General features: G+C 62.7%; 115 protein-coding genes and 1 pseudogene (2 of these 116 running past the window's edge). 71 read left to right on the top strand and 45 right to left on the bottom strand.

Features of this window, described 5'->3' with window-relative positions; translation table 11 throughout:
• The 4 genes from QMY55_RS19055 to QMY55_RS19070 all read left to right on the top strand — a co-directional run.
• On the top strand, positions 1-510 hold the final stretch of the coding sequence (locus QMY55_RS19055) for a relaxase/mobilization nuclease domain-containing protein (protein WP_283485686.1). It extends 1,485 nt beyond the left edge of the window; the window shows 510 of its 1,995 coding nt (coding positions 1,486-1,995); its start codon lies beyond the left edge, outside the window; it ends in the stop codon at positions 508-510.
• Between the two features lie 214 nt (positions 511-724).
• Positions 725-2,068, top strand: a complete 1,344-nt coding sequence (locus QMY55_RS19060) for a ferredoxin reductase family protein (protein WP_283485687.1) — start codon at positions 725-727, stop codon at positions 2,066-2,068.
• 14 nt (positions 2,069-2,082) lie between these two features.
• The gene (locus tag QMY55_RS19065; RefSeq protein ID WP_283485688.1) at positions 2,083-2,748 is read left to right on the top strand and encodes a response regulator transcription factor; all 666 of its coding nucleotides are present in this window, start codon (positions 2,083-2,085) and stop codon (positions 2,746-2,748) included.
• A 3-nt stretch (positions 2,749-2,751) separates the two neighbouring features.
• Positions 2,752-4,164 carry a sensor histidine kinase gene (locus QMY55_RS19070; RefSeq protein ID WP_283485689.1) on the top strand — a complete coding sequence of 471 codons (1,413 nt, stop codon included), beginning with the start codon at positions 2,752-2,754 and terminating at the stop codon, positions 4,162-4,164.
• 23 nt (positions 4,165-4,187) lie between these two features.
• On the opposite strand, the gene QMY55_RS19075 is transcribed toward QMY55_RS19070, so the two are convergent.
• Both QMY55_RS19075 and QMY55_RS19080 read right to left on the bottom strand, forming a co-directional pair.
• Positions 4,188-4,895, bottom strand: coding sequence for a VIT1/CCC1 transporter family protein (locus tag QMY55_RS19075; protein WP_283485690.1), 708 nt, complete (start codon positions 4,893-4,895; stop codon positions 4,188-4,190).
• A gap of 41 nt (positions 4,896-4,936) precedes the next feature.
• Positions 4,937-5,491 (bottom strand): cytochrome b, encoded by a 555-nt coding sequence (locus QMY55_RS19080; RefSeq protein WP_283485691.1) that lies wholly within the window; start codon positions 5,489-5,491, stop codon positions 4,937-4,939.
• A gap of 310 nt (positions 5,492-5,801) precedes the next feature.
• On the opposite strand from QMY55_RS19080, the gene QMY55_RS19085 reads away from it, so the two are divergent.
• The 5 genes from QMY55_RS19085 (at position 5,802) to QMY55_RS19105 (ending at position 12,399) form a co-directional block, all read left to right on the top strand.
• Complete coding sequence (locus tag QMY55_RS19085; protein WP_283485692.1) at positions 5,802-7,025, top strand: efflux RND transporter periplasmic adaptor subunit; 1,224 nt, start codon at positions 5,802-5,804, stop codon at positions 7,023-7,025.
• A gap of 13 nt (positions 7,026-7,038) precedes the next feature.
• Entirely contained in the window at positions 7,039-10,134 is a 3,096-nt protein-coding gene (locus tag QMY55_RS19090; RefSeq protein ID WP_283485693.1) for an efflux RND transporter permease subunit, read from the top strand.
• Positions 10,131-10,451, top strand: coding sequence for a DUF3240 family protein (locus QMY55_RS19095; RefSeq protein WP_283485694.1), 321 nt, complete (start codon positions 10,131-10,133; stop codon positions 10,449-10,451). The genes QMY55_RS19090 and QMY55_RS19095 overlap by 4 nt, the downstream gene beginning before the upstream one ends.
• Positions 10,448-11,746 carry a TolC family protein gene (locus QMY55_RS19100; RefSeq protein ID WP_283485695.1) on the top strand — a complete coding sequence of 433 codons (1,299 nt, stop codon included), beginning with the start codon at positions 10,448-10,450 and terminating at the stop codon, positions 11,744-11,746. The genes QMY55_RS19095 and QMY55_RS19100 overlap by 4 nt, the downstream gene beginning before the upstream one ends.
• Positions 11,747-11,829: 83 nt before the next feature.
• Complete coding sequence (locus QMY55_RS19105) at positions 11,830-12,399, top strand: LysR substrate-binding domain-containing protein (protein WP_283485696.1); 570 nt, start codon at positions 11,830-11,832, stop codon at positions 12,397-12,399.
• A gap of 40 nt (positions 12,400-12,439) precedes the next feature.
• Here the strand turns inward: QMY55_RS19105 and QMY55_RS19110 are convergent, their stop codons facing one another.
• The 8 genes from QMY55_RS19110 to QMY55_RS19145 are packed head-to-tail and all read right to left on the bottom strand — an operon-like array spanning position 12,440 to position 21,571.
• Positions 12,440-13,387: a metal ABC transporter substrate-binding protein gene (locus tag QMY55_RS19110; protein WP_283485697.1), complete on the bottom strand. Its 948-nt coding sequence runs from the start codon at positions 13,385-13,387 to the stop codon at positions 12,440-12,442.
• Positions 13,384-14,274: a metal ABC transporter permease gene (locus QMY55_RS19115; RefSeq protein WP_283485698.1), complete on the bottom strand. Its 891-nt coding sequence runs from the start codon at positions 14,272-14,274 to the stop codon at positions 13,384-13,386. The genes QMY55_RS19110 and QMY55_RS19115 overlap by 4 nt, the downstream gene beginning before the upstream one ends.
• Positions 14,271-14,990, bottom strand: a complete 720-nt coding sequence (locus QMY55_RS19120; RefSeq protein WP_283485699.1) for a metal ABC transporter ATP-binding protein — start codon at positions 14,988-14,990, stop codon at positions 14,271-14,273. The genes QMY55_RS19115 and QMY55_RS19120 overlap by 4 nt, the downstream gene beginning before the upstream one ends.
• Positions 14,987-15,127, bottom strand: coding sequence for a hypothetical protein (locus tag QMY55_RS19125; RefSeq protein WP_283485700.1), 141 nt, complete (start codon positions 15,125-15,127; stop codon positions 14,987-14,989). The genes QMY55_RS19120 and QMY55_RS19125 overlap by 4 nt, the downstream gene beginning before the upstream one ends.
• 4 nt (positions 15,128-15,131) lie before the next feature.
• Positions 15,132-15,512, bottom strand: a complete 381-nt coding sequence (locus QMY55_RS19130; RefSeq protein WP_283485701.1) for a DUF2149 domain-containing protein — start codon at positions 15,510-15,512, stop codon at positions 15,132-15,134.
• Positions 15,509-16,114: a MotA/TolQ/ExbB proton channel family protein gene (locus tag QMY55_RS19135; RefSeq protein WP_283485702.1), complete on the bottom strand. Its 606-nt coding sequence runs from the start codon at positions 16,112-16,114 to the stop codon at positions 15,509-15,511. The genes QMY55_RS19130 and QMY55_RS19135 overlap by 4 nt, the downstream gene beginning before the upstream one ends.
• A 19-nt stretch (positions 16,115-16,133) precedes the next feature.
• Positions 16,134-16,790: a hypothetical protein gene (locus QMY55_RS19140; RefSeq protein WP_283485703.1), complete on the bottom strand. Its 657-nt coding sequence runs from the start codon at positions 16,788-16,790 to the stop codon at positions 16,134-16,136.
• Positions 16,787-21,571, bottom strand: coding sequence for a cobaltochelatase subunit CobN (locus QMY55_RS19145; RefSeq protein ID WP_283485704.1), 4,785 nt, complete (start codon positions 21,569-21,571; stop codon positions 16,787-16,789). The genes QMY55_RS19140 and QMY55_RS19145 overlap by 4 nt, the downstream gene beginning before the upstream one ends.
• Before the next feature lie 79 nt (positions 21,572-21,650).
• On the opposite strand from QMY55_RS19145, the gene QMY55_RS19150 reads away from it, so the two are divergent.
• Positions 21,651-23,933, top strand: a complete 2,283-nt coding sequence (locus QMY55_RS19150) for a TonB-dependent hemoglobin/transferrin/lactoferrin family receptor (protein ID WP_283485705.1) — start codon at positions 21,651-21,653, stop codon at positions 23,931-23,933.
• Positions 23,934-23,962: 29 nt separating this feature from the next.
• Here QMY55_RS19150 and QMY55_RS19155 read toward each other — a convergent pair whose 3' ends face one another.
• Positions 23,963-24,406 carry a Fur family transcriptional regulator gene (locus QMY55_RS19155; RefSeq protein ID WP_283485706.1) on the bottom strand — a complete coding sequence of 148 codons (444 nt, stop codon included), beginning with the start codon at positions 24,404-24,406 and terminating at the stop codon, positions 23,963-23,965.
• 267 nt (positions 24,407-24,673) lie between these two features.
• Between QMY55_RS19155 and QMY55_RS19160 the strand changes: the two genes are divergently transcribed.
• The 27 genes from QMY55_RS19160 to QMY55_RS19290 all read left to right on the top strand — a co-directional run bounded on the left by QMY55_RS19160 (position 24,674) and on the right by QMY55_RS19290 (position 49,551).
• Positions 24,674-25,060, top strand: a complete 387-nt coding sequence (locus QMY55_RS19160) for a Fur family transcriptional regulator (RefSeq protein WP_283485707.1) — start codon at positions 24,674-24,676, stop codon at positions 25,058-25,060.
• A gap of 45 nt (positions 25,061-25,105) precedes the next feature.
• Positions 25,106-26,317, top strand: coding sequence for a zinc metallochaperone GTPase ZigA (zigA, locus tag QMY55_RS19165; protein ID WP_283485708.1), 1,212 nt, complete (start codon positions 25,106-25,108; stop codon positions 26,315-26,317).
• 75 nt (positions 26,318-26,392) lie between these two features.
• Positions 26,393-27,307 (top strand): GTP cyclohydrolase FolE2, encoded by a 915-nt coding sequence (gene folE2, locus QMY55_RS19170; RefSeq protein WP_283485709.1) that lies wholly within the window; start codon positions 26,393-26,395, stop codon positions 27,305-27,307.
• Positions 27,304-28,422 carry a CobW family GTP-binding protein gene (locus QMY55_RS19175; RefSeq protein WP_283485710.1) on the top strand — a complete coding sequence of 373 codons (1,119 nt, stop codon included), beginning with the start codon at positions 27,304-27,306 and terminating at the stop codon, positions 28,420-28,422. Before folE2 ends, QMY55_RS19175 begins: the two co-directional genes overlap by 4 nt.
• On the top strand, positions 28,419-29,825 hold the full coding sequence (gene cysS / locus QMY55_RS19180; RefSeq protein ID WP_283485711.1) for a cysteine--tRNA ligase: 1,407 nt from the start codon (positions 28,419-28,421) through the stop codon (positions 29,823-29,825). The genes QMY55_RS19175 and cysS overlap by 4 nt, the downstream gene beginning before the upstream one ends.
• Complete coding sequence (gene yidD, locus QMY55_RS19185) at positions 29,822-30,079, top strand: membrane protein insertion efficiency factor YidD (RefSeq protein ID WP_283485712.1); 258 nt, start codon at positions 29,822-29,824, stop codon at positions 30,077-30,079. The genes cysS and yidD overlap by 4 nt, the downstream gene beginning before the upstream one ends.
• Complete coding sequence (locus tag QMY55_RS19190; protein ID WP_127774625.1) at positions 30,076-30,636, top strand: gamma carbonic anhydrase family protein; 561 nt, start codon at positions 30,076-30,078, stop codon at positions 30,634-30,636. The genes yidD and QMY55_RS19190 overlap by 4 nt, the downstream gene beginning before the upstream one ends.
• Before the next feature lie 26 nt (positions 30,637-30,662).
• Positions 30,663-31,391, top strand: coding sequence for a PIG-L deacetylase family protein (locus QMY55_RS19195; RefSeq protein ID WP_283485713.1), 729 nt, complete (start codon positions 30,663-30,665; stop codon positions 31,389-31,391).
• Positions 31,388-33,427: a threonine--tRNA ligase gene (gene thrS, locus QMY55_RS19200; protein WP_283485714.1), complete on the top strand. Its 2,040-nt coding sequence runs from the start codon at positions 31,388-31,390 to the stop codon at positions 33,425-33,427. Before QMY55_RS19195 ends, thrS begins: the two co-directional genes overlap by 4 nt.
• Positions 33,424-34,824: a dihydroorotase gene (locus tag QMY55_RS19205; RefSeq protein WP_283485715.1), complete on the top strand. Its 1,401-nt coding sequence runs from the start codon at positions 33,424-33,426 to the stop codon at positions 34,822-34,824. Before thrS ends, QMY55_RS19205 begins: the two co-directional genes overlap by 4 nt.
• Positions 34,817-35,251 carry a ferric iron uptake transcriptional regulator gene (gene fur, locus QMY55_RS19210; RefSeq protein ID WP_283485716.1) on the top strand — a complete coding sequence of 145 codons (435 nt, stop codon included), beginning with the start codon at positions 34,817-34,819 and terminating at the stop codon, positions 35,249-35,251. Before QMY55_RS19205 ends, fur begins: the two co-directional genes overlap by 8 nt.
• 19 nt (positions 35,252-35,270) lie before the next feature.
• The gene (gene hisI / locus QMY55_RS19215) at positions 35,271-35,789 is read left to right on the top strand and encodes a phosphoribosyl-AMP cyclohydrolase (RefSeq protein ID WP_283485717.1); all 519 of its coding nucleotides are present in this window, start codon (positions 35,271-35,273) and stop codon (positions 35,787-35,789) included.
• Between the two features lie 36 nt (positions 35,790-35,825).
• On the top strand, positions 35,826-36,740 hold the full coding sequence (locus QMY55_RS19220; RefSeq protein ID WP_283485718.1) for a LysR family transcriptional regulator: 915 nt from the start codon (positions 35,826-35,828) through the stop codon (positions 36,738-36,740).
• Positions 36,741-36,765: 25 nt separating this feature from the next.
• Complete coding sequence (locus tag QMY55_RS19225) at positions 36,766-36,996, top strand: EexN family lipoprotein (RefSeq protein WP_283485719.1); 231 nt, start codon at positions 36,766-36,768, stop codon at positions 36,994-36,996.
• Positions 36,997-37,213: 217 nt separating this feature from the next.
• Positions 37,214-39,223, top strand: a complete 2,010-nt coding sequence (locus tag QMY55_RS19230; protein WP_283485720.1) for a conjugal transfer protein TraG — start codon at positions 37,214-37,216, stop codon at positions 39,221-39,223.
• Positions 39,220-39,684 carry a CopG family transcriptional regulator gene (locus QMY55_RS19235; protein ID WP_283485721.1) on the top strand — a complete coding sequence of 155 codons (465 nt, stop codon included), beginning with the start codon at positions 39,220-39,222 and terminating at the stop codon, positions 39,682-39,684. The genes QMY55_RS19230 and QMY55_RS19235 overlap by 4 nt, the downstream gene beginning before the upstream one ends.
• Positions 39,681-40,745, top strand: a complete 1,065-nt coding sequence (gene trbB, locus QMY55_RS19240; RefSeq protein ID WP_283485722.1) for a P-type conjugative transfer ATPase TrbB — start codon at positions 39,681-39,683, stop codon at positions 40,743-40,745. Before QMY55_RS19235 ends, trbB begins: the two co-directional genes overlap by 4 nt.
• Positions 40,742-41,134, top strand: a complete 393-nt coding sequence (locus QMY55_RS19245) for a TrbC/VirB2 family protein (RefSeq protein ID WP_283485723.1) — start codon at positions 40,742-40,744, stop codon at positions 41,132-41,134. The genes trbB and QMY55_RS19245 overlap by 4 nt, the downstream gene beginning before the upstream one ends.
• Entirely contained in the window at positions 41,131-41,403 is a 273-nt protein-coding gene (locus tag QMY55_RS19250) for a VirB3 family type IV secretion system protein (protein ID WP_283485724.1), read from the top strand. The genes QMY55_RS19245 and QMY55_RS19250 overlap by 4 nt, the downstream gene beginning before the upstream one ends.
• Positions 41,404-41,415: 12 nt before the next feature.
• Positions 41,416-43,890, top strand: a complete 2,475-nt coding sequence (trbE, locus tag QMY55_RS19255) for a conjugal transfer protein TrbE (protein WP_283485725.1) — start codon at positions 41,416-41,418, stop codon at positions 43,888-43,890.
• Positions 43,887-44,642 carry a P-type conjugative transfer protein TrbJ gene (trbJ, locus tag QMY55_RS19260; RefSeq protein WP_283485726.1) on the top strand — a complete coding sequence of 252 codons (756 nt, stop codon included), beginning with the start codon at positions 43,887-43,889 and terminating at the stop codon, positions 44,640-44,642. Before trbE ends, trbJ begins: the two co-directional genes overlap by 4 nt.
• Before the next feature lie 11 nt (positions 44,643-44,653).
• A complete protein-coding gene (locus tag QMY55_RS19265) occupies positions 44,654-44,974 on the top strand; it encodes a hypothetical protein (RefSeq protein WP_283485727.1) in 321 nt (106 codons plus the stop codon).
• Positions 44,971-46,320, top strand: coding sequence for a P-type conjugative transfer protein TrbL (gene trbL / locus QMY55_RS19270; RefSeq protein ID WP_283485728.1), 1,350 nt, complete (start codon positions 44,971-44,973; stop codon positions 46,318-46,320). The genes QMY55_RS19265 and trbL overlap by 4 nt, the downstream gene beginning before the upstream one ends.
• Before the next feature lie 30 nt (positions 46,321-46,350).
• Positions 46,351-47,055, top strand: a complete 705-nt coding sequence (gene trbF / locus QMY55_RS19275; RefSeq protein ID WP_283485729.1) for a conjugal transfer protein TrbF — start codon at positions 46,351-46,353, stop codon at positions 47,053-47,055.
• The gene (gene trbG, locus QMY55_RS19280; RefSeq protein WP_283485730.1) at positions 47,052-48,065 is read left to right on the top strand and encodes a P-type conjugative transfer protein TrbG; all 1,014 of its coding nucleotides are present in this window, start codon (positions 47,052-47,054) and stop codon (positions 48,063-48,065) included. The genes trbF and trbG overlap by 4 nt, the downstream gene beginning before the upstream one ends.
• Before the next feature lie 2 nt (positions 48,066-48,067).
• A complete protein-coding gene (locus QMY55_RS19285; RefSeq protein ID WP_283485731.1) occupies positions 48,068-49,327 on the top strand; it encodes a TrbI/VirB10 family protein in 1,260 nt (419 codons plus the stop codon).
• On the top strand, positions 49,324-49,551 hold the full coding sequence (locus QMY55_RS19290; protein WP_283485732.1) for a DUF2274 domain-containing protein: 228 nt from the start codon (positions 49,324-49,326) through the stop codon (positions 49,549-49,551). Before QMY55_RS19285 ends, QMY55_RS19290 begins: the two co-directional genes overlap by 4 nt.
• Positions 49,552-49,720: 169 nt before the next feature.
• On the opposite strand, the gene QMY55_RS19295 is transcribed toward QMY55_RS19290, so the two are convergent.
• The 3 genes from QMY55_RS19295 to QMY55_RS19305 form a co-directional block, all read right to left on the bottom strand.
• Entirely contained in the window at positions 49,721-49,918 is a 198-nt protein-coding gene (locus QMY55_RS19295) for a YgaP family membrane protein (RefSeq protein WP_283485733.1), read from the bottom strand.
• Between the two features lie 70 nt (positions 49,919-49,988).
• Positions 49,989-50,516: a rhodanese family protein gene (locus QMY55_RS19300; RefSeq protein WP_283485734.1), complete on the bottom strand. Its 528-nt coding sequence runs from the start codon at positions 50,514-50,516 to the stop codon at positions 49,989-49,991.
• 19 nt (positions 50,517-50,535) lie between these two features.
• Positions 50,536-50,847, bottom strand: a complete 312-nt coding sequence (locus QMY55_RS19305; RefSeq protein ID WP_283485735.1) for an ArsR/SmtB family transcription factor — start codon at positions 50,845-50,847, stop codon at positions 50,536-50,538.
• 82 nt (positions 50,848-50,929) lie between these two features.
• On the opposite strand from QMY55_RS19305, the gene QMY55_RS19310 reads away from it, so the two are divergent.
• From QMY55_RS19310 to QMY55_RS19330, 5 genes and pseudogenes are all read left to right on the top strand, one after another.
• Positions 50,930-51,799, top strand: a complete 870-nt coding sequence (locus tag QMY55_RS19310; protein ID WP_283485736.1) for an MBL fold metallo-hydrolase — start codon at positions 50,930-50,932, stop codon at positions 51,797-51,799.
• 316 nt (positions 51,800-52,115) lie between these two features.
• Complete coding sequence (locus QMY55_RS19315; protein ID WP_275053463.1) at positions 52,116-52,493, top strand: carboxymuconolactone decarboxylase family protein; 378 nt, start codon at positions 52,116-52,118, stop codon at positions 52,491-52,493.
• A gap of 82 nt (positions 52,494-52,575) precedes the next feature.
• Positions 52,576-52,947 (top strand): DsrE family protein, encoded by a 372-nt coding sequence (locus QMY55_RS19320; RefSeq protein ID WP_275053462.1) that lies wholly within the window; start codon positions 52,576-52,578, stop codon positions 52,945-52,947.
• Positions 52,948-53,285: 338 nt separating this feature from the next.
• On the top strand, positions 53,286-53,600 hold the full coding sequence (locus QMY55_RS19325; protein ID WP_407650542.1) for a hotdog family protein: 315 nt from the start codon (positions 53,286-53,288) through the stop codon (positions 53,598-53,600).
• Between the two features lie 219 nt (positions 53,601-53,819).
• Positions 53,820-54,140 (top strand): annotated as a pseudogene (locus QMY55_RS19330) (SulP family inorganic anion transporter); the annotation flags it as partial.
• Positions 54,141-54,159: 19 nt separating this feature from the next.
• Here the strand turns inward: QMY55_RS19330 and QMY55_RS19335 are convergent.
• Positions 54,160-55,071, bottom strand: a complete 912-nt coding sequence (locus QMY55_RS19335; RefSeq protein WP_283485737.1) for a LysR family transcriptional regulator — start codon at positions 55,069-55,071, stop codon at positions 54,160-54,162.
• A 148-nt stretch (positions 55,072-55,219) separates the two neighbouring features.
• Between QMY55_RS19335 and lysA the strand changes: the two genes are divergently transcribed.
• Both lysA and QMY55_RS19345 read left to right on the top strand, forming a co-directional pair.
• Positions 55,220-56,467, top strand: a complete 1,248-nt coding sequence (gene lysA / locus QMY55_RS19340) for a diaminopimelate decarboxylase (RefSeq protein ID WP_283489017.1) — start codon at positions 55,220-55,222, stop codon at positions 56,465-56,467.
• A 253-nt stretch (positions 56,468-56,720) separates the two neighbouring features.
• The gene (locus tag QMY55_RS19345; RefSeq protein WP_283485738.1) at positions 56,721-57,611 is read left to right on the top strand and encodes a DMT family transporter; all 891 of its coding nucleotides are present in this window, start codon (positions 56,721-56,723) and stop codon (positions 57,609-57,611) included.
• 105 nt (positions 57,612-57,716) lie between these two features.
• Here QMY55_RS19345 and QMY55_RS19350 read toward each other — a convergent pair whose 3' ends face one another.
• The 4 genes from QMY55_RS19350 to QMY55_RS19365 all read right to left on the bottom strand — a co-directional run bounded on the left by QMY55_RS19350 (position 57,717) and on the right by QMY55_RS19365 (position 60,301).
• Positions 57,717-58,727 (bottom strand): NAD(P)H-dependent glycerol-3-phosphate dehydrogenase, encoded by a 1,011-nt coding sequence (locus tag QMY55_RS19350; protein WP_283485739.1) that lies wholly within the window; start codon positions 58,725-58,727, stop codon positions 57,717-57,719.
• Between the two features lie 204 nt (positions 58,728-58,931).
• On the bottom strand, positions 58,932-59,393 hold the full coding sequence (secB, locus tag QMY55_RS19355) for a protein-export chaperone SecB (RefSeq protein WP_003066740.1): 462 nt from the start codon (positions 59,391-59,393) through the stop codon (positions 58,932-58,934).
• A gap of 168 nt (positions 59,394-59,561) precedes the next feature.
• The gene (gene grxC / locus QMY55_RS19360; RefSeq protein ID WP_283485740.1) at positions 59,562-59,819 is read right to left on the bottom strand and encodes a glutaredoxin 3; all 258 of its coding nucleotides are present in this window, start codon (positions 59,817-59,819) and stop codon (positions 59,562-59,564) included.
• 74 nt (positions 59,820-59,893) lie between these two features.
• The gene (locus QMY55_RS19365; protein ID WP_283485741.1) at positions 59,894-60,301 is read right to left on the bottom strand and encodes a rhodanese-like domain-containing protein; all 408 of its coding nucleotides are present in this window, start codon (positions 60,299-60,301) and stop codon (positions 59,894-59,896) included.
• 305 nt (positions 60,302-60,606) lie between these two features.
• Between QMY55_RS19365 and gpmA the strand changes: the two genes are divergently transcribed.
• The 4 genes from gpmA to QMY55_RS19385 all read left to right on the top strand — a co-directional run bounded on the left by gpmA (position 60,607) and on the right by QMY55_RS19385 (position 64,308).
• Complete coding sequence (gene gpmA / locus QMY55_RS19370) at positions 60,607-61,350, top strand: 2,3-diphosphoglycerate-dependent phosphoglycerate mutase (RefSeq protein ID WP_283485742.1); 744 nt, start codon at positions 60,607-60,609, stop codon at positions 61,348-61,350.
• Positions 61,351-61,463: 113 nt separating this feature from the next.
• A complete protein-coding gene (locus QMY55_RS19375) occupies positions 61,464-62,954 on the top strand; it encodes a S41 family peptidase (RefSeq protein ID WP_283485743.1) in 1,491 nt (496 codons plus the stop codon).
• A 92-nt stretch (positions 62,955-63,046) separates the two neighbouring features.
• A complete protein-coding gene (locus QMY55_RS19380; protein WP_283485744.1) occupies positions 63,047-63,799 on the top strand; it encodes a HesA/MoeB/ThiF family protein in 753 nt (250 codons plus the stop codon).
• A 128-nt stretch (positions 63,800-63,927) separates the two neighbouring features.
• Positions 63,928-64,308, top strand: a complete 381-nt coding sequence (locus QMY55_RS19385) for a response regulator (protein ID WP_283485745.1) — start codon at positions 63,928-63,930, stop codon at positions 64,306-64,308.
• A 50-nt stretch (positions 64,309-64,358) separates the two neighbouring features.
• Here the strand turns inward: QMY55_RS19385 and QMY55_RS19390 are convergent, their stop codons facing one another.
• On the bottom strand, positions 64,359-64,991 hold the full coding sequence (locus QMY55_RS19390; RefSeq protein WP_283485746.1) for a response regulator: 633 nt from the start codon (positions 64,989-64,991) through the stop codon (positions 64,359-64,361).
• A 133-nt stretch (positions 64,992-65,124) separates the two neighbouring features.
• Here QMY55_RS19390 and QMY55_RS19395 point away from each other — a divergent pair, with 133 nt between their 5' ends.
• The 5 genes from QMY55_RS19395 to QMY55_RS19415 all read left to right on the top strand — a co-directional run bounded on the left by QMY55_RS19395 (position 65,125) and on the right by QMY55_RS19415 (position 69,167).
• The gene (locus tag QMY55_RS19395; protein ID WP_283485747.1) at positions 65,125-66,477 is read left to right on the top strand and encodes a sensor histidine kinase; all 1,353 of its coding nucleotides are present in this window, start codon (positions 65,125-65,127) and stop codon (positions 66,475-66,477) included.
• 167 nt (positions 66,478-66,644) lie between these two features.
• Positions 66,645-66,806 carry a DUF1328 domain-containing protein gene (locus tag QMY55_RS19400; RefSeq protein ID WP_283485748.1) on the top strand — a complete coding sequence of 54 codons (162 nt, stop codon included), beginning with the start codon at positions 66,645-66,647 and terminating at the stop codon, positions 66,804-66,806.
• A 163-nt stretch (positions 66,807-66,969) separates the two neighbouring features.
• Positions 66,970-67,494, top strand: a complete 525-nt coding sequence (locus QMY55_RS19405) for a hypothetical protein (RefSeq protein ID WP_283485749.1) — start codon at positions 66,970-66,972, stop codon at positions 67,492-67,494.
• Positions 67,495-67,653: 159 nt separating this feature from the next.
• Positions 67,654-67,974, top strand: a complete 321-nt coding sequence (locus tag QMY55_RS19410; protein WP_283485750.1) for a BON domain-containing protein — start codon at positions 67,654-67,656, stop codon at positions 67,972-67,974.
• A 119-nt stretch (positions 67,975-68,093) separates the two neighbouring features.
• Positions 68,094-69,167 carry a zinc-binding metallopeptidase family protein gene (locus tag QMY55_RS19415; RefSeq protein WP_283485751.1) on the top strand — a complete coding sequence of 358 codons (1,074 nt, stop codon included), beginning with the start codon at positions 68,094-68,096 and terminating at the stop codon, positions 69,165-69,167.
• A gap of 36 nt (positions 69,168-69,203) precedes the next feature.
• Here QMY55_RS19415 and coaD read toward each other — a convergent pair whose 3' ends face one another.
• The 4 genes from coaD to QMY55_RS19435 all read right to left on the bottom strand — a co-directional run bounded on the left by coaD (position 69,204) and on the right by QMY55_RS19435 (position 73,511).
• A complete protein-coding gene (gene coaD / locus QMY55_RS19420) occupies positions 69,204-69,698 on the bottom strand; it encodes a pantetheine-phosphate adenylyltransferase (RefSeq protein WP_283485752.1) in 495 nt (164 codons plus the stop codon).
• A 159-nt stretch (positions 69,699-69,857) separates the two neighbouring features.
• A complete protein-coding gene (gene rsmD, locus QMY55_RS19425) occupies positions 69,858-70,556 on the bottom strand; it encodes a 16S rRNA (guanine(966)-N(2))-methyltransferase RsmD (protein WP_283485753.1) in 699 nt (232 codons plus the stop codon).
• Positions 70,553-71,905, bottom strand: coding sequence for a M16 family metallopeptidase (locus QMY55_RS19430; RefSeq protein ID WP_283485754.1), 1,353 nt, complete (start codon positions 71,903-71,905; stop codon positions 70,553-70,555). Before QMY55_RS19430 ends, rsmD begins: the two co-directional genes overlap by 4 nt.
• Positions 71,906-72,080: 175 nt before the next feature.
• Positions 72,081-73,511 (bottom strand): M16 family metallopeptidase, encoded by a 1,431-nt coding sequence (locus QMY55_RS19435; protein ID WP_407650711.1) that lies wholly within the window; start codon positions 73,509-73,511, stop codon positions 72,081-72,083.
• Between the two features lie 64 nt (positions 73,512-73,575).
• Between QMY55_RS19435 and ftsY the strand changes: the two genes are divergently transcribed.
• The gene (gene ftsY / locus QMY55_RS19440; protein ID WP_283485756.1) at positions 73,576-74,742 is read left to right on the top strand and encodes a signal recognition particle-docking protein FtsY; all 1,167 of its coding nucleotides are present in this window, start codon (positions 73,576-73,578) and stop codon (positions 74,740-74,742) included.
• Positions 74,743-74,922: 180 nt separating this feature from the next.
• On the opposite strand, the gene cutA is transcribed toward ftsY, so the two are convergent.
• From cutA to QMY55_RS19460, 4 genes are all read right to left on the bottom strand, one after another.
• Positions 74,923-75,282 carry a divalent cation tolerance protein CutA gene (gene cutA / locus QMY55_RS19445; protein ID WP_283485757.1) on the bottom strand — a complete coding sequence of 120 codons (360 nt, stop codon included), beginning with the start codon at positions 75,280-75,282 and terminating at the stop codon, positions 74,923-74,925.
• 66 nt (positions 75,283-75,348) lie between these two features.
• Positions 75,349-76,353 carry a 2-dehydropantoate 2-reductase gene (locus QMY55_RS19450; RefSeq protein ID WP_283485758.1) on the bottom strand — a complete coding sequence of 335 codons (1,005 nt, stop codon included), beginning with the start codon at positions 76,351-76,353 and terminating at the stop codon, positions 75,349-75,351.
• Between the two features lies 1 nt (position 76,354).
• The gene (locus tag QMY55_RS19455; RefSeq protein WP_283485759.1) at positions 76,355-77,101 is read right to left on the bottom strand and encodes a class II aldolase/adducin family protein; all 747 of its coding nucleotides are present in this window, start codon (positions 77,099-77,101) and stop codon (positions 76,355-76,357) included.
• 50 nt (positions 77,102-77,151) lie between these two features.
• Positions 77,152-77,697, bottom strand: a complete 546-nt coding sequence (locus tag QMY55_RS19460) for a MarR family winged helix-turn-helix transcriptional regulator (protein WP_283485760.1) — start codon at positions 77,695-77,697, stop codon at positions 77,152-77,154.
• A 224-nt stretch (positions 77,698-77,921) separates the two neighbouring features.
• On the opposite strand from QMY55_RS19460, the gene QMY55_RS19465 reads away from it, so the two are divergent.
• Positions 77,922-78,137, top strand: coding sequence for a hypothetical protein (locus QMY55_RS19465; RefSeq protein ID WP_283485761.1), 216 nt, complete (start codon positions 77,922-77,924; stop codon positions 78,135-78,137).
• Between the two features lie 157 nt (positions 78,138-78,294).
• On the opposite strand, the gene QMY55_RS19470 is transcribed toward QMY55_RS19465, so the two are convergent.
• From QMY55_RS19470 to QMY55_RS19480, 3 genes are all read right to left on the bottom strand, one after another.
• On the bottom strand, positions 78,295-80,601 hold the full coding sequence (locus QMY55_RS19470; protein WP_283485762.1) for a xanthine dehydrogenase family protein molybdopterin-binding subunit: 2,307 nt from the start codon (positions 80,599-80,601) through the stop codon (positions 78,295-78,297).
• Positions 80,602-81,075: a (2Fe-2S)-binding protein gene (locus QMY55_RS19475; protein WP_283485764.1), complete on the bottom strand. Its 474-nt coding sequence runs from the start codon at positions 81,073-81,075 to the stop codon at positions 80,602-80,604.
• A 168-nt stretch (positions 81,076-81,243) separates the two neighbouring features.
• On the bottom strand, positions 81,244-81,378 hold the full coding sequence (locus QMY55_RS19480) for a hypothetical protein (protein ID WP_283485765.1): 135 nt from the start codon (positions 81,376-81,378) through the stop codon (positions 81,244-81,246).
• A 215-nt stretch (positions 81,379-81,593) separates the two neighbouring features.
• On the opposite strand from QMY55_RS19480, the gene QMY55_RS19485 reads away from it, so the two are divergent.
• Entirely contained in the window at positions 81,594-82,832 is a 1,239-nt protein-coding gene (locus QMY55_RS19485) for a DUF711 family protein (protein WP_283485766.1), read from the top strand.
• Here the strand turns inward: QMY55_RS19485 and QMY55_RS19490 are convergent, their stop codons facing one another.
• On the bottom strand, positions 82,833-83,471 hold the full coding sequence (locus QMY55_RS19490) for a DUF2625 domain-containing protein (RefSeq protein ID WP_283485767.1): 639 nt from the start codon (positions 83,469-83,471) through the stop codon (positions 82,833-82,835).
• A 171-nt stretch (positions 83,472-83,642) separates the two neighbouring features.
• Between QMY55_RS19490 and QMY55_RS19495 the strand changes: the two genes are divergently transcribed.
• Positions 83,643-84,889, top strand: a protein-coding gene (locus QMY55_RS19495) for an IS3 family transposase (RefSeq protein ID WP_407650544.1) whose coding sequence is annotated in 2 segments (ribosomal slippage) — positions 83,643-83,988 and positions 83,988-84,889 — 1,248 coding nt in all. Because the reading frame shifts where the segments join, the coding sequence is not laid out codon by codon here.
• Between the two features lie 711 nt (positions 84,890-85,600).
• Positions 85,601-87,163 carry a sensor domain-containing diguanylate cyclase gene (locus tag QMY55_RS19500; protein WP_283489018.1) on the top strand — a complete coding sequence of 521 codons (1,563 nt, stop codon included), beginning with the start codon at positions 85,601-85,603 and terminating at the stop codon, positions 87,161-87,163.
• Positions 87,164-87,236: 73 nt separating this feature from the next.
• Here the strand turns inward: QMY55_RS19500 and QMY55_RS19505 are convergent, their stop codons facing one another.
• Positions 87,237-88,481, bottom strand: coding sequence for an anion transporter (locus tag QMY55_RS19505; RefSeq protein ID WP_283485769.1), 1,245 nt, complete (start codon positions 88,479-88,481; stop codon positions 87,237-87,239).
• Between the two features lie 391 nt (positions 88,482-88,872).
• Between QMY55_RS19505 and rpoH the strand changes: the two genes are divergently transcribed.
• From rpoH to QMY55_RS19550, 9 genes are all read left to right on the top strand, one after another.
• Positions 88,873-89,817, top strand: coding sequence for an RNA polymerase sigma factor RpoH (gene rpoH, locus QMY55_RS19510; RefSeq protein ID WP_283485770.1), 945 nt, complete (start codon positions 88,873-88,875; stop codon positions 89,815-89,817).
• Between the two features lie 143 nt (positions 89,818-89,960).
• Positions 89,961-90,953 (top strand): Bug family tripartite tricarboxylate transporter substrate binding protein, encoded by a 993-nt coding sequence (locus tag QMY55_RS19515; RefSeq protein WP_283485771.1) that lies wholly within the window; start codon positions 89,961-89,963, stop codon positions 90,951-90,953.
• A 249-nt stretch (positions 90,954-91,202) separates the two neighbouring features.
• Entirely contained in the window at positions 91,203-91,946 is a 744-nt protein-coding gene (locus QMY55_RS19520; RefSeq protein ID WP_283485772.1) for a sterol desaturase family protein, read from the top strand.
• The gene (locus QMY55_RS19525; protein WP_283485773.1) at positions 91,947-92,879 is read left to right on the top strand and encodes a fatty acid desaturase; all 933 of its coding nucleotides are present in this window, start codon (positions 91,947-91,949) and stop codon (positions 92,877-92,879) included. It abuts the gene before it with no gap.
• Positions 92,880-92,895: 16 nt separating this feature from the next.
• Positions 92,896-94,827 carry an iron-containing redox enzyme family protein gene (locus tag QMY55_RS19530; RefSeq protein WP_283485774.1) on the top strand — a complete coding sequence of 644 codons (1,932 nt, stop codon included), beginning with the start codon at positions 92,896-92,898 and terminating at the stop codon, positions 94,825-94,827.
• Between the two features lie 23 nt (positions 94,828-94,850).
• The gene (locus tag QMY55_RS19535) at positions 94,851-95,780 is read left to right on the top strand and encodes a DUF6999 family protein (protein WP_283485775.1); all 930 of its coding nucleotides are present in this window, start codon (positions 94,851-94,853) and stop codon (positions 95,778-95,780) included.
• Between the two features lie 7 nt (positions 95,781-95,787).
• Positions 95,788-96,432, top strand: coding sequence for a DMP19 family protein (locus tag QMY55_RS19540; RefSeq protein ID WP_283485776.1), 645 nt, complete (start codon positions 95,788-95,790; stop codon positions 96,430-96,432).
• A complete protein-coding gene (locus tag QMY55_RS19545; protein WP_283485777.1) occupies positions 96,429-97,007 on the top strand; it encodes an immunity 22 family protein in 579 nt (192 codons plus the stop codon). Before QMY55_RS19540 ends, QMY55_RS19545 begins: the two co-directional genes overlap by 4 nt.
• Positions 97,008-97,018: 11 nt before the next feature.
• Positions 97,019-98,170, top strand: a complete 1,152-nt coding sequence (locus QMY55_RS19550) for a hypothetical protein (RefSeq protein ID WP_283485778.1) — start codon at positions 97,019-97,021, stop codon at positions 98,168-98,170.
• Between the two features lie 71 nt (positions 98,171-98,241).
• Here the strand turns inward: QMY55_RS19550 and QMY55_RS19555 are convergent, their stop codons facing one another.
• The 5 genes from QMY55_RS19555 to QMY55_RS19575 all read right to left on the bottom strand — a co-directional run bounded on the left by QMY55_RS19555 (position 98,242) and on the right by QMY55_RS19575 (position 103,378).
• Positions 98,242-100,011: a putative bifunctional diguanylate cyclase/phosphodiesterase gene (locus QMY55_RS19555; protein WP_407650545.1), complete on the bottom strand. Its 1,770-nt coding sequence runs from the start codon at positions 100,009-100,011 to the stop codon at positions 98,242-98,244.
• 236 nt (positions 100,012-100,247) lie between these two features.
• On the bottom strand, positions 100,248-100,859 hold the full coding sequence (locus tag QMY55_RS19560; RefSeq protein ID WP_283485780.1) for an SCO family protein: 612 nt from the start codon (positions 100,857-100,859) through the stop codon (positions 100,248-100,250).
• A 6-nt stretch (positions 100,860-100,865) separates the two neighbouring features.
• Complete coding sequence (gene cyoE / locus QMY55_RS19565) at positions 100,866-101,774, bottom strand: heme o synthase (protein ID WP_407650712.1); 909 nt, start codon at positions 101,772-101,774, stop codon at positions 100,866-100,868.
• Positions 101,775-101,871: 97 nt separating this feature from the next.
• Positions 101,872-102,612 carry a hypothetical protein gene (locus QMY55_RS19570; protein WP_283485782.1) on the bottom strand — a complete coding sequence of 247 codons (741 nt, stop codon included), beginning with the start codon at positions 102,610-102,612 and terminating at the stop codon, positions 101,872-101,874.
• The gene (locus tag QMY55_RS19575) at positions 102,542-103,378 is read right to left on the bottom strand and encodes an SURF1 family protein (protein ID WP_283485783.1); all 837 of its coding nucleotides are present in this window, start codon (positions 103,376-103,378) and stop codon (positions 102,542-102,544) included. Before QMY55_RS19575 ends, QMY55_RS19570 begins: the two co-directional genes overlap by 71 nt.
• A gap of 14 nt (positions 103,379-103,392) precedes the next feature.
• On the opposite strand from QMY55_RS19575, the gene QMY55_RS19580 reads away from it, so the two are divergent.
• Positions 103,393-103,623, top strand: a complete 231-nt coding sequence (locus QMY55_RS19580; protein ID WP_283485784.1) for a twin transmembrane helix small protein — start codon at positions 103,393-103,395, stop codon at positions 103,621-103,623.
• A gap of 133 nt (positions 103,624-103,756) precedes the next feature.
• Here the strand turns inward: QMY55_RS19580 and QMY55_RS19585 are convergent, their stop codons facing one another.
• The 7 genes from QMY55_RS19585 to QMY55_RS19615 form a co-directional block, all read right to left on the bottom strand.
• On the bottom strand, positions 103,757-104,638 hold the full coding sequence (locus QMY55_RS19585) for a cytochrome c oxidase subunit 3 (protein ID WP_283485785.1): 882 nt from the start codon (positions 104,636-104,638) through the stop codon (positions 103,757-103,759).
• An 83-nt stretch (positions 104,639-104,721) separates the two neighbouring features.
• Positions 104,722-104,919: a DUF2970 domain-containing protein gene (locus tag QMY55_RS19590; protein ID WP_283485786.1), complete on the bottom strand. Its 198-nt coding sequence runs from the start codon at positions 104,917-104,919 to the stop codon at positions 104,722-104,724.
• Positions 104,916-105,530 carry a cytochrome c oxidase assembly protein gene (locus QMY55_RS19595; protein ID WP_283489019.1) on the bottom strand — a complete coding sequence of 205 codons (615 nt, stop codon included), beginning with the start codon at positions 105,528-105,530 and terminating at the stop codon, positions 104,916-104,918. The genes QMY55_RS19590 and QMY55_RS19595 overlap by 4 nt, the downstream gene beginning before the upstream one ends.
• Before the next feature lie 52 nt (positions 105,531-105,582).
• Positions 105,583-105,693, bottom strand: a complete 111-nt coding sequence (locus QMY55_RS19600; RefSeq protein WP_283485787.1) for a cytochrome oxidase small assembly protein — start codon at positions 105,691-105,693, stop codon at positions 105,583-105,585.
• Positions 105,694-105,706: 13 nt separating this feature from the next.
• Positions 105,707-107,353, bottom strand: coding sequence for a cytochrome c oxidase subunit I (gene ctaD / locus QMY55_RS19605; RefSeq protein ID WP_283485788.1), 1,647 nt, complete (start codon positions 107,351-107,353; stop codon positions 105,707-105,709).
• A 36-nt stretch (positions 107,354-107,389) separates the two neighbouring features.
• Positions 107,390-108,964 carry a cytochrome c oxidase subunit II gene (gene coxB / locus QMY55_RS19610; RefSeq protein ID WP_283485789.1) on the bottom strand — a complete coding sequence of 525 codons (1,575 nt, stop codon included), beginning with the start codon at positions 108,962-108,964 and terminating at the stop codon, positions 107,390-107,392.
• A 578-nt stretch (positions 108,965-109,542) separates the two neighbouring features.
• The gene (locus QMY55_RS19615) at positions 109,543-110,451 is read right to left on the bottom strand and encodes a class I SAM-dependent methyltransferase (RefSeq protein ID WP_283485790.1); all 909 of its coding nucleotides are present in this window, start codon (positions 110,449-110,451) and stop codon (positions 109,543-109,545) included.
• Between the two features lie 96 nt (positions 110,452-110,547).
• Between QMY55_RS19615 and QMY55_RS19620 the strand changes: the two genes are divergently transcribed.
• From QMY55_RS19620 to QMY55_RS19630, 3 genes are all read left to right on the top strand, one after another.
• Complete coding sequence (locus tag QMY55_RS19620; protein ID WP_283485791.1) at positions 110,548-111,285, top strand: ComF family protein; 738 nt, start codon at positions 110,548-110,550, stop codon at positions 111,283-111,285.
• Positions 111,286-111,367: 82 nt separating this feature from the next.
• The gene (trmL, locus tag QMY55_RS19625; protein WP_283485792.1) at positions 111,368-111,862 is read left to right on the top strand and encodes a tRNA (uridine(34)/cytosine(34)/5-carboxymethylaminomethyluridine(34)-2'-O)-methyltransferase TrmL; all 495 of its coding nucleotides are present in this window, start codon (positions 111,368-111,370) and stop codon (positions 111,860-111,862) included.
• A 179-nt stretch (positions 111,863-112,041) separates the two neighbouring features.
• On the top strand, positions 112,042-112,114 hold the 5' portion of the coding sequence (locus QMY55_RS19630) for a DUF4148 domain-containing protein (RefSeq protein WP_407650713.1). It continues 221 nt past the right edge of the window; only the first 73 of its 294 coding nucleotides appear in the window; the start codon lies at positions 112,042-112,044; its stop codon lies off the right edge, out of view.

The following is a 112,114-nucleotide window of genomic DNA, read 5'->3' on the forward strand; positions in this document are numbered from 1 at the left end:
GTTGCCGTGGAGCTGAAATCGCACCTGCCCATCGAGCGGCAGGCCCGCGTGATCGGGGCTACCTGGCTCGACCAGCAGTTGATCGGCGGCGGCTCGGGTTTGGGCAACCTGGGCTTTGGCGCGGAGGCCAAACAGGCGATGCAGCAGCGCGCCGACTTCCTGACCGAACAGGGGCTGGCCGAGCGGCGCGGGCAGCGCGTGATCCTGGCGCGCAACCTGCTGGGCACGCTGCGTAATCGGGAACTGGCACAGGCCGCGAAGGACATTGCAGCCGATACCGGCCTGGAGCATCGCCCGGTGGCCGACGGGCAGCGCGTGGCTGGCATCTACCGGCGAAGCATCATGCTTGCCAGTGGGCGCTACGCGATGCTCGACGACGGCATGGGCTTTTCACTGGTGCCGTGGAAGCCGGTGATCGAGCAGCGGCTGGGGAAGCAACTGGCCGCGACGGTGCGCGGCGGCGGGGTGTCATGGGAGATTGGGCGGCATCGGGGGCCAACCATTTCTTGAGTCAAGGTAATGCCACAAGCCGGCGGGAAAAATTAGATCCTATTCATTGATGGTTGATCAATCCAAAGCGTTTCCAAAGGTTGGGATGTCAGAATTAAAATTTCTGTAATTGCGGATACATGGTCACATTCAAAGGCACGCTATCGCTTATCTGGATTGATGGTTTCCGACCAGTACCGCATGCGCCTTCCGCAGAATTTGGGGCAAATCCACGATGAAGAGAATAATTTGGACGTTCTGGGTTTTTGCGCTGGCATTGAGCGCTCTATGGCTTTTTGCCGATACGCTGTGGCCTGCACAGTCCAACTACTTCGCCCTGCGGACGGTATGGATTCAATACAGCGGCGTACTGGCCATCGGCACGATGTCCGTGGCGATGGTGCTGGCCACGCGCCCTGCGTGGCTGGAGCCCCGCTTGAACGGACTGGACAAGATGTACCGCCTGCACAAGTGGCTCGGCATAGCCGCTCTGGCCGCCGCAACAGTGCACTGGCTGTGGGCGCAGGGCACCAAGTGGGCCGTGGGCTGGGGCTGGCTGACGCGCCCGGCGCGCAAGCCCCGCACAGCGGCCGATTCAATGGGCTCCATTGAATCGGCGCTGCGCGGCTGGCGCGGGCTGGCCGAAGACTTGGGCGAATGGGCCTTCTACGCCGTCGCAGTGCTACTGGTACTGGCGTTGGTCAAGCGCTTTCCATACCGGCTGTTCGCCAAGACGCACCACTGGATGGCAGCGATCTACCTAGTGCTGGCCTTCCACACCTTGGTGCTGGTGCAGTTCACCTACTGGGCACAGCCCGTGGGCTGGGCTTTGGCTATGCTGCTGGCGAGCGGCACGGTATCGGCGGTGTGGGTGCTGCTGGGCCGGATCGGCGCGCAGCGCACCGCGCGCGGCGTTATCGAGTCGCTGCAAGCCTACCCGGCGCTGAATGTGCTGGAAACCACCCTGCGGATGGACCCGGGTTGGCCCGGCCACCGGCCCGGGCAGTTTGCCTTCGCTATGTCCAACCCGAAAGAAGGCCCGCACCCCTACACGCTGGCCTCAGCCTGGGTGCCGGAAGACCGGCGCATTACCTTCATCACCAAGGCGCTGGGCGACCACACCCGCCGGCTGCCTGAGCGCCTACGGGTCGGCGACCGGGTAACGGTCGAGGGGCCTTACGGCTGCTTCACTTTCGACGACGAGAAGGCCCGCCAGATTTGGATCGGTGCTGGCATCGGCATCACGCCGTTCATCGCGCGCATGAAGTTCCTAGCGCAGCACGAGGGCCAAGACGCACGTCCCATCGATTTGTTTCATCCGACGAGCGACGTTGATCCGCAGGCCATCGAGAAACTGCACGCCGACAGCCAGGCGGCCGGCGTTGCGCTACACCTGTTCATCGACAAGAAGGACGGTCGCCTGACGGGTGAACGTCTGCGTGCCATGGTGCCGGGTTGGAAAGACGCCAGCGTCTGGTTCTGCGGCCCCACGGCCTTCGGCCGCGCGTTGCGCGCCGACCTGCTGGCCCAGGGGCTGGAGCCGGAGGCGTTCCACCAGGAGCTTTTCGAGATGCGCTGAATGGAAGAAAGCATATGCGCGTATTGATCGTGGAAGACTCGCAAACGCTGGCCGAAGCCCTGAGCCAGAGCCTTCAGCTGGAAGGCTATGCCTGCGATACAGCAGCCGATGGCGTGTCCGCGCTGAAGTTTCTTGCCAGCTACCGGTACGACGCCATCATTCTGGACTTGATGCTGCCCCGGCTGGACGGCTTTGGCGTGTTGCGCGCATTGAGCCGGGAGGCCCATGCCGCACCGGTGTTGGTGCTCTCCGCGCGCGAACTGCTCGACGACCGGGTGCGGGCTTTGGATGCGGGTGCCGATGACTACCTGACAAAACCCTTCGAGCTGGCCGAACTGCTGGCTCGCCTGCGGGCGCTGGTGCGGCGTCCGCCGCAACGGGACGTTCCAGTTCTGCGCCACGGCGATCTGGAGGTCGATCCGCGCTCGCGCACCGCGAGGTTCAAGGGCATTGATCTTGGGCTCACGCCGAAGGAATATGGACTGCTCGACTTGCTGCTGCGTCGGCGCGGCGTCACGCTGTCGCGCCCGCAGATTTTTGAACATTTGTACGACAGCCGCAGCGATGTATCGGACAAGGTGGTGGAGGTGATCGTCAGCACCTTGCGAACCAAGCTCGCCCAGTGCGGCCTGGATGAACTGATCGTGACACGACGTGGCTTCGGCTACATACTGCCCTGAACGATGGTACGTCCCGATTTCGAAGCCCTCTCTGATGCGAGCCAAGGCAGATCCTGGTCCTTGCAGCGGCGGCTGGCTGCCAGCCTGGTGATCTGCATTGGAGGAACCTTCGCGATCCTGTTTCCCGTCCTCGACTACTGGATCGACCACGAAATCTACCGACGGATGGATACCACCCTGATGCAACGATCAGCGGCGGTGGGGCGCGTGCTGCAGGAGTTGGATGCGAGAAAGCTCGAAAGCCTCATGCCGGAATACGAGCCTGGCGGGCATACCGAGTTTTTCACGGTCTTCGATTCGCAGACCCATCGGGCCTTGCTGCGTTCGCCCAGCAGTGCTGGGGCCGAGCTGGCGCTTGGACCGGTGGAGCAAGGCACCCCACGCTACTACGACGTGATACTCCCGGACGGCCACGCGGGCCGCGCGCTGGCGACGCGCGTGCCGGTAAGAGGTGAGGAATCTCGATTGCTGGTTGTGGCAACAGAACGTCGGGATTGGGATCAAACCGAGCGGCGCATCCACTTCACGCTCCTGGGCGGTATCGTGCTGGCGACGCTCCTGGCCACAGGCCTGGCGCTGCTCATGGTTCGACGCATCGTGGTCATGCTGGAGCGCGTCGGCGTGCAACTGGCCGACCTGCGTTCGGATCGGCCGATTGCGCGGATCGGAGCGGACTTTCCACGCGAACTGCGGCCGTTCGCCGAAGCCTTCAATCAGGGCTTGCATCACCTGTATGCGGCCATTGCCCGCGAGCGCCGCTTCTCCCGCGACGTGGCCCACGAGTTGCGCACGCCCTTGGCAGAAATCCGCATCAGCGCAGAGAGCGCTTTGATCGATGCCGACCCGACCCGAATCCATCGCGCCCTGAATGCAACGATCCAGGCCAGTTCACGCATGCAGCGCAGTGTGGACACTCTGCTGTTGTTGGCGCGGCTTGAATCCGGCCAACACACACTTGCGCTTGATCCTCTGGATCTAACAGCTTTGCTGCAAGAGTTGCTGGCGGGATTCAACGTCCAGCAAATGGCGCCCAAGTCACCCATCCGCGTGACTTTGCCTGAATCGGCATGGGTGCAAAGCGATCAGGGCGTGATCGAACGCATCGTCTCCAACCTCTTGCGCAATGCCATCGAATACGCGCCCGAAGGCGACGACATTCAATGTCGGCTGGAGCGCGTGGCTTCCGGCTGGATGCTAACCATCGTCAACACAGCTCCCAATTTGCAGGCGTCCGATCTGGATCAATTCGGCCTGCGCTTCTGGCGCAAGGATTCCGAAGGCGGCACGGCGCACCATGCCGGGCTGGGGCTGGCGCTGGCGCTCGCGCTCGCGCATGCCGTGGACCTGCCGCTGGCGTTCTCGCTGGCCAACGGCCGGCTGTCCGCCCGGCTCGGCCCCTGGTCGCCGCTGCTCTGAGATGGATGCCGCGGTGCCGTGATCTACATGGCCGTGCCGAACACGGCCCCCACGCCCGCTGTCACCGCCATGGCAAATGTGCCCCAGAACGCGACGCGCAGCGCACTTTTGAAGAGCGGCGTACCACCCACGGCAGCGGCCGCAGCGCCGAGCAGGGCCAGGAAGACAATCGCCGTCGCCACGACCCAATAGAGCAGGCTCTGCTCCGGCGCCAACAGAACCACGGCCAGCGGCATGGCCGCACCCACGGCGAAGCTCCCGGCGGACGCCATGGCCGCTTGCAGCGGGCGCGCGCTCAAGGTTTCCGAGATGCCCAATTCATCGCGCGCGTGCGCGCCCAGCGCATCGTGCGCCATCAACTGCGTGGCGACCTGATCCGCGAGTCGATGCTCCAGGCCACGCCGCACGTAGATGGCGGTCAGTTCCCGATGCTCTGCTTCCGGACTGTTCTTCAGTTCATCGCGTTCCCGCGCCAAGTCCGCCTTCTCCGTATCGGCCTGTGAATAGACCGATACGAACTCGCCGGCCGCCATGGACATGGCGCCTGCCACCAACCCCGCCACGGCCGTGGTCATGATGCTGGCATGGCTTGCATGGGCCGCAGCCACGCCGGCCACCAGGCTGGCCGTGGAGATGATGCCGTCATTGGCGCCCAGAACGGCGGCGCGCAGCCATCCGATATGTTCAGTGCGATGGCTTTCAGGGTGAGCGCGATGGTGGAATTTTGTCATTAGAAAATCAAATCCATGTGAAGCCGCCTGAGGCCAGCAGTTCAGGAGCGATGACCGGGAAGCATGCGAACTAAGGTGTTGTCACGCATGACGTAGTGGTGCAACAGCGCCGCCATCGCATGCAATCCGATCAAGACATAGCCCAATGTCGCCAGCGCCTCATGGACATCCTTGAGTTGGCGAGACAGAGCGACATTGGCACCGATCAGAGAGGGAATCGGCAAGCCAAACAGAATGATCGGCTTGCCTGCCGCGCTCAAGGTGAGCCACCCGAGCAGCGGCATGGCGAGTATGAAGATGTAGAGCGCATAGTGCATGGCATCCGCGAGCGTGGCCTGCCAGCGTGGCATGGGTGGTTGGATCGCGGGCTTCGCTCCCGCCTGGATGCGCACCCAAATACGGATCACGACGACCGCCAGAACACTGAGGCCCAGCAGGTAGTGCAAGGATTTCATAGCGTCTCTCAAGGCGCTGCCCTTGGGTGCAAGTCCGCGCAGTTCCATGCTCGCATAGACCGCGATGATGAGGAGCACGGTAAGCCAGTGCAGTCCTATGACCAAAGGACTGAAACGATATTCTGAATTTCTGATGTCCATGGTATATGGCTCTGACGTTTGAGATAGCAAAGGCGCACCGCTGGCATATCAGAGCAGGTTACTGAAAAATCAGTTTATCGATTGCTTGCTGCTAAAAACAGGCGTTTCGCCGAAATACATCGTACTGAGCAAATTTCGTTTTCTCCAAAGCTTTCTCAAAGCTTCGCCGAGGAAGATGAGTCGATGTTCCACAAGAGATCGACTGTATGTTTCGCCTCGCTGACCTCGCGCACCTTTTCATATGCGACGGATTTTCAATCCCCGCGGTGTGCTCGGTAGTCTGCCTTGCATCGTTCGGGGCGGCACAAGCATGAGCCCCCCGACCTTGAAAGCGGCGGGCACCTCCAGCCGAACCAAGACCCTGGCCCTGGCCGCCATCGGTTTGGCGGTTCTGGCTGCCGCAGGATACGGCTGGTGGGCTTGGACAACGAAGCAGACCACCGTAGTCGATAAAGACGCGAGCGAAACTGTCGCCCAGCCGAACAATGGCGGCGTCCAGCTTAGCGCCGCTCAGCTTCGCGCGCAGGGTGTGGAAACCGCACTCGTCAAGGACGCTGCGGTGATCCCATTGGATGGCTTGCCCGCGCAGACCGTGGCGCCGCTCTCGGCCAGTGCGCAGGTCGTGGCGCCCTACGGTGGCGTAGTCACGCGCGTGATGGTCGATGAAGGCGCAGCCGTGCGCCAGGGGCAGGCTCTCGCACGCATTCAGAGCAAGGATGTTCTGGCTGCACAAGCCGATTTGGCACGTGCCCGTACTGACGCGGCCGCGGCCGTCGCACAGGCCAGGCGTGATGCCGCACTGCTCGCCGAGGGCATCATTCCCGCTGCGCGCAATGAGCAGACCCAGGCGCGCGCAGCGGCTGCGCAAAGTACGTTGCAAGAGGCCAATGGCGCCCTTGCGCGGCTTCGACCCGTCAGCGGAGGGCCGGCGGGTGAGTACGAATTGCTGGCACCCCTTTCCGGGCGGGTGATGCGTCGTCACCTGATCCTCGGGCAGGCAGTCGCGCCGCTCGACATCGCCTTCGTGGTGGCTGAGCCTGGCCCGCTGGATGTCAGCGTCGCGGTACCGCTGCGCTTGCGATCGGATCTTCACCTGGGCTTGGAGGTGCGTCTTCCCGACAGCACGACCGCTCGCGTGACGGCTATTGGTGGCGACACTGACCTCAGTAGCCAGAGCCTGCGGGTACGTGCCCGCGTCGATGCAGATCAGGCCGGGGCAGGCAGCTATGCGGCCGGGCAGCAGATCAGTGTCGCGCTCTTGCTGCCAGCACCGCAGGGCACCTTGAGCGTGCCATCGTCAGCGCTGCTGCCGGCGGGCAGCGGACACGTGGTCTACGTTGCCGAGCCTGCATCGCAAGATAAGCCAGGCGACCTGCGCGTCCGCGCCGTTCCAGTGCAACTGCTGGGACAAGACGAATCAGAGGCGTCAAGCGCCGTGCGTTCCGCCTCTCCTGATACCGCGCCGCTCGTGGCTGGCATGCAGGTCGTCGTACGCGGAACGGCACTGCTCAAATCCATGATTCCATTGCAATGAGGGGCGACCACGCATGTTGTCCCGTTTGATTGAGTTTTCCCTGCGCCAACGTGCGCTGGTGCTGCTCGGCGTGCTGGCTTTGGCGGGCGCGGGCCTGGCGGCCTTCCTGCAGCTCCCGATCGACGCTTATCCGGATATTTCCCCGACGCAGGTCAAGCTGATCATCAAGGCCCCCGGCATGACGCCCGAGGAAGTGGAGTCGCGCGTGATCACGCCGCTGGAGATGGAGTTGCTCGGCGTGCCCCAGGGCGTGATGCTGCGCTCCACGGCCAAGTACGCCATCGCCGACATCACGCTGGACTTTGCCGAAGGCAGCGACATCTACTGGGCGCGCCAGCAGGTGGCCGAACGCTATGCCGGCGTTTCGGGCAGCTTGCCCGAAGGCGTCAGCGGCGGGCTGGCGCCGATTTCGACACCACTGTCGGACGTGTTCATGTTCACTATCGAGGGCGGTAGCCTCACGCTGAGCGAGCGCCGCGCCCTGCTGGACTGGACGCTGCGCCCGGCCCTGCGCACGCTGCCCGGTGTTGCTGATGTCAACGTGCTGGGTGGTGAAGCCAAGAGCTTTGCCGTGGTGCCTGATCGGGCGAGGCTTTCCGCTGCGGGTCTCAGCTTCTCGGACGTGATCACGGCGATCGGCCGCAACAACCGCAATGACGGCGCTGGCCGTATGGATGCGGGCGAAGACACGCTGATCGTGCGCGCCGAAGGCGCGATCCACACATTGGACGATCTATCCCGTCTGATCCTGCGCGCCGGGGCCAATGGCACGGCCCCAGTTCGCCTGGGCGACGTGGCCCAGGCGCGCACCGAGGGCATGACTCGTTATGGCGCCGTCACCCGGGACGGAGCGGGCGAAGCGGTGGAAGGCATCGTGGTGGCGCTGCGCGGGGCCGATGCTTCGGCGCTGGTCAAAGCCATCCGCGCCCGGCTGGACGAGGTGGCTCCCAGCTTGCCGCCCGGCGTCAAGGTGGTGCCGTTTTATGACCGCAGTACGTTGATCGAGCGCGCTGTGGGCACGGTGGAAAGCGCTTTGCTGGAAGCGACCGTACTGGTCGTCATCCTGCTGCTTCTGTTCCTCGGCGAGCTTCGCGCCGCGCTGGTGGTGGCGGTGATGCTGCCCTTAGCGGCCCTGGGTACCTTTCTGCTGATGCGCCTTGTCGGTATGAGCGCCAACTTGATGAGCTTAGGGGGCCTTGCAATCGCCATTGGCATGCTGGTGGACGCTGCGGTGGTGGTGGTGGAAAACGCCGTCAGTCGGCTCGACCCGCATGCGCCCGGTGCGCATCAGCCGCGCCTGCACCGCATATTTGCAGCAGCACGCGAGGTCGCTGCGCCTGTAGCCTCGGGCATCCTCATCATCTGTCTGACCTTCATGCCCCTGCTCACGCTACAAGGGCTGGAAGGCAAGCTGTTCGTGCCGGTGGCGCTGACCATCGTGTTCGCCCTGGGCGTCTCGCTGCTGCTGTCGCTCACGCTGGTGCCGGTGCTGGCCTCGCTGCTGCTTAAGGAGCACGCGCACACCGAGCCGTGGGTGATGCGCTGGACCACGCGCCTGTACCGACCGCTGCTGGAAACTGCGCTTCACCACCCGCTGCGCGCATCGGCGGTCGCCATCGGGGCCCTGGCATTGGGTGTGGTGGCCTACCTTGGCACGGGCAAGGCATTCATGCCGACGATGGACGAGGGAGACATCCTGCTGCAACTGCAAAAACCACCGTCCATTGGGCTGCAGCGTTCGCTGGAGATTGACTTGGCGGTGCAGAAGGCCGTTGGTGCGGCGGTGCCCGAGGTGCGGCACAGCATCGCCCGGGTTGGCTCCGACGAGCTGGGGCTCGACCCAATGGGCCTGAACGAAACCGACATGTTCATGCAGCTCGCACCGCGCAAGGATTGGCGTGCGGCCGACAAGGACGCGTTGAGTTCAGAGATACGCAAGGTGATGAACGCCTTCCCCGGCATGGAGTTCGGCTTTACCCAGCCCATCGAGATGCGCATCTCCGAAATGCTCACCGGTAGTCGGGGCGACGTGGCCGTCAAGCTGTTCGGTCCTGATCTGCAAACGCTGGGCGATCTGGCGCAACGCATGGCCGCTCGCATCGAAAAAGTACGCGGCGCACGCGACGTGCTCACCCAGGCCAGCGACAGCGTGGAGTACCTGCAGATGAAGGTGGATGCACAGGCAGCGGGACGCGCGGGGTTGGCCGTGACGCAGGTGCAGGACGAGTTGCGCGCGCAGCTCGAAGGCGTACCGGCCGGGATGGTGATCGAGCCGGACAGGCGCACGCCCATCGTGGTGCGGGGTGATGCCCGCTTGCGCGGCTCCGTTGAGCGGTTCAAGGACTTGCAGCTCGCCCGCGGCGATCAGGGCGAAATTCCCTTGACCTCACTGGCGCGCATCGCCACTATTGATGGCCCCGTGCTGGTGCGGCGCGAGAACGGCTCACGCTTCGCGCTGATCCAGTCCAGCGTGAGCGGACGCGATCTGGTTGGCTTCGTGGATGAAGCGCGAGCCGCCGTGGCGCGCGATGTGCCGTTGCCGCCCGGCTACCGCGTCGAATGGGGCGGTCAGTTCGAGAACCAGCAGCGCGCGGCGGCCCGCCTTGGCATGGTGGTGCCGGTGGCCCTGGGGCTGATCTTCTTCGTGCTGTTCATGACCTTTGGCTCGGTGCGGCAGGCCGCGCTCATCCTGGGTAACGTTCCTTTTGCCATGGTCGGCGGCGTGGCGGCGCTTTGGTTGTCGGGGCAGTACCTGTCGGTGCCTGCGTCGGTGGGGTTCATCGCGCTGCTGGGCATCGCCGTGCTCAACGGGCTGGTGTTGGTTACGCACTTTAATCACCTGCACGCACTGGGTTTGCCTATGGAACAGGTGGTGCGCGAAGGTTCGCTGCGCCGGCTGCGCCCGGTGCTGATGACTGCCTCCATCACCGCCTTTGGCCTGGTGCCCCTGCTGCTGGCCAGTGGCCCCGGCTCTGAGATCCAGCGCCCACTCGCCATCGTGGTGATTGGCGGACTGGTCAGCTCCACGGCGCTGACTCTGGTCCTGCTGCCGGTGCTGTACCGGCGATTCGGCCAGGCCATCTCCTCACAACAAGGAGTCCGCGCATGAATGGATTGAAAGAAGCCCAACTGGTGCGCCTGAATCTGGTGTTTCCACCCGCGCTCGAAGACGCCGTCACCGAGGCCCTGATGGCCGACCCGACACTGCCAGGGTTCACCCTGTTGCACGCCGAAGGGCATACCGGCGACTTCGCGCGCGCGTCCATTCGCGAGAAGGTTCGCGGCCGTGTGGATCGGCGCGTCATCTGGGTGTTGATCGAATCCGAACGGCTGGAACAGGTTCTGGCGCATCTGGGCCAGCGCATCGCATCGAGCGACGTGCGCTGGTGGGTGGAGCCGGTGTTGGCAAGTGGAAGACTGGTATGACGAATAAAAACAAAGGATGCAGCCTGGTACTACCGACTGGTGCCGTCATGGTCGCCATCGCGGCTTTGACATTCCATCCCGCGCAAGCGCGCGCCGAAGATCTCTCCTGGCTGCCTCCGCAGGCGCAAGTCGAAGCGGCGATGAAAACCCAGCCGGTCGTGAATGCCGCAGCCGCTCGATTGGACGCGGCTGCTGCCACGCAAAGCGCCCTTGAAGCCGGAAGCCACGAATTTGAACTCAGTAGCGGCCTACAACGCCGCAACGTGACCAACGAAGCGCGCCGCTACAACGAATGGGAAATCCAGCTCAGCCGTGCCGTTCGCTTGCCGAACAAGGCGCGTCTGGATCGGGACATCGGCAGCCGCACCCGCAGGGTGGCCGATATGCGCCTTGAAGATGCCGAGCACCAAATGGCAAGGCGACTGTTGGAAGTCTGGGCCGGATGGCTGCGCAGTTTCATCGTGGCTGACGAGATGCAAGCGCAGGAAAAGTTGCTTATTCGTGAGCAGGAAGCAATGGCCCGGCGCGTGGCCCTGGGCGATGCCGCGCGGCGGGACAGCGACGTTCTGCAAGCCGAGCGCGCAATGCTTGCAGCCCAGGTCAGCGCTGCGCGCGATGCCTCACGGGCAGCACGGCAAACGCTGACGATCGAGTTCCCCGGCATTGAGATTCCCGCCCAGCCATCCATGCTGCCAGATCCCGACCCCTTACCAGGCGGCTCACAGGACTGGCTGGCGCGTATCGTGCGGCAGAGCGTCGAAATCGGCGTTGCAGATGGAGAGGCGGCCCGTCTTGCCAAGGTGGCTGAGCGCGCCCGCGCCAACCGCACGCCCGACCCGACCGTCGGGGTACGCATGATGTCTGAACGCGGCGGCTCGGAACGTGTCATTGGCGTCGTCTTAACAGTGCCATTTGGCACAGACTATCGCAGTGCAATGGCCGCAACGGAAAGCGCCAACGCGGCGGCCGCAGAGGCGGAGGCGCTCGGCGTGCGGCGCGCGGTCGAGCAAGGTGCGTGGGTCGCCGTGCAGGCTGCTGACAGTAAGCGCACGCAGTGGCAGTCATTCGCGCAGGCGCTGGCCGCGCAGACCACGGCCAGCAACCGCACGCGGCGGGCTTGGGAATTGGGAGAGGCCCCCTTGGCCGAATACCTTTTGACGCTGCGCAACCTGCGCCAGACACGACTCGCCGAGGCACAGGTTCGCGTCGATGCGTTGCAAGCATCAGCACTGGTGCGTATCGACGCGCATGCGCTGTGGCATTCGAAGGAGGCACATGTCGATGCCCCCCAATGAATTCCCACTACTGGGCAACGCCCCACAATCCAACGCACCACTCACACCTCGATTCTTAATCACTCATTTAGCTCTACCCGTGGGTGCGGCGCAGAGAAAACCCCCTGAATCTCAGGACACAGTTCATCGCTAATCTTCGAGATAGGCATAGGACTGTACGTATGACTACCGAAGTTGCCGACTATGTGAACCAAGAGCGTGCCGATTTGGCGTTTCACTTCGACCGGGGCCCGCTGCGCGACTGCTTCGACCAGCGCCACATCGGCGTGCTCACCCAGGCGGTCTTCGTCGCCAGTGCTCATTCCTTGTTGCAGAAGCAAGCGGTCAGGCGAACCGATCTGGCACGTTACCGGCAGTTGGTCATGCACGCCGAGGATGTTGAAGAGAGCATCTACAGTCCCAGGGTCTGGCGCTCAGATAGCTTCTACACCCTTGCCGAGATGGTCGCCGATGATCTGGGTTGGGCCATCCTGCCGGTCAACATCGCCAACGATGACCGCCATGCCAAGTCACTGCGTCAAGTCTCATGTCCGTCGCTGGCGCTGCCGTTACTGTCCGTACGCATGCTGTGGTGCCAGGGAAAAACACTGGGTACGGTTGCACATTGGGTGGAGAAGCGGTTCATGAAGCTGCTGCAGGAGTCTTGTCGATGAGCCCTATGGACTTGAGCGTCAGTCAACGCCCCTTGGTACGTCAATGCAAAGGCTTGCTATCTTCTTGCAATGCGCCGAGCAAGGTGGCCGCATTGGTCTCCATCATGTCAATATAAGTAGGCGCTAACCCGCGGGGAAGGGCCAGTGCATCAGAATAAAGCTTGCCGCCAATCACGGCGCCAGTTTCTCGCGCCAGTTGCTCCAGTAGCCGAGAATCGGAAATATTCTCAATGAAAATCGAGTTGATGCGTTCCCTGCGGATTTGCTCCACCAAGCGGGCGATGTCGCGTGCCGAAGGCTCGGATTCGGTGGACAGACCCCGAACCGGCACGAAGCGCAGCCCATAGGCCTCCGTGAAGTAACCAAAGGCGTCATGGGTGGAGATTACCTTCCGACGCTCAGCAGGCAACGCCGCAAACCGCGTGCGAAGGCTGGCATCAAGTGCGTTGAGACGAGCAACATACTCCGCCGCCCTCGCGCGATAGTAAGCCCCATTCGACGGATCCGCCTGCGCCAGGCCTTGCTCGATGTTCTTCACATAGACCACAACGTTCCTGACATCTTGCCAGGCGTGCGGGTCCTGGGCCCGAGCATGCGAGTGCCCATGGTGATCTTTCGCGCCATGCCCTGGCTCTGCAAGCGCGAGCGGCCGAATACCTCGCGAGGCCACGATCTCCTGCCCCTTGAAGCCAGAGGCGTTCTTCAGACGAGGGAGCCAGCCCTCGAAACCTAGACCGTTGGACACCAGCACCCGTGCCTGTTGCAATTGCCGGGCTTGCTGCGGCGTGGGCTCAAAAACATGAGCATCGCCATCCGGCCCGACCAACTCAGTGACACTCACCAACTCCCCGCCAACCTCGCGTACAAGGTCTCCCAGGATGGAAAAGCTGGCCACCACCGGCAGCGGTGGCGCAGCGGCCCAGACGGGCAATGAGCAGCTCAGTGCTGCGCCCAGCAAGGCGCGGCGATTGAAGGGGAAGAATGTCATGGTGAGACTCCTGTTTTGAGACGAACAATATGCTCCGCGGCCTGCCGGCGGTGCGCGAGCACGCTGCCAAGCGGGCCAACGGACAGCGACAGCGCATACAGGCTCCCCAAACTCAGCGTGATGGCGGCCGATGCAGCGATGCCCACGTGAAACGACACCAGCAATCCGATGACGCTGCCCAGCACGGCCACTACGACCGCCATGGCCATCTGCGGACCCACACCGCGTACCCAGAAGCGCGCTGCCGCCGCGGGTAGCACGACGAAGGCCACGGACATCAAGGTTCCCAACGAATGAAACCCTCCCACCAAGTTCAGCACCAGCAGCGCCATGAAGACGGCATGGGCCAGTTCACCCTGGCGCCCTTGCAGGCGTAAGAAACCAGGATCGAAGCACTCCACGATCAGGGGGCGGTAGATCAATGCCAACGCCAGCAGGGAAACCGTGGCGATGGAAGCGGTCAGGAGCAAGGTGGGATCGTCGAGTGCCAGCACCGAGCCGAACAGCACATGCAGCAGATCGACGTTGGAGCCGCGCAGCGAGATCAGCAACACGCCCAGTGCCAGAGAGATCAGGTAGAAGCCGGCGAAGCTCGCATCTTCGCGCAGCGCCGTATGCCGGGTGACCACGCCTGACAGCAACGCCACCAGCAGGCCAGCCAGCAGGCCGCCGATGGACATGGCGGGCAGGGACAGTCCGAAGATCAGATAGCCCAGCGCAGCGCCCGGCAGGATGGCATGCGACATCGCGTCGCCGACCAAGCTCATGCGCCGCAAAAGCAAGATCGTCCCCAGCGGGGCGGCACCGGCACTCAGGGCCAGGCATCCCGCCAGCGCACGCCGCATGAATCCGTATTCGGCGAATGGGGACCAAATCTCGCCGATCATGCACGCGCTCCCACCAATTCCTGTGCATCCAATGCGCTCCGGGTGTCGCCCCAGGCCAGTACCCGCTCGGCCAAAACCAGGGTTTGCGGAAAATGCGTCCGCACCAACTGGCGGTCGTGCAGCACTGCAATCACCGTCCTACCCTGCGCATGCCATGCGTGGATGAGCTGCAGCAATGTGAGGACCGTGGGCTCATCGACGCCAGAGAATGGTTCGTCGAGCAGTATCACCGACGGGTCCTGAGCCAGCAGGCGTGCAAAGCGCATGCGCTGAAACTGTCCTCCGGACAATTCGCCGATCCAGTGCGAGGCCTGGTCTTGCAGCCCCACGGCAACAATCGCTTCGTCAACCCGGCGGGCGAGCGTTCGTCCCACAGCGCGCAGGCCGCCAATGCGGGCCCACAGCCCTACGGCCACAAAATCTTCGACACGAACCGGAAATTGAGGCTCTATTTCGCTGGCCTGGGCCAGATAACCGAGTGCTGACCGCGGATGCCTGGATTCGACCGTTCCCCGCAAGGGCCGCAGCAGCCCAAGCAATCCTTTGAGCAAGGTGGATTTGCCCGCGCCATTGGGACCGACAATGGCCGTCATGGTGCCCTCAGTGAATTTCCCGTGGACATCGCGCACGATGACCGTCTCGCCGTACCCAAGGCTGACGTGGTTCAGTACGAGGTCGGCAGGCTGAGCCTGAAGTGTTGGTGTGAGCGCCGTCATGCGTTCCCCACGGCCCAGATCACAACCAGCCACAGCATCGCTGCCGCAATCGCGGCCAGCAGAAAGCGTGTGAAGGCCGAGGTTTGCAGGAGGCTGGCGCGCCATTGGGCTGCATGCCCGCTTTCTGTGCTGCGCATGTGTTCACTTTCCTGGGGTGCCATCGTCCGGAACGTAGATGATTTCCCCGCTCTCCAGCCGATAGGCAGTACCCACGCGCTGGCCCTGGCGGGCCTGCTGAGGGGGCTTGCCATCGGCCTTGGCGTCCCCGGCCACATAGCGCGAGACCTTGCCGCCCTCGCGCGTGATGATCTCCATGTTTGGCTGGCCGGGGTTCTTGACCACGGTGAAGTCTTTGGCTGTGAGCATGTCGGCGATGCGCAGGTTGGACACCAGCGCGATCATCAGCGCAAGAGCAAACACCAAGGCGACATCGAACAGGTTGATCAGAAAGCCCATTGGATCCATGTCGTCGCTGTCGCCACCCAGGCCGGAGCCATGCAGCAGGGAACGGCGGCGCTTCATGCGGCTTCTTTCTGTTTGGTGCCTTGCAGGCGTGCACTGACGAATTCCAGCAGCGATAAATCGTCCATCGCCCAACGCTGCGCGGCTTGGTACAGCAGGAAACCGATGGCGCCGATCACGAGACCGACCACGGTGGTGGCAAAGGCGACCTCCATCTTGCGCGCCAGCACTGCGATGTCGCCAGCGGCCAGCGCCACCAAGGCGGGTCCCAGCGGGATCAGAGTGCCCATCAGTCCCAGCAGTGGGCCGATGCGCGTCATGGTGCGAAGCAGCGCCAGTTGACGATCGATGGCGAGTTCGAACTCCGTCACCACACGCTCATGCCACACAGGGTCGGTGGGGGCTTGACGGAGAGCGGCCAGTGCCTGGTGTAGCGCGTCGGCCTTGCGCAGGGTGGCGTGCTCCAGCGTGTCGAGCAGTTCACCCGTCGGCACCGCGGCCAATGCACCGGTGTTGCGCCGGCGGCGCAGCCGGTCGCTCCAGCGGCCGTAGAAGCCGCCCAGCGCCAGCAGGCCGCGAACGAGCAGGTAGAGGATGGCGACCACCACCGGCACCTGCAGCGCGGTTGAGATCCAGGAGAGGGTTTGTATGAGCGATTCCATGTGTTTTTCTTTGATTGATTCAACGTCGCCGCTGCAGCAACCAGCCCAGAGCGGCCAGCGCGGTGACTACAGCGGTCAAGATGGCCAAGCGGTCACCCCACAGCGGTACGGGATCGATGGCGATGTGGAAGGTGGGCCGTGCCAGCCACAACCCGGCAACGGCCTGTGCACCATGCAGGCCCACGCGCAGCGCGCCACGTGTGGCGGCATCGGGCAAGGCCCAGCGCAGCAGCGCAGTGGCGGCGGCCAGCAGCAGGGCAAAGACCAGCGCGCAAAGCCAGGCCAGCGTGCCGTAGTCCCAGCCATCGACCAGCAGCATCACGGCCACCTGGGCGAAGAACAGCGACAGCAACGCTGAGGGCGGCGGCAGCCAGCCCAGCCAGCGCCACCAGCGTGTGGCCTGTCCCTGCGCTGCACGCACGGCCTGGCTACCGAAGAGCAGCGCCTCCGCCAATAGCAGTGCCGCCAAGTCCTGCCGCCGCTGGGGCGACGCGACCCAGCGCAGAATCTCGGCGGTGCTGGTGCTGCTGGCCAGCTCGCCCGATGCGGCCAGCGCGCCAGCCAGCACCAGAACCATCACCGCTTGCAGCGGCCGGGGCCATTCGCTGGCCTGCAGGGCCGCGAGGACCATGCAGCAGGCGGCTAGCAGCAGCAGGATGCTGCCGTCCAGGCTCATGCCCTGGCTCCAGGGTGGCGGCGGCGCAGCCGCCACACCAGCGCCCCCAGCACCAGTAGCGCGCCTGCCAGCACGGCGATGGCGGCGGCCCCAGGACGCAATGCCATGGACTGTTCCGGCGTGGCCTCACCGGGTGCGCGACCTTGCTCGGCGGCCTGGTCTCCCGCGTGCTGGGCCGCCGGCCGGTCATCAGCCTTGCGCAGCACCGTGGCCTTGTCAGTAGCGATAGCCGCGCCCTCGTTGGCGTTCTGCAGCGCATCGTCATAGGCCTGGCGAGCGTCGGGGGCCACCTGCTCAGCGATGAAGCCGTGCAGCGCCCGGTTGTCGTTGACGAAGCCCGTGCCGCTGGCGCCAAAGCGAGCGACCAGGTCGGCATGCAGGTCGGCCACCTCGCGCAGGCGTGCGTCGCCGGGCTGCCAGTAGCCTTTGCGCGCGGTCTCCAGCATCACTGCCGTCATCTCCTGCAGCGCATAAGGATTGGCGCGCTCGAAGAACTGGCGTGTGCCCAGACCGTGCGCGTCGCGGACATAGGTGTCGTGCAGCGCATCCCACATCTCGGTCGGGATGGCATCGGGCTTCATCACATTCCAGCCATAGAGATTGCGGAACGTCTCGGCGAACACCTCGGCGGACGAAGCACCGCCCTGGGCCATGGCCTCGATATAGGCTGGATTCAGCACCGTGGCACGCGCTTCCACGGCAATGGCTGTCTTGGCCTCGCGCACGGTGGGCCGCGAAGGGTTGCGGTAGTCGCTGAAGTACGCGGCCGGCTCCTGCCCGGTGACCTCGCGCACCGCCAGGTTCAGCCCGCCCATGAATTCATAGACATGGTCGAGCGAGATTGGCCCCCAGGTGTTGGATTCGAGCGGCTGTACCACCACCTGCGTGCCGGCCAAGGCAGCCTCGAACGCGCCGCTCTGGAAAGCGCCCCACAGGTCGCCCTCGCCGAAGGCAGCACCCATGTTGGCCAGATAGGTGTGGGCAACTTCGGAGCGGTCCCTCCAGCGGTCGCCGGCCTCGACCATGCCCATGATGCCGCTGCCGTAGTTGCCATTGACGCCGCCGAACACGCGCACGGCGGCAAAGCGGCGCGCATCGGCGGGCGAAGCACCGCGCTCCTTGAGCGCACGTTCCACGGCCTGTACGCCCTGGGCGACGGCATTGTCTTGCTCGCGCGCCTGGGCGGCCATCGTCACGGCCTTGTTGATCAGGTACAGACGCGAGGCTGCCAAGTCGCGCAATTGGCCCGAGGTCTGCACCACCACGTCAATGCGCGGGCGGCCCAACTCCTCCCGCGGAATCAGGCGCAGGCCCGACACGCGCCCGAACGGGTCGCGCACCGGCGCCACGCCCAGCAGGTAGAGGATCTGCGCGACGCTGGTGCCCTCGGTGTGGATAAAGTCGCCAGCCCATAGCGTGAAGGCCACCTTGCTCGGCCACTGGCCTTCGTGGGCTGCGCGGTGCTGGGCCAGCATCTGGTCAGCCAGTTGCCGTCCCACGGTCCAGGCCTGTTCGGAAGGGGTTTTTTCGGCGTCGATGGCGAACAGGTTGCGCCCGGTGGGCAGCGCTGCTGGGTTGACGAGCGGGTCGCCGCCCGACGAGGGCGGCGTGAAGCCGCCGGCCAGTGCATTGGTGAGCGCGGTCAGCTCGCGTGCCGGACTTTCAGCCAACTGGCCGCGATAGTGAGGAATGGCCTGCAGACGCTCGCGCAACGTCAGCACGGCCTGGGCGAAGCGCCTTTCGTCCTCGGCGCGCCGGGTGGCGCTGCGCTCCAGTGCTTGTGTGAGATGGGCGATGCCGGCCGCCGCGTCCTGGCGGCGTGCCTGCCAGGAGTCCTGCAGTGCCGGTGCCTGCTGCCAAAAATGCAGCGCGGCGAGCAGCCGGGCTTGTGCAGGCGCATCCAGACCCTGGATGCGCTGCTGCGCTGCCTGCGCGTCCGGTGTGGCCTCGGCCGTTTCCAGCGCGCCCTGGTGTTCGCGCGCCTGAGCTTGCAGGGCCTCTTTGGCACGGCCGGCCTCGGCCTCGGTACGCGCCCGAAGCTCCGGGTCGGCCAGCCAGCCCAGTATTTTGCGGCGCATGGGCTCGCTCTGCATGGCGGACAGCAGGGGCTTCACATCGGAGTCGGCGGCGATCTCCAGCGCCTGGGCCATAGCGGGAATGGCCTTGGCGACGGTGCGCGCGCTCTGCAGGGATTCTGGGTCCAGCGAACGCAGCGCCTGCTTGAGTTTCTGGTCGGAACGCAACCCTTCCAGGAACTCACGCTTCTTCGGATTTGCCAGCGCACGCGCCAGGTGCTGGCGCAGTGCGCCATCGTCGGCCACTGTGTCGGAGGCAGGCGCGCGACGGGCGCGTGAATCACCCATGGCGATCAAGCCTCGCACTAGGTCGTCGTCACCAGGGCGGCGCTGCGCTTTTTCCCAGTTCAGGGCGCGCTGCAACTCGCCGGGCTGCACCACCTGGGCCAGCAGGGGCGTGGCTGCTTCGCCGCGCTCGGCGCGCGCAATCAAGGTCTCAGCGTGGGGCCGGTAGGTGCGCGCCAGCCACGCCGAATGGTCGAGCTGCTCACGCCGTACGGTGCCGCGCACTACATCCAATTCGGCCAACGCCTGTACCACCGCGTCCAGGCCCATCAGCCGCGCAGTGGCGTCCAGCGCGGGCGGCGCATACGGGGTGCCCAGCGTGTACAGACCGGCAGTGATGCGCGCATCCTCCACAGTTTCCATGTGGTCGGCCAACTGCTCTAGCTGGGCATCGCTCCAGGGCTGCTCTGCAGCGAACGACAGGTCGCGGTGCAGGCCCAGTGCCACGGCCAGGCGCTGAATGTCCTGCGCGTACTGGTGCTTGAGCGCGGGGCTGCCAGTGGCACCCCAAGTTTGCAGGCGGTCTGCGAGCTGCTTGTAGCCGGACTGTGCGCCACCTTCGCGCAGCGGCGGTGTCAGGTGCGAGACGATGGTAGCGTAGCTGCGGCGCTTGGCGATCATGGCCTCGCCGACGTTGCCCATGGTGTACAGGTACAGATGCGGCACCTGGCCGATCAAGGCGTCGGGCCAGTCGTTGTCGGACAGCGCGACTTGCTTGCTTGGCGTGAACTCCAGGCTGCCATGGGTGCCGAAGTGCATCACCGCATCCGCACCGAAGACCTCGCGCGTCCACAGGTACGAGGCCACATAGGGCCAAGGCGGCGCCAGTTGAGTGCCGTGCACGATCTTGAAGGTGTCGTCACCCACACCGGACAGCGGCTGCGGCAGCAGTACCACGTTGCCTAGCGGCACGCGTGCCACGGCGACGCGGCCCTTATCACTGGCTTTTTCGCTCAGGTAGACGCCGGGCGCAGGGCCGAACTGCCGGGTCACCTGATCGCACAAGAGTTGCGCGATCTGCTGGCCACACCAGTCCTTCAGTTGCGTAGCATGCACCCAGGCCGGATCGGCCTCGCCCAGGAATTTGGCGAAATCGCCCTTGGCATAAGGCCCGATGTTGGGGCCGCGCCGCTGCAGCAGCCGGGCAAAATCGGCCTCGGTGGCAGGCAGCCCGTCTACACGGTAGCCATCGGCCCGCAAGCGCTTGAGCAAAGCGTAGAGTGAGGGCGTGACCTCCAGGTCGCCTGCGGTCAGCGCGCTCTGGCCGGGGCCTTTGTAGTAGTAGATGGCCAGCTTCTTGTCGGCATTGGCCTTGGCCTTGAGCGCCACGGTGCGCTGCACCAGATCGGCAAAGCGTTCCAGCCGCTGCGGCAGCGCGCGGAACACGCGCAGGCCGTCCCGGTCGCGGAACTGCGCGGCGATCGCCATCGGCGTAGTCGCGCCGTCGATCTCGGGCAGAGTGACGGACATCGTCAGAAGGCTGCCATCGAAACTGCGCTGATCGGCCAGCCATTCGCTCTCCTCGGTGAAAACGCTCACTGGCGCGAACAGTGGGATATTGTGCTCAGTGAGCCATTGCCGTGCCTCATCGGCTTGCCCCACAGTCAGTCTCCCATGCGGCATATACACCACGGCGGCCGGATCGACCTGCCGCAAAAAGGCCAGGCGCTGGCGCACGGCGGAGATAGGCACGACCTCGAAGCCACGCGCTTCGAAGACTCGGATGGCGGCGTCCACATGGTCTCGGTTGGCGTTGAAGGGCCCAGGCACGCTAGTCAGCAGCGCCAGGCGCGGGCGACCTGGCTTCCAGCCTGGCTGCTTTTGCAGGTACTGCTCGAAACTCGCGAAGTCCGCAAAGACTGCCTCATCACTCAAGTGGAAGAAAACGTCCTGCGGCATGGGTTGGGGCGGCTCCACCTGGTTCGCGAACAAGCGCTTTCCGTCCAGCACGCGGCGGGTGTAGGTCTGCAGGCGCGCATAGTTCACCGGACCGCCGCCGCGCAGGTAGGCCGAGACGGCATCGAGATCGACACCCTGCAGGCTGGTGAGCATGTCATGTTGCGGGTTGGTGGCACCGTCCACATAGACGGGCGTTCCTGACTGTGTGGCGGCGCGCAGCTGCTGCACCTGTGCATCGTCGAGCTTCAGGCCGCGGCCAAAAACCAACACGAGGTCATAACGCCGCGCCTGGTTCAGCCGCGCCAGCGGCAGGACCTCGGCGCGGGTGAAGGCGCCGGGGCTGGCCTTGAGCATGCGCGCCGCCTGGAAGTCCGGGTAATGCACCAGCGCCACCCGCGTGGGTGCCAGCCAGGCGCCCCAGGCCATCCATAGCGCGGCAGCGGCCACGAGGAACAGCACCGCAGCCAGCAGTGTGCTGCGCCAGTTCCAGACTGTTTTGATTGAGCCACGAGCCCATCCCATTTTTCTCTACCAATCTCAATAACCAAATTGTGATGTTATAACATTCATAAATACTTTGTTTTATGAGGATGGAATTTCCATGTTTCGTTTGAAGCGGCTGCACGCAGCCATGTGGGGGGTATGGGCAGCCGCAGGCGCGGTGTGGGCGCAGGAGACGCCGGCGAGCACACCGGCCCAGGCCATTGCTAGCGAAGTAGCAACATTGCCTTCCGTTGTCATCAATGCCACACGTCGGCCTACAGCGGCACTAACTACGCCAGCGACGGTGTCGGTGATCGACGAGATACAGCTACAAGAAAACCTGGTGACGGACTTCAGCGAGATGTTCCGCTATGAACCTGGTATCTCGGTCAGCCGTGAGGCGCGCGGACGCGGAGGTGAAGCTGCGATCCAGGTGCGTGGCATTGGTGCCCAACGCCTGGGCATGTTCCTCGATGGCGTGCGCCTGCCGGGCGGCTATGTAGCGGCGGGAGCCAACTCCGGCCAACTTCGCGTGGACCCACTGTCACTGAGCCGTGTGGAGGTACTCAAGGGGCCAGCCTCCAGCCTATACGGCAGCGACGCATTGGCCGGCGTGGTGTTGTTCCGCACGCTGTCGCCGCAGGACTTCCTGGACAGTTCCAGAGGTTTTGCCGGCTCTGCCTCCACGGGCTACGATGGCCGCGACAACGGCCGCTGGGGCCATGCCGACCTGGCGTTTCGGGCCGGCCCAACGCAGAACCTGCTGTCCTTCACGGAGCGTGACGGACGCCAGCTCAAGAATCACCCGGACAGTGACTTGCATCCCAACTCGCAAGACACGCAGATGCGCAATCTGCTGCTCAAGTCTGTGCTCGACATTGATTCTGCGCAGTCGCTGACGTTCACGGGTGAGCATTACGAGCAGTCGATCCGCACCGACCAGCAGTCGCTGATCGGCCCCATTGCAGGTGGCACACGCATCACCGGCAGCAAAGCGGACGACATCAGTCGCCGCGACCGGCTGGGCCTGGCTTATCGCTATGCACCCATCAGCGCCTGGTTCGACAATTTTTCGGCGCAGATCGACTACCAGCGCAGCCGCAGCGAAGAGCGCACGCACGAAGGACGCAAGCCTCCGGGCGCCGCCCTGGCGTTGCTGCGTGACAGCACCATGTCCTACCGCGAGCCTCAGTGGTCTGGTAGCCTGCAATTCGACGGCCATGCCGACACGGGCAACGTGGCCCACCGTTGGGTGGCGGGCATAGATGTGCTATCCAAATCGGTCAGCCTCTACAACAATGCCGTGCAGCGCACTGTGGCAGGAACCGGTGCTACCAGCGTTATCGATGGCGAAATCTTTCCGCGTCGCACCGCGCCGGAGGCTGACGTGCGCAGCCTCGGCCTGTTTGTCCAGGACGAGATGGCCTTCGGCGACGGCAGGCTACGCCTGACACCGAGTCTGCGTTTCGACACCTACCGGATCTCACCCAAGCCGGACGCTCTGTTCGCTAACGCCAACGTGGGCGGTACCACCCCGGTGGCTCTATCCAAGACCGCATGGACGCCGCGCCTGGGGTTGAGCTACGAGTGGCAGCCCCGCCAGGTCGCCTATGCCAACCTCGTGACGGGCTTTCGCATGCCCACGCCGGAGCAACTCAACCGTGCCGGACAGACCGCGGTGGCGACATTCATCCACGACTTCATCCCCAACCCCAACCTCAAGCCCGAGCGCAGCCGGGGTGTGGAGTTGGGCCTGCGTGGTGAGTCGGACGTGGGTTCGTATGAACTGTCGGCCTTCTACAACCGCTACACCGACTTCATCGACACCCAGATGATCGCATTCATCCCACCAGGGCAGAGCGGCGGCCCACGCGCGATACGGCGCTTTCAGTCGCACAACCTCGGAGAGGTGGAGATCTACGGCATCGAGGCCAAGGGGCAGATACCGATCAGCCACTGGTTCAACGCAGCCGACCGCTGGCGCCTGATCGGCGCCATGCAGTGGTCGATGGGCAACGACAAAACCGCTGACCAGCCGCTCAACAGCATTCACCCCGCGCGGCTGGTTGCCGGGCTGCGCTGGGATGAGCGCGGCGGGCACTTTGGCGGGCAACTCACGAGCAATTTCGTGGCGGGAAAGCGGCGTGTCAACGAGACGTTGGCGCAGACCGGACCGACTGCCCCCGTGCCACTCAAGACCGCCGGCTATGCCACGATGGATATGACAGCCTACTGGCGCATCGGCAAGCAGGCCACACTGAACCTGGCGATCTACAACTTGTTCAACCAGCAATACTACGATTGGTCCACAGTGAGCGGGTTGACGGGCAACGATGCGCGGTTAACCGCCTATACGGCGCCGGGGCGCACAGCCTCAATCAGCATGCGCGTGGATTTCTGACGAATTGTTGAGAAGGTCGGGCCGCGCGGCTATAGGCCGTGCGGGGCCGACTCCACGGCGGGCGGATGGTCGCAGCGGCCACAGGTACCGTGCATCTCGACGGAGGCCTTGCTCATGCGAAAAGCGTGGTCTTTCGACCAGCCTTTGAGACGACGTTCGATGGCTTGGTCTGAGAACTCCTCCACCTGCCCGCACTGATCGCAAATGGCGAAGACGACCAGCCCATGCCGGTGGTCATGGGGGTGAGCGCATGCGACGAAAGAATTCAGCGTTTCAACGCGGTGCACGAGCCCGTACTCGATCAGCTTGTCTAGCGCACGGTACACCTGTTGCGGCGCGCGTAATCCCTCCGCTCGCAGATGGTCGAGTAGCGTGTATGCGCTCGCAGGATTCTCCTCACGCGCAAGTGCGTTGAGCACGAGTGACTGGTGCTTGGTCAGCTCATGAGAGTGCAGCTTGACAGAGGGCGACATTGCTTCAAGCGTTATGTTGTAACACCCAACAGTTTAGCGCTTCTAGCCCACAGAGGAAATATCAAACCTTGCCTCGGGCTGCGGCATTCAATGGCGTCAATGCTCCTGGGAACGGGGCGATCCCAAAGTCCATTCACATGGCCTGGTCGAGCGGATGGACGCGCCAACCTGGTTCCACTGCAATTTCGCTCTGATTGAAGTTATGTTATAACATCACATAAATTTCAATGTTAATCCCTCTGCATATCGCGATCCACGGAGAGTTCTGTGCAACTGACCACCAACCAGCAACGAGTCCTTACGACCCTTCGGCAAGCCAGCGAGCCGCTCAGCGCATATGCACTTCTTGATCGATTGCGCGAGCAGGGTTTTAGTGCGCCCATGCAGGTCTATCGGGCGCTGGAGCGCTTGGCCAACGATGGGTTGGTACACCGCCTTGCGATCTTGAATGCGTACGTGCCATGCAATCACGCGGTCGACTGTCAACACGGCTTCAGGGCCTTCGCCATCTGCGATCAGTGCGGCCATGTGGATGAATTTTCTGAGCGTGACTTGGGTCGTTGCATCAACCGTTGGACGAAGAGCAAAGCCTTCTCACTGCGTAGTTCGACCATCGAGCTGCATGGTAAATGCGCAGATTGCGCAGGGCCATAGTGACATCTCACCGAGCCGATTGCCCCTGAATATGAAGAAATCAAGATGAAAACCGCAACCCTAGATCTCGCGAAAAAACTCCCCGTCACCGTCCTGTCCGGCTTCCTTGGCGCGGGCAAGACCACGCTGCTCAACCACATTCTCAACAACCGCGAGGGCCGCCGCGTGGCGGTCATCGTCAACGACATGAGTGAGGTCAACATCGACGCCGCGCTGGTGCGCGACGGCGGGGCCGAACTCTCGCACACCGACGAAAAGCTGGTGGAAATGAGCAACGGCTGCATCTGCTGCACCTTGCGCGAGGATCTGCTGGTGGAGGTGGATCGGCTTGCCAAGGAAGGCCGCTTCGACCAACTCGTGATCGAATCCACCGGCATCTCCGAGCCGCTGCCCGTGGCCGAGACCTTCACCTTCGCGGGCGAGGACGGGCGCAGCCTGGGCGACGTGGCCCGGCTCGACACGATGGTGACGGTTGTCGATGCCTACAACTTCCTGCGCGACTACAGCTCGCGCGACAGCATCCAGTCACGCGGCGAATCGCTGGGCGAAGAAGACCAGCGCACGGTGGTGGACTTGCTGATCGACCAGATCGAGTTCTGCGACGTGATCGTGCTCAACAAGACCGACCTCATCACCCATGAAGAGCGCGAGCGGCTGATGGCGATCCTGCGCAGTCTCAACCCGCGCGCCCGCATCGAGATCGCCGCATTCGGCAAAGTGCCGCTCGACCACGTGCTCAACACCGGCCTATTCGACTTCGATGAAGCCTCCAAAGCGCCCGGCTGGCTGCAAGAACTGCGCGGCACACACACGCCCGAGACGGAGGAATACGGCATCCGCAATTTCGTCTATCGGGCACGCAGGCCATTCCATCCGCAGCGCTTCTTCGATTGGGTGGAAAGCGAATGGCCCGGCGTGGTGCGCTCCAAGGGCTTCTTCTGGCTCGCCAGCGATCCGACGCTGGCGGGCAACTGGTCGCAGGCGGGTGCGGTGGCCCGGCATGGCGTGGCCGGCTACTGGTGGGCTGCGGTGCCGCAGGAACGCTGGCCGCAAGACCCCGAGGCCGTCGCCCTCATCCGCGAGAAATGGGATGCGAACGTGGGCGATGCACGGCAAGAGCTGGTGCTCATCGGCATGGACATGGACGAAGCGGCGCTGCGCGCGCGCTTCGATACCTGTCTGCTGACCGACGAAGAAATGGCCCAAGGCCCGAAGGCTTGGACGACCTGGCACAACCCGTTCCCCGACTGGCACTGATTTGACCGGATGGCCGGCCCCCGTGCTCCCCATGCTCTGAACCGGGTGGGGGCGCACCCCCACTGGATTTTGAGCATGAATGCCGCACTTCCCGACGTTTCACTGACCGACATTGCCCCCAGCCTCAGTCCGCTGGCATGGGTTGGCATGCAGGGCATCGACCTGCCCATCACCGTGGCCGAGCCGGGCTGCCGGCGCGAACTGCATGCGCGCGCTGACGTGCAGGTCGATTTGCCAGCCCCGCATGTCAAGGGCATCCACATGTCCCGGCTGTACCGGCTGCTGGATACGCTGGGCCAGGGCGAAGCGCTCTCGCCAACGGGCTTGTGCCATCTGCTCCAGGACATGATCGCCAGCCATCAGGACTGCGACAGCCGTTGCGCACGGCTGCGCCTGAACTTTGCGCTGTTGGTACGGCGTCCGGCGCTGGTCACGCAGGGGCTGTCCGGCTGGAAGTCCTATCCCGTCCGTCTGGATGCTTCCCTCATCAACGGTGTGTTCAGGTGCCGCGTGCAGGTCACGGCGGGCTATTCCTCGACCTGCCCCTGTTCGGCCGCGCTGTCGCGGCAGATCATCAAGCAGGGCTTTCTGAAAGCCTTCGACCGGCAGTCCCCCGTGGAGCCGGCCGACGTGGCGGCCTGGCTGCACCAGCATGCGACGCTGGCGACGCCGCACAGCCAGCGCAGCGAGGCGCAGGTCACGGTGGACGTGCCCAGCGACGCCGACACGCTCGGGCTGCTGGCGCTGATCGACCGCATCGAGCAGGCCGTGGGCACGCCCGTGCAAACGGCGGTCAAGCGCGCCGACGAACAAGCGTTCGCGGCGCTCAACGGCCAGAACCTGATGTTCGTCGAGGACGCGGCACGGCGCATCGAGGCGGCATTGAGCGGCTACGCCAGCCCCTGCGTCCATGTCCGGCACCTGGAGAGCCTGCACCCGCATGACGCAGTGGCGTGGGCGGCTCCCGTGCCTGAAGGAGTTTCCGCGTGACCACCGAATCCCCATCCAGCCTTGTCCCCGTCACCCTGCTGACCGGCTTCCTGGGCAGCGGCAAGACCACCGCGCTCAACCATCTGGTACGCCAGCCCGAGCTGGGCGATGCGCTGGTCATCATCAACGAGTTCGGCGAAATGGCACTTGACCACCTGCTGGTCGCCCACAGCACCGAGAACCTGGTGATGGAGATGAGCAGCGGTTGCCTGTGCTGCACCATTCGCGGTGATCTGGTCAAAACCCTGCGCGACATCACCTGGCGCTTCTCGCGCGGCGGCCAGCGGCAGTTCCGCCGCGTGCTGATCGAGACCACCGGCCTGGCCGATCCGGCACCCATCATCCACACGCTGATGACCCATCCGCAGATCGCGCCGAAGTACCGGCTCGACGGCATCGTCACCACCGTGGACATGGCCACAGGCATGTACACCCTGGGCCAGCACCCGGAAGCCGTCAAGCAGGCGGCCGTGGCCGACGCGCTGCTGCTGACCAAAGCCGATCTGGTCTCCGATGAACAGCGCCAGGCCCTGCTGCGTCGGCTGGACGGAATCAACCCGGCCGCTCCGCGCTGGGAAGTGCAAGGCGGTGAAATCGCACCGCAGAAGGTGCTGAATCTCGGGCTGTTCTCTGCGGACGGCAAGACCCCCGACGTGGCGCGCTGGCTGCGAGAGGAAGCCTATGCGCTGGCGCATGAACACGCACATGCACATGCACATGCACATGCACATCATGGTCATCACGATCACGGCCACGCGCACGACCACCACGACGTGAACCGCCACGATGACCACATCCGCGCGTTCTGCTTCCATGTCGATGACCCGATACCCGACGAGGTACTGACCAACTGGCTCGAACTGCTCATGGCCTTCGTGGGCAGCAACATCCTTCGCGTCAAAGGCATCCTCAACGTGGAGGGCAGCGCGCAGCCGATCGTTGTGCATGGCGTGCAGCACATCTTCCATCCGCCCGTGCCATTGCCCGCCTGGCCGAGCGAAGACCGCCGCTCGCGCCTGGTCTTCATCACCCAGGACGTTGACCGGGAGGTGGTCGAGCGCACGTTCGAGGCGCTGAGGCAGGCGCTGCCACAAGCGGGAGAGCCGACCGCATGAATCCGCCCATCCAGCTTTACAACACGCTCGTGCGCAAGAAAGAACCCTTGCGCACCGGGCAGCCCGACCGGGTGACTATGTACGTGTGCGGCCCCACGGTCTACAACTTCGCCCACATCGGCAACGCGCGGCCTGCAGTGGTGTTCGACGTGCTGGCCCGGCTGCTCAGGCAGGACTACCGCGAGGTGGTCTATGCCCGCAACTTCACCGACGTGGACGACAAGATCAACGCGGCGGCGGCCACCGAGGGGGTGCCCATCGGCACCATCACCGGCCGCTACATCGACGCTTACCACGAGGATATGCGGGCGCTGGGGGTGCTGACACCCGACCTGGAGCCGCGCGTCACTGAGCACATTCCCGCGATCATCGACCTGATCCGGGAACTGATGGCACGGGGCCACGCCTACGCCGAACAAGGGCATGTGCTGTTCCATGTGCAGTCGTATCCGGCCTATGGGCAGCTCTCGGGGCGGCGCACCGAGGACATGCTGGCCGGCGCCCGCGTGGAGGTGGCGCCCTACAAGCGCGACCCGATGGACTTCGTTCTCTGGAAGCCCTCGATGCCGGAGCAGCCCGGCTGGGACAGCCCCTGGGGCCGGGGCCGCCCCGGCTGGCACGTCGAATGTTCGGCCATGATCGGCCAGCACCTGGGCCACACCATCGACATCCACGGCGGCGGGCAGGATCTGATCTTCCCGCACCACGAGAACGAAGTCGCCCAGGGCACCTGCGCCCACGGCGCGCTCTACTGCCGCACCTGGGTACACAACAGCTTCGTCACGGTGGACGGGCAGAAGATGTCCAAGTCGCTGGGCAACGTGCTGCTGGTGCGCGACCTGCTGCAACAGGCGCCGGGCGAAGCCATCCGCCTGGCGCTGCTGTCCACCCACTACCGCCGCCCGCTGGACTGGAGCGCCCAGCGCCTGGCGGCGGCGCGGCAGGCGCTGACGCGCTTCTATGCCAGCCTAGCGAAAGTCGAACACGTTTCTGCGTTGGCAGACACCACCCCCGATGCACAGGTGCTGGAGGCACTGCGCAACGACCTCAATGTTCCTGGGGCGCTGACCCGCCTGCACGCACTGCGCACGGAGCTTGATGAAGCGGCGACGGACACGGCGCGGACACAGGCCAAGTCGCGCCTGCTGGTTTCAGCCGCTGTGCTCGGCTTGTTGCAGCAGGCTCCGAGCATGGCAATGGAGGCGCTTGCGCCATCGGACTGGGCGCGGACAGTCAATGCCAACCGTGTCCGAGAACTGTTGGACGAGCGCCAGCAAGCACGGGAGCGCCGGGACTTTGCCCGCGCCGATGCGCTGCGGGGCGAGCTGGAGGCAGTCGGCTTCATCGTGGAAGACACGCTCAAAGGCATGGTGGTTCGCCCCAAAGGAAAGGAACCGGCATGACGCGCTGGCCCGCCCGCATGCTGGTGCTGCTGGTGCGCGGCTACCAGTTGTTCATCAGCCCGATGCTCGGCCCGCGCTGCCGGTTCCACCCCACTTGCTCGCAGTACGCCGTCGAAGCCTTGCAAACGCATGGGGCCGTCAAGGGAGGCTGGCTGGCACTGCGGCGCGTGCTGCGCTGCCATCCGCTGCACCCAGGCGGGCATGACCCCGTACCACCCGCCAAACCCACGACATCACGGCCCAACCCACCATGATCCGCAAGAACCCACGCGGCGACCTGCCGCAGATTCATCCCAGCGCCTTCGTCGATCCGACCGCCATCCTGTGCGGCCTCGTGGTCGTCGAGGAAAACGTGTTCATCGGCCCCTATGCGGTCATCCGTGCGGATGAGATGGATGCCGATGGGCACATCGACCCCATCGTGATTGGCGCCCACTCCAACATCCAGGACGGCGTGGTGATCCATTCCAAGTCCGGTGCCAGCGTGCGAGTCGGGCAGCGCACTTCCATTGCCCATCGCGCCATCGTGCATGGCCCCTGCGCCATCGGCAACGGCGTCTTCATCGGCTTCAACAGCGTGCTGTTCAACTGCACGGTCGATGACGGTTGCGTGGTTCGCTACAACGCCGTGGTCGATGGGGTGCATCTGCCTGCGGGCTTCTATGTGCGCTCGACCGAGCGCATCGGCCCGGACACTGATCTTGCCTCGCTGCCGCAAGTGCCTGCCGCCGCCAGCGAATTCTCCGAAGACGTGGCGCGCACCAACAACGAGCTGGTACTTGGCTACAAGGCCATCCAGAACGAGTTCTAACCATTCAGAAAAAAAGGAAAGCATCCATGTCTCAACCTCAGAGTGCCCTTGTGGTCAGCGCCCATTCCGCCGACTTCGTATGGCGCGCGGGCGGTGCCATCGCCAGCCATGTCAGACAGGGGTGGAAGGTCAAGATCGTCTGCCTGTCCTATGGCGAACGAGGCGAATCGGCCAAGCTCTGGCGCCAGTCCGGCATGACGCTGGAGAAGGTCAAGGCCGCGCGCCGGGACGAAGCGCAGCGCGCCGCCGACATCCTCGGTGCTGAGGTGGAGTTCTGGGACATTGGCGACTATCCGATGCGTGTGAACGACGACACCTTGTTCCGCCTGGTTGACCTGTACCGCACGCTGCAACCGGCCTTCGTGTTGAGCCATTCGGTCAAAGACCCCTACAACTTCGATCATCCGCTGGCCATGCACGTGACCCAGGAGGCGCGCGTCATCGCCCAGGCCGAAGGCCACAACCCCGGCCAGAAGATTCTTGGCGCACCGCCTGTCTACGCCTTCGAGCCTCACCAGCCCGAGCAATGCGGCTGGGAGCCGAACACCTTCCTGGACATCACCGACGTGTGGGACACCAAGCGCCGCGCCATCGAGTGCATGGCCGGGCAGGAACACCTGTGGCACTACTACACGCGCGTGGCGCAGCAACGCGGCGTGCAAGCCAAGCGCAACCTCGGCATCACGGCCGCGCGCAACATCGAGTATGCCGAGGGCTTCATGCGCCTGACGCCTTCGGTGGTGGAGGCCCTGTGAACGCGCCTCCAGGCTCCGCTCCCGCCTCTGTGGCGATCACGCTGCCGGACGGCAGCAGCCGTACTTTCGGTCATCCCGTTTCCGTGCTGGAGGTGGCACAGGCCATCGGCCCTGGTCTGGCGAGGAACACGGTGGCGGGCAAGCTCGACGGGCAGCTCGTTGATGCGTGCGCGGTCATCGACCACGACGCAGCCTTGCAGATCATCACCCCCCAGGATGAGGAGGGGCTGGAAATCATCCGGCACTCCGGCGCGCATCTGGTCGGCCATGCCGTCAAGCAGCTCTACCCAAGCGCGAAGTTGGTTATCGGCCCGGTCATCGAAGACGGCTTCTACTACGACATTGCCTACGAACGTCCCTTCACGCCCGAAGACCTGGCCGCGATCGAAACGCGCATGAAGGAACTGATCGCGCAGGACTACGACGTGATCAAGCGCGTGCTGCCGCGCGATGAGGTCATGGGCATCTTCCGACAGCGCGGCGAGGACTACAAGCTGCGGCTGATCGAAGACATGCCGGACGAGCAGCACATGGGCATGTATTTTCACCAGGAATACGTGGACATGTGCCGTGGGCCGCATGTGCCCAATACGCGCTTCCTCAAGGCATTCAAGCTCACCAAGCTGGCCGGAGCTTACTGGCGCGGCGATGCCAGGAACGAACAGCTCCAGCGCATCTACGGCACGGCCTGGGCCGACAGGAAGCAGCTCGATGCCTATCTCCAGCGGATCGAAGAGGCTGAGAAGCGCGACCACCGCAAGCTGGGCCGCGAACTGGATCTGTTCCATTTCCAGGAAGATGCGCCCGGTGCCGTGTTCTGGCATCCGCGCGGCTGGACCGTTTTCCAGGAGTTGATCGCCTACATGCGCCGCCGCCAGCAGGACGCGCGCTATGTGGAGGTGAATTCGCCCGACGTGATGGATCGCAGCCTGTGGGAAATCTCCGGCCACTGGCAGAACTACCGCGACCACATGTTCACCACCGAGACCGAGGACGGCCGCGCCCTCGCGCTCAAGCCCATGAACTGCCCCGGCAGCGTGCTGCTGTATCGCCACGGACTCAAAAGCTACCGCGACCTGCCGATCCGCATGGGTGAGTTCGGCAAGGTGCATCGCTACGAACCTTCCGGCGCGCTGCACGGACTGCTGCGCGTGCGCCACTTCACACAGGACGACGCCCACATCTACTGCACGCCGCAGCAGATGGACGCCGAGTGCCGCGAGGTTGTGGCCCTGGTGCTCGACATCTACCGCCAGTTCGGCTTCGAGGATGTGCGCATCAAGCTCTCGACCCGTCCCGAGAACCGCATGGGCGATGAGGCCACGTGGGACTTGCTCGAAGGCGCGCTGGTTCAGGCGCTGGACGGGATGGGCCTGGCCTACCGCCTCAATCCAGGCGAAGGCGCCTTCTACGGCCCCAAGCTCGAATTCGTGCTGCGTGATGCCATTGGCCGCGACTGGCAGTGCGGAACCCTCCAGGTGGACATGAACCTGCCTGAACGCTTCGGTATCGAGTACGTCGATGAAGACGGCCAGCGCAAGCGCCCGGTCATGCTGCACCGTGCATTGTTCGGTTCGCTGGAGCGTTTCACCGGCATTCTGATCGAGCACCACGCGGGCAAGCTCCCGGCCTGGTTGGCACCGATGCAGGTGATGGTGTTGTCGATCACCGAGGAGCACGCCACCTATGCGCAGGATGTTGCGCAGCTTCTGCGAGGTGCCGGGCTGCGCTGCGAAGCCGATGTGCGCAACGAGAAGATCGGCTACAAGATCCGCGAGCAGACTTTGCAGCGTATCCCCTTTCTGCTGGTCGCCGGGGCCAAAGAGCGCGACACGGGCTCCATTGCCATCCGCAGCCGTGACGGGCAAGACCTGGGCGTGTTGCCTTTGATGAATGCCGTGGCGCTGCTGTTGCGGGCATCGCAGGCGCCGGACGCCGCTGCACGCAGCGAGGCGCAACGCCGCCTGTGCGTTCGTCTGAACCGCCAGCACACCGCTGGCGAAGCTGTGGTTGACGCGCTGGAGACTGCCTCATGAATGTCACCGGCAACGTCATCACGCCATCGGCGAGCCGACACGCCGATCTTCTGGTGCGGAGTGCAACCGTCATGACGCCCAGCGGGGCCGAGCGCATCGACGTGGCCTGCGCGCAAGGCCGGATCGTTGCGCTGGGCGATCTTTGCGGCACATGGAGCGCCGAGACCCTACTCGACGCCACCGGCCTGCATGTGCTGCCCGGCGTCATCGACAGTCAGGTGCATTTCCGCGAGCCGGGCCTGATGCACAAGGAGAACCTGGAGGCTGGCACGCGCGGCGCGGTGCTGGGCGGCGTCACCGCCATTTTCGAGATGCCGAACACGGCCCCGCTGACCTTGAACGCGGCTGACCTGCAAGCCAAGCTGGATGCCGCCCGTGGCCGCGCGTGGTGCGATCACGCTTTTTATGTCGGCGGCTCTGCCGTGAATGCGGAGCAACTGGCCGAACTGGAGAACCTGCCCGGTTGCGCCGGCGTCAAGGTCTTCATGGGCAGTTCCTTCGGCGACCTGCTGGCGGATGACGATGAAGTGCTGCGCCGCATCCTGCGTCATGGGCGCAGGCGGCTGGCCGTGCATGCCGAGGACGAAGCCCGGCTGCGCGAGCGCAAACACATCGCCGTGGACAGCGCGGACGTGCGCCAGCACCCCGTCTGGCGCGATGTGGACAGCGCATTGATGGCGACCCAGCGCATCGTGCGGCTGGCCGAGGAATGTGGACGGCGCCTGCATGTCCTGCATGTCTCCACCGCCGAGGAAATGGTGTTCCTGGCGGGTCGCAAGCATCGCGTCACGGTGGAAGTCACGCCGCACCACATGAGCTTGCAAGCGCCCGAATGCTATGAACGCCTGGGCAGCCTGGCGCAGATGAATCCGCCCGTGCGTGAACAGCACCATCAGGATGCGCTATGGCAGGCGATCCGCAATGGCGTGGTCGATGTCATCGGTAGCGACCATGCGCCCCACACGCTGGCCGAGAAAGCGCGGTCTTACCCCGAATCTCCCAGCGGGATGACAGGCGTACAGACGCTGCTTCCCGTGATGCTCGACCATGTGCATGCCGGACGCCTGAGCCTGCAACGTCTGGTGGATTTGACCAGCGCAGGGCCAGCCCGCATCTTCGGCATCGAGGGCAAAGGGCGCATCGCGCTGGGCTACGACGCGGATTTCAGCATCGTCGATCTGCGGGCACGCCGCGTCTTCCGCAATGACTGGATCGCCAGCGTCAGCGGCTGGACGCCGTATGACGGCCGGGCGGTCACGGGCTGGCCCATCCACACGGTGGTGCGAGGGCACTGTGTCGTTCGGGATGAAGTCCTCACTGGAAAACCGAAAGGCGCGGCGGTTCGGTTTCTGGAATCGCGGTCAAGGGAAACCACTGGAGAAGCGTCCTATGCCTGATTCAAGCGAACTCAGAAGCCGCGGCCTCAAGGCCACGCTGCCTCGCCTGCAAATTCTCGAACTCTTTCAGAGGACGAAGGTGCGGCATCTGACGGCCGAAGAGGCGTATCGCCTGCTGTTCAAGCAAGGTCACGAGGTCGGTTTGGCTACCGTGTACCGCGTGCTCACTCAGTTGCAGCAAGCCGGCCTGCTCAAGCAGGCGAACTTCGAGGCAGGGCGAGCCGTTTACGAGCTGGATGACGGGACGCACCATGACCATCTCGTGTGCACAACCTGTGGCCGCGTGCAGGAATTCCATGATGAAGCGGTCGAACAGCGACAGCGGTTGATCGCTTCGGAACATGGCTTCGACGTCGTCGAGCATTCCCACATCCTTTACGGCCGCTGCACCACACCTCAGTGCGAACACCGCCGTCGTACTGCATAAGTCATAACGGGGAAAACACATGAACTCCAATACTGATACGTCCCGCTCCACCAAGGCCTCTGCGCCAGTGGCGTTGCACGCCAGAACGTCCGTTGAACAGGTCGAGGAAGGCCGGGAACTGGCGCCCAAATTCGATCAGGATGGCCTGATCGCTTGCATTACCTCCGATGCCGACAGTGGCGACGTGCTGATGCTGGGCTACATGAACCACGAAGCCTTGGTGAAGACTGTTCAAACTGGGGAAGCGCACTACTGGAGTCGATCGCGGAAAACGCTGTGGCACAAAGGGGCAACCAGCGGCTTGGTGCAGGTAGTCGAAGAAATGCGCATCGACGATGACCAAGATGCGGTATGGCTACGTGTTCGCGTATCCGGCTCCGGTGCGAGTTGCCACGTCGGCTATCGCTCATGCTTTTACCGGCGCATTCCAGTTGGCAAAGAGCATGAAGCAGGAAAGGAACTGGTATTCACCGAATCGAGCAAGACCTTTGATCCCAAACTGATCTATGGAGATGTACCCAACCCGACGCTTCTGTAAGCAGAACGTCGCACTTGATGATGTAGGGGGGGCAGAATGGAAATTCGCCATCTTCGTTGCTTTCTCGCAGTGGCTGAAGAACTTCACTTCGCCCGCGCTGCCGAGCGGCTGCATATCGACCAGTCGCCTCTGTCGCGCACCATCAAAGAGTTGGAGGAAGAACTTGGCGCTCGTCTTTTCGTGCGCACGACTCGCAGTACACAGCTGACACGCGCGGGACGGCTATTCCTGGAGCATGTTCCGCGTGTCTTCTCGGCAGTAGATCAAGCCCGCGATAGCGTCAAGTCTGTTACCAACGGCTTTCACGGACAACTGCGCATTGCGTTGTCTGACGGCATCACACCATCGCGGCTCCCAGCATTGCTAGCACGTAGCCGTGAAGAAGATCCCGAGGTGGAGATCCGACTATTTGAAGTTCCACTGGCTCAGCAACTCAAGGGTTTGCACGACGACCTGTACGATGCTGGCTTCTCCATGGCTGCAGATGCAGGTGATGGCATCATCGCCACTCCCGCGTGGGAGGACGAACTAATGGTTGCGGTGCCGGCTCGCCATCCAGTGCTCACCTTCAAGCAAGTTCCACTGCAAGAAGTACTGCGATACCCGTTGGTGCTGGGCGACCCCGCCATTTGCGAGGGTCATGCGCGTCAGGTTGATCGGTTCCTTCGTAAGTGCGAACAAGAGCCACTTATCGTCCAGAGGGTAGCGACCTTCGACGTGATGATGACCTTGGTTTCCGCCGGTATCGCTTTGGGTTTGGCAGGTGCGGCGCATATTTCTTCCAGTCGCGAGTCTGGCGTCGTCCCTCGATGCATAGCTGGCACGCCAACCATGCTCACAACCTATCTTCTGCGACGTGATGCAGCGCCGACTGAGATGCTGGCCCGGTTCATCGAACGAGTGACTTTCATTGATTCGGCGGATGACTTGAGCATCACCGAAGACTCCTGACCCATCCGATGAAAGGACTGGAACCATGAACAAAGTGCTGCCGCTGATGATGATGGCCGCCACGCTGACCGCATGTGGACAATCCCAACCTTCGGAAACCGTGGACTACCTTGTGGCCCATCCCGACCGCATCAAGGAACTCCAGCGCCAATGCAAGGAGGATCGCGCAAAGGTCGGCGATGAACTCTGCGCGCGCACGGCCGAAGCCGCCAACCGGCGCTTCTTCGGTGATCGGCCGGAGCAGAAATCCAAGTAGCGCCCCTTGCAGTCGCTAGGCCGCGACAGAATTCGCACCGTTACTTCGTCACGCCGCAACGCGCCCGCGTTCGCGGCGTTTTTATTGTCTTCGCCACAGCAAGAAGTCTGGCTTTTTCGGCCTGAATTGCCGCCATAACGGCCTTTGACCGACCTGCGCACGCGCCTTGATCCTCAGTGCTGCGGCACCTCCGTGTGCCGTGATTGGAGGCAAGGTCATGCAAGGGACGAACGTGCTGTTCGGTCAGATTGCCGTCGTATTCGGCATCGTGATCGCCGGCGTGTGGGCAGCCACACAATGGACGGCAGCGGCCCTTGGCTATCAAGTACGCCTTGGCTCGCCCTGGTTCGACTTTCTGGGCACGCCGGTCTACCACCCGTGGCGGTTGTTCGAGTGGTGGTTCTTCTTCGACGCCTACGCGCCGCGTGTCTTCGACATCGGCGGGGCGATTGCCGGCGGCAGCGGCCTTGTCGCCGTGCTGGTCGCCATCGGCATGTCGATCTGGCGCTCGCGCCAATCTCGCCTCGTCACCACCTACGGCTCGGCCCGCTGGGCGAACGCGAAGGACATTCGCAAGGCGGGCCTCACGCAGCCGGCAGGCGTATTCCTCGGCCAGCACGACCGCCAATACCTGCGCCACGAAGGCCCGGAACACGTCCTGACCTTCGCGCCCACGCGTTCGGGCAAGGGCGTCGGCCTGGTCGTGCCGACGCTGCTTTCCTGGCCCGCGTCCGCCGTCGTCCACGATATCAAGGGCGAGAACTGGCAGATCACCGCCGGCTGGCGCAGCCGTTTCAGCCACTGCCTGCTGTTCAACCCGACCGATGCGAAGTCGGCAGCCTACAACCCGCTGCTGGAGGTTCGGCGCGGCGCGCATGAGGTGCGCGACGTGCAGAACATCGCGGACATTCTGGTCGATCCCGAAGGCGCACTGGAGAAGCGCAACCATTGGGAGAAGACTTCGCACGCGCTGCTGGTCGGCGCCATCTTGCATGTGCTCTACGCAGGCGAAGACAAGACCCTTCGCGGCGTCGCCAACTTCCTCTCCGACCCGGCCAGCCCGTTCGAGCTGACCTTGCATCGGATGATGACCACACCGCACCTTGGCGATGGCCCTCATCCCGTCGTCGCTTCGGCGGCGCGCGAAGTGCTCAACAAGTCGGACAACGAGCGTTCCGGCGTGTTGAGCACGGCCATGTCCTTCCTCGGCCTGTACCGCGATCCCACGGTGGCCGAAGTCACCTCGCGCTGTGACTGGCGCATCGCCGATCTCATTTCCGCTGAGCACCCCGTATCGCTGTACCTGGTGGTGCCGCCGTCGGACATTTCGCGCACCAAACCGCTGATTCGCCTGATCCTCAACCAGATCGGCCGCCGCCTTACGGAATCGCTCGACGGCTCTGACGGCATCGAGCGGCGCCACAAGCTGCTGCTGATGCTCGACGAGTTCCCGGCCTTGGGCCGGCTCGACTTCTTCGAGACAGCACTTGCCTTCATGGCCGGCTACGGCATCCGCAGCTTCCTTATCGCGCAGTCACTCAACCAGATCGACAAAGCCTACGGCCAGAACCATTCCATCCTCGACAACTGCCATGTGCGCGTGACCTTTGCCACGAATGACGAACGCACGGCCAAACGGATTTCAGAAACGCTCGGCACAGCCACCGAGCTGCGCGCGCAGCGCAACTACGCGGGCCACCGACTCGCGCCGTGGCTGGGGCATCTCATGGTGTCACGCCAGGAGACCGCTCGCCCGCTGCTGACGCCGGGCGAAGTCATGCAGCTTCCGCCCGACGAGGCCGTGGTGATGGTGTCCAGCGTGGCGCCGATCAAGGCCCGAAAGTTGCGCTACTACGCCGACGCCAATTTCAAGCGGCGCGTGCTGCCACCGCCCGCGCTGGCGGGCGGCCAGTACGCCGACGCGCCGCCGCTGCGCCCCGACGACTGGAGCGGGCTGGCGATTCCTGTCACGTCTGTCGCACCGGCCACGGCGTCCGCCGCTGGCTTGGAACACCTGGGCGCAACCGACGACGGCGGCCCACGCCGCCAGCCCGAACTCTCCGAAACCGTTGCCTACGACCCCGAACTGGCCGCCCCCGTGGCCGATCTCGGGCTACTCGATGACGACGACGACCTGCCGCTTCCCCTTCCTCGCCAGCTTGATCCGGCCATGCAGCGCACGGCCCGGCTGGCTTCCCTCGACCCCAACGACGGAATCGAGCTATGAGCCACTACCGCCTGAACCTCTTTATCCAGCCCGAGCACGCCCAACGGCTCGATGAACTGGCCGCCAAGAAAGGCGTGTCCAAGTCCAGCATCGTCGCTGCCGCCTTGGCGTTCTGGCTGTCGCCGGACGCGGCCGATCAGCGCGAGGCGGCCATCGCCAAGCGTCTTGATCGGCTGTCGCGCCAGGCCGAGCGCATGGAGCGTGACCAGAACATCGCCATCGAGACGCTGGCGCTGTTCATCCGCTACTACCTGACCGTCAGCACGCCGGTTCCCGAAGCACATCAAGAGGCAGCCCGCGCTCAGGGCAAGGCGCGCTTCGAGCAATTCACCGAACAGCTCGGCCGCCACCTGATGCGGGGCCGCAGCCTGGTGCGCGACGTGGTGGAAGAACTGCATCCCGACATCACGAGCATGGCGGATGCGGCGGTGCAGACCGCCGCACAGGAGCGTGCGTCATGAGCGCCGTTCCCCAATCCATGACCACAGCAGCGCTCGACCGACGCATCCAGATGCTGCGCACGGCGATGGGGCCGCTGATCGCCACCGCGCTCGAAGACCCCGACGTGGTGGAAATCATGCTCAACCCGGATCGCACCCTTTGGGTGGATCGCCTGTCATCGGGCCGCGCGCCGATGGGCGTGGAGATGCCCGAAGCCGATGGCGAGCGAATCATCCGCCTGGTCGCGGCCCACGTCGGTGCGGAAGTGCATCGCGGCCAGCCGCTGCTATCCGCCGAGCTGCCCGAAACCGGCGAACGCTTCGAGGGCATCTTGCCGCCCGCCGCACCGGGGCCGGCCTTTGCGCTGCGCAAGCGCGCCATCGGCGTGATTCCGCTGGAGCGGTACGTCGTGGAGGGAATGATGACCGCCGCCCAGGCGGCGTTTCTGGTGCGCGCCGTGCGCGAGCGCCAGAACATCCTGATCGCTGGGGCGACCAGCAGCGGCAAGACGACCTTGGCCAATGCACTGCTGGCCGAGATTGCCGCCACCGGCGACCGCGTGCTGGTGCTCGAAGACACGGTGGAGCTGCAATGCGCGGCCCGCGACCACGTTCCGCTGCGCACGCGCGCCGGCGTGGTGTCGATGACCGAGCTGGTGCGCTCGTCCATGCGCCTGCGGCCGGATCGCGTCGTCGTCGGCGAGGTGCGCGGCGCCGAGGCGCTGGATCTCATCAAGGTATGGGGAACCGGCCACCCCGGCGGCATCGCCACGATCCACGCCGGCTCCGCGCTCGGTGCGCTGCTGCGCCTGGAGCAACTGATTCTCGAAGTGGCGGTGAATCCGCCGCGTGCGTTGATCGCCGAGGCGGTCAACGTGGTGATCCACATCGCCGGACGCGGACGCAAGCGCCGCATCGAGAGCATCGCCCGCGTCGTCGGCTTCGACGGCGTGGGCTACCGATTGGCGGACTGGGGGGCGGACGCACTGGAAACGCCGTTTCCCGAGCTGCCGCCACTTCCCGATGCCGCACCCGCTGCGGCGATTTCCACGTCCCTCAACCACCCTGGAGAACTGCCATGACGCAGATGACCATTCCTGCTTTCCGTGTTTCCGTAAATCCGCTTTCGCGCCAACCCGGTAAGGCCCGGCTGCAGAGCTTGTTTCGTCCCGCCGGGCAAGGGCTGCTACTCGCCGTGCTGCTGGTGTTTCTGGCCGGTACGGCGCAGGCCGCCGGCTCCTCGATGCCGTGGGAAGGCCCGTTGCAGTCGATCTTGGAGTCGATTCAAGGGCCGGTGGCGCGCATCGTCGCGGTCATCATCATCATCGCCACGGGCCTGGCGCTGGCCTTCGGTGACACGTCGGGCGGTTTCCGCAAGCTCATCCAGATCGTGTTCGGTCTGTCCATCGCGTTCGCGGCTTCGAGTTTCTTCCTGTCCTTCTTCAGCTTCTCTGGCGGGGCTGTCGTATGAGCGGCCCGGACACCTTCGCGGCCGGGTTCGAGGTGCCGCTGCATCGCTCGCTCACCGAGCCGATCCTGCTGGGCGGGGCGCCGCGCACCGTGGCGATTGCCAACGGCACGCTGGCCGCCGCCGTCGGGCTGGGCCTGCAACTGTGGATTCCAGGCGTGGAGCTCTGGATCGTCGGCCATGCGCTGGCGGTCTGGGGCGCGCGCCTTGATCCGCAGTTCATGGCCGTGTTCGCCCGGCACATCAAGCACCGCCCATTGCTGGACGTGTGAGGGGATGCCGCCATGTTGAACCTTGCCGAATACCGCCAGCGGCCCGCGCTGCTGGCCGACTGGCTGCCTTGGGCCGGGCTGATCGCGCCGGGCGTCGTCTTGAACAAGGACGGCAGTTTCCAACGCACAGCACGGTTTCGCGGGCCTGACCTCGACAGCGCGACGCAAGGCGAGCTGATCGCCACCAGCGCACGGCTGAACAACGCGCTGCGCCGGATGGGCTCGGGCTGGGCGCTGTTCATCGAGGCCGAGCGCCGAGCTGCGGCCGACTACCCACATTCTGACTTTCCCGAACCGTTGTCCTGGCTGGTGGACGAGGAACGGCGCGCGGCCTTTGAGGAATCGGGCAACCATTTCGAGAGCGGCTATCACCTGACGCTGGTGTATTTGCCGCCCGAAGAATCCCGCGCCCGCGCGGTCGGCATGTTGTACGAGAACCGTCCGACCGAAGGCGTGGACTGGCGCGAACGCCTGACCGCCTTCGTCGCGGAAACGGATCGCGTTTTCGACCTGCTCGATGGCGTGATGCCGGAGATCGCATGGCTGGATGACAGCCAGACGCTGACCTATCTGCACGCCACCATCTCGACGCGGCGCTACCGGGTCGCAGCGCCCGAGGTGCCATTCCACCTCGACGCGCTGCTGACCGACTCGCCGCTAGTCGGTGGCCTGGCTCCCATGCTGGGCGACCAGCACCTGCGTGTGGCGACGGTGCGGGGCTTCCCGACCTCGACCTGGCCGGGGATTCTGGACGACCTCAACCGCCTGGGATTTGCGTACCGCTGGAGTACGCGCTTTCTGTGCCTCGACAAATCCGAGGCGGAAAAAGAACTCGCCCGCCTGCGCCGCCAGTGGTTCGCCAAGCGCAAGAACGTCATCGCGCTGCTACGCGAAACGATCTTTCAGCAGGAGTCGCCGCTGGTGGATACCGACGCCAGCAACAAGGCCGCCGACGCGGACGCCGCCTTGCAGGAGCTGGGCAGCGACCAGGTGGCCTTCGGCTACCTGACGGCGACCGTCACCGTCATGGACGAGGACGCCGGCGCAGCCGACGAGAAGCTGCGCATGGTGGAGCGCGTCATCCAGGGCCGGGGGTTCGTCACCATCCCCGAAACGCTCAACGCCGTGGATGCGTGGCTGTCCTCGCTCCCCGGCAACGCCTACGCCAACGTGCGCCAGCCCATTGTCTCGACGCTGAACCTGGCGCACCTGATGCCGGTGTCGGCGGTATGGGCCGGGCCGGAGAAGAACGACCACCTGGACGGCCCGCCGCTGATCGTCACCCGCACCGATGGCGCGACGCCGTTCCGGCTGGTGACGCACATCGGCGACGTGGGCCACACGCTGGTCGCTGGCCCGACCGGCATGGGCAAGTCGGTCTTGCTCGCCACCCTGGCGATGCAGTTCCGCCGCTATCGCGGCTCGCGCATCTTCGCCTTCGACATGGGCCGCTCAATGCGCGCCACGATCCTCGGGCTGGGCGGCGAGCACTACGACCTCGGAACGGATGGCGAAATCGCCTTCCAGCCGCTTGCCCGCATCGACCGTGAGGGCTACCGCACCTGGGCGGCCGAATGGATCGAAGGCCGCTTGCGGCACGAGGGTGTGGCGGTCGGGCCGGACGAGAAGGCCGCTATCTGGTCAGCCCTGGGCAGCCTGGCCGGGGCGCCGGTGGAGCAGCGCACGATGACCGGCCTGTCGGTGCTGCTGCAATCGAATGCGCTGCGCCAAGCGCTCGCGCCCTATGTGCTCGGCGGTGCGCACGGCAAGCTGCTGGACGCCGACCACGACCGGCTGGGCATGGCCGACGTGCAGTGCTTCGAGATGGAGGAGCTGATGCACAGCAAGGCCGCCGTCATGGCCGTGCTGCATTACCTCTTTGCGCGCTTCGACGAACGCTTTGACGGTGCGCCCACGCTGCTGATCCTCGATGAAGCGTGGCTGTTCTTGGATGACCCGGTGTTTGCGGCACGCATCCGCCAGTGGCTCAAGACGCTGCGCAAGAAAAACGTGTCGGTGATCTTCGCCACGCAGAGCCTTGCCGACATCAAGGATTCGAGCATCGCGCCCGCGATCATCGAAAGCTGCGCAAGCCGCATCTTCCTGCCGAACCCGCAGGCGACCGAGCCGCAGATTCGAGCTATCTACGAAGGCTTCGGCCTCAACAGCCGCCAGATCGAAATCGTCGCCACCGCGCAGCCCAAGCGCGACTACTACTACCAATCCCGTCTCGGCAACCGCTTGTTCGACCTTGACCTGGGGCCGGCGACGCTGGCCTTCGTGGGCGCCTCCACGCCGCAAGACCAGCGTGACATGGACGCAGTGCTCGCCGCAGTCGATGCCAGCTCCGCAGCGTCTTCCCCGTTCGCAGCCGCGTGGCTGCGCCACCGCAGCCTCGATTGGGCGGCCGAGCTGCTGCGTGACTTCCCCGGCACGCCGCCGACCGCCGCCTTTGTTCCCACCCATCCGCAGGAGAACCAGCCATGAAAACCCATGCCCCCAAGCTCGCAGCCCTGACCGCCGCCTGCGTGCTCGTCTTCGGTATCGCGCAGCCCGCGCACGCGCTGTTCGGCGTCGGCGACATCGTGCTCGACCCGACCAATCTGGTGCAGAACACGCTCACCGCCGTTCGCACGCTGGAGCAGATCAACAACCAGATCCGCCAGCTTCAGAACGAAGCGCAGATGCTCATCAACCAGGCGCGTAACCTGGCCAGCCTGCCGTCCAGCGTGGTGGGCCAGTTGCGCGCGAACCTGGCGACCACCCAGCGTCTCATCGCGCAGGCCAAGGGATTGGCCTACGACGTGACGAGCATCGACCGAGAGTTCGCGCGCCTGTATCCCGAGAAGTACGCGGCCACGGTGAGCGGCAATCAGATGTACCTCGATGCGCAGGAGCGGTGGAAGAACACGCTCAACGGCCTGCAAACCACCATGCAGATGCAGGCGCAGGCATCGCAGAACCTCCAGGACGATGAAAGCGTGCTGGCCGATCTGGTCGGCAAGAGCCAGTCGGCGCAAGGCGCGCTGCAGGCGATGCAGGCCATGAACCAGTTGCTCGCCTTGCAGGCCAAGCAGTCGATCCAGACGCAGCGGCTGCAGATCACGCAGGATCGCGCGGCCTCGCTGGAGCTGGCGCGGCAGGCCGCCGCCGTCGAACGGGGCCGCGAGGTGAACCGGCGATTCCTGGGTGAAGGCACGCCGTACACGCCGCAACCCGTCAACTTCTACAGCCGCTGACGGGTGATGCCATGAACCGCACGCCCGTCCTGTTCGCTCTCGCTGTGCTCGTACTGGCCGGTTGCGGCCAGCACGAAGCGCCTTCGGTCGATGCGCTGTCGGCCGATCCGGTGCGGCTGTGCTTGCTCAAGGCGCAGTGCCGCACGGGCCAGCATGACGGCGCGTTGTGCGCGCAGGTGGCTCAGGCCGATCTGCGCCGCTTTCTCTCCGGCAAGGCCGGTGCCGACGAATACCGGACGCTGGCCGACCTGCCGCCGATTCCGCCTAGCTTTGATGAACCCACTGACAGCGCCGAGGCGGTGGCCTTGTCCGGGCAGGAGGACTTGCCATGAACGACGTTTCGGTCATCGACCGCTTCCTCGATGTATTCTCGCGCTACGTCGACTCGGGCTTTGGGCTGCTGCAGGGCGAAGTGGCATTCCTCACGGCCACGCTGATCGTCATCGACATGACGATCGCCGGACTGTTCTGGGCGATGGGCCATGCCACCGGCCAGGGCGAGGACGTGATCGCCAAGCTGATCCGCAAGGTGCTGTACGTGGGCGCCTTCGCCTACATCATCGGCAACTTCAACTGGCTGGCTGGCATCGTGTTCCGCTCGTTCGCCGGCCTGGGCCTGACGGCCAGCGGCTCGACCCTGAGCATGGAGAACTTCCTGCAACCGGGCAGGCTGGCCAAGGTCGGCATCGACGCCGGGGCACCGATCCTCAAACAGATCGGCGACATGGCGGGCTTTCCCGAGGTGTTCGTGAACATCACGCCCATCGTCGTGATGTTCCTCTCCTGGCTCATCGTCCTGCTGTGCTTCTTCGTGCTGGCGATCCAGCTTTTCATCACGCTGATCGAGTTCAAGCTGACCACGCTTGCAGGCTTCGTGCTGGTGCCATTCGCGTTGTGGAACAAGACGGCATTCCTCGCTGAAAAAGTCTTGGGCAACGTGGTGTCGTCCGGCATCAAGGTGCTGGTGCTCGCCGTCATCGTGGGCATCGGCTCGGGCCTGTTCGCCGAGTTCCAGGTGCATCCCGCCGAGCCGTCCATCGACCATGCGGTGGTCATCATGCTGGCTTCTTTGACGCTGCTGGCGCTGGGCATCTTCGGGCCGGGCATTGCGACCGGGCTGGTGTCTGGCGGCCCGCAGCTCGGCGCGGGCGCGATGGCCGGTGCCGCATTGGGCGCGGCCGGCGCTGCGGTTGCCGTGGGCGCCGCAGCCACGGGCGTCGGCGGCGCTGTCGCTGCCGGCGCGCGCATGGCCCCGGCTGCGGCCAAGCTGGCCGGCAGCGGTGCGCGTGCCGCTACCGGGGCCGCCAGCAGCGCGAAGTCGGCGTTCCAGGCTGGCTCCGCGTCCGCTGGCGGTGGCCTCAAAGGCGCTGCCGCCGGCGTGGGCAATGTCGCCAAGACTGGCGCGCAGGCCGCCGGGCAGAAGGTGGCCGATGGCGCGCGCTCGATGAAGGAGCGTGTCGCCGCCGCCTTCCGGCCTGATGACGCCGCCGCGTCTGACGGCTCGCAGGGCGCGGCCGATTCCGCAACACCAGCCGCCGCCGAGCAGCCCGCCTGGGCCAAGCGCCTGCATCGCAGGCAGCAACTCACCCATGCCGCGACGACCGCCGCCCACACGCTGCGCGGTGGTGATGGCGGCAGCTCCAGCCAAGGGCCGAGCTTGCGCAACTCCGACGAATGACCCGCTTCCTGATCCTCAAGGAGAACCCCTATGCGATTCAAAAGACCCCAGGTGCGCTATGCCGACACGCCGCAGCCCGCCACGCCGTACCAAGCCGCCGGCCAGGTGTGGGACGAGCGCATCGGCTCGCCGCGCGTGCAGGCGAAGAACTGGCGCTTGATGGCCTTCGGCTGCCTTGCGCTCGCGCTGCTGATGGCCGGTGGCCTGGTCTGGCGCTCGGCGCAGTCCATCGTGACGCCCTATGTGATCGAGGTCGATCAGGCTGGGCAGGTGCGTACCGTGGGCGAAGCCGCCACGCCGTACCGGCCCAGCGATGCCCAGATCGCGTATCACCTGGGCCGCTTCATCGGCCTGGTGCGCTCGCTGTCGATTGATCCCATCGTCGTCCGCCAGAACTGGCTCGATGCATACAACTACACCACCGATAAGGGCGCCGTGGTGCTCAACGACTACGCCCGCGTGAACGATCCGTTCGCGCGCATCGGCAAGGAGTCAGTGACGGTGCAGATCACCAGCGTGACCCGTGCCAGCGACACGTCTTTCAACGTGCGCTGGACGGAAACGCGCTACGTCAACGGCGCACTGGATCGCACCGAACGCTGGAACGCAGTGATTTCCATAGTGCAGCAGACCCCGCGTACCGAGCAGCGCCTGCGCAAGAACCCCTTGGGCATCTACGTCAACGGACTGTCGTGGAGCCGCGAACTCGATTCATCCGAAGGAGCCAAGCCATGAATCCGCTTTTCCGTAAATCCGCCTTGCCGCTGATCTTGCTGGCATCCAGCGTCTTGCTCTCGGGCTGCGCCACGCAGGGCAAGCCGCCGCCGGCCATCTCGCTCGACGAGCCCGTGCAGGCCCAGCCGCTGCCCGAGGCGCCGAAGCCGGTGGAGGTCGTGACCGTGCCCGAGGTGTTGCCGATGCCGGCGCAGATGAAACCCGTGCCCAAGGCCGATGACGCCAAGCCTGCGGCGGAGCCCGCCGACGAAACCGTGCGCGTGGCCCGTGCCAATGCCGAGGCGCGCATTGCGCCCACGCGCGAGGGCTATGTCAATGCGATTCAGATCTGGCCCTTCACCGATGGCGCGCTGTATCAGGTCTACGCGGCCGTGGGCCGCGTGACCGTGATTGCGCTCCAGCCCGGCGAGGAACTAGTGACGGTCGCCGCCGGGGACACGGTGCGCTGGATCGTGGGCGACACATCGAGCGGCAGCGGTGAGGCGTTGCGCGTCAATGTGATGGTCAAGCCGATCCGCTCGGGCCTGAAGACCAACCTCGTCATCACGACCAGCCGCAGGACGTACCTGCTGGAGCTGACCTCGACCGAGAAGACCTGGATGGCGTCGGTGTCCTGGGAGTACCCCAAGGACAAGATGCTGGCCTTGCAGCGCCAGGCGCAGGCGGCCAGCGCTGCGGCGCCGGTCGATGCGGGCCTGTCGCTGGAGAAGATCCGCTTCCGCTATGCGGTCAGCGGCAGCAATCCGCCGTGGAAGCCGCTGCGCGCCTTCGATGACGGCGAGAAGGTCTACATCCAGTTCCCGCCGGGCATCGCCCAAGGCGAGCTGCCGCCGCTGTTCGTGATCGGCGCGCAGGGCGACGGCCAGCTCGTCAACTACCGATTCCGTCCGCCGTACTACATCGTGGATCGGCTGTTCGGCGCGGCGGAGCTGCGCCTCGGTGGTGACAAAGGCGACGTGGTGCGCATCGAGCGCACCGATGGGGTTTCGGGTGGCACGCGGAGGAACTGACCATGAGCCAGGACGACATTTCTGACCATGCAGCGCCTGCGGTGGGCAAGGTCGCGCCCGAGGCGGTGGGGCTGCGCGCGCAGCCGCGCCCGGTTACGCGCCTGAACCGGCGCACGCTGGCCATCCTCACCGGCGGCCTGTCGGTCGCGGTACTCGGGGCGACGATCTGGTCATTGCAGCCGCATCGGCGTGGTGCTGGCGAGCAGACCGAGCTTTACAACGTGGATCGCGTGTCCAAGTCCGAAGGGCTGGACGGCCTGCCATCGGACTATTCCAAGCTGCCGCCGAAGGTGCCGGAGCTGGGGCCGCCGTTGCCGGGCGACCTTGGGCCGGCCATCGTGAAGTCGCAGCAACCTGTGACACCGGCCTATGCGCCTCCGGGCCACGACCCGGAGGATGCACGGCGCAAGGAAGCCGAGGCCGCAGCGGCCTCGACGGTGTTCTTCCGCTCGGGCCAGCAGGGCAAGGCCGCAGCGCCTGCCGCTACGGCTGCGCCGGGCAGCGCCTTGGCGGGCTTGGACCCGCTCGCCGCTGGGCCGGCCTCGACGGCGGCTCAGCCTTCCGACCCGACCGCCGTGCAGAACCGGCAAGACCAGAAAGAGGCTTTCCTGAAAGGCGGTTCTACGGAAACCCGTAATTCCGGCCATCTGCAAATGCCAGCCTCGCCGTACCAGGTGATGGCCGGAACGGTGATCGCGGGCGCGCTGGTGACGGGCATCAAGTCCGACCTGCCGGGCGACGTGATCGGCACGGTGACGGAGCCGGTCTACGACTCGGCCACGGGCAAGTTCCTGTTGATCCCGCAGGGATCGCGCATCCTGGGCAAGTACAACAGCCAGGTCAGCTACGGGCAGAGCCGCGTGCAGGTGGTGTGGAACCGGATCATTCTGCCCGACACGTCTTCGCTGAAGCTCGACAACCTTGCGGGCACTGACCCGGCCGGCTATGCCGGCCTGGAGGATGGTGTCGATTGGCATTGGGATCGGGTCTTTGCCGGCGCGGCGCTGACCACGCTGCTGGGCGTGGGTTCCGAGCTGGCCGCGCCGGAGAACCGGCAGGACGGCAATCGCATCGTGATCGCCGGGCGCGACAGCGCACAGGACAGCATCAATCAGGTCGGGCAGGAGATGACCCGGCGCAACATGAACATCCAGCCGACGCTGACTGAACGGCCGGGCCTGCCGGTTCGCATCATCGTCAACCGCGACCTGGTGCTTCGGCCGTACCAACCGCTGTTCTTCAATCGGGGAACAATGCGATGAGCACGGCCAAGAAGCTGCGGCTCGGTCCGCTCCCGAAGACGGAAAGCATCAAGCTGACCTTCGCGTGCCCGGCCAGCCTGAAGGCCGACCTCGATCGCTACGCCGCGCTGCACGCGCAGGCGTATGGCGAGGCCGTAGACGCGGCGATGTTGATCCCGCACATGCTGGAGGCATTCATGGCTGGGGATCGGGGATTCAAAACAACCAGCAGGAACCGCTCTTAGCGGCCAGTCCATGATGACCTCTTTCGTTGGTTCTGTCTGAAACCGCGTAAGTGCACCTCGTGCACCCGGACAGTGCTTCGAGTGGGACCAAAAGCTCTTACATTGCGCTTTGGAATGCATGCACTAATGTGCCGCCCCAAGAGAAACAGTCGGTGTATGTCGAACTTCCTTACTTTCTTGCTTTCATCGGGCAAGTGTTCATTCCTACAAGAGAGTACAGCGGGCAAAAGCGTACTACCCCCGTCAGTAGCGGGATGACGCCCAGCCAGCCCCACCAGCCCACGGTGCCCGTGGCGGCCAGCGCGATGAGGACGAGGCCGATGACGATGCGAAGGATGCGGTCCACGCCGCCGACGTTGAATTTCATGGTTTCTCCTGGGTCAGTCAAACAAGAAAACAAAGCGTGGCAGGGCGAAGTGCCACTGCCCGTGGCAACTTCATCCTGCCAGCGCGTTGCGGTTCCAGGGCATGCGCATCAGCACGCGGGCCAGCCCGCAGAACCCCGAGGCCCCGGCGAAAACAAGTCCCGCTCCAACGAAGCCCGAGAGCGCATGGAACCAGGGCGATACCGTGGCCCCGAGCACGGTCCCGAGCACGATCAAGGACCCCGCTGCAATCTGCACCTGCCGCTGCAGCTCCAGCGGCTGCGAGGCGTCGGCCACGACGGGCAGCCCCGCCTTTTTCCAGGCGTCCAGCCCGCCTTCGAGCACGTAGGCATCACAGGCCGTGCAGGCCCCCAGCACCGACGCATTCACCCGCGTCCGGTTGCCCGAGCGGCAATGGAAGATGACGGCTGGCGCGCCGTCGAGCGGCAGGCCGCCGCTTCGCAGGCGGTCCATGGGCACATGGCATGCCGTGGCGATGCGTTCGCGGGCGTGTTCGTTCGCTGCACGGATGTCCACTAGGACGGCACCCTGATTCACGAGTTCGCTGGCGGCTTGGGGCGAGATGGATTTCAGGGACATGGGGGCCTCCGGTGGCGGGTCATGGGCAGAAGATGGTCTTGAGCGTGGCGATGAGCTTGGCCACGTCCGGGTTTTCAATGCGGTAGTGCAGCGTCTGTGACTCGCGCCGGTAGGCCACCAGGCCTTCCTCGCGCATCTTGGCCAAGTGCTGGGACAGGGCGGACTGGCTCAGGGCCACGTGGTCGAGCAAAGCGCCGACCGTCATCTCGCCGTGCTCGATCAGCAGGCAAAGGACGAGCAGGCGGTGCTCATTGCCGACCGCTCGCAGCATGGCCGCGGCCCTGGCCGCACTGTCCTGCAAAAACGACTGGTCTTTCTGGCTGGGCGTCATGGTGATTTGTATTTCATTATTTTCTAATTTAGCATAAACTAATAAATAGTCAAAACACCCCTTCCAAGGCAGGACACTCCCTATGCGATCCGCTGCTCAGATCCAGGCTTTCTTCGACGAGGCCACGAACACCGTGACCTATCTGGTGTCCGATCCCGTGACGCGGCAGGCGGCCGTGATCGACCCCGTGCTCGACTACGACCACCGCAGCGGCAAGGTGTCGACCGCATCAGCCGACCAAGTGCTGGCCGCGGCGGCTGCCCAGGCGCTGGAGGTGGCCTGGATCCTGGAGACCCACGCCCATGCGGACCACCTGAGCGCGGCGCCTTACTTGAAGGCACGCACCGGCGCCCGGGTGGCCATTGGGGAACACATCTGCGATGTGCAAACCATCTTCCGGCCGGTGTTCAACCTGGACGACGTGTCCGGCGATGGCGTCGAGTTCGACCGCCTGCTGCGCGACGGCGAGACCTTCAACATCGGCGACCTGAAGGTAGACGTGCTGCACACCCCGGGCCACACGCCCGCCTGCGTGTCCTACCGCATCGGCGATGCGGTGTTCGTGGGCGACACCTTGTTCATGCCGGACTACGGCACCGCGCGCGCCGACTTCCCCGGTGGCAGCGCCCACACCTTGTACCAGTCGATCCAGAAGCTGCTCGCGCTGCCACCCGCCACGCGGCTGTTCATGTGCCACGACTACAAGGCACCCGGCCGCGACAGCTACGCGTGGGAGAGCACGGTCGCCGAAGAGCGTGCGCGCAACGTGCACGTCCACGACGGGGTGGACGCGGACGCGTTCGTGGCCATGCGCCAGCGCCGGGACGCGACGCTGGCCGCGCCCACGCTGCTGCTGCCGTCGATCCAGGTCAACATCCGCGCAGGCCGCTTGCCCGAAGCCGAATCCAACGGCGTGCGCTATCTCAAGATCCCGATGCGTCTGCCCGCATGACTGCAGGTTCCGTCAGGCAGGTTTCGGCCGCGCAGTGGCTGCACACCACGGCCCCGCTGTGGAGGCTGCCGCAGGAGGGCGGCGAGCTCGCCGCCATGCTGCAGCCCGCCACGTGGATCGTCCTACTGCGCCTGCTGGCGTTACGGCCCTGCTGGTCCGCGAGCGTGGCATGGTGTCGCGCTGCCAGGGCTAGGGCTAGGGCTAGGGCTCGACCATACTTTTCTAGCCCGTCGGCGGCAGGTAGTCCGGGTGAGGTCCGTCTACTCGGTCTTCGACCTGATTTCAACTTGATGTTTCTGCCAATGAGGAGTTTCCGATGATGAATAGCTACAAACAACTGACCAAGGACGTGACGGCTAATCTGGCGCCCTTGCACAAGGGCGTTCCGCAGGTCATGAAGGGTTTCGGCGATATGGGCAAGGCCGCGATTGCCGATGGAGCGCTGGATGCCAAGACAAAGGAGTTGATCGCGCTCGCGGTTGGCGTGGCGGCCCGCTGCGACGGCTGCATCGCCTTCCACACCAAGGCGCTTGTCAAGCTGGGCGCTACGGAAGCCGAAGTGCATGAGACGCTGGGAGTGGCCATCTATATGGGTGGCGGTCCTTCGGCGATGTACGCCTCGAATGCCGTGGCGGCCTTCAACGAGTTCTCGGCACTGGCCCACAACGCAGTTGCACCGGCTTCGGCGCGGTAGGGTCTCACTGATCTAACCCATCTGGCGCCCTTGTCCTGTGCGGGGCGTCTTCCGTAAACCTCTCATACGAAAGATCTCAGCTATGCAAACCACTGATTTCGTTGCTACCGTCTTCGACGGCAAAAGCAACCCCAACAAGGTGACCGTCACCTTCACCATGGCGCTCAACGCTCTGCTTAAGGGACACACTGCGACCATCATCCTCATGGTGGAAGCCGTTGAACTGGGCAAGCCGGGTGCAGCCACCGGCATGGACATCGGCAAGCCCTTCGAGCCCGTTGCCAGCCTGCTGGACAAGTTCCTGGAAAAGGGCGGGCGGATCGCAATCTGCGGCGCGTGCATGATCCATAACGGCATGACGGCGGAACAGATGGACCCACGCTTCAGTGTCATCACAGCACCGGACGTGATTGAACTGCTGATGGGGGCCAAGGGGTCTTTGCAGGTCACCTGAGTAGCTGCAGAAAGTCGTGGCCAACGGCGTTCTCACAGCAGAACAAAAAGCGACTGGCGCAGCATCGACGCTTGATCGACTGCCGGTTGCGAACGGCGGCACGAAGACTGACAACTTTTGCTTTCATGGAATCCCACCGCGCTTTGACAGGCTGTTGACCAATGTTCCCACCGTGCATATCCATGCTGTTTCACGCCTCAGTGCGCCAGGCATACACAATCCCCAGACTCCTATGTGGCTCCTGGCTCGGGTGCAATGCCTCTTTGCCCTCAGCCTGAATTCGCTCTAAATCCGCGTCAGGAATACGTTTTCGCCAGATTGGCCAGAACAAAAATAGCTTGACAGCGGACATTTTTCAAGGCCTGGCTGCCAGCGGCTGGCATACGGCATCCATCAGCATGCGGCTGGTGACCGAAAGCATTCCGCTGGCCGATGGCGTGATTGGCGGCGGCATGGAAGAGCTGGCCTGGCCCCAACCCACGCGACCCGGCGATGTGCTGCATGTGGAGTCGGAGATTGTGGAAATCATCCCCTCCCAATCCAAGCCCAACCGCGCCATGGTGCGTGTGCTCAGCCACACCAAGAACCAGCGCGGAGAGGTATTGCAGCGGTTCCGGCCCAAGATGGTCTGCTTCAAGAAACCTGCAGCCTGAGCTTTCCAAGCCTTCTGCGCGTCAGCTTCCGTGCAATCGTTCGGAAGGCATTGGCACGTTGCTCCGAGATGAAATAGCCCGACAATAGTCGCGCAGTGCGTACCATCCGGACCGCAATATATCCACTTCACATCTTGCGGGCCGTCTGTCCGCATCATGAATTTCTCTTCCCGACCGAGTCGGCTGCGCAATGAATGGGCTCCCAGCGTTCCACGCGAACTGCTGATTGGCGTCATGCAGATCATCTTCGGCCTGTGCCGCATGGGCATGCTGATCCGCTTTGTCTCCAGCTCGGTGCGCACCGGCTTTGTGAATGCGCTGGCCGTACCGATCTTCTCTGCCCAGTTGCCCCACGTGTGGAGTGCCCGGCTGCGCATCATCGCCCGGCCTGCGCTGACCATTGCCATGGTGGGCTTACAGGAATCGGTGCTGACCGCGGCCGTGATCGACGATATGGCGGGCACGCCCGGCACCCAAAACCACGAATGCACGGGCCTTGACCTGAGCAATATGGCTGCCAGCGTCTTTGGAGGTATTGCGGACCCGGCAGTATCTGCAATCAGGCAGCCTGGGCCAGAAACCGGCTTTGCTGTTGCAGCGCATCTACCAGCCATTGCACGGCCATATCCGTTGGCCGGTGCAGCGGCAGCAGCAGATGAACCTGGAACGGGACAGAAAAAGCCAGCGGCCGCACCACCAGTTGCAGACCGGCGCAGGCCCTGGCCGTCAGCGGATTGACGATGGCCACGCCCAGGCCATGCTGCACCATGGCGCAGACCGCCACCGCGCTATGGGTCTCCAGCTGCAGGCTGCGCTGCACACCGGCTGCGGCAAACACGGCATCGATCTGCTGCCGATAAGGGTCGTCACGCGCCAGGCTGATGAAGGGCTGGCCCGCAAAGTCCTCGGCCCGCAGCACCGGCCTGGCAGCCAGCGGGTGGTTCGCGGGCAGCACGGCCACCTCGTCCATGGCCGGCAGCGGCAGGCTGCGCGTGCCGGGCGGCGCATCGGCCTGCTCGGTCAGGCCCAGGTCAAAGCGCTGGGCGGCCATCCATTCCTGCAGCAGCGGCCCTTCCTGCGTGGTCACGCTGACGGCTACCGGCCCATGCTCGGCATAGAGCCGTGCCAGCGCCCCGGGCAGCAGCGCATGGCTGAGCGCCGGCAGGCACAGCGCGCTGATATGCGCGCCCTGGGGGCGGCCCAGCTCCTGCGCACGGTCAATCACCCGCTCCAGGCCATGCCAACTGCGCCGCACCTCGTCCCACAGCAGCAGAGCACGCGCATTGGCGCGCAAGCGGCCCTGCACACGCTCGAACAATGCATAGCCCAGCAGTTGCTCCATGCGCGCCAGCTCGCGGCTGACCGTGGGCTGCGAGGTATAGAGCAAGGCGGCTGCCCCCGTCACGCTGCCCGCCGTCATCACGGCACGGAAGACCTCGATATGGCGATGGGTGATGCGACTTTCATTCATGCCTTCAAGCATATCGAAAATGAATTGACTTCACACATCTAAGCATTGGACTGAATGAAGAGAGATGGGCACCATGCAAGGCAATGTGAGCGAAATGCGGCTGAAGTGCATAGCCAGCCTGCGCTGACAGCTATGAAAGTTCATGACCATGTCCAATCCCTTCACTCCCGCTCAACTCTGGAACCTGGCCGATGCATACGGCACACCGCTGTGGGTCTATGACGCCGCCACCATCCGCGAGCGCATTGCCCAGCTCAAGGCTTTCGACACCGTGCGCTTTGCCCAGAAGGCCTGCTCCAACATCCACATCCTCAAGCTGATGCGCGAGCAGGGCGTGAAGGTGGATGCGGTCTCGCGCGGCGAAGTCCTGCGCGCGCTGGCGGCGGGCTTCACGCCCGGTTTCGGCGAGCCCGCCGACATCGTCTTCACCGCCGATGTGATGGACGAAGCGACACTGGCCACCGTGGTCGAGCACAAGGTGCCTGTGAACGCGGGCTCCATCGACATGCTGCACCAGCTGGCTGCCGTGTCGAAGGGCCACCATGTGTGGCTGCGCATCAACCCTGGCTTCGGCCACGGCCACAGCAACAAGACCAATACCGGCGGCGAGCACAGCAAGCACGGCATCTGGCACAGCGAACTGGAAGATGCGCTGACCGCCATCAAGACCGGCGGCCTGGTGCTGGCCGGCCTGCACATGCACATCGGCTCGGGCGTGGATTACGGCCATCTGCAGGAAGTCTGCGGCGCCATGGTCAAGCTGGTCGAGCGCACCAAGGCCGCGGGCGTGGACCTGCATGCGATTTCGGCCGGCGGCGGCCTGTCCATCCCCTATCGTGCTGGCGATGCCACCATCGACACCAACCACTACCACGGCCTGTGGGATGCGGCGCGCAAGCAGGCCGAAGGCATCGTCGGCCACAGCCTGGGCCTGGAACTCGAACCCGGCCGCTTCCTGGTGGCCGAGTCCGGCGTGCTGCTGGGCACCGTGCGCGCCACCAAGAACGCGGGCAGCAACCACTTCGTGCTGGTCGACACCGGTTTCAACGAACTGATGCGCCCCAGCATGTATGGCAGCTACCACGGCATGGAAGTGCTGCGCCGCGACGGCCAGAGCCTGCCCGCGCAGGACAGCGTGGTCGCAGGCCCCTTGTGCGAATCGGGCGATGTGTTCACCCAGGGCGATGGCGGCGTGGTGCTGCCCCGCAGTCTGGCCGGTGCCAGCGTAGGCGATCTGCTGGTGATTCACGACACAGGCGCCTATGGCAGCTCCATGTCCAGCAACTACAACACCCGCCCGCTGGCCGCCGAAGTGCTGGTCGATGGCGACAAAGTGCAGCTGATTCGCCGCCGCCAGACCGTGGAAGAGCTGCTGGCGCTGGAGATTGGTTTGTAACTCCCCCTGAGCCGCTACGCGGCTTCCCCCTCTCTCTACGCGCTGCGCGCTAAGGGAGGGGGACGACAGCATCGCTGGGGCAGCCCTAGCTGCGGGGCGGCCCTTGCTTGCTGTCTCTCTCTTGCGCCACGCTTCATGATTGAGTTCACGCCATGAATTCAATAGCAGCTAACGCTTAGTCATCAGGGACTTCAGGCCAAAATCACCTGAAATCTTTTCTCTCGGCACCGCGCAGTGCCCGGTAAGTTCTTCCATGCCACAGCACTCCGCCGCCTCAACCCATCGCCATACGCTGACGGGCATTGGCTTTACGGTGCTGGCCTGCGCCTGCTTTTCGGTGCTCGATACCGGCTCCAAATATGCGGGTGCGCTGCTGCCCCTGCTGATGGCGCTGTGGCTGCGCTATGTGCTGCAGTCGGTGCTGACCGTGGGCTTTGGCGTGGCGCGGCACGGGCTGGATATTTTTCGCACGCAGCGTCCGGGCTTTCAATTTCTGCGCGCCATTCTGTTTTGCCTGAGCAATGCTTTTGCCATGCTCAGCCTGCGCTATCTGCCACTGGCGGAGTTCACGGCCATCGTGGCGCTGACGCCGCTGGCCCTGACCTTGCTGGCCGCGCTCTGGCTGGGCCAGCATGTCAGCCCGCTGCGCTGGGTGCTGGTGGCGCTGGGCTTTGCGGGCACGCTGGTCATCATCCGGCCCGGTGGGGGCCAGTTCAGCGGCTGGGCCCTGGTCTGGCCGGCGCTGCAGCTGCTAGCCAACACCGCCTATCAAATTCTGAGCAGCCGCATGGCGGGCAAGGAGCGCCCGCTGACCACGCAGATCTATACCAGCCTGCTGGCGCTGAGCCTGAGCTGCATGGCCCTGCCCTGGGTCTGGCAGTTGCCGGACAGCGCCGCGCTCTGGCTGGCCGCGATTGCCATGGGCGCAGGCAGCGCCGTGGGACATCTGATGCTGCTCAAGGCCTATGAAAAGGCCGAGCCCGCCACCATCACGCCTTTTCTCTACAGCCAGATTCCCTGCGCGCTGCTGGCAGGCTGGCTGGTCTATGGCCATATCCCCGATCAATGGGCCGTGCTGGGCATGGTCGTCATTGCGCTATGCGGGGCAGCCAGCGCCTGGCTGAGCGTGCGTGAAGGCCGCTAAGCCAGCAGGTATCAAAACCAATAGCTGCTATCGCTGACCTTTCTTTGGTTTCAGATGAAAAATCATCTAAAACCTATAGATAAAAAGCGCCAGCAGCTATGTTTTTTACTCACCGCGCGGATCGCGCGCCATCAGATGCTGCACGGCCTCGGTGACTGGCAGTTGACCGTCGAGCAAGGCGACCACGGTCTCGGTAATCGGCATCTCCACGCCAACCTGGCGTGCCCGCGCGAGCACGGTGCGGGCGCTATACACGCCCTCGGCCACATGGCCCAGCGATGTCACAGCCTGCTCCAGCGTCTTGCCTTCGGCCAGCAGCAGACCGACCTTGCGATTGCGCGACAGATCGCCGGTGGCGGTCAGCACCAGATCGCCAAGGCCGGACAGGCCCATGAAAGTCTCGACGCGCGCGCCCAGGGCCACGCCCAGACGCGTCATCTCGGCCAGGCCGCGCGTGACCAGCGCCGCGCGAGCATTGAGCCCCAGGCTCAGTCCGTCGCACAGGCCCGTGGCAATGGCCAGCACATTCTTGACGGCGCCGCCCACTTCCACGCCCACGATGTCCTCGTTGGCATAGACACGCATGGCCTCGCCATGAAAGGCACTGACCAGCAACTCGCTGACATCCTTGTGCGCACTGGCGGCCACCAGAGCCGTGGGCTGCTGGCGCGCGACTTCGGCCGCAAAGCTGGGGCCGCTGAGCGCGCCGCTTCTGAGCTGGGGCGCAACCTGCTGGCAGACCTCATGCGCCATCAGGCCATGGCTGCCTGCCGGAGCATCGGCGGCCACGGCCTCGAAGCCCTTGCACAGCCAGACCACGGGGGAGCGGCAGTCCTGCAGCCTGATCAGCCACTGACGCAGCGCCGCCATGGGCGTGCCCAGCACGATGAGGTCGGCCTCCTGCACCTGCGCCATCACATCGCCGCTGACCACCTGCAGCGCATCGGGAAAGGCAATGCCCGCCAGATAACGGCTATTGGCACGCTCCGCCTGCATCTGCCGCGCCTGCGCCTCGTCCCGCGCCCAGAGGCGTACGCTGCGCTTGTCCGGATGAGTGGCCGCGCTGATGGCCATGGCCGTACCCCAGGCACCAGCGCCGATGACAAGAATGTTCATATGAATAGTCACGACTTACGCAAATCAGGCTCAATCAAGAAATTTTCCCCATGGGAACGCTCCTTGTGCATTCTTGTTTGCGTAAGTCCTAATAGTGATAGCAGTTTGCGCACAGCCCATAAGCAAAAGAGGCCTCTAGGGCCTCTTTTTTTGTGCCTGAGCCCCGATTCTTGCACAGCGCAGGAATCAGTCCTCATCCACGGCTTACTGGGGCAGCTGGCCTTCTGCCTGGGCGGCAGCCGCCGCCTGTTGCTGCTCGTACATGGCCTGGAAGTTGATTTCGGCCAGATGCACGGGAGGGAAGCCGGCGCGAGTCACCACGTCGGCCACGTTGCCGCGCAGGTAGGGGTAGATGATCTGGGGGCAGGCAATGCCGATCACGCCGCCCATCTGATCTTCGGGCACGTTGCGGATTTCGAAGATACCGGCTTGCTTGGCTTCGACCAGGAACACGGTCTTGTCCTGGATCTTGGTCTGCACGGTGGCAGTCACGGCCACTTCGTACACGCCTTCAGCCACGGGAGTGGCTTCCACACCCAGCTGAATGTCCACGCTGGGCTGCTCTTGCTCGAGCAGGATGGCGGGGGAGTTGGGCTGCTCCAGGGACAGATCCTTCAGGTAAACGCGCTGGATCTGGAACACGGGGCTGTTGTCTTGTTCGGCCATGATGAACGGGGTCTTTCAGAAAAATCTTGGGGAACACAAAAATGCCTGCGTCGAGGAAGTCTTGACTATCCTCACAGCAGGCATTTCCATGAAATAGCGCTTTGCATTATGCAGTGCCTGCCGGGCAGCGGCTTTTTAGCAAGTGCTGCAAACAGGGTTTGAGCAGACTCAGCCTTGCAGCAGAGGCAGCAGACCGCCCTTGGCATCGAGTGCCATCAGATCATCGCAGCCGCCCACATGGGTTTCACCGATGAAAATCTGGGGCACGGTACGGCGGCCGGTGGTCTGCATCATGTGCTCACGCGCAGCGAGGTCGAAATCAATGCGCACCTCTTCAATGTTCTCCACGCCCTTGGACTGAAGAATCTGCTTGGCACGAATGCAATATGGGCAGACGGCGGTGGTGTACATCTTTACGGCTTGCATGGGCAACTTTCCTTGATCTCTAGCACGGCGCGGCTGATCGCTGCGCCCGTCAAAACACACAGCTGGGGGCTGAATCAGGCTTTTTCAACCGGCAGGCCTGCATCACGCCAGGCCTTCATGCCGCCAGCCAGAGCCTGGGCCTTCTCGTAACCCAGCTTCTTGGCGGTGGCCTCGGCACGCACGGCACGGGCGCCCGATGCGCAGACCAGCACCACGGGCAGCTGCTTGTTCTTCACGGTCGTGGGCAGCTTGTCTTCCAGCTGGCTCAAAGGCAGGTTCTTCGCGCCATTGACATGGCCTGCGGCGAATTCCTCGGGTTCGCAGACATCGATCACCACGGCTTTTTCGCGGTTGATCAGGTGCACGGCAGCCGCAGCTGACAGGGAGCCACCCGAGGCACCACGCAGGGCCGGCAGCAGCAGCATCACGCCCGACGCAGCGGCAATCAGGATCAAATACCAGTTATCGATGATGAATTTCACGTCATTCCTTGGGATGGCAAACCTGTCGATTTTAGAGGCCATGCCGCGGCTTGACCCGCCCGGGTGATGACAGCCCTTGACCGGCATGCAGGTGACCGCAGACAAGCAATGACAATCACGAAAGTGGGCGCTCTCTTTCATGGCAAGCGCAATTCCTGCCAAGATCAACAGGAATAGCCGCCAGGTTGCTCAAATTCATAGCAAGCTTTCCTTGCCATGTGCTTGGACAAAGGCCAACCTCTAGAATACGCACACTTTTGACTTCGCGTCATTACTGCTTTGCTACTTTGAGAAGATAAGAATCCATGTACAAGCTCGTTCTGATTCGCCACGGTGAATCCACCTGGAACCTTGAAAACCGTTTTACCGGCTGGACCGATGTGGATCTGACGGCCACCGGCGTCGAGCAGGCCAGAAAGGCCGGCCAACTGCTCAAGGCAGAAGGCTATGACTTCGATGTGGCCTACACCAGCATGCTCAAGCGTGCCATCCGGACCCTGTGGCATGTGCAGGACGAGATGGACCGCACCTGGCTGCCCGTGGTGCATAGCTGGCGCCTCAACGAACGTCATTACGGCGGCCTGCAAGGCCTGAACAAGGCCGACATGGCCAAGCAGTACGGTGACGCCCAGGTCCTGCAATGGCGCCGCAGCTACGATGTGCCGCCACCCGCCCTGGAAGCCGCAGACCCCCGCAGCGAACGCGGCGATCTGCGCTATGCCAAGCTGCAGCCCGAGCAGATTCCGCTGACCGAGTGCCTCAAGGACACGGTCGAGCGCGTCGTGCCCTTCTGGAACGAGTCCATCGCCCCCGCCATCAAGGCCGGCAAGCGCGTGGTGGTTGCCGCCCACGGCAATTCCATCCGCGCCCTGATCAAGTATCTGGACAATATCGCCGACGACAAGATCGTGGGCGTGAACGTGCCCAACGGCATTCCTCTGGTCTATGAGCTGGATGCCGATCTCAAGCCCATCCGCCACTACTACCTGGGCGACGCCGAAGCCGCAGCCAAGGCTGCAGCGGCAGTCGCGGCCCAGGGCAAGGCCTGAGACCTCTTCACCGCCCGGTTCAGCCTGAACCGGGCTGACACGGCAAAAGGCCTATGGAACCTCATAGGCCTTCTGTCGTCCAAGGTGTATATTGCGAAGGCTTAAGGGGTGTTATGGGTCAAAAAATCAAAATTGCAGGTTGGATTTCTGTGGGCGTGCTGGCCGGTGCGCTGACCACGGTGTCGCTACAGACATTGGCCCGTGGGGGTATGACACCTCTGCCGCTTGAAGAGATCCAGCAACTTTCTGCTGTCTTCGGTCTGATCAAGACCGATTATGTGGAACCTGTCAGCGACAAAAAGCTGATCACGGATGCCATCTCCGGCATGGTCTCCAGCCTGGACCCCCACTCCCAGTACTTCGACAAGAAGAGCTACAAGGAATTCAAGGAAGGCACTTCCGGGAAGTTCGTCGGCGTAGGCATCGAGATCACCATGGAAGATGGTCTGATCAAGATCGTTTCGCCCATCGAAGGCTCCCCCGCTTTCCGCGCCGGTCTGAAGACTGGCGATCTGATCACCAAGATCGATGACACGGCCGTCAAGGGACTGAGTCTCAACGACGCGGTCAAGCGCATGCGTGGCGAGCCCAATACCAAGGTGCGCCTGAACATCCTGCGCAAGGACGAAAGCCGCAGCTTCCCCGTCACCATCACACGTGAAGAGATCAAGACCCAGTCGGTCAAGGGCAAGGTGATCGAGCCCGGCTATGCCTGGATTCGCCTGAGCCAGTTCCAGGAACGCACCGTGGACGACTTTGTTCGCAAGGTCGAGGAAATCTACAAGCAGGATCCCAAGCTCAAGGGACTGGTGTTGGATCTGCGCAATGATCCCGGCGGCCTGCTGGATGCGGCCGTGGCCATTTCTGCAGCCTTCCTGCCACCCGATGTGACCGTGGTCTCCACCAACGGCCAGCTGGCCGAAAGCAAGTCCACATACAAGGCATCCCCCGAGTTCTACGCCCAGCGCGGCTCTGGCGACCCCCTGCAGCGTCTGCCTGCAGCCCTCAAGAAGCTGCCTCTGGTCGTGCTGGTCAACGAGGGCTCTGCTTCTGCCAGTGAAATCGTGGCCGGTGCGCTACAAGACCACAAACGCGCCACCATCATGGGCAGCCAGTCGTTTGGCAAGGGTTCGGTGCAAACCGTACGCCCTCTTGGCCCTGACACCGCTCTCAAGCTGACCACGGCCCGCTACTACACCCCCAGCGGCAAGTCCATCCAGGCCAAGGGCATTGTTCCCGACCTGATGGTCGATGAAACCGCAGAAGGCAATCTGTACGCAGCTCTGGGTATGCGCGAAGCAGACTTGGAAAAGCACCTGTCCAGTGGACAGGGCACCGAGGTCAAGAACGAGGCATTGGAAAAGGCCCGTGAAGAAGCCCGCAAGCGCCTGGAAGAAGAAGCCAAGAAGCCGATCTCCGAGCGCCGCCTGCCTGAATTTGGCACAGACAAGGACTTCCAGCTTCAGCAGGCGCTCAATCAACTCAAGGGCCAGCCTGTGAAAATCAGCAAGACCCTGACCGAGCGCAAAACCGAGGAAAAGTCCGAAGATTCTGCAGGCTCCGACAAGAAGTCCGATGACAAAAAGCCGACGGACAAAAAATAGCCCGAAAAGAGCAATCCATAAGCAAGGGAACGCCCCTTCATCCAATCAGCCGGGCTTGCCCGGCTTTTTCTTGGAACCCTGAAAGCCAATCGATGAATGACGATCAACTGCTGCGCTACTCCCGCCACATCATGCTCGACGAGATTGGCATCGAAGGGCAGGAACGCATCCTCGCCGCACATGCGCTGATCATCGGTGCCGGTGGACTGGGCTCCCCGGCTGCACTGTATCTGGGCTCAGCCGGTATTGGCACGATGACGCTGGTCGATCACGATACCGTGGACATGACCAATCTGCAGCGCCAGATTGCCCATACAACCGCCCGCATCGGCACACCCAAGGTGGAGTCCATTCGCCAGGCGGTGCACGCCATCAACCCCGAAGTCCAGATTCGGTGCATAGCAGAGCAAGCTACGGATGCCCTGCTCGATCAGCTGGTTCCCCAGGCCACCATCGTACTGGACTGCACCGACAACTACCGCACGCGCCAGCTCATCAATGCCGCTTGCGTGCGCCATGGAGTGCCTTTGGTGGAAGGAGCCGCCATCCGGCTGGATGGGCAGCTCATGGTCATTGATCCCCGGGATCCCCAGAGCCCCTGCTACGCCTGTATCTTCCCGCCAGAAGCCGAGTTTGAGGAGGTCCAATGTTCAACCATGGGCGTCTTCGCACCTCTCGTTGGCCTGATTGGGACTCAACAAGCAGCAGAAGCCCTCAAGCTGGTTACCGGTTTCGGCCAAAGCTCTGTCGGACGACTTCAAATGCTGGATGCCCGCTCCATGGATTGGAGTACGATGCACACAACACGCAATTCCGACTGCCCAGTCTGCAAAGAAAAAAACTGAATTCTGTGCAACCGGCAGCAATTACGTAGAGACACTGACTCGCGTTGCCGGGCCTCGATGTAACAATGTTTCAGAAGCATTTAACAATGTTGCGATAAGCGTTACCGCCAGAATCCGATGGAACCGACGTGAAACTGCGTACCTACTTTGTTGAAGACAATCCCACAATCCGCGAGAACCTGATCGCAACCTTGGCCGAGCTGGCCGATGTGGAAGCTGTCGGCACTGCGGATACGGAATTGGATGCCACACACTGGCTGACGCAAAATGCAGATGCCTGGGATCTGGTTGTGGTCGATCTTTTTTTGCGTCAGGGCAGCGGCCTGGGCGTAGTCAATGCCTTGCAGGCACGATCCAAAAATCAAAAGCTGCTGGTGTTGAGCAATTACGCAACCCCTGATGTGCGTGAACGCTGCCAACGCTTGAATGCCGATGCAATTTTTGACAAGTCGAATGAAATCGATGGCTTGGTCGATTTCTGCATCGATCTCAATACCAATAAGGTCTGAAGATTCACATGGCAACAAAAAAGGCTTGGAATTCCAAGCCTTTTTTGTTTTCAATCGATCAATCGATTTTTCAACGCATAGTAGGTCAGGTCACTATTCGAGGACAGACCCATTTTTTCCATCAGCCGTGTACGGTAGGTGCTCACCGTCTTGACACTTAGTGATAAGGATTTGGCGATATCACCAGCAGTCTCGCCTCGGGCGAGCTTGAGAAACACCTGAAACTCGCGCTCGGAAAGCTGTTCATGCGCCGGAATATCATCCTTGCGATTGAGCTGCTGGGCCAGCAGGTCTGCGACGGTCGGCGTCAAATAACGGCGTCCCAGGGCAACAGTGCGAATGGCTTCCGCAATTTCCTGCGGATCACATTCCTTGTTCAGATACCCGCTGGCACCCTGGCGGATCAGATTGATGGCGTAATGCTCCTCAGGGTAGCCGCTGAGTATCAAGATGCCCATATCAGGAGCTTTTGCCCTAAGCATGGCCAATGCATCAATGCCACTTTGACCGGGCATGGATAGATCCATCAGCAGAACATCGATTTCCTGTTCACGCACCAAGTCAATGGCTTCTCGACCATTGCCTGCTTCACCGACAACACGCAAATCAACATGCTCGGACAGGAACTGACGAAGTCCCGAACGCACGATTGCATGGTCATCCACGATTCCTACTTTTATCATGCATACCTCTTTTTCATAAATCTGCGCCCATCTCCCAAGCGCTTCATTCTGGGTCCCGATCTATGATGTCGATCATCAGCTGAATCACTATGCAGAATAGCAGGTAATTTATTTGTAGGTGAGGGGGGTGTAGATGCGCTGGACGAATATTCGCAAAATTGCTGTCAGTCTCACGATTGCAATCATTGCGGCCGTGCTCATGGTCAGTATTAACGAGGCTGGCTATACGCGCTCTCTTCACGCTCTTGATGCGCTCACCAAGACACAAAGCAATCGGGCAAAGATCAATGAACTGATGCAGCAGATCCTTGATGCAGAAACAGGACTGCGTGGTTATCTGCTCACAGGAGAAGAGCGCTATCTGGCCCCTTACACATCTTCTGCCGAAGCCATTAATGGAACCATGGATGAATTGCGCCGCATCTTCATCATGAACCCGGCGGAGCTTGCGACATTCACACCATTGGCCAGACAGGTGGAACGCAAAACAAGCGAAATGGATCTCAGCCTCAGGCTGTATCGCCAAGGCAACGAAGAAGCCTGGCGCTTTGTCATGTTCACCGATGTGGGCATGGAAAACATGGATGCCATTCGCAGTTACAGCAAAGTCTTGCTGGAGAGCATTGATAAACAGGCCCAGATCAATCTTTCGGATATCGAGCAGACTTTGAGCCTGTCGCGCATAGGCATTGCGACCGTGACCGCGCTCGGCATTCTGGGATTCTTCATGTATCTGCGTCAGGCCAATGCCTTGCAGCAGGCTCATCAACGCGAGCAGGAAATCCAGCGCGAAGAGCGCAATCGTCTGGAGGAAATAGTACGGGAACGCACCGCCACTCTGACGGAGCTGGCTACGCACTTGCAGCAGGTACGTGAAGATGAGAGAGCCCACCTGGCCCGCGAGCTGCACGATGAACTGGGCTCTTTGCTGACCGCAGCCAAGCTGGATGTGGCCAGGCTGAAGTCCAAGATCGACACCTCGTCACCCGAGGTGTCCGAGCGCATTACCCACCTAGTCGAAACCCTCAACAGCGGAATTGCGCTCAAACGCCGCATTATTGAAGATTTGCGTCCCTCTTCCCTCTCCAATCTGGGCCTGACCACGGCATTGGAGATTCTGACTCGCGAGTTCGGAGAACGCAGCGGTATCGATGTGGAATCCAGCCTGGAGCAGGTTGATCTGCCCGAATCCACGCAGCTCACCGTCTATAGGGTGGTGCAGGAATCGCTGACCAATATCGGCAAATACGCCAAGGCAGGTCATGTCATCGTATCCGTGCACAACTACCCGACCTATGTGGCAGTCCAGATTCAGGATGACGGCCTGGGATTCGAGCTGGCCAGCATGCGCCCCAACTCCCATGGACTGACAGGCATGAAGCACCGCGTGGAAGCGGCAGGAGGCAGATTGACCGTGGCATCCCAGCCGGGCAAGGGCACCACGATTTCGGCGGTAATACCCCTGACCACTGTCGCCGCCCTGTAACAGAATCGCCCCCCCGGCTTTCGGCTTTTCCTACAAGTCTCTCAGAGATCTGCTCCGGCGTTGCAAAGCCGCTCACTGGCAAGCATGCCGTACAGGCTTCTCTAAATTGTGACTAAAGGGCGCGACAGACCGTCTGCCGCGCAAACCAGTGCCGAGAAGGGAACCTCATGCTGCATTACGCCATTGTTTTTCTGATCATTGCCTTGATTGCTGCCATATTTGGCTTCGGAGGCATTGCTGCTGGTGCAGTGGGCATTGCCAAGATCCTGTTCTTTGTCTTCATCGTGATGGCGGTCATCACTTTTGTGATGGGGCTCATCAAGAAATAGGCCTTACAGACTTCGCACAGACAGTAACCCTGCGCATTGCTCCACGCATTGCGCAATCGAATGAGATTCGCCATGATCTGACTTCTGAGGTTTCTTGCAGAAGCTGTTCCATTCATTGCAACTGTCGCCTTGTGCGACAGTGTGTTTTCAGGGAGTTAAAACAATGAACCAACAAGATAAAAACGCCAGTACAGCAGTAGAAGACATCAAGACCGATGTCAAAAATGCCGCTGCCGATGTGGCAGACACTGCCAAGCATGCGGCTCACAAGGCAGCGGACATTGCCGGGGATGCATTCGAATCCGCCAGGGGCTCGGCAAGGAAAGTGGCCGAGACCGTCAAAGATGCAGCGGACGATGTCGCGGATACCGTCAGGTACAGCGCACGCAGTGCCCGCCGCACGGCCTCCGAAGCCATTGATCAATCCGGCCGTCACATGCGCTCGGCCGACGAAGAAGCAGACAGCCTGTTCATCGACAACCTGGCCAATCGCGCACAGGACCTTGCCGAGCGCAGCATTGACTTCTGGGCCGACAACACCTACCGCGCACGCCGCCAATTCCAGGCTACGGCCGAGGCCACAACACGCTATGTGTCCGAGCAGCCTGGCCGCTCCGTGCTGATTGCCGCTGCCACAGGTGCGGCACTGGCTACCGCGTTCTTCCTGGGTCGCTCGCGCAGGAAATAAAGACCACGACTTACGCAAATCAGGTTCAGGCAAGAGCTTGGCCTCATCCTTGAAACATCCTTGTTTGCGTAAGCTCCAAAGACGCTCCCACCCCGAAAGCGGGCGCGCCACACCGTTTACAGCGCCTCACCTTTTCAACTGTTTCCGAAGGAAAACTCGATGTCCAAAGTCATTCGCGCCATCGCCTTTGCAACTGTTACGGCAACCACCTTGCTGGCCGCAACCGGCTGCTCCGTCGCTCGCGATCAGCAGTCGGTGGGCTCTTACGTAGACGACACGGCCATCACCGCTGCCGTCAAGGCCAAGATGGCCGAAGACAAGAGCGTGTCTGCCACCGCCATCAGCGTGGAGACCCTCAAGGGCGTGGTGCAGTTGTCAGGCTTTGCCAAGTCCGAGGCGGAAAAAGCCCGTGCAGGCGAAATTGCCCGCACCACCAAGAACGTCAGCGAAGTACGCAACAGCATCGTGGTCAAGCCCTGACGGGCCATGGGGTCAGGCCGCTTGCCCTGGCTCCTTCCTACTCCTCACAAGCCAGCTTTCGAGCTGGCTTTGTTTTTCGACGACTCCACAGCGTCATGCTTCACGGCTAAAGTGCAAACATGCAAGTTTTCAACTGCGAAGCCTGCGGCCATCTGATCTATTTTGAAAGCCTGCAGTGCGTGCATTGCGGTGCAGCCCAGGCCTTTTTGCCCGACCAGTTGCGCGTGGGCATACTACCCTCTGCTCAGCCCTCGGAGGCCGGCGGCATGCCCCGCTACCGAGCCTGTGCACACCGCCACGATATCAGTCTGTGCAATTTTGCGATCGAGGCTTCCGACCCGCATACGCTGTGCGTCTCGTGCCGCCAGACGGAATGGCTGCCCGACGCAGGCAATCCGGCCAATCAGCTGCGCTGGGCCAAGATTGAAGTCGCCAAGCGCAGGCTCTATTACACGCTGGCCAAGCTGGGCCTGGAGGGGCCCAATGCCAGCACGCCCACTCATCTGCGTTTTTCATTGCTGGCGGACATTCCTGGCGCCGCGCCCATCATGACCGGCCATGCCAGCGGCATGATCACGCTCAATGTGGTGGAGGCCGATGACGACGAGCGTGCCAAACGCCGTCTGGCGCTGCATGAACCCTATCGCACCTTGATAGGCCACCTGCGCCACGAATCCGGGCATTTCTACTGGGATCAGCTGATAGCACATAGCGCATGGCTGGAGCCGTTCAGAGCGCTGTTTGGCTACGAAGGCCATGACTACAGCCAGGCACTGAAGCAGCACTACGACAAGAACCCCTTCGATACCCAATGGAGAGAGAACTTCATCAGCGCCTACGCCACCTCCCATGCCTGGGAAGACTGGGCCGAAACCTGGGCCCACTATCTGCACATGGTGGACCTGATGGAGACGGCCGCCAGCTACCACACCTGCATCACCGTGCCCGATATTCCCAATAGAGGCCCGCAATCAATCTGCAATCCGCTGGGCACAGAGCCTGTGGACTTTGAGCTGATGCAGAGCCAGTGGGTGCCGCTGACCTTGCTGCACAACAGCCTCAACCGCAGCCTGGGTCACGAGGATGCCTATCCGTTTGCCATCTCGGCTGCGGCCTGGAACAAGCTGCGCTTTGTGCACGACCTCATCCAGGCCAATCGTCAAAGATCAGCGGCGGCACCCACAAACCGCTGATTGCCAGGCCTTTTTTTGACCCGGCTTCTCGCAGTTTCAGACCGCCCTGCCCACCTTGGCCATCAGCCGCGCGTGCACGCTTTGCGAGACGAATTTGTCCACATCACCGTTGAGCGTCGCAATCTCGCGCACAAAGGTCGAGCTGATGAATTGGTAACGATCGCTGGGCGTCAGAAAGACGGTCTCCACCTCGGGCATCAGCGTGCGGTTCATGCCGGCGAGCTGGAATTCGTAGTCAAAGTCCGTGACCGCGCGCAGGCCACGCACCATGGCCTTGGCACCGCGTGCCAGCACAAAGTGCGCCAGCAGACCGTCAAAGCTTTCCACTTCGACCTGAGGGAACTTGGCGCAGGCCTCGCGCACCATGGCGATACGTTCATCGAGGCTGAACAGCGTCTTCTTGTGATGACCTGCGGCCACCGCCACGATAACCTTGCCGAACAGCTGTGACGCCCGACGCACCACATCTTCATGACCCAGAGTGATGGGGTCGAAGGTTCCGGGGTAAACGGCAATCAGGTCCTGGCTCATGGTATGTATCTCCTGCAGATCTTTCTAGAGTGGCATGCAACTGCTGCGACGCAGCATGAAAAGCATTATGCATGGATGCCCTTCGGCCGCTACTCCATGAAAAAAGAGCTGCTGACGCTCTATCTTCAAGCGTCAGCAGCTCTTATATCAGTAGCAGACTTACTGTTTCTTCAGCAGATGCGCGTGCACTGCACCGGCCTTGAGGTAGCGGTGCAGCTCCAGCCCCAGCTCCAGGCAGCGTTCCTCGGACCAGGCCTCCGGTGCCTCCAGATAGATATAGCCGCCCTCGTTGAGCGCACTCATTGCAGCTTTCACCGCAGGCTCGAACAGATCCGCCTGCTCGAACGGAGGGTCGAGCAGGATCAGATCCTGGCCCGTCACGGTCTTCAGGCAGCTCAGCGCATCGCCGCGCTGGATCTTGAGCATCCTGGCATCCAACTTTTGCTGCAGACGCTGCAGCTGCTGCACCAGGGCTGCATCCTGCTCGTTCATGATGACACTGGTGGCCCCACGCGACGCGGCTTCCAGGCCCAAAGCACCCGTGCCGCTGAAGGCATCAAGCACCTTCCAGTTGGTCAGATCCTGGCCCAGCCAGTTGAACAAGGTTTCGCGCACACGGTCTGGCGTAGGGCGCAGGCCCGGTTTCTGGGCCACGGCCAGACGCGTACGGCGCCACTGCCCGCCGATGATGCGGATCTCGCCCGCACCGGTGGCTGCCCCAGCGGCAGCAGGCTTGGCGCCGGCCCGGCCGGGCCTGGCCGCCGCCGACTCCTGCGCCTTGCGCTCGGCCTCGTGAATCATCTTGTCCAGCGCCTTGCGGCCTGCGGGGGTATGCAGCTTGATGGCACTGCGGCTCATGGTTTAGCTCCCAAAGTCACGGTCACCATGCGCTCGGGTTGCACCATGCGCTGCATGGCATCCTTCACGTCCTTGGTGGTCAGAGCCTGAACGCGGTCGGTCCAGTGCTCCAGATAGTCGAGTGGCAAGCCGTTCCAGGCAATATTGGCCACATTGCCCAGCAGCTTGCGGTTGCTGTCGATGCGCAGCGCAAAGCCGCCAATCAGGTTGTCCTTGGCCGCCTTGAGTTCCTTCTCGGTCGGGCCTTCGGCAATGAATTTGCGCAGCACATCCTGCGAGACCTTGAGTGCCTCGGCCGCCTGGTCGGGACGGGTCTGCAGACCGATCACGAAAGCACCTCGATCCAGGCCAGGCGAAAAATCGCTGGAAACACCATAGGTCAGGCCGCGCTTTTCACGCACCTCTTCCATCAGGCGCGAGGTAAAGCCTCCACCGCCCAGGATGTGGTTGCCCAGCATCACGGCCAGGAAATCGGGGCTGTTGCGGGCGATGCCGGGCTGGCCAATGATGACCTGGGCCTGAGCCGATTCGAACGGGATGTTCTCGACCTTGGCTTCCTTCAGATCCTGCACCTTGGCCACCTCGGGCAGCGGCGGGCAATCATTGCCGTTGGCGGCCTGCAGCGGGCCCAGCAGCTGCTTGACCATGGTGTCGGCCTGCTGGCGGCTCACCGCCCCCACCACGCTGACCTTGGCACGGCAGGCCGCGATCAGCTTGCGGTGAAAGTCCTGCATGGCCGAGATATCGATTTTTGCCAGGCTGTCCACCGTGGTCTGGTAGCCATAGGGCGAGCTGCCGAAGACACCGGCACGGAAAGCCTTGGAGGCCACGGTGCCGGGGCGGGTGTCGGCTTCCTTGATGGACGCCGCCCAGCGCTCGCGGTCGCGCTGCCATACGGCCTCGGGCCAGCTGGGTGTGGCCAGCTGACGCGCAGCCAGGGCCACGGCTTTTTGCAACAGATCGGGCTGTGTCAGCGAACGCAGTCCATAGGTAAAGCTGTCCCGGCCTGCGCTGGCGCCAAAGCTGGCGCCCAGATCGGCCCAGGCCTGGCCCAGTCCATTTTCATCAAGCCCAGGTGCATCACCAGCGGCCTTGATGCCCTTGGACGCCATCATGGCCACAGCGGCGGCCAGGCCAGCCTTGCCCTCAGGATCACGGCGGCTGCCCGCATCAAAGTCCAGCTGCACATCCACCATGGGAATGCCAGGACTTTGCACCAGCCAGACCTGGGCGCCGCTGGGCTGGGTCCAGTGTTCAATCGGCAGCAAAGCCCAGGCAGACTGGGTTAAAAATCCTAATCCAGCGCTTGCTACAAAAGCGCTAGCGGCTATCTTTTTCATAGTTTTCATAAGGTGTAACCTCAAGATTGCGCAGCGCCACACACTGTGCGCAATGCACAAAACTGCCGCACTTCAAGCGAAGGACAGCGAGCAAGGGCCGCCCCGCAGCAAAGCTGTCGTCTCCCTCCCTTAGCACGAAGTGCGTAGAGAGAGGAGGAAGGCGCGAAACGACTCAGGGGGTGCATCAATGTACCGATCCACCGGTATCCGCCTTGCCCGACATGGGACGGGCCTTGCTGCCCTCGGGCAAAGGCTGGGGCACCAGCGTGCCGACAGTCAGTTGGTCGTCGCCAAAATACTTGGCCGCCACAGCCTTGACGTCGTCCGAGCTGATCTTTTTCAGCTCGGCCAGCAGCTTGTCCTCTGCATCCAGCGGCATGCCCTGAATCCAGTAATTGCCCAGGTTCTGCGCCTGACCCATGACGGAATCGCGCTCATAGACGTTGGAAGCCATCCACTGCGTCTTCACACGCTCCAGCTCGTCGGTCTGCACACCTTCCTGAGCAATCTTCTGAATCTGGGCACGCAGGGCAGCTTCCACATCGGCAGCCGTCCGGCCCTTGGCGGGTACACCCGTCAGCATGAACAGACTGGGACCACGGCCCATGATGGAGGCCGAGCTGCCCGCGCTATCGGCCACGCGACCATTGGCCTGGCCTTCGCCCTGCACCAGAGCGCGCTCCAGGCGCGCGCCGTCATAGCCGTCCAGCACGGCCGACAGCACCAGCAGCGCCAGTGCATCCTTGTCGTCGGCCTGCAGCTTCTCCACATGGTTCAGCGTCGGCACGCGATAGGCCATGGCGATAAAAGCCTGCTCGGCCGGCTGCTTGACCTCGATGCGACGCACGCCGATCTGCTTGGGCTCGATCTGGGGCTTGCGCTCGGGCACGGCGCGGGCGGGAATGCTGCCGTAGTATTTTTCGGCCCAGGCACGCACCTGGGCCACGCTCACATCGCCGACCACCACCACGGCGGCATTGGCGGGCACATACCAGCGCTTGTGGAAGTCACGCACATCGGCAGGCTTCATGGAATCCAGATCGCTCATCCAGCCCACCACGGGGTGATGGTAGGGCGAGGCCATAAAGGTGGCCGCCGTCAATTGCTCCATCAGCACGGCACGTGGCTGGTCGTCGGTGCGCATGCGGCGCTCTTCCTTGATGACCTCGATTTCCTTCTTGAACTCGGCGTCGGGCCACTGGTTGTTGGCGAAGCGGTCCGACTCCAGCTTCATCACGTCCTCGAGACGGCTGGACGGAATCTGCTGGTAATAGCCGGTGTAGTCACGCCAGGTGAAGGCATTTTCCTGACCGCCCAGCGCTGCCACACGGCGCGAGAAATCACCGGGTTTGACGGTCTTGGAGCCCTTGAACATCATGTGCTCCAGCGCGTGGGCCACGCCGGTGACGCCATTGATTTCGTCCATGGAGCCCACACGTACCCAGACCATGTGCACGGCCGTGGGCGCGCGCCGGTCTGGCTGCACAATCAGCTGCATGCCGTTCTTCAGTGTGAACTGCTGCACGGCAGGCGCAGCCTCGGCAGCTTGGGCAGGCACAGGTTGGGACGATGCGCCCGGCGCAGCCAAGGCTGCCCCAGCGCTCAAACAGGCCATTAAGCCCAGTACAGGGAGTGCGCGTACATGTTTCATAGAATGATGTGATTCTAAAAACCCGCCAATGTTCAGTTTTTTCAAGAAAAAGCCCAATCCACCCGATGTGGTGGACACCACGCCCGCAGCCGAGACAGCTGCGGCGCCCGCTCCTGCTGTCCCGGCCAGGCCGGAGCCACAGGATACGCCTGCAACGCCTGCCGAAAATGGCAGCAGCTCATGGTGGCGCAAGCCTTTTGGGGGCGGTTCGGCTGCCAAGCATACCGAAAGCCAGCCAGCCACTCAGGATTTTGTAGCAGTCCCCGAGCCTACCGCAAAGCCGGAAGCGGAAAACAACCGCCAAAGCTGGATGGAGCGCCTCAAGGCCGGCCTGCGCAAGACCGGCTCCAGCATCGCCACCGTCTTCACCGGCACACAGATCAACGACGCACTTTATGAAGAGCTGGAAGATGCGCTGCTGATGGCCGACACCGGCGTCAAGGCCACCGAGCATCTGCTGGCCGACCTCAAGCGCCGCGTCAAGGAGACCAAGACCACCGAGCCCGCCGCCGTCAAGGCGCTGCTGGCCGATGCCCTGGCCGACCTGCTCCAGCCGCTGGAAAAGCCGCTGACGATTGGCGAACACCAGCCCACCGTCATCATGGTGGCCGGCGTCAACGGCGCGGGCAAGACCACGTCGATCGGCAAGCTGACCAAGCATCTGGCCGACAGCGGTCAGACCGTGCTGCTGGCCGCGGCCGACACCTTCCGCGCCGCCGCGCGCGAGCAGCTGGGCGTCTGGGCCAACCGCAACACCGTGGAGATCATCAGCCAGGAAGGCGGCGACCCCGCAGCCGTGAGCTTCGATGCCGTCTCCGCCGGCAAGGCCCGCAAGAAGGACGTGGTGCTGGTCGATACCGCAGGCCGCCTGCCCACGCAGCTGCACCTGATGGAAGAGCTCAGGAAGATCAAGCGCGTGGTGAGCAAGGCCGACGGCACGGCGCCGCACGAGGTGCTGCTGGTCATCGACGGCAACACCGGCCAGAACGCCCTGACCCAGGTGCGCGCCTTCGACGACGCACTGCAGCTGACAGGTCTGGTGGTCACCAAGCTCGACGGCACGGCCAAGGGCGGCGTGCTGGCGGCCATCGCGCAGGAGCGCCCCATTCCCGTCTATTTCATCGGCGTGGGCGAGAAGATCGAAGACCTGGAAACCTTCAGTGCCAAGGAATTTGCCCAGGCGCTGCTGTCCTGATCTGCTACTCAAGCCATAGCTGCCAGCGCTGGATTTTTCAGGAATTCAGGCGCTTTCAGCCCTAGAACCTATCAAAGGAGCGCGCAAGGCGCTCCTTTTTTATTGCCGGGCCGCCCCAAGATAAAAGCGCCGGGGCCGCCTAGGTCCTCCCGGAGGGAGAGCGTGGGATGCCATTTTTATTCAGGCCTGCAATTGCTGTTTGAGCCATTTGCCGTAATCGCTCAGGCAGAGTTCGGTACGCATGGTGATTTGCGGCACCTCGTAGCCATGCTGCTTGCGCAGGAGTCCGGTCAGCCGCGTCAGGACTTCGGGCAGGGTCTTGCAGACCAGCCGCCATTCGGGCGTGGCCTGCAGCACGCCATCCCATTCATAGTAGGAGGTGATGCTTTCCGTCTGCACGCAGGCCGCCACGCGGGCGGCAACCAGTGCACGGGCCAGATCATCGGCGTCAGCCGCATGGGCCACCGTGGTTGTCACCACGCACAGCGTGGTCCACTGGCTGTCCTGGAGAGGGTCTTTGGAGCGCATTGTGGAGATCATGGGCGATCAGTCTAGGTCAGTGCGCTCCGGAGCATCCAAGCCTTATCCCGCAACGGTGCAGGATTTTCATGCCGGATACAGACCCAGCTGCCGGGCTCGCAGCCTGGCCAGCCCCAGCAGGGCATCGGTGGACGGCGTGGCCACGCCGCACAGAACGCCCATCTCGCGCACCGCGCCCACCAGGGCATCCAGCTCCACGGGCTTGCCCGCTTCCACATCCTGCAGCATGGAGGTCTTGAAGCTGCCCAGCTTGAGCGTGACCTGATGCCTGTCCTGCGGCGTATCGGCAATCGGCAAACCGATGCGGGCACCGATTTCCTTGGCCTCCAGCATGACCGAGGTGATGAAGCCGCGCACCAGCTCATCCCCCAGAATCTTGTCCGTGGTCGCACCCGTGATGGCACTGACCGGGTTCATGGTCATATTGCCCCAGAGCTTGTACCAGGCATCGCGCTGGATATTGTCCGAGACCTTGACCTCCAGACCGCCTGCACGCAGCAGCTCGGCCAGCGCCAGCAAGCGCTCGGTGGACGCATCTCCGGGCAGCGCCGTGGGCTCGCCCACGATGATGCTGTTGCCGAAATGGCGGCGCACCACGCCGGGCGCATCGAGAGAGCAGCTGGCATGGACCACCGAACCTATCACCTGTGTGGTAGGTATGGCCTGGGCGATCTCGCCCTGCGGGTCCACGGTCTTGAGCTGCAGGCCACGCAGGCTGGCGTCCACCCCACCGGCCAGAAACCACCAGGGCACGCCGTTCATGGCCGTGAGCACTAGCGTCTGCGGGCCGATCAGCGGCGCAATGCGCCGCGCCACCTCGGGCATGGCTGGAGCCTTGACGGCGATCACCACCACATCCTGCACGCCCAGTGCGGCCGGGTCCTCTTCGGCCCTCAGCGCCACGGTTTCGCGCATATCGCCGTGCACCAGCGTCAGGCCCTGGCTGCGCAATGCGGCCAGCGTTTCGCCGCGTGCCACGGCAGCAAGTTCGCAACCCGCCTTGGCCAGAGCCACACCCAGCCAGCCGCCAATGGCGCCGGCACCGTAGATACATGCTTTTTTCAGAGTCATTTCACAGATCCAGATAGCTGCTGTCGATGCGGTTCACACGCCGCACCAGATGGTCGAACACATCGCGCGGGCCGCCATGGTCGTCGTTGAAGGTCAGGGAGTCGGCGTTGCAGCGCGCTGCCGTAGCCTCGTCAATCATGCGCGGCGCGCCCATGGAGAGCGTGGCCAGCTGTACCTCGCAGGCGCGCTGCAGCGCCCACAACACGGCCAGGGCCTGAGGCAGGCTGCTGCCCCAGCTCAGCAGGCCATGGTTGCGCAGAATCACGGCCTTGCGCCCGCCCATGCTCTGCAGCAGCCGGGGCCCCTCATCGGCATGAATGGTAATGCCCTCGAAGTCGTGGTAGGCCACCATGCCGTGCAGCTGCGCGCTGTAGAAATTGCTCTGGCTCAGCCCGTCCTGCAGACAGGCCACGCCCATGCCAGCCGTGGTGTGGGTGTGCATCACGCAATGCGCACCCTCCAGCCCGTCATGGATGGCGGCGTGCACCACAAAGCCCGCAGGGTTGACCGGATGGTCCGAATGCCCGACCACCTCGCCGCGCACATTGATGCGCACCAGATTGCTGGCCGTGACCTCGCTGTAGTGCAGGCGGAAGGGGTTGATCAGAAACTGCTTTTCCCCGCCGGTCACGCTGTCCGGCAGGCGCACGGTGATGTGGTTGTAGATCAGCTCGTCCCAGCCCAGCATGGCAAAGATGCGGTAGCAGGCCGCCAGCTCGCGACGGGCAGCAATTTCATCGGGGTGCATGTGCAAATCTCCGTGGTTTCATGAAAAAGAGAGCATTCAGCGCTTGATGGTCAAGCGTTTGATGGCGATATGGCTTGAGATACAGACTGGCGCAGCTGCGCTGCGCGGGCGTCGATGTCCTCGGCCGCCTGCATCAGCTTGGCAATGATGGCGGTCAGCGCTTCACGCTCCTGGGCGCTCAGTGCGTTGAGCAATGCCGCCTGAAACGGCCTGGCCTGCCTGAGCACCTGTTCGAAATTGAGCAGTCCTTCCTCGCTCAGGCTCAGCAGATGGCGGCGCGCATGCTGCGGATCGGGGCGGCGCAGCACCCAGCGGCGATCTATCAAGGGTTGCAGGCTGCGGCTGATCTGCGCCTTGTCCATCAGGCTGATGCGGGCCAGTGCGCCCGCATGGGTTTCGCCATGCTGCTGCAACAGTCCCATGAGCCGCCATTCCGTCAGCCCCACGGGCGTGACCGGCGCGATGTAATGCCTTGTGACCTGGGTCTGCAGCGCGTTGGCCAGGGCCATGAGCTTGAAGGTCAGGAATTCGTCCAGCGGCAGGGTCTGGCTGCAGACAGGCTCGTCGGCAGAGCAGTGCGGCAAAGAGGTTGGCATGAGGCTCTCACCTTGGGCGGTCACCGCAGCGGCATCGCCCAAGTGATTCACCTGTGTATCAATAGCGCGAATCTTTGCTTATTGTTGATACATCAACATCGGTATCAACCCGGATGACACTGGAGACCATTCGCAGCCGGCATCCCTGCCCTGCCCCGCGCCAGACAATGGCCTGCGCTCCATGGCGGTGCTGCTGCTTCACCTCGCTTTGCAAAGGAATGCACATGAGCTCCAACCACACTGCTGTCGTCAACCTCACCGCCCAGATCACGGCCTTGAGCACCGCCCTGCGCATCGTGATCGATGCCAGCCCCAATGCCCCACAGCTGCGTGAACAGCTGAGCGCGGCCCTGGACAAGACCATCCATGACGCGCTGGAAGAAGGCGTCTGGGACAACGCCGACGGCGTCAAGACCATCAAGGCTGCGCTGCTCGGTTGATGTTTCGCAGCGCTGCAAAGCAAAAAAAGCCCCCCACGCTTGCTCACTAGCGTGTAGCCGCTGCCCCCCAAGGGGGCCGCTTTTTGCCTTGGGGGGCGGCCCGGCGGCAAAAAAGGCCGGCTGAGTGCCCGGCCGGCCTTTGGGATGCAGTGAAAAATCAGCTTAGCTGACGAATCGGCAGCGCCCTCACCCGCTTGCCCGTAGCCGCAAACACCGCGTTCGCCAGAGCCGGAGCCACTGCCGGCAATGGAGGCTCGCCCACGCCGCCGGGCGGCACCTCCAGGTTGTCGCCCACCAGATGCGTGCGGATGAGGCCGGGCTGCTGGGCATGGCGCAGCACCTCGTAGTCATGGAAGTTGCTTTGCTTGACCCGCCCTTTCTCGAAAGTGATTTCGCTGCTCATGGCCAAGCTCAGGCCCATGATGACGCCGCCCTCCATCTGCGCACGAATGCGCTCGGGGTTGATCTGCGGGCCGCAATCCAGCGCGGTATCGACGGCAATCACCTTCACCTCTCCCTTGCCATCGACAGCCACCTCCACCACCACGGCTGAATAGCTCATGAAGCTATAGCAAAAAGCCAGCCCCAGGCCATGCCCCTTGGGCAGTTTCCGACCCCAGCCGGCACCACGCGTGGCCGCCTCGATCACCGCGCGCAAGCGTCCCGTGTCATAGGGGTAAACCGTGGGGGATTCGCTGTAGTTCCAGCCATCGCCCAGGTCTTTTTCCGGGTTCAGCCGACGTGCCGGGCCGATCAGATCCAGCGCGTACTGTCTGTGATCCTTGCCCGCCTGATGTGCCAACTCTGCAATAAAGCACTGGGCCGCGAACGCATGCGGAATGTTGTAGACCGAACGAAACCAGCCGATGCGGGTGTGGGCTTCGACCTCGGCCGTCTCTATGCGCACATTGGGTATCCGGTAGGGCATGTTGATGGCCCCCATGCCCATTTCCATGCCGCTTTGCCCCTTGGCACCTTCCTGAAACAGCGAAGAAATCGTGGGCGCCGCCGAGCGGTGCAGCCAGGTCAGGGGCATGCCCTTGCCATCGAGCACGGCCTCCAGCCGGTCGGCCGCCACCGCATGATAGAAGTCGTGCTGTATATCGTCATCGCGCGTCCAGACCACCTTGACGGGAGTGCCGGGCATGGACTGGGCGATCAAGGCTGCTTCCGCCGCAAAATCAGGTTTGGACTTGCGGCCGAACGCCCCCCCCAGCAGCAGCACGTTCACCGTGACCTGCTCGGGCTTCATGCCCAGAAAACCGGCCACCAGCTTTTTGCAGGTTTCGGGGTCTTGCACCGAAGTCCAGATCTCGCAGCGGCTCTTGTCCGCCGCCACCAGCGCCGTGGCTGCCGGCGGCTCCATGGACGCATGGGCCAGATGGGGCACGTAGTAGTCGGCAGCGATCAGGTTCTTGTCACCTGCCGCTTTCATCACGGCCTCGATATCGCCGTTGCTGCGCATCAGCTTGCCCGGGCTGGCTGCAGCCTTTTCCAGCAGCTTACGGTACTCACCCGAGTCATAGCTGGCATGAGCTCCTTCGTCCCAGTCCAGCTCCAGCGCCTGGCGGCCTTGCATGGCGGCCCAGGTGTTGCTGGCCACCACGGCCACGCCGCCCAGCGGCTGAAAGGCCGGAGCCCCCTTGTAGCCCGGTATTTCCAGCACCTTCTTTACGCCTGCCACCTGCAGGGCTTTTTCGCCCTTGAAGCTGCGCAGCCTGGCGCCCAGCACAGCAGGACGGGCGACGACGGCGTAAACCATGCCGGGCAGATGCTGGTCCATGCCATAGACGGCCTTGCCCTGGCCGATATGGGCCAGATCCACGGCCGGGGTCTTGCCCTTGCCGATATAGCGGAAGTCGGCCTTTGTCTTGAGCCGCAGCTGATCGCCCATGGGCACGGCCTGCTTGGCCGCATCGGCAGCCAGCTCGCCAAAGCCCAGACGCTTGCCGCTGGCGGCATGGATCACCTCATGCTGCACGGCCTTGACCTGAGCCACAGGCACGCCCCAGCGCGCTGCGGCCGCGGCTTCCAGCATCTGGCGTGCCGCCGCGCCCACACGGCGCATGGGCATGAAGAAGTGGCGCATGCTGCGCGAGCCATCCACGTTCTGGTTGCCGTAACGGGCTTCATCGGCCACGGCCTGTTCGATCTTCACGCGATCCCAGCGCGCCTCCATCTCGTCGGCCACGACCATGGGCAGGCTGGTGCGCACGCCGGTACCCATTTCCGCGCGGTGGGCCACGATGGTCACCTGCCCGTCGGGTGCAATGCTGACAAAGACCAGCGGGTTGTCCACCGTTGTGCCGGGCATGGAGTCCGCGCCGTATTTCTTGGCCTCTTTGGCGGCATCCTGGGCATAGACCAGGCCGCTGCTGCTCACGCCCAGCGTGAAGGCCAGGCCAGCACCGCCCTGCAACAGGCTGCGGCGGCGGATGGCGTTGTGTTGTTCGATGACTTGCATTTACTTCACCCCCGTTGTCAGGCGCTTGGAGGCCAGCTTCACAGCCGCATGAATGCGCGGATAGGTGCCGCAGCGACAGATATTGCCGCTCATGGCTTCGTCAATCTGCTTGTCCGAGGGCTTGGGATTGCTTTTGAGCAAGCCCACCGCCGTCATGATCTGCCCGGCCTGGCAATAGCCGCACTGGGCCACGCCCAGCTCCACCCATGCCGACTGCACAGCCTGGCCCACGCGGTCACCGCTCATGGCTTCGATCGTGGTGACGCTTTTGCCCGCCACTGCAGAAATCGGCGTGCTGCAGGAGCGTACGGGCTGACCGTCCAGATGCACGGTGCAGGCACCGCACAAAGCCATGCCGCAGCCAAACTTGGTGCCACACATGCCCAGCTCGTCACGCAACACCCAGAGCAACGGCGTCTCCTGCACCGCTTCGGCCGTCCGGGCCTGGCCGTTGATCTTCAGATTCATCGTCATGTGGGGTCTCCTTGAGTCGTGGTGGGTGCTTGAGCATACAAATTCCCCGCCAGGCATACACTCGCAAAAGCGACAAGCCGCCATCCTGGTCATGAAAAAAGCTGCTGGCGCTTATGGGTAAAGCGCCAGCAGCTCTCAAATCAACAGTTCCTGGGGGTTGCAGTCCTGTCAGCGATGGCCTCTATGACCACCGTGATGGCCATGTCCTCCATAGCCGTAGCCGCCGCGATGGCCGTGGTCATGCATCACATAGCAGCCCGACAGCAACAAGGCGATGGCCGAAGTCCCCAATAATTTCAACATCACAAGCCTTTGCACTCACAAAAAGAGTGCAGTCTAGGTACCTGATCCAGCCCCAAAATGCATCAGGTGTAAATCTTGGTGTTCCAGGCCTATCTCGCAGGACTGAATTACGCAAGCAGCTATTCAAACAATAGCAACCAGTTCATGCCACATGGGTGGTACTGCAATCGAAGCCGCTCACTTACGATAGGCCGCAATTTCCTTCGCTTTTCACTATGTCCTCTACAAGCCTGCACCCTCTGGTCCGTGTCCGCACCGTCACCGCCTTCATCAATCTGCCTGGTGACCCGCAGCAGTGGCAACAGGTTCTGAGCCAGGCCAAACGCCAGTGCGACCGCCTGGCCGATGCGCTGGAGCGGGATGCAGGCTATGCCGTGCAATCCATCCGTCTGGTCAGCAACCCTTTTGGCGAATATCTGGATACCCGCAGCATCGCCAGCGCCCAACAAGGCCTGGCGAGCATCACCGCACTGCTGTCCCAAATCAACACCGGTACGCGCCGTATCCGCTTTGCCATTGGAGAGGCGCGCAGCAGCGAAGAGATTGCACTGCTGCCCGAGCTGATTGCCAGCCATGGCGACCTGTGCAATGCCTGTGTGAATGTGGACCTGGACGCCAACGGCTATCTGGCGGACGAGCTGCTGCAAGCCAGCGTGCAGGCCGTGCAGCAGATCGCCCTGTGCACGCCGCGCGGCGAAGGCAATTTCAACTTCACCGTCAACTTCAACTGCGCCAGCGGCATTCCCTATTTCCCCGCCGGCTACCACCGCGGCGAACTCGATCAGCGACTGGTGCTGGGCCTGGAAACCCCGGATCTGCTGGTCGATGTGCTGCAGGCCCTACAACCCGAGCGCGAATCCCTGCCCCATGCCGCCTGGATGGCCCGCGCCACCCAGGCGCTGGGCGATGCGCTGAACACCCACACCCAGCGCATCAGCAACTGCGTGACCGCCACCGCCCTCGATGAAGGCTGGCAGGTTATCGGCATGGACACCTCGGCCGCTCCGTCCAAGTCCTGCGCGTCCATGGTGCAGGTCTATCAGTTGCTGGGCGTGCCGTTTTTCGGCGCTTCGGGCACGGTGGAAGCCTCTGCCCTGCTGACGCGTGTATTCAAGTCCGTGCAGCACATGCCCCAGATCGGCTTCAGCGGCCTGATGCTGGCCGTGACCGAGGACTCCGGTCTGGCCCAGGCCACGCAGGACGGCCAGTTCGACATCCGCGCCCTGTTGACCTATAGCAGCGTCTGCGGCATCGGTCTGGACACCGTGCCCGTGCCTGGCAACGCCAGCGCCAGCCAGATTGCCGCCGTCATGCGCGACACCGGCACCATGGCATTCCGCCTGAAAAAACCGCTGACCGTGCGCCTGTTCCCCGTGCCTGGCCTCAAGGCCGGCGACATCACGGCGTTTGAAAGTGCCGATCTGTGCAATTGCGCAGTGCTGGACCTGCCGTGATCAATCTCCCTGCCCAAACTGTGTGTTGAAGGCATAGATCTCGCTCATGGGCAGCGGCCTGCGGTCGCTGGTTGCCACGCTGCCCTGCGATGTCCAGAGAAACGGATAAAAGCCCAAGCCCTGGTCGGGCGGCAGCGCCAACACATCCTGCTCCCAGCCCTGCCAGCGCAGATCGGCATAAAAGTCCGTCAAACGCTCGCTCAGCGCCCATTGGACAAAGTCCGAGTAACCGATCTCCAGCGCCTCCCACTGCGCCGTATCGGGCGCCAGATAGTAAAGAGCACCGGGGTCAGCGCCCAGGCCGCCGCCGTTGATGGCGAAAAAACCACCCACGGCGTCATCAGCCACCAGCAAAAAGCCCTCGGCGCGCCCCTGATTCCAGTTGCGCAGATTGCGCGGCAGCCGTTCGTGGCCCGAGCCCAGAATGCGCAACCAGCCGTGATCGATCAAAACTCCGCCCGTCTCATGCGCAATCGCCCCCATGGGTGAGCGCGTGGTCACCTGCAGGCCCTGCAGCACCTCGTCGGCCTGGGCAGAAGGCGGCAGCAGCTCAGCCGGCCGCTGGGCCTGGGCAAGCCACTGCCTGACCATGGGCATGGCGGGCTCCGTGGTGGAAATCAGCTCCTGCAGGCTGCGCATGAAGAACTTTCTGAGTTATGTAGACGCACTAAAAAGGCTAGCCACAACCATTGACTATCTGCATCTTAGTGACATTCACTATGTATCAACGTATGGAGCCATTGAGATAGCCCCCTGAATCTCCGGACACGGTCCATCGCTTATCTTCGAGATAAGCATAGGACTGTGCGTATGACTAGGCATACAGAAACGATTGAGGTCATCACCCGAGACCAGCGCAGGCGGCGCTGGTCGGCTGCCGAGAAGGCTGCCTTGGTTCGCAAAACTTATGAGTCAGGCATGAGCGTGTCGCTCGTGGCCCGCCAGGAAGGCGTCTCTGCCAGCCTGCTGTTCACTTGGCGGCGGCTGGAGCGCGAAGGCGCGCTGGTGGCTGTCGGTGCAGGCGAGGCCGTTGTGCCGGCATCGGAGCTGGCAGCCGCCCGTGCCGAGATCGCCAAGCTGCAGCGCGTGTTGGGCAAGAAGACCTTGGAGAACGAGATACTCAAGGAAGCCGTGGAGATCGCTGCAGCAAAAAAATGGATTGCGCGCTCGCCCTTGTTGCCCGGGGACGACCAATGAAGTCGGTCTGCTCGGTGCTGGGCGTGGCGCGCTCGAATCTGCATGTGCGGCATCACCGCCCTGGCCACTGGCAGGACAGCCGCAGAGGCCGCACCCCGGCCCAGGATGAGCTCTTGCTGGCCGACCTGCGGCGCCACATTGCCGAGTTGCCCAGCTATGGCTATCGCCGCGCCGGTGCGCTGCTCAATCGAGAGCGACGTTCACAAGGTCAACAGGCGCTGAACCACAAGCGCATCTACCGGGTCATGGCGCGGCATCGACTGCTGTTGCCCAAGGCGCCCAAGCGACGGCATTCGAGCCGCATTCACGATGGCCAGGTCAGTGTGCCGATGAGCAACATGCGCTGGTGCTCTGACGGCTTTGAGATCAAGTGCGATTCTGGCGAGACGGTCACAGCCACCTTCGCCAAGGACTGCTGCGACCGGGAGATCCTGGCCTGGCGGGCTTGGGAGGGCAAGGGACTTGCGGGAGAGCCTGTGCGCGACATGCTGGTGGAAGCCGTGGAGCGGCGCTTTGGCACGGTTGAAGCCGTGCCCCTGGAGCGTGAATTGGAGTTCCTCACCGACAACGGCAGCGCCTACATCGCGCACGAGACGCGTGGCATTGCTAGATCACTGGGCCTGAAGCCGATCAACACGCCCGTGTGTAGCCCGCAGAGCAACGGCATGGCCGAGAGCTTCGTGAACACCTTCAAGCGCGACTACATGAGCCGTATGGACCTGCGTGACGCGCCGACGGTGCTGGCGCAATTGCCGGGTGCGTTCGAGCACTTCAACGAGATCCACCCGCATTCGAGTTTGAAGATGATGTCGCCCAGGGAGTTCCGACGACGGCAGAATCACCCCGCCCATCAGGGCTAACTTAGCGACTGGACGGTGTCCGGAACTACGGGGGCAAGATCACCATGCCCGATGCAATCTCGCCGCTGTTTCACAGTCAACTACACCCCATCCAGCGGCAAATTCGCGCAGACGTACCCAGCACTAGCAAGAGTACCTTTCATCCTGGACTCTTCACCGCGTTTCCATCGAGAGGGAAATGCATTCTTCATTCTTAATAAGACCGAGCTCTAGGGTTTTGGAGCTCACAAAACCGAGAGGATGGGTTGGTGACCCGAATCCCAACGCCTCAATCGATGAATGGCTACGCGGATAGGTTAGCCAACTTTTAAGAGTGAGCGGACGTTCGTGGAGTCGATATCCATTCATGCGAATATGCGCCCCATGCCACTGGCAGGTACCAGTCCGACATGCTGAGCGGCTTGTGGTCCCGGGATGAAGAGAGCCGTATGCCAAGGACTGTGAACGCACGCGTGCGACAAGCCTGTGCCTCTGCTCCAGTCTCAGTCATAGGCTTTACATTCCCGCTTGTCAAAATGATTGTTGCGGCCCGCAGGCCAGCAATTGGACTGCCGTCTCGAACTTGGCTTCGCTTGATGTTCAATCCAGTGGAATTTCCAGGGATGACGGAGAATTCGTCCCAGCCCTATCCAGTCCAGACCAGCAGGGGGGCAGCAGCAAGCAATGCAGGAGTGCTGCTCATCCTTGGTTGGTGATGAAGGGAAGGTGGAGATGTTTTTTCAGAAGGGGAAGAAGGAGGCTGGCGGTGACAACCCTCAGTGCGTGTGCAAGGTCCTGGCCGCAAAACGCGATACCCAGCTTGCGGCCTGCCTGCTGCTAGTGGTTTTTGTCTCTGTGTTGGCCGCCACCTGCTGGCAGATCTGGTCGGAGCGCCAGCGCACTCTGGCCGAGATAGACACCAACAATCGCAACTTGGCACAAACGCTGAACACCTATGCCGAGGGCGTGCTCACCCAAAGCTCCATGCTGCTGCTGGGTATGCTCGAGCGCCTGGAGGCGGAAGGCACTTCGCCCGATCATCTGCTTCGCATGCAACAACTGGTCAATCGCCAGGAGCATTTATTCAACCAGCTCAATGAGCTGCTCGTCATCGATGCGCGCGGCAAGTGGCTCATGTCGTCGAGGGGGCGGTTTCCCGATGGCGCCAACAGCGCTGACCGTCACTTCTTTTCGTATCACCGGGATAACCCTTCGCACGAGATTTTTATCGGTGCGCCAATACGCTGCCGCTCTACAGGCGAATGGTTGCTCACCGTCAGTCGCCGCTTTGAGGACAGGCAGGGACATTTTGGCGGGGTCATTGTTGTGGCTCTAGGTATAGAGAATTTTCTGCGCCTGTTCGGCAAGATTGATGTCGGCGAGCAAGGGTCTATTGGACTGGCAACGACTAGCGGGCAATTGCTGGTGCGTTACCCATTCCGCGAGCAGGACCTGGGGCGAGATTTTTCGCGTTCGACCAACTTCCTGCGGCATTACTCGAGCCTGAAGTCCGGTACAGCGTCCTTTGAGTCCGGCATCGATGGAACCGAAAGACTATATGCCTTCAGGAGCAATGACCGTTATCCCGTCTTTACCGCGGTGGCCAGGGGAAGGCATGAAGCCTTGCGCGCATGGCGGCACCAGGCGCTGCTGACGGCGGGCGTGGTACTGAGTCTGCTGACGGTGATCGCGGTCATAGGCTGGCGCCTGATTCTGCTCATCCGGTTACGTGCGCAAACCGAGACCGCCTTGATGGCCGCGCGTGAGAAGCTGGTTGACGCCAACCAAGAGCTAGGGCGGTTGGCCGCCCAGGACCCGTTGACGGGGCTGGCCAACCGGCGACGCTTTGATGAGACGCTGAGGCTCGAGGTCCGGCGTGCCGCTCGCGAAGGGACGCCGCTCTCGCTCTTGCTCATCGATCTGGATGATTTCAAAGGCTTCAATGATCGCTACGGCCATGTCGCCGGTGACGAATGCCTGAGAGCTGTGTCGCGGCAACTGGCGCTGTCGGCCAAGCGTCCCGGGGATCTCGCAGCGCGCTATGGGGGAGAGGAGTTGGCCATCATTCTTCCCAGCACCGCGCCGGAGGGAGCCATGCGCGTTGCCGAGCAATTGCTGGAGTGCATAAGGGAGCTTGGCATCGCCCATGAGGCCAGCCACTTTGGCCGTGTGACGGCAAGCATAGGAGCGGCTAGCATTCAAGGCAGGCAGGGTCGCACCGAAGATTTGGTGGAAGCTGCAGATCGCGCCCTGTATCGGGCCAAGGCGGCCGGGCGAAATCGGGTCGAGTGCTGAGTCGGGCACCACATCATCTCAGTTGGGCCGCTTGAGTCTATCGATGCAGCATTGACTGCCCACTCGGGTGGGCCTATGCATGAATCATGCTGTGCATACGCAGCCACAAATACAGCGCGGTGACGGCCATGGTGGAGATTGTCACAGGCACCCCGATTCGGGCGTGCCGTTTCCAGTCGATGATCACGCCGTGGCGCGCGGCTGCGTCGACGACGATGATGTTGGCGATGCTGCCCACGATTAGCAGGTTACCGGCAAAGGTACTTGCCAGTGCTAGCAAGGTACCGGAGAGCGGATGATTCGCAACGGGCAGGAGCAGCATCACTGCGGGGACATTGGAGACAAGATTGGACAGCAGGAAGGTCGTTCCAAACAGCGGAGCTGGGTGATCCAGATGCAGGCCCAGGGCAGCTGAATCTGACACCAGCTGTGCTGGCAACCCCGTGCGCTGCAAGGCGTCGTTGACCACAAAAAGTCCCATGAAGAGCACGAGCAGTTCCCAATCGACCAGGCCCAGCATCCGGCTTGAGTGCAGCCGGCGGCTCATCAGCAGCACCCCAGCCGCCGTCAGCGCGACAACCTCTCTCGGCCAAGGCGCAAACAGAAACGACAAGAGAATCACGAGCGCTATTCCCAGCCCCTTTGCGGTCTGCCAACGGTTTAAGGCTCGCATCTCCAATTCAGGCTGCACCTCGAGCACTGCCTCGCCCGTCAGTTGCCATTGTCCTCTGACACAAATCACGATCACCACCCATGTCAACAGCAGTCCGACAAGCACGGGTACGGCCGCTTCGACGGCATAGGCTCCAAAGGACAAATGCAATGTCTGCCCAATGAGCATGTTCTGTGGATTACCGATCAAGGTTGCCGCCGATCCAATGTTGGCGGCGCAGGCGAGACCAAGCAAAAACGGAACCGGATCGAGTTTGCGGCGCATACAGGCATCCACCAACACGGGGGCGATGGCCAGGCAGACAATGTCGTTGCTGAATACGGCAGACAGCAGCGCGACGATGGCGATCAACACGCCCAGCAAAGTCGCAGGAGTCACTGGCAATGCCGATAGACGGACCGTAATCCAGTCATAGAAGCCGCCAAGGCGCATTTGCGCGGACACCACCATGAAGGCAAACAGCAGCAGCACGGTGGGCAGATCGATGGAGCGCGCAGCCTGCTCTACCGTGACAGCTTCAGTCGCAATCATGGCGATCGCACCGAGCAGCGCGATACCCGTACGATCGAGCTGCAAAAACGGCAGCCCTCCGAGAATCATGCCAAGGTACACCAAGCCAAAAATTACCAGGACGGTTGCGGTCATGGGCCCATTATCGATGAGGGTCCAGCCAAGAAAACCGGGCCATTGCGGGAACCTCGAGAGATTCCGAAAATTCCTAGAGACCAAACGATCACCTAAGCTAACACTCAGGGTTCTGGTCAGCCCTCCTGTCCCAGCAGCCCACTCCAATGAAATTGGAGGATTGGCTAGCGTAGCGCCAAACATAATTCAGGTTGAGATGCATCAAATGCTAGGGCATTGGGCAGGCAGCCCTGCCAAGTCCCCGTCAGCCGCTGTAAAAATACGTTGCAGTGCAACATTTACACTGACAGTTCCCTCTGTGAAGCACCTACAAAAATCCGGGGAACTTTGCCTTTAGCACTCTCTCTAACGGAGTGCTAATATGAAGATCATGGAAGAAAGGAAAGCTGCAATGAAATCTGCCACCGGCTCCATTGCTACAGCCTTGGCCCCCACGAACCCTTGGGCTCTGGTGCCACCGCTTGGCAACCTGGATGCCTATATCTCGGCTGCAAACCGTCTGCCAATGCTCACCCAGGAGGAAGAGCAGGAGTACGCGCGCAAGCTCAAGGAACACAATGATCTGGACGCCGCCGGGCGTCTGGTGATGTCTCACCTGCGTCTGGTCGTATCCATTTCCCGCCAGTACCTGGGCTATGGCCTGCCCCATGGCGACCTGATCCAGGAAGGCAATGTGGGCCTGATGAAGGCCGTCAAGCGCTTCGACCCCGACCAGGGCGTGCGCCTGGTGAGCTACGCCATGCACTGGATCAAGGCCGAGATCCACGAATACATTCTGAAGAACTGGCGCATGGTCAAGGTCGCCACGACCAAGGCCCAGCGCAAGCTGTTCTTCAATCTGCGCTCCATGAAGCATGACATGAAGTCCAACGCCGCCATGGCTGACGACGATATGGTCATGCGCGAGACACTGACCGCCCACGAGATCGACGCCATGGCTGAAAAGCTCAACGTCAAGCGTGAGGAAGTCATCGAGATGGAAACCCGCCTGTCGGGTGGCGATGTGCTGCTGGACCCCTCGCCCAGCGATGATGGCGAGCAGGCCTATGGCCCCATTGCCTATCTGGCCGACGCCAACCACGAGCCTACAGCCATGATCGAATCGCGCCAGCGCGATCAGTTGGCCACCGATGGCCTGTCCATGGCCCTCGAAGGCCTGGATGATCGCAGCCGCCGTATCGTGGAAGAGCGCTGGCTCAAGGTCAACGACGATGGTTCCGGCGGCATGACACTGCATGAGCTGGCAGCCGAATATGGCGTGAGCGCCGAGCGCATTCGCCAGATCGAAGTGGCTGCCATGAAAAAGATGAAAAAAGCGCTGGCCGAGTTCGCGTAAACGCCAGCTTGCGCATACGTCGCTAAAAAAGCTGAAATGCTGAACCACGAACCCGGATAATTTCCGGGTTTTTTATTTTCTGGCGCGATCTTGCCTCAATGTCGCGCCGGCTACTCGCATTCAAAATAGAGACTTGCCATCCCATGCATACATTGCGCACTTTGAAAAATCTGTCTCGCCGCGGCCTGGTCGCCGCTGGAGCGGCCCTGATGACAGCCAGCCTGGCACCTGCCGCCATGGCGGCCGACAACTGGCCCGACAAGCCCCTGCACCTGATCGTGGGCTTTCCCGCCGGCTCCTCCCCCGACCTGACCGCACGCGCACTGGCTGAGCCCCTGGAAAAGAAACTGGGCCAGACCATCATCGTGGAAAACCGCGTAGGCGCGGGCGGCAATATCGCCGGCGAATATGTGGCCAAGGCCGACGGCTACACCTTCAGCGTGATGATCAACGGCAATATGACGATTGCCAAGCTGCTCAACCCCGCAGTACGCTACGACCCCGTCAAGGATCTGCAACCCGTGAGCCTGATCGGCGTGGCTCCTCTGGTGCTGGTGGCTCCGGCCTCGGCACCTCAGGGCAAGGCTTTCATCGAGGCCGCCTCCAGGGCTGGCGACAAGTGGAGCTATGGCTCGCCCGGCGTGGGTACCGTGGGCCACCTTGGCATGGAGCTGCTCAAGAGCCGCTCGGCCATCAAGGCCGTGCATGTGCCCTATACCGGCTACCCCCAGGTCTTCAACGGCATTCAGGGCGGCGATCTGCAACTGTCCATGTTGCCGCCGGCTCTGGCCATGGCCCAGATTCAGGCCGGCAAGCTGCACGGCATTGGCGTGACTTCGGCAGCCCGCAGCCCGCTGGCTCCCGGCCTGCCCAGCCTCAAGGACCTGGGCATCAACAACTTTGACCTGGAAATCTGGAACGCCGTGGCCGCACCCAAGTCCATGCCCAAGGCCCATGTGGACAAGCTGGCCGCCGCCGTCAGCGAGATCGTGCGCACGCCAGAGATGCGCCAGAAGCTGTCCATGCAGGGCTGGCAGGCCGTGGGCAGCTCGCCTGAAGGGCTGAGCAACCGCATCCAGCAGGATGTGAAAGCCCTGGGCACCATCATTCGCGAGCAGCACATCACGGCGCAGTGATGGCACCCCCTGAGCCGCTTTGCGGCTTCCCCCAGGGGGACGACGGCCTTTGCCGCGAGGCGGCTCTTGCTGGCCGTCTCTCACGTTGGGGTGCGCCAGTTTTTGACTGCAACAGCCTTACCTGAGCCCCTTTGGGTATCAGCTGGTGCTACTGCTCTGTCCGCTATCATGCGCCGGCCGGCATGCGGTTACGCTATGCCATCGGGCGCATTGCTTTTATCTGGCTGCGTCATTGTTTACGGAGCCTTCATGGACGCGGGAACCTGGTTTACTCAGCTCAATGCCTGGCAGGTCATGGCTTTGGGCCTGGTCTTTTTCGGTGGAATCTATGTGCTTGGTGCTCTGGCCATGCTGGGGCTGACACGCAGCCTGGCTCGCGTCGGCATCGGCAGGCCACTGGATACACGTCCGCTCAAACCCGATCAGTTGCAGCGCGAATGGCGCCAGTCGTTTCATTCGGTCCTGATCTTCGGCACCGGCATGATCGTTCCCTGGGGCTTTCTGCAACTGGGCTGGGCCCATCTCTCGCCCACAGCCAGTACAGGCCGTATTGCACTGGAGATTGTTGCGCTGCTGATCTGGAACGATGTGCATTTCTGGATCAACCACCGGCTGCTGCATACGCGCCGTCTGGTGCGCTATCACGGCGATCACCATCGCTCCGTGGTGACCACGCCCTGGTCCACTTACAGCTTTCACCCTATCGAGGCTCTGATGCTGGGCAACATCATCTTGCTGCCCATGGTGGTGCATGACTTCTACTTCTGGTCGCTGGCTTCCGTGCCCGTGCTGAGCCTGATCCTCAACCTCATCGGTCATTCCAACTGGGATTTTTTCCCCAAGGTGTCCAACACCCACCCCCTGGCCGCCAGCCGCCGCCACCACCTGCACCATGCACGACCTGCGGGCAACTATGGTTTTGCGCTGGCCTTCATGGACCAGATCATGGGCACCAGGGTCAAGACCGACTCCAGCCAAACGCCCAGCCACTGAATGCCCAAACATCCCAGCCAGGCCCTGCTGCCGCGCCTGCGCCATTGGCGTGACTGGCAATCCGTGCTTTATATGCTTGCCCTGCCCCTCATTGTCTGGTGGCAATGGACGCATGGATTCAATCTCGTTCTGTACGGCATCGAACTGTTTCTGACCCTGGGCGTGGGCGTGATGCACCACAACCACACCCATGTGCGCATGTGGTGGGGCCGCTGGAGCAATCGCTTCACCGACTACTGGCTGACGCTGCTGCAAGGCCATCCGACCTTTGTGTTCTGGCCCGCCCATGTGGCCAATCACCATCGCTTTCGCCATGGGCCCAAAGACATCGCACGCACCTACCGACCCGAGTTCGGCGGCGATACCAACCACCTCTGGGGCTATCTGATCCACCCTGTTCAGGCGGGCTTGAAGCTGTATCCGCTGTTTTTTCGCTGGCTGAACAATCTGCGCCTCCACTGGCCGGGTGCGTTTCGCTACTGCATGGGGCAATACGCGCTGTGGCTGTCCAGCTGGGGATTCTTTCTGTGGCTGGACTGGCAGAAAGCACTGCTCTTCGTCATCGTGCCGCAGCTGCATGGACTGCACTGGCTGCTGGCCACCAACTACCTGCAGCATGCCCATGCCGACGGCAGGCCACTCTCCAGAGCGCAGCGCAATACCCCGGGTATCGAGCTGAACTACGCGCGCAACTTCGAGGGCCTGGTCAACCCTCTGCTTTTTAATATTGGACTGCACACCGCGCACCATGAATGCCCGCATGCCCACTGGTCCGAACTGACAGACCTGCATGCACGCATCTACCGGCAGCGGGTCACGCCCGCGCTCAATGAGGGCGGTCTGCTGCCCTACATGGGACGTGTGTATGTATTGGGTCTGGTCTGGCCCGCGGCAAGAACCAAGCCGCAGATGCCACCAGATGCTGTGAAATAAAACCTGTTGAGGATGTATGCCTGTTGCCTATTCGAACGTCTATCTGCAATCTGCCGGCATGTTTCTGCCCGGCGCTCCGGTCGACAACGCCGGCATGGACGCGTTCGTTGCACCGTTGAACCGCATCTCCGAGCGCATCAAGCGCCGCATCCTGGCCGAGAACGGCATTCAGACGCGCCACTACGCCATCGACGGTGAAGGCCAGACCGTCTTCAGCAACACGCAGATGGCCAAGGGCGCCATCGAGCACACCCTGTCGCTGGCGGGCAAGACACTGGCCGATGTGGGCTATCTGTCCAGCGGTTCCTCAGGCGGCGACGCGCTCATGCCCGGCTTTGCCAGCATGATCCAGGGAGAGATGGCAGCCCCGCCCATGGAGACTCTGTCCGTGCACGGTGTCTGCGCCGCCAGCGTGGGCGCCATGCAGGCCGCTGCCATGGCCGTGGACAGCGGTGCGCATGAGCTGGCCCTGTCCGTGGCCAGCGAGATGCCGTCGCGTCTGTTCAAGCGCTCGCGCTTTGCCACGCAGGGCTATGACACCGACTTTGACGCGCACTTTCTGCGCTGGATGCTTTCGGACGGTGCGGGTGCCGTGCTGCTGGGCGGACCCAAGGCCCTGCCTCAGATGAACGGACTGCGACTAAAGCTCAAGTGGACGCATCAGCGCAGCTTTGCGGGCGACTACCCCGTATGCATGCAGCTGGGCCTGACGGCCGACCGCAGCAAAAGCCATCTGGACTTCCCCGCATGGGCCGATGCCGAAGCCGCTGGCGCCCTGTCCCTGCGCCAGGACATACGCCTGTTGCCGCATCTGTTCGATGTCTGCATTCACGAATACGCCGACCTGGCGCACAAGGGCTGGGTGCCCGAGCGCGGCATTGACCACTTCCTGTGCCATTACTCGTCGGAGCGCTTCATCCCCGTGGTGGACGACTTGCTGCAAAAAGCCCAGCTGGCCATCCCGCGCGAGCGCTGGTGGAGCAATCTGGCATGGCGCGGCAACACGGGCGCAGCGTCGATTTTCATCATGATGTCGGAGTTTCTGCAAAAGCAGGGCAGCCACCTCAAACCCGGCGAAACCGTGCTCTGCTTCATTCCCGAATCAGGCCGCTTCACCGCTGGCTACATGCTATGGGAAGTAGAGCTGGATGCGCCCGTCCAGCAAGCGTCAGCGGCATATTTTCCTCATAAAACCTCGACATCGGACCGCATCGCCAATGACGCTCTGCCCGATGTCTCCACCATTGCCGCGCCGCACGACCCGGACACCGCGCCACAGCAATTGGCTCCGTTGCTGACCGAGCTGGCCAGCATCTGGCAGGACTACCGCTCACGCGTCTGGCGCACGCCGCTGCTGCACCGCATTCGCACGCGCCAGTTGCAGACCGGCGACTATGTGCGCTGGATGAGTCACTGGATTCCCCAGGTACGCGAAGGCAGCCTGTGGATGCGCGAAGGCGCGGCATCGCTGACCGGCGACTATGCACAGCTGGCCTCGCTGATCGACCTGCATGCGGGCGAAGAGCAAAACGACTTCAAGATTCTGCACAGCGACTATCTGACCGCAGGCGGCACGGAAACCGATATCGCCAAGCTGCGCCGCAACCCCGGCGGCGAGGCACTCAACGCCTATCTGCACGGGCTAGCCGCCACGCCCAACCCCATTGGCCTGCTGGGCGCCATCTACATCATCGAAGGCACGGGCCAGCGCATCGTCCCCAGCCTGCTGCCGCTGCTGCGCCAGGCCCTGCCGCTGCCGCCCGAGGCCTTCCGTTTTCTGGAGTACCACGGCGCCAATGATGAAAACCATCTGGAACGCTGGCTCATGGCCGTGCAGATGGCACTGGCGCTGGACAGCGAAGGCACGGCCCAGCAGGCCATACTGCAGACGGCACGCAACACGGCGGCCATGTATCTGATGCAGTTTCAGCATGTGCTGGCCGAGTGAGACGATCAACGCAGGACAAGCAGATGAAGAACGAGTTCAACGACCATGCCTGGGACGAGAGGGATCCCAGCCCCTGGCTGGCCCTCTACCTGGATCAGAGCACGCCCCTGCCCGACGATGTGAAGGCCGCCTGGCTGCGTGACTGCAGCAGCGCATCGCGCCAGTACTTTCTGCCTGCCATGCGCCCGCTGGCACGCCTGTCGATGATCGTGATTCAGGCGCTGAAGATTTTTCTCCCCAAAAGATGGGCGCACTCCATCTTGCTGCACAGGCTGCTGGCCTTTGGCATGAAGAAATTTCTCTCTCCCGAGGCCAACTGGCTGATCATGCGGCACTTCCATCTGGGCTCCCAGGTGCTGCAGTTCGTTGCAGCCAACGCACCTACCAAAGTCAGCACATCACCGCTGACTCCGGTGGAAATCGACGATGTGAAGGACGAGCTGTTTCTCAAACACGACCTCAACCTCTTCAACTTCGTGATCCGCCTGAACAAGGCTCTGCGTGAAAACAATCAGGAGCTGGTTCCCGTCCCTGAGCCCGACTTCTCCATGATCCGCGAGCCGGAGCTGAAGCTGGAAGACATGCCCCATGGCCGCTTCAATGTCATAGACCTGCAAAGCGCCATCGAGCTCTACACCCCCATCTACCAATTGCTGCTGACAGACAACGACTTCTGGCGCGCCAGCAATTCGCTGCAGCTCGACGAGACACTGGCCATCTACTGCGCCAAGATCCTGGCCTCGCCAGAGCATTTGGTACTGCTCAACAACAAGCACCCCATGGTGCCGCTGTCCACGCTGTATGCCGCCTACCGTCTGGTGCTGCATGGCCTGTCCACCGAAATGCTGCACTCCTTGCTAACACGAATGGCCAATGGAGAACACCCTGTCCCGGCGCGCGAGCTGGCCAAGATGCACAAGACAGCCGATGCGGCGGTGGCACAACAGGACTGACACCACCATGTCCAGAATTGACAACCGCATCACCGGCATCCGCTTCGACGATCAGAAACTCTGGCTGATGCTGGCCGATGGCCGTAGCTTCAGCGAGTCCATCAAACGCCATATCCGGCTGGAAAAAGCCACACCCGAACAGCGCCAGCAATGGACGCTGACCGATGACGACCACGGCATCAACTGGCCTCAGCTGTGGCAGCCCTCGGACACAGGCATGGTCAACATCTGGGATATCGAGCAGGACCTGATGTACGAACAGGCACTCCAGGCTCTGCAAGCCGTGCAATGGAATACTGCACGGGTCTCCCAGACACAGCATGAACTGGTGGCCCTGTGGCGCATGGAAGCCGATATCAACAATGGCGGCTTTCTGCAGCTCCTGGGTAACTGGGGTGTGGAAAACTTCCAGGTCACGCTGCGTGCCTTGCAAACCCTTGGAGCAACGCAGACCCATCAGTGCCTGCAGGACATGTTTGCCGTCGTCCGGCGCTTCGAGGATTCGCCCGAGCACACCTCTTTGTCCGATCTGCCGGCCTTGCTGACCGAGGCTGAGCATGAGCGTCTGCAGGAACTGGACGAAGCCTTCTGGGACTATCCCGAGCGCCTGAGCCGGTTGATCGTCATGCACTATGGACAGGCTGCTGCATGAGCCCCAAAAAAAGCGACTCCCTGGCCTTTCGCAAGCTGCTGGTGGATGAGGCCTTGAATCGCACGCCCACAGGTGGCTTCCCCGAGCTGGAAAAGCGCCACCAGCTCCAACCCGGCACCTTGTTTGACTGGGTGGAAGAACTGGGCCCCACACCACCGCCCGCACCTTTTTCCGCCCTGCATTTCTGGATAGGTAACACCGCGCTGGACGAAGCCGATTTCTCGCGGTATTTCAACCATGCCGATGACTACTGGGACAGGGATATCGAGGAAATCGAAGCATCGGACAAGAATCTCACCGGCTGCGGCTTCTGTGAGGATCTGAACAGCGCGTTTCTCTACGATGAAGACCTGCTGCTGGTGATCCACCTGCCAAAGCCCGTCCCTGTCGAAGAGATCGTTGCTCATAGCACTCTGGATAGTGACGAATCGCTGGCTCTGATCGTGCAAGCTTGCATGGCGCGGGGCATCCATCAGGCCAATGTCATGTTCGCCTATGCAGACCCCACCCAGCCCATTCCCGAGCCTGACAAGCTCTATAACGGCCTGCCCTATATCGGCCTGTTTGACGACTGAGGCAAGCTGTAATGAATAGCTTCATCACCCAGTTGCCCCAGCAGTTCCCTGACTTGCACCTCGACCACAAGGATGCAGCGCGCACATTGATCACCAAAGCAGATGTCGATGGCCTCATGGAAGTCGAAATCATGATCCATCACTATGCGCAGGGAGGCTTTTCTGCAACCCGCTACGAAGAAAGCATGGTGTTGGGAGCTGGCGATCTTTCCCACGCCTGGGTCACACTGCGCGATGGTGAGCGCAATGTCATTCACCACGAGGTGATTTGTGCCCCTTCACGGCTGCAACAGCTGATTGCCGAATGGTGCGCAAAACCTGAGCCGGCACCCGCAACGATCAGGCTCAAGCCCGCCCCGGCGGCGCTTGCAAGCAGCTGGGATTCAGCCGTCTCACCCATCATCAAGCAAGACATAGACCCAGCCATGCTGGAAAGTCTGCCCGATGCTTGCGCAGCTGCAGAGCAATTGCGGGTCGACCTGAGCAGCCTTGACCCCATGCGCCTGGTCCAGTCCTGGCCGCGCGATGAACGTGGGCGGCTTGCGGCTCGCACCACCGCCATTCTGGCGGCCTACGGCCCTGCCACCCGCAAACGACAGCCCTGCTTGCTGATTCGCTCTGCAATGCAAAGCAAGATGCCCGGCTGGGAGCTGTTGCTGTCGCAGGAATTTCTCTACAACCAGCGCCACCAGTGGAGTGATTCGCCCTGGCTGTGGACTGCGCAGCCAGCTCCGCCCACAAGCCGGCTGGAACAGCAGGCTCGCAAGCTGATGGCTCAAGGGAAAATTGGCGAAGCCTGTGAGCTGTGCGGTGTGCAGCTCGGCGAAAAAGTGCGCAGGCTGTCCGCAGGCATGGGCTTTCAGCGGTTTGAGCCTGTATCCCAGGCCTGGCCGGACGAGCTGCGCATGGCCTTGCTGCAGCTGGCTCCTTGGCGGTTATCCGCAGGTTTGCAACGCATTCAACAGCACCTTGAACGGAGCAACCGCAAGCCCCCGAAAGCCGGCAGTTGGGAACGCAAGCTGTTCTGGTTTTCCGGCCAGCGCCAGCAAGTCCGCTGGGGCCTGGGTGCCGGGCTGGATGCACAGGGCAAGCCCTGGCTGGACCTGATTGCCACGGCCTCCAACGAACACCTGCCCGAGCCAGACTGGAAAAATCCCGGTTGAGATCGTTCAAGACCTTCACCAGGTCCTCATAAAGTTCAACACCGGTTTGGCCTGCCCCGATGTTTGGCCGCTCAGGCTGCCGCCAGCCATGCCTGCATCTGTTCTGCAGACATGGCGCGCGAGTGCAGCCAGCCCTGAAAGCACTCGCAGCCTATGTCGCGCAGCAGTTGCAACTGATCGGGCTGCTCCACGCCTTCGGCGACCACCTCCAGGTCCAGCGCGTGGACCATATGCACAATGCCGCCCATCAAGCTGTCCCGGCATGGCGAGGGAAAGAGAAATTCTCGCCCCAGCTTGACACGCTGCAGCGGCAGATACTGCAGATAGGCCAGCGATGAGTGGCCGGTACCGAAGTCATCGAGGGCAATCGTCACACCCAGCTGCGCCAGCGCCCCTAGCACCTGGCGCCCCTGGTCGGGGTTGATCATGGCCTGCGACTCGGTGATTTCCAGCTCCAGCCACTGAGGCGGCACATCGTGCCGCTGCAGACAGGTTCGCACCTGCTCCACCAGATTCACCTGTCGCAGCTGATAGGCCGAGAGGTTGACCGCCACGCGCAGCGGCGTGCCGGACTTCAGCCACAGGGCAATCTGCCTGCAGGCCGCATCCAGCACATAGTTGCCCAGAGCCACGATCTGGCCCGAGGCTTCGGCCACCGGAATGAAACGCGCCGGGATGACATTGCCCAGTACCGGGTCATGCCAGCGCAACAAGCCCTCCACGCCCACGATACGTGCCGTCTGTACATCGACTTGCGGCTGGTAATGCAGCTGCAGCCCACCGTAGCTGAGCGCCATGCGCAAGCGCTCTGCCAACAGCACGCGCTCCGCCATCTCCTTACCCATGCACGCTTCGAAAAACACGGCATGCCCCCGGCCCTGGGCCTTGGCGGCATACATGGCCATGTCGGCAAAGCGCATGAGGTCATCTCCCGCCTGCGCATTGTCGGGATACAGCGCAATACCGATGCTGGCTCCGAAATCCAGGGCCAGGCCATCGAGCTTGAACGGCAGCGACAGCGCCGCCAGAATCTGCTCGCTCCAGAAATGCGCGCGGCCTGCATTTTCGCCCACCAGCAGCACCATGAATTCATCACCACCCAGCCGCGCCAGAATGCCCTCGCTGCGCAATTGCGACTTCAGCCGCCGCGCCACTTCACGCAACAGCTGGTCGCCTGCCGCGTGGCCGTAGCCGTCATTGATGGCCTTGAAGTTGTCCAGATCCAGCTGCAACAGGGCCAGGGCATCGCCCCCTTCCTGCGCAATCTTGAGCTGCTCCTGCAGTTCCTGGCCGAACTGCCAGCGGTTATGCAATCCGGTCAGCGTGTCGCGCGTGGCCTGAAACTTCAGGCGCTGCTGCATCTGATTGAGCTCGGTCACATCCCGCACGAAAGCGACGGCCAGGCTGTTGTTCTCATCGCCAAAATGGCCGAGCGCAATATCCACCGGTACCGCACCGCCCTGTTTGCGCTGCAGCCACAGCGATCCACCCATGCCCATGGGACGGCGTGCAGGCTGTGCGAAATAGCTGCTCAGATAGGCGCCATGCGTGGAGCGCGATTCTTCTGGCAGCAGAATGTCGAGCGCCTGGGCTTCCAGCTCATGACGCTCATAGCCCGATATGGCCAGCATGGCGGCATTGGCGGCGACGATGCGTCCGTCCCGGTGCACGAGCAAGATGCCGTCGGGCGCCGCATCCAGGGCGTCACGCTCGCGCGAAGTGAGCAAGGCGCCAGCATCTGCCGGCCATGTGCCAAGGGCCTGTGCCAACCTGCTTTGACATTCAAGCAGTGACGTTGCGGAAATCGGCTCCATCAACGTGGAAAACGGGCACTCGGCCATATGCGCACTCCTAGCAGTCACCGCGGTGTACTGCTTGGCGCACCTTCAAGGCCGTGTCACCCGCCCTCAAACCGCGTCGCTACAGTCATTCCGCCAACGATTCAAGGCGCCCACTATGCGCAGTGACATCGCTGCGGGCTTTGCGCTGGATCAAACAGCAACATGTAACAAGGGGTTTCACTTACGCCGCAACCAAAGACAAAGACTTGCTCACCTCCGGCTGCGACCAAGGTGGCTCAGCTGTTGCCCAGCAGCATCTTCACATCCTGCGTCAGCAATTGCGGACCTGCACCATAGCGTTCATAGACGCGCAAACGGCCCTGAGGATCGTACAGATAGGTGCCTGCCGAATGGTCCAGCGTGTAGGTGCCTTCAATCTTGCCGGGCACCTTCTTGTAGAAGATCTTGAAGTCCTTGGCCACGGCGGCAATTTCGTCTGGCGTGCCATGCAGGCCGACAAAGCTCTCATCGAAATTGGCCAGATAGGCCTTGAGCACCTCGGGCGTGTCGCGCTCGGGGTCCAGGGAAACAAAGATGGGCTGCAGCTTGCCCCCATCAGCGCCCAGAGCCTGTTTGACTTCCAGCAGCTCCTGCAAGGTCGTAGGGCAGACATCGGGGCACTGGGTATAGCCAAAGAACACGGCCACCACCTTGCCGGAGAAATCCTTGAGGCTGCGCTTTTGACCGTTCACATCGGTCAGAGGAAGATCCTTGGCGTAATCAGCGCCCGTCACATCCACGCCCTGAAACTTGGGCTTGCTCTCGTCCTTGCAGGCAGTCAATGCAAAGGCGGCCGTACAGGCCAGTGTTGCAGCGCTCAGAACGCGCAGCGCAGCTCGTTTATCCATGGTCAGTCAGGCTAGGTAGTGATCCACCAGCAAGGCTGCAAACAGCAGGCTCAGGTGAATCAGGGAAAAGCGGAAGGTCTTGCGTGCCAGCGCATCCGAATAGTTGCGCAGCAATGCCCAACCATAACCGCAAAAAACCAACCCCAGAACCACTGCGGCAAAGAGATAGAAATAGCCGCTCATGCCCACGACGAACGGCAGCAGGCAGGCCGCGAACAACACGACGGTATAGAGAAACACCTGCAGCCGCGTGAAGGCATTGCCGTGCGTCACGGGCAGCATGGGCAGGCCCGAGCGGCGATAGTCCTCCACCCGGTACAGCGCAAGCGCCCAGAAGTGCGGCGGCGTCCAGATAAAGATGATGAGAAACAGCAGCCACGCCTCATGCCCGACCTGACCTGTCATGGCGGCCCAGCCCAGCACGGGCGGCATGGCCCCCGATGCCCCGCCGATCACGATGTTCTGCGGCGTCAGCGGCTTGAGCACCAGGGTGTAGATCACCGCATAGCCGATGAAGGTGGCCAGCGTCAGCCACAGCGTCAGCGCATTCACGGCCAGCAGCAGAATGGCCGCCCCCGCCGCACACAGCAGCGCGGAAAACACCAGCGCCTGCCGGTTGGAAAGCTCGCCCCGCGCCGTGGGACGCCAGGCCGTGCGTTTCATGCGCGCGTCGATGCCCCGCTCCACCAAGCAGTTGAAGGCCGCAGCCGCCGCTGCCACCAGCCAGATGCCTGCGCTAGCCACCAGCATCAACGACCAGTCATGCCAACCGGGTACCCCGGGAACGGCCAGCACCATGCCGATGAAAGCGCAGAACACGATGAGCTGCACCACGCGCGGTTTGGTCAGCGCGTAGTACTGCGACCAGCGTGAAGGCTGGGCCATTGCGGCCTGAGGGGTGCTTTCCACATTCATGACATCTGCCTGCATATCACCCTCTCTTTGCTGACTATGGTTTTGCTAGCTGCTGTCGCTTGATGCACAAGCGTTTCAACCTGATTGCACCGCTTTTCTACTGCGCCCGCCCTGCCTCGTCCCATGATGCTGAAGCGCGTAGCAGCCGCTCCAGGTCACGCTTGGCCTTGCCGGCCGAGGCCTTGTCCAGGTCGGCAGGAAAGCGCAGCATCCAGTGCCCCTGCGGGTCCACCACATACAGGTGCTCATCAAGCGCATGCCCGGCTGCGGGCTTGAGCCAATCGCCGATGGCCTTGGCTGGCAGGCGCAGTGCCGTCGCCTGCTGCAGCGCGGGCTGTATGCGCTCGGGAACGGGCTGCTGGTCGTTAATCAGCCAGACCCAGTCCAGCCGATCTTTCTCGCGCCCCAGGGTTTCGCGCAGTTGCCGCTGCAGATAGAGGTTGTCCTGGCAGCGCTGCTCGCATGCCGCGTTGCTGGTGCTGACCAGCAGCCACTGCCCCTTGAGGCTTTGCAGCTCCACGCTGCGGCCGTCCAGCGTCCGGGCCTGGATATCGGGCAAGGCAGGTTGATCGACGATCAGCTCGCCAAAGCTGCGCTGCTGTGTGGGCCGCAGCACGTAGTAGGTGAAATACGAGGCCAGCACCGGCGCCGCACAGACCAGCAGCACGGCCAGCATCTTCCAGCGGCCGCTGCGCGTGCGCTCCTGCCGCACATCGCTGTGCGCAGGGTCCGGCAGGCTGTGCACGGCAAAGCTCAGCGGCTCATCGTCACGGCCGGAGGCTGGCCTCTCCAGCGCGGCGGGGGAGATAGAAGCGTCGGACGAGTTGAAACCAGACATAAAGCAGCACCACCAAAACACTGAGTCCGAACCACTGAAAGGCATAGCCGTAGTGCTTTTGCACGCCGGCATTGATCTGCGGCCAGTCGCGCAGCAAACCTTCGCTGGCTGCGACTGCGCTGGTCTGGACCAGGCTCAGCCCCAGCAGCGGCAAACCGCTTTGCTGCGCCCACTGGGCAATGTCTGCATTCTGTCGGATGCGCGACTTTTGCTCATCAGGGTCTGCCCCGTCTGCGGCTGCCGAAGGCTTGGCTTCCAGCTCCATCAACTTGGAGGGCGGGGCTTCCAGGCGCCCTTCGATGTTCACCACGCCTGCACTGGTCTGCACAGGCGGCAGCAAGGTGCGATCCAGGAAGTTGCGCGGTGCCCAGCCACGCTGCACGATGATGACAACACGTTCGTGCGGCGGCGTCAGCCTAAACGGTGTGAGCACATAGAACCCCACCTTGCCCTGCATCTGACGGTTGTCCAGAAACAGGGTTTGATCGCTCAGCCACTGCCCTTGCAGCTGCACCGGGCGGTGCAGCAAGTCCCGCTGCTGCGCCGTACCTATGCTTTCGGTGACCGGCGGCACCTGGGCCGCCAGCTCGGCGTTGTGCCAGGGAGCCAAGGCCTGCTGGCGCGCCATGGCATCAAATATCTCCTGCTTTTGCGCGGCGCGGCCCAGTTGCCAGAACCCCAGGGACGCCGTGATGGCCGCACATGCAAGCGCTGCCACAGTGATCAGTACAAACCGCCAGAGGTCTGGAATTCGGGAAGAGCGCACCAGATAATCCATCCATGAAATTCGTGATCATTCTCGCCTTTCTGGCGATTCTTGCGAGCCTGGGAAGTGCCCTGTTCTTCATGATGCGCAAACATGATGGTACGGATGACGACGGCCAGCGCAGCAAGAAAATGTTTCGCGCCCTGGCGCTGCGCGTGGCGCTGTCTGTCGCACTTTTCATCTGCATTCTGGTCGCGGCCAAGATGGGCTATATCCAGCCCACAGGCTGGCAGCCGGGCCAGTAGGCATATCCAGCGACATCGTCTCAATCGCTCTCAAAAACAAAGCGCCTTGCGCTTGTCCATTCCTGACTTCAGCATCGGATAACACTGAAGTCCTTGAATGGCAGGCGCAAGGCGCTTTTGATTCGATAGTGGCTTACATCCAGTACACCAGGATGTAGAGGAAGACCCAGACCACGTCCACGAAGTGCCAGTACCAGGCTGCGCCTTCAAAGCCGAAGTGGCTCTTGTCGGTGAAGTCGCCCTTCATCAGGCGGATGGTGATGAAGAACAGCATCAACATGCCCACCAGCACGTGAAAGCCGTGAAAGCCCGTGAGCATGTAGAAGGTGGAGCCGAATACGCCGGAGTTCAGCTTGAGGTTGTATTCGGTATAGAGGTGGTGGTACTCGTAGCCCTGCACGCAGAGGAAGACGAAACCCAGGATCACGGTCATCCACATGAAGCTGATGCAGCGCGCGCGGTTGTTGACCTGCAGCGCATGGTGGGCGATCGTCAGCGTAACGCCCGAAGTCAGCAGCAAGGCCGTGTTGATGGTGGGCAGCCAGAACGGGCCCACGGTCTTGAACGGTTCGACAATGCCTGCGGGCGATGCCGTGGCACCGGCCGCCACACTGGGCCAGACGGCCTGGAAGTTGGGCCAGAGCAGCTCGTTGGACAGGCTGCCCAGCGCCGGCACGGAGTGCACGCGCGCCCACCACAGCGCGGTGAAGAAGGCGCCGAAGAACATCACCTCCGAGAAGATGAACCAGCTCATGCTCCAGCGATAGGAGAGGTCGATCTTGCGGCTGTTGAGCCCGGCCTCGCTCTCGCGCGCCGCATCGCGGAACCAGAAGAACAGTATCGACAGCCACCAGATCAGGCCGAAGAACAGGGAGTACATGCCCCATTCATGGCCGTTGATCCAGGTGCCTGCACCCAGAATCATGAAGAACAGACCGATGGCCGCCATGACGGGATGGCTGGATTCGGCTGGCACATAGTAGTAAGGGGTTGCGCCCTGAGGGGTTGCACTCATCACTCGGCTCCTGACACTGTTGATCGTTGTTCTAACCGACGTTCCACATCACCTGCACTTCGCTGCACCGGGTTCAGCCTAGGCTAAACCACAAGATTGACGACCCATATCAACGCTAATACCAAGGCCACAATCGCCACCAGCCCCACGGCAATCACATGCAGCGGCGTGATGCTGGCGAAGTCCTTTTCATATTCCTTGCCCTTGCGCACACCCAGCATGGCCCAGCACACGGCCACGATGGTGCGCCACATCGTCGGCTTCTTCTCGGTCTGCGTCATGACGCGCCTCCCTCTGGGGAGGCTGGCGCGGCGGCTGTCGCAGGGACGGCCTGTGCCTTTCCACCCACCTCGAAGAAGGTATAGGACAGCGTGATGGTCTTGACGTCCTTGGAGATGCGCGGATCGATATAGAAGACGACGGGCCACTCCCGCTTCTCACCGGGCTCCAGCGTGTACTGCGAGAAGCAGAAGCACTCGAGCTTGTTGAAAAATGCCGTAGCCTGGCGCGGTGCATAGCTGGGAATGGCCTGGGCAGCCATGCGGCGGTTCTGTACGTTCTGGAACTCGTACATCACCGTCGCCATCTCCCCCGGATGTACCTGCATGGAACGCACGGCAGGCTTGAAATCCCAGAGGCTGCGCACATTGGAATCGAACTCCACCGTGATGGTGCGGCTGGTATCGACCTGGGAGTTGGCTGGCAGCTTGGCATTCTTGCCTGCCGAGCCACCGCCGGGCACCTGACGCTCGGACAGGGACAGGATGTTGATGCCCGTGGCCTCGCAGATCTGCTGGTACAGCGGCACCAGCAGGTAGCCGAAGGCGAACATGCCCAGCGCCACGGCTGCGAGCTTGCCCACCGTCTTTGCATTTTCCCTGGCAATACTCAGATGCCTCGCGTGCTTCACATGCCTCTCCTGTCTGCCCCTGTGGCCCGCCGCGTCAATGCAGCCAGGCCATCTTCACCACGAACCCGATCAGAAACACCAGTGCGGTCGAGGCCAGAATCAGGCCCAGTCGCACATTGGCCTTGCGCTGCTCTTGTGTCGTCATCTCAAGCTCCTGCTCAGCCGATCACACGGGTTGCGGTTTCATCGAGCTTGGGAGGGTTCTCGAAGGTATGGAATGGCGCAGGCGATGGCACTTCCCACTCCAGCCCTTCGGCTGCTTCCCAAGGCTTTTGCGGAGCCTTTTCGCCGCGGCCGCGCATGGCAGGCCAGACCACGAAAACGAAGAAGTAGACCTGCATCAGGCCAAAGCCGAAGCCACCGATCGAGGCCACCATGTTGAAGTCGGCAAACTGCATGGGGTAGTCGGCATAGCGGCGTGGCATGCCGGCCAGCCCCAGGAAGTGCATGGGGAAGAAGGTGATGTTGAAGAAGATCAGCGAGCCCCAGAAGTGGATCTTGCCGCGCGTCTCCGAATACATCACGCCCATCCACTTGGGCGACCAGTAGTAGTAGCCGGCAAACATGGAGAACAGCGAACCGGCCACAAGCACGTAGTGGAAATGCGCCACCACGTAGTAGGTGTCCTGCAGCTGGATGTCGATGGGTGCCATCGACAAAATCAGCCCCGTGAAGCCCCCCATGGTGAACACGAAGATGAAGCCCACGGCAAACAGCATGGGCGTTTCAAACGTCATGGAGCCGCGCCACATGGTGGCCGTCCAGTTGAAGACCTTCACCGCCGTCGGCACCGAGATCAGCATGGTCGCGTACATGAAGAACAGCTGGCCCGTGACCGGCATGCCGGTGGTGAACATATGGTGCGCCCACACGATGAAGGACAGGATGGCGATGGCCGCCACCGCGTACACCATGGAGGTATAACCGAACAGCTTCTTGCGGCTGAAGGCCGGCACGATCTGGCTCACGATGCCGAAGGCCGGCAAGATCATGATGTAGACCTCCGGGTGACCGAAGAACCAGAAGATATGCTGGTACATCACGGGGTCACCACCGCCTGCAGGGTTGAAGAAGCTGGTGCCGAAGTGGCGGTCCGTCAGCGTCATGGTGATGGCGCCGGCCAGCACGGGCATCACGGCGATCAGCAGATAGGCGGTGATCAGCCAGGTCCAGGCGAACATGGGCATCTTCATCAGCGTCATGCCGGGAGCGCGCATATTCAGAATGGTCACGATGATGTTGATCGCGCCCATGATGGAGCTGGCACCCATGATGTGCATGGCGAAGATGCTGGTGTCCATGGATGGGCCCATCTGCAGCGTCAGCGGCGCATACAGCGTCCAGCCTGCGGCGGGTGCACCGCCGGGCATGAAGAACGAGCCCACCAGCATGATGCCCGCAGGAATCAGCAGCCAGAAGCTGAAGTTGTTCATGCGCGCGAATGCCATGTCGGAGGCACCGATCTGCAGCGGCAGCATCCAGTTCGCAAAGCCCACGAAGGCCGGCATGATGGCGCCGAACACCATGATCAGCCCGTGCATGGTGGTCAGCTGGTTGAACAGTTCGGGGTTGACGATCTGCAGTCCGGGCTCGAACAGCTCGGCACGAATCAGCATGGCCAGCGCTCCACCCACCATCAGCATGGTGAAGGAGAACAGCAGATACATCGTGCCGATATCCTTGTGGTTGGTGGCAAACAGCCAGCGGCGCCAGCCAGTCGGTGCGGCATGGTGATGGTGATCGTCGTGCCCGTGCTGGTGACTGTGGTCCTCAGGCGTATGGACGGGAGGAAGTACGGCGCTCATATTCGTTCTCCAATCGTTCTTCTGTACCCGGGGCGCTTACTGAGCCGCCACGATGTCAACGCGGCGTGCCTGCTTGTCTGCACCATCGCTGCCTGCGGTAATGGTCTGCGGCTTGCGCAGTTCGATGCGCTCGGACGCAATGCCGCTGTCGCTCAGCAGCTTGGCCACGGCCTTGGCGCGCTCCTTGGCCAGTTCGGCATTCTTGTCGGCACTACCTGTGGCATCCACAAAACCGGACAGGGCAATCTTTCCATCTTTGTGCGCATTCCAGTATTCGGCGGCCTTCTTGACTTCGGCCTGAGCCGCATCATCCAGCGCACTCTTGCCGCTGTCGAAGAACACCTGGAACGGGCCTGCGTCGCTGGCTGCGGCAGGGGCTGCCGCCTCAGGTGCCGCCGGTGCCGGCGTTGCAGCAGGAGCAGCGCTGCCACCGCCTTCAGGGAATTGGCCGCCGCGTGCCGCAACGAATTGCGCAGGCTGCACCAGTTGTCCGGTCTGGTTGCTCCAGTGATTCTTGGCAAAGGTCACCACCGCAGCCAGATCGGTATCGCTGAGCTGTTTCCACGAAGGCATGGCGCCGTTGGCCCGGCCTTCAAGCACGGCATGCATCATGTCGGCCGTGGGGCCCAGCACCACGGCGCTGCCGTCCAGCGGCTTGATGGGGCCCGCGCCCTTGCCATTGGCCTGGTGGCAAGCAGCACAGTTGGCGGCATAGACCTTCTCGCCACGCGCCACCAGATCGGTCAGCACCCAGACCTTGTTCGGGTCATCGGCTTTGGCGGCCACTTTTTTCTGCTCGGCCTCGACCCAGGCGCTGTAATCCTGGCTGGAGAGCACCTTCACATGAATCGGCATATAGGCGTGTTCCTTGCCGCACAGCTCGGCGCACTGCCCGTAGTAGTCACCGGTCTTTTCAGCCTTGAACCAGGTATCGCGCACAAAGCCGGGAATCGCATCCTGCTTGATGCCGAAGGCCGGCACCATGAAGGAGTGAATCACGTCATTGGCCGTGGTGATGACACGCACCTTCTTGCCCACCGGCACCACCAGCGGGTTGTCCACCTTGAACAGATAGTCGACAGGAGCCTGACTCACATCCCCGGAGTTGGACATCTGCCGCTGCGCGGTATCGAGTGTGGAGATATAGCTGAGGCCTGCACCTTCGCCAGTCAGATAGTCATAACCCCATTTCCACTGGTAGCCCGTGGCCTTGATGGTGAGATCGGCGTTGGTCGTGTCCTTTTGCGCAACCAGAACCTTGGTGGCGGGCAAGGCGATCAGCACGACGATGATGAAGGGAATGATGGTCCATGCCACCTCCACCTTGACCGATTCGTGAAAGTTCGCGGCCTGGGCACCTTTGGATTTGCGGTGCATCCAGATCGAATAGAACATCACCCCGAACACACCGATGAAGATCAGCGTACAGATGATGAGCATCATCCAGTGCAGCCCATGCTGCTCCACGGCAATGCGCGTGACAGGCGGATGCAGATTGAGCTGATTGACGGCAGGGCCTCCGGGCAGATCCTGCACGGCATGCGCCATGGAACTACCCCATGCAGCCAAGGCCAAACTCCAGGGAACCAGCTTGGTGGAAATGTTTTTCATCGCTTTCACTCACCCCTCTAAGCCTTAGTTTGTCCACTCGCTCACACCACTCCCGCACCATCTGGCCAGAAGGCTGTGACACTCACACTACCTTGCAAACTGCATCACAGCATGCCTCAGAATTTGATAGCAATGTCTGCGCGCATTCACTAATACAGCTGCCGAAATATCACCTGACCGCAAGCCGGCAGATATCACCCGCATCAAGCGAAATCTGTCCCAATTGACCAGTGGCTGGACGCGACCGGGCCTGGCGCAATTGCCAAGCTCAGCAGAAAAAGAAATGGATGAGGAGACGCGCCCGGAAAAAGGCACTTTCACGCCGTGCACAAATGCAGCAGCGCCACCTGAGGCAGGCTTTTGGTGATGATCAAACTTGCGAACCAGCCGCTCTTGAACCCGCTGGCCAGCTCCCTTGGCAAAGCGAAACACCCGATTCTCCCCTGACGACCCATGGCCGCATGTCTAACGCCCATCAGGCGGAGAGAAGCCCAATGAACTGGCTGCGATCTATCGAATCAATGGGGAAATTGTAGGGAGCTTTGTGTTGAATCAATGACAGGAAAACGACACTTGCGCTATCGCAAACCCGTGTTGCGCGGCTGCTTGAGCATGGCCTTCATATCCTGCAAAGAGACGGAACTGCTTGATTCCAGACGTACCTTGGGCTGCGGCTTGTAGGCATGGCCATAGACGATTTCAAAGGTCAGAGACAATTGACCATCAGGCTGCTTGTCTGCCCATTTTTCCGCCATCTTCTGCAACAGCTGCGCCTTCCAGGCTCGGCCGCGCAAGCCTGCAAAACGCGCCGGATGCAGATTGCGCCCCAGCTCGCGCAGCTCCTGCAGCAGGCGCTCGGGCGTGGCAAACGTCAGCGTGATGCGCTCCATGTCCATCACGGGCTCGGCAAAGCCGGAATGCACCAGCATATCGCCCCAGTCATGCATATCCGTGAAGGCATGACCTGCCGGCCCCCAGCCCAGATCCGCGTAGAGACGGTGCAGTTGCATCACGGTGTCCGGCCCCAGGGCAGAGAACATGACATAGCCATCGGTCTTGAGCGCCTTGTGCCAGCGCTCTATCAAGGTCTGTGGATCGGCCGCCGTATGCAGCAGCATATTGGCCCACAACATGTCCACGCTGCCGTCGGCAGGCTCGGCCACCTGCAGGCCAGCCCCCTTCCAGCGCGACAGCTGCCACCAGCGGCTGCCCAGCTTTTCTTCGGCCACCGCCCGGCGCTGCTCCACCGGCTCGTAGATCGTGCACTCTGCCTGCGGGTAGCGCTCACGCAGCAGCTTATGCGCCTGCAGGCCGCCGCGCACGGGTTCCCAGTGGCACCAGTTTTGAGGGGGCTTGACGATCCAGTCCAGGCGTAGCTGCATGCGATTGGCCACCTCCTCATGCAGCCACGGCGCCTCTGCCTCGGCGGCCTGGTGCCAGTGATGGGCGGCGACGGGATCAATCGTGGGAGGCAGAGCGTGAGACATGGCAACAGAACAGACAAGGTGCAAACGGTCGCACCAACCAGGGCTGACGCGCGCTGCACCGAAACGGGAACAATGCGGCGCGAGTATATTGACACTATGCCCAACCTTGCTGCGACATGGCTTTCACGCCTGGGCCTGCCAGCGCAGGCATTGCCGGCCGTGCCCAGCCAGTGCGCAGTTTGCGGACGCTGGCCAAGCCTGCGTATCTGCCCGGACTGCCGCAAGCGCTGGATGCCCCAGGTGCATCGCTGCTCCCGCTGCGCCCTACCCCTGCCATCACAGACCCTGGAATGCGGAGCCTGCCTCAAGCGCCCTCCACACCTGAGCCATTGCGTAGCCGTACTCGACTATGGCTATCCCTGGCAGAAGCTGATCACGCGCTACAAATTCGAAGGCGACTTGGGCCTGACCCACAGCCTGGCACATCTGATCGGCACGCATGAGCAGGCCTTGCACTGCCTGCAGGGCAGCGATGCACTGCTGCCGGTACCCGCCTCCGCGGCACGCGTTCGCGAGCGCGGGTTCGACCACATGGATTTGCTGGCCCGGTCGCTGGTGCGGCAAACCGGCTACAGCGCTCCTATCCTGAGCAGAGCCGTACAGCGCCGGCATGTGGATTTACCCCAGCACAGCGCCAGCCGCCAGCAGCGCCTGCGGCAGCTGCGTGGCGTATTCAGCCTCCATGCAGACGCTACCTCGCAGATTGCAGGAAAACGCATTCTGCTGCTCGACGATGTGATGACCACGGGCGCCACGCTCGACGCTCTGGCGATATGCCTGCTAGACGCCGGTGCCGCCTCCGTCTGCGCACTGGCACTGGCCCGAGCCGCCTGAGACGGGCTTGACCCATGCTCGCCAGTCTGGAACTGCGGCCTGCGAGCACAAGGCGCAAGTTGGCCCTGCACAATATCGCCCCATGTTTCATATCGTTCTTGTGGCTCCCGAGATCCCGCCCAACACCGGCAATGTGATCCGGCTGGCTGCCAATACGGGCTGCAGCCTGCATCTGATCGAGCCTCTGGGCTTTTCCATGGAAGACCGTCACATGCGCCGTGCCGGTCTGGACTACCACGAGTACGCCAACGTAGCCCGCCATGCCAACTGGGACGCTTTTTTGCAGACCTGCCAACCTCAACGCGAGCGCATGTTTGCCATGACGACCCATAGCAGCAGCCCGGCGCATTCCATCCAGTTCCAGGCAGGCGACTGGCTGGTGTTCGGTTCCGAGAGCAAGGGCCTGCCACCCGAGGTCCGCGCCCAGTTTCCCAATGAGCAGCGCCTGCGCCTGCCCATGCTGGCTTCACAGCGTAGTCTGAACCTGTCGAATGCCGTGGCAGTGACGGTCTTCGAGGCCTGGCGCCAGCAAGGCTTCACGGGCGCTGCACTGGCCGAACCTGTTCCGGCACCCTGACACTCATTGTCCTCATATGCAGAACAATCAGTTGCGGATTCAGGGATTTTTCTTTGAATTGGATAGTTCTACAGTACGACTCATGGACTTGATGAAGAGTGACGATGTCCGCCAGCCCACAAGTCCCATCGACATACTGAAGGACTCATCATGGCAATCGCCAATCGTTTCACCACCGCATCACCCTAGCCGCCGCACTGGCCTTCTCGGCCTTGGCTGCACAAGCCGGCGGCCTGGATTTCACTGGTGACC

Origin of the sequence: Comamonas resistens (assembly GCF_030064165.1) — a bacterium.
GTDB lineage: Bacteria > Pseudomonadota > Gammaproteobacteria > Burkholderiales > Burkholderiaceae_C > Comamonas > Comamonas resistens.

Bases quoted from the DNA above. Each gene is read 5' to 3' on its own strand.
- QMY55_RS19060 (WP_283485687.1), top strand. From the start codon at position 725: ATGAAGAGAATAATTTGGACGTTCTGGGTTTTTGCGCTGGCATTGAGC.
- QMY55_RS19065 (WP_283485688.1), top strand. From the start codon at position 2,083: ATGCGCGTATTGATCGTGGAAGACTCGCAAACGCTGGCCGAAGCCCTG.
- QMY55_RS19070 (WP_283485689.1), top strand. From the start codon at position 2,752: ATGGTACGTCCCGATTTCGAAGCCCTCTCTGATGCGAGCCAAGGCAGA.
- QMY55_RS19075 (WP_283485690.1), bottom strand. From the start codon at position 4,895: ATGACAAAATTCCACCATCGCGCTCACCCTGAAAGCCATCGCACTGAA.
- QMY55_RS19080 (WP_283485691.1), bottom strand. From the start codon at position 5,491: ATGGACATCAGAAATTCAGAATATCGTTTCAGTCCTTTGGTCATAGGA.
- QMY55_RS19085 (WP_283485692.1), top strand. From the start codon at position 5,802: ATGAGCCCCCCGACCTTGAAAGCGGCGGGCACCTCCAGCCGAACCAAG.
- QMY55_RS19090 (WP_283485693.1), top strand. From the start codon at position 7,039: ATGTTGTCCCGTTTGATTGAGTTTTCCCTGCGCCAACGTGCGCTGGTG.
- QMY55_RS19095 (WP_283485694.1), top strand. From the start codon at position 10,131: ATGAATGGATTGAAAGAAGCCCAACTGGTGCGCCTGAATCTGGTGTTT.
- QMY55_RS19100 (WP_283485695.1), top strand. From the start codon at position 10,448: ATGACGAATAAAAACAAAGGATGCAGCCTGGTACTACCGACTGGTGCC.
- QMY55_RS19110 (WP_283485697.1), bottom strand. From the start codon at position 13,387: ATGACATTCTTCCCCTTCAATCGCCGCGCCTTGCTGGGCGCAGCACTG.
- QMY55_RS19115 (WP_283485698.1), bottom strand. From the start codon at position 14,274: ATGATCGGCGAGATTTGGTCCCCATTCGCCGAATACGGATTCATGCGG.
- QMY55_RS19120 (WP_283485699.1), bottom strand. From the start codon at position 14,990: ATGACGGCGCTCACACCAACACTTCAGGCTCAGCCTGCCGACCTCGTA.
- QMY55_RS19125 (WP_283485700.1), bottom strand. From the start codon at position 15,127: ATGCGCAGCACAGAAAGCGGGCATGCAGCCCAATGGCGCGCCAGCCTC.
- QMY55_RS19130 (WP_283485701.1), bottom strand. From the start codon at position 15,512: ATGAAGCGCCGCCGTTCCCTGCTGCATGGCTCCGGCCTGGGTGGCGAC.
- QMY55_RS19135 (WP_283485702.1), bottom strand. From the start codon at position 16,114: ATGGAATCGCTCATACAAACCCTCTCCTGGATCTCAACCGCGCTGCAG.
- QMY55_RS19140 (WP_283485703.1), bottom strand. From the start codon at position 16,790: ATGAGCCTGGACGGCAGCATCCTGCTGCTGCTAGCCGCCTGCTGCATG.
- QMY55_RS19145 (WP_283485704.1), bottom strand. From the start codon at position 21,571: ATGGGATGGGCTCGTGGCTCAATCAAAACAGTCTGGAACTGGCGCAGC.
- QMY55_RS19150 (WP_283485705.1), top strand. From the start codon at position 21,651: ATGTTTCGTTTGAAGCGGCTGCACGCAGCCATGTGGGGGGTATGGGCA.
- QMY55_RS19155 (WP_283485706.1), bottom strand. From the start codon at position 24,406: ATGTCGCCCTCTGTCAAGCTGCACTCTCATGAGCTGACCAAGCACCAG.
- zigA (WP_283485708.1), top strand. From the start codon at position 25,106: ATGAAAACCGCAACCCTAGATCTCGCGAAAAAACTCCCCGTCACCGTC.
- folE2 (WP_283485709.1), top strand. From the start codon at position 26,393: ATGAATGCCGCACTTCCCGACGTTTCACTGACCGACATTGCCCCCAGC.
- cysS (WP_283485711.1), top strand. From the start codon at position 28,419: ATGAATCCGCCCATCCAGCTTTACAACACGCTCGTGCGCAAGAAAGAA.
- yidD (WP_283485712.1), top strand. From the start codon at position 29,822: ATGACGCGCTGGCCCGCCCGCATGCTGGTGCTGCTGGTGCGCGGCTAC.
- QMY55_RS19190 (WP_127774625.1), top strand. From the start codon at position 30,076: ATGATCCGCAAGAACCCACGCGGCGACCTGCCGCAGATTCATCCCAGC.
- QMY55_RS19195 (WP_283485713.1), top strand. From the start codon at position 30,663: ATGTCTCAACCTCAGAGTGCCCTTGTGGTCAGCGCCCATTCCGCCGAC.
- QMY55_RS19205 (WP_283485715.1), top strand. From the start codon at position 33,424: ATGAATGTCACCGGCAACGTCATCACGCCATCGGCGAGCCGACACGCC.
- fur (WP_283485716.1), top strand. From the start codon at position 34,817: ATGCCTGATTCAAGCGAACTCAGAAGCCGCGGCCTCAAGGCCACGCTG.
- hisI (WP_283485717.1), top strand. From the start codon at position 35,271: ATGAACTCCAATACTGATACGTCCCGCTCCACCAAGGCCTCTGCGCCA.
- QMY55_RS19220 (WP_283485718.1), top strand. From the start codon at position 35,826: ATGGAAATTCGCCATCTTCGTTGCTTTCTCGCAGTGGCTGAAGAACTT.
- QMY55_RS19225 (WP_283485719.1), top strand. From the start codon at position 36,766: ATGAACAAAGTGCTGCCGCTGATGATGATGGCCGCCACGCTGACCGCA.
- QMY55_RS19230 (WP_283485720.1), top strand. From the start codon at position 37,214: ATGCAAGGGACGAACGTGCTGTTCGGTCAGATTGCCGTCGTATTCGGC.
- QMY55_RS19235 (WP_283485721.1), top strand. From the start codon at position 39,220: ATGAGCCACTACCGCCTGAACCTCTTTATCCAGCCCGAGCACGCCCAA.
- trbB (WP_283485722.1), top strand. From the start codon at position 39,681: ATGAGCGCCGTTCCCCAATCCATGACCACAGCAGCGCTCGACCGACGC.
- QMY55_RS19245 (WP_283485723.1), top strand. From the start codon at position 40,742: ATGACGCAGATGACCATTCCTGCTTTCCGTGTTTCCGTAAATCCGCTT.
- QMY55_RS19250 (WP_283485724.1), top strand. From the start codon at position 41,131: ATGAGCGGCCCGGACACCTTCGCGGCCGGGTTCGAGGTGCCGCTGCAT.
- trbE (WP_283485725.1), top strand. From the start codon at position 41,416: ATGTTGAACCTTGCCGAATACCGCCAGCGGCCCGCGCTGCTGGCCGAC.
- trbJ (WP_283485726.1), top strand. From the start codon at position 43,887: ATGAAAACCCATGCCCCCAAGCTCGCAGCCCTGACCGCCGCCTGCGTG.
- QMY55_RS19265 (WP_283485727.1), top strand. From the start codon at position 44,654: ATGAACCGCACGCCCGTCCTGTTCGCTCTCGCTGTGCTCGTACTGGCC.
- trbL (WP_283485728.1), top strand. From the start codon at position 44,971: ATGAACGACGTTTCGGTCATCGACCGCTTCCTCGATGTATTCTCGCGC.
- trbF (WP_283485729.1), top strand. From the start codon at position 46,351: ATGCGATTCAAAAGACCCCAGGTGCGCTATGCCGACACGCCGCAGCCC.
- trbG (WP_283485730.1), top strand. From the start codon at position 47,052: ATGAATCCGCTTTTCCGTAAATCCGCCTTGCCGCTGATCTTGCTGGCA.
- QMY55_RS19285 (WP_283485731.1), top strand. From the start codon at position 48,068: ATGAGCCAGGACGACATTTCTGACCATGCAGCGCCTGCGGTGGGCAAG.
- QMY55_RS19290 (WP_283485732.1), top strand. From the start codon at position 49,324: ATGAGCACGGCCAAGAAGCTGCGGCTCGGTCCGCTCCCGAAGACGGAA.
- QMY55_RS19295 (WP_283485733.1), bottom strand. From the start codon at position 49,918: ATGAAATTCAACGTCGGCGGCGTGGACCGCATCCTTCGCATCGTCATC.
- QMY55_RS19300 (WP_283485734.1), bottom strand. From the start codon at position 50,516: ATGTCCCTGAAATCCATCTCGCCCCAAGCCGCCAGCGAACTCGTGAAT.
- QMY55_RS19305 (WP_283485735.1), bottom strand. From the start codon at position 50,847: ATGACGCCCAGCCAGAAAGACCAGTCGTTTTTGCAGGACAGTGCGGCC.
- QMY55_RS19310 (WP_283485736.1), top strand. From the start codon at position 50,930: ATGCGATCCGCTGCTCAGATCCAGGCTTTCTTCGACGAGGCCACGAAC.
- QMY55_RS19315 (WP_275053463.1), top strand. From the start codon at position 52,116: ATGATGAATAGCTACAAACAACTGACCAAGGACGTGACGGCTAATCTG.
- QMY55_RS19320 (WP_275053462.1), top strand. From the start codon at position 52,576: ATGCAAACCACTGATTTCGTTGCTACCGTCTTCGACGGCAAAAGCAAC.
- QMY55_RS19335 (WP_283485737.1), bottom strand. From the start codon at position 55,071: ATGAATGAAAGTCGCATCACCCATCGCCATATCGAGGTCTTCCGTGCC.
- lysA (WP_283489017.1), top strand. From the start codon at position 55,220: ATGTCCAATCCCTTCACTCCCGCTCAACTCTGGAACCTGGCCGATGCA.
- QMY55_RS19345 (WP_283485738.1), top strand. From the start codon at position 56,721: ATGCCACAGCACTCCGCCGCCTCAACCCATCGCCATACGCTGACGGGC.
- QMY55_RS19350 (WP_283485739.1), bottom strand. From the start codon at position 58,727: ATGAACATTCTTGTCATCGGCGCTGGTGCCTGGGGTACGGCCATGGCC.
- secB (WP_003066740.1), bottom strand. From the start codon at position 59,393: ATGGCCGAACAAGACAACAGCCCCGTGTTCCAGATCCAGCGCGTTTAC.
- grxC (WP_283485740.1), bottom strand. From the start codon at position 59,819: ATGCAAGCCGTAAAGATGTACACCACCGCCGTCTGCCCATATTGCATT.
- gpmA (WP_283485742.1), top strand. From the start codon at position 60,607: ATGTACAAGCTCGTTCTGATTCGCCACGGTGAATCCACCTGGAACCTT.
- QMY55_RS19375 (WP_283485743.1), top strand. From the start codon at position 61,464: ATGGGTCAAAAAATCAAAATTGCAGGTTGGATTTCTGTGGGCGTGCTG.
- QMY55_RS19380 (WP_283485744.1), top strand. From the start codon at position 63,047: ATGAATGACGATCAACTGCTGCGCTACTCCCGCCACATCATGCTCGAC.
- QMY55_RS19390 (WP_283485746.1), bottom strand. From the start codon at position 64,991: ATGATAAAAGTAGGAATCGTGGATGACCATGCAATCGTGCGTTCGGGA.
- QMY55_RS19395 (WP_283485747.1), top strand. From the start codon at position 65,125: ATGCGCTGGACGAATATTCGCAAAATTGCTGTCAGTCTCACGATTGCA.
- QMY55_RS19400 (WP_283485748.1), top strand. From the start codon at position 66,645: ATGCTGCATTACGCCATTGTTTTTCTGATCATTGCCTTGATTGCTGCC.
- QMY55_RS19405 (WP_283485749.1), top strand. From the start codon at position 66,970: ATGAACCAACAAGATAAAAACGCCAGTACAGCAGTAGAAGACATCAAG.
- QMY55_RS19410 (WP_283485750.1), top strand. From the start codon at position 67,654: ATGTCCAAAGTCATTCGCGCCATCGCCTTTGCAACTGTTACGGCAACC.
- QMY55_RS19415 (WP_283485751.1), top strand. From the start codon at position 68,094: ATGCAAGTTTTCAACTGCGAAGCCTGCGGCCATCTGATCTATTTTGAA.
- coaD (WP_283485752.1), bottom strand. From the start codon at position 69,698: ATGAGCCAGGACCTGATTGCCGTTTACCCCGGAACCTTCGACCCCATC.
- rsmD (WP_283485753.1), bottom strand. From the start codon at position 70,556: ATGAGCCGCAGTGCCATCAAGCTGCATACCCCCGCAGGCCGCAAGGCG.
- QMY55_RS19430 (WP_283485754.1), bottom strand. From the start codon at position 71,905: ATGAAAACTATGAAAAAGATAGCCGCTAGCGCTTTTGTAGCAAGCGCT.
- QMY55_RS19435 (WP_407650711.1), bottom strand. From the start codon at position 73,511: ATGGCCTGTTTGAGCGCTGGGGCAGCCTTGGCTGCGCCGGGCGCATCG.
- ftsY (WP_283485756.1), top strand. From the start codon at position 73,576: ATGTTCAGTTTTTTCAAGAAAAAGCCCAATCCACCCGATGTGGTGGAC.
- cutA (WP_283485757.1), bottom strand. From the start codon at position 75,282: ATGATCTCCACAATGCGCTCCAAAGACCCTCTCCAGGACAGCCAGTGG.
- QMY55_RS19450 (WP_283485758.1), bottom strand. From the start codon at position 76,353: ATGACTCTGAAAAAAGCATGTATCTACGGTGCCGGCGCCATTGGCGGC.
- QMY55_RS19455 (WP_283485759.1), bottom strand. From the start codon at position 77,101: ATGCACCCCGATGAAATTGCTGCCCGTCGCGAGCTGGCGGCCTGCTAC.
- QMY55_RS19460 (WP_283485760.1), bottom strand. From the start codon at position 77,697: ATGCCAACCTCTTTGCCGCACTGCTCTGCCGACGAGCCTGTCTGCAGC.
- QMY55_RS19465 (WP_283485761.1), top strand. From the start codon at position 77,922: ATGAGCTCCAACCACACTGCTGTCGTCAACCTCACCGCCCAGATCACG.
- QMY55_RS19470 (WP_283485762.1), bottom strand. From the start codon at position 80,601: ATGCAAGTCATCGAACAACACAACGCCATCCGCCGCCGCAGCCTGTTG.
- QMY55_RS19475 (WP_283485764.1), bottom strand. From the start codon at position 81,075: ATGACGATGAATCTGAAGATCAACGGCCAGGCCCGGACGGCCGAAGCG.
- QMY55_RS19480 (WP_283485765.1), bottom strand. From the start codon at position 81,378: ATGTTGAAATTATTGGGGACTTCGGCCATCGCCTTGTTGCTGTCGGGC.
- QMY55_RS19485 (WP_283485766.1), top strand. From the start codon at position 81,594: ATGTCCTCTACAAGCCTGCACCCTCTGGTCCGTGTCCGCACCGTCACC.
- QMY55_RS19490 (WP_283485767.1), bottom strand. From the start codon at position 83,471: ATGCGCAGCCTGCAGGAGCTGATTTCCACCACGGAGCCCGCCATGCCC.
- QMY55_RS19500 (WP_283489018.1), top strand. From the start codon at position 85,601: ATGTTTTTTCAGAAGGGGAAGAAGGAGGCTGGCGGTGACAACCCTCAG.
- QMY55_RS19505 (WP_283485769.1), bottom strand. From the start codon at position 88,481: ATGACCGCAACCGTCCTGGTAATTTTTGGCTTGGTGTACCTTGGCATG.
- rpoH (WP_283485770.1), top strand. From the start codon at position 88,873: ATGAAATCTGCCACCGGCTCCATTGCTACAGCCTTGGCCCCCACGAAC.
- QMY55_RS19515 (WP_283485771.1), top strand. From the start codon at position 89,961: ATGCATACATTGCGCACTTTGAAAAATCTGTCTCGCCGCGGCCTGGTC.
- QMY55_RS19520 (WP_283485772.1), top strand. From the start codon at position 91,203: ATGGACGCGGGAACCTGGTTTACTCAGCTCAATGCCTGGCAGGTCATG.
- QMY55_RS19525 (WP_283485773.1), top strand. From the start codon at position 91,947: ATGCCCAAACATCCCAGCCAGGCCCTGCTGCCGCGCCTGCGCCATTGG.
- QMY55_RS19530 (WP_283485774.1), top strand. From the start codon at position 92,896: ATGCCTGTTGCCTATTCGAACGTCTATCTGCAATCTGCCGGCATGTTT.
- QMY55_RS19535 (WP_283485775.1), top strand. From the start codon at position 94,851: ATGAAGAACGAGTTCAACGACCATGCCTGGGACGAGAGGGATCCCAGC.
- QMY55_RS19540 (WP_283485776.1), top strand. From the start codon at position 95,788: ATGTCCAGAATTGACAACCGCATCACCGGCATCCGCTTCGACGATCAG.
- QMY55_RS19545 (WP_283485777.1), top strand. From the start codon at position 96,429: ATGAGCCCCAAAAAAAGCGACTCCCTGGCCTTTCGCAAGCTGCTGGTG.
- QMY55_RS19550 (WP_283485778.1), top strand. From the start codon at position 97,019: ATGAATAGCTTCATCACCCAGTTGCCCCAGCAGTTCCCTGACTTGCAC.
- QMY55_RS19555 (WP_407650545.1), bottom strand. From the start codon at position 100,011: ATGGCCGAGTGCCCGTTTTCCACGTTGATGGAGCCGATTTCCGCAACG.
- QMY55_RS19560 (WP_283485780.1), bottom strand. From the start codon at position 100,859: ATGGATAAACGAGCTGCGCTGCGCGTTCTGAGCGCTGCAACACTGGCC.
- cyoE (WP_407650712.1), bottom strand. From the start codon at position 101,774: ATGAATGTGGAAAGCACCCCTCAGGCCGCAATGGCCCAGCCTTCACGC.
- QMY55_RS19570 (WP_283485782.1), bottom strand. From the start codon at position 102,612: ATGTCTGGTTTCAACTCGTCCGACGCTTCTATCTCCCCCGCCGCGCTG.
- QMY55_RS19580 (WP_283485784.1), top strand. From the start codon at position 103,393: ATGAAATTCGTGATCATTCTCGCCTTTCTGGCGATTCTTGCGAGCCTG.
- QMY55_RS19585 (WP_283485785.1), bottom strand. From the start codon at position 104,638: ATGAGTGCAACCCCTCAGGGCGCAACCCCTTACTACTATGTGCCAGCC.
- QMY55_RS19590 (WP_283485786.1), bottom strand. From the start codon at position 104,919: ATGACGCAGACCGAGAAGAAGCCGACGATGTGGCGCACCATCGTGGCC.
- QMY55_RS19600 (WP_283485787.1), bottom strand. From the start codon at position 105,693: ATGACGACACAAGAGCAGCGCAAGGCCAATGTGCGACTGGGCCTGATT.
- ctaD (WP_283485788.1), bottom strand. From the start codon at position 107,353: ATGAGCGCCGTACTTCCTCCCGTCCATACGCCTGAGGACCACAGTCAC.
- coxB (WP_283485789.1), bottom strand. From the start codon at position 108,964: ATGAAAAACATTTCCACCAAGCTGGTTCCCTGGAGTTTGGCCTTGGCT.
- QMY55_RS19615 (WP_283485790.1), bottom strand. From the start codon at position 110,451: ATGTCTCACGCTCTGCCTCCCACGATTGATCCCGTCGCCGCCCATCAC.
- QMY55_RS19620 (WP_283485791.1), top strand. From the start codon at position 110,548: ATGCCCAACCTTGCTGCGACATGGCTTTCACGCCTGGGCCTGCCAGCG.
- trmL (WP_283485792.1), top strand. From the start codon at position 111,368: ATGTTTCATATCGTTCTTGTGGCTCCCGAGATCCCGCCCAACACCGGC.